This window comes from Tateyamaria omphalii, from assembly GCF_019802125.1.
Taxonomy (GTDB): Bacteria; Pseudomonadota; Alphaproteobacteria; order Rhodobacterales; family Rhodobacteraceae; genus Tateyamaria; species Tateyamaria omphalii_B.
In genome coordinates, this window is record NZ_JAHVHT010000006.1 from 172,392 (window position 1) to 283,290 (window position 110,899).

Consider the following 110,899-nt stretch of genomic DNA (forward strand, 5'->3'; position numbering starts at 1 on the left):
ACTTTCCATATTCACGGCAGACACGTTGAACCCGGTGCCAAGCCCCACGACCAGCGCCTGACCCGACCCGCCAAGTGCGGCTCCATCATGCAAAGGCTCGACCGCATCTTGCGCCACAGTCGGCACGGCTTGCCCCAACGCCTCAAGGTCGTTCATCAGAACCACCTCGTCTGCGCCAAAGGCGGCGGCCAGCGCAGCTGCGTCAAAGTCCCAGTTCCGGTTGGTGAGCTTCGCCTTGTCACCGGCCACAGGTCCCGCCACCGCAATCACCACATGCGACGGCACAGAACGTCCGTCCAGATAGTTGGTCGCAAGATCAAGAAAGCTGCCGAAATCCGCATTGGGGCACTTCACGACCGTGTCCGCGATGACCCCATCGCGATCCACGAACGCGAGCCGCGTGTTTGTCCCACCAACGTCGGCGACCAGGCCAATGGCCTGATCCAGCTTTCCTGCATCCTGCATTACGATTCGCCCGGTTTCTTGCCCAAGATGATCATTCCGAGCAGGTCATCGTCCGTCACGTCAGCAACGTCAACAGTGCCTACTAGCTTTCCGTTCTTCATAACGGATACGCGGTCGCACAGCTCCATTACGTCGTGAATATCGTGGCTGATCAGGAAGATGCCGATGCCTTCGGCCTTCAGTTGCTGGATCAGTTCCGACACCATTTGCGTCTCGTGCGGGCCAAGGGCGGCCGTGGGTTCGTCCATGATCAGGATGCGCGCGTTGAAGTACACGGCACGCGCAATTGCGACCGACTGGCGCTGACCACCGGACAGAGCACTCACCGGATCCTTGAACTTTTTGAAGTTCGGATTGAGCCGCGCCATGATCTTGCGGGTCTCGGCCTCCATCGCGTCATCATCGACAAAGCCGGTTGGCCCCACCAACTCGCGCCCCAGAAACAAGTTCGACGCGGCATCAAGGTTATCGGCCAGCGCAAGCGTCTGGTAGATCGTCTCGATGTTGTAGGTCCGCGCATCGCGGGGGTTGTTGATCGTTGCCTTTTCGCCGTTGATCAGGATTTCGCCCGTGTCCATGGCATAGGCGCCCGACAGGATTTTGATCAGCGTCGACTTGCCCGCACCGTTGTGGCCCAGCAGGCCCACAACTTCGCCCGGTTTCAGGTCGACCGACACGTGGTCCACCGCCTTGATCCCGCCAAAGCTGATCGAGATGTCCTTCATTTCGACAAGAGGTGTCGTCATATCAAAGTCCTCCCTCAGACGCCGGCGCGGCGGCGATAAACGATGTCGATCCACACGGCGAGGACCAGAACGAAGCCCACGACGATGTTCTGCAAGGGCGCGTCCACCCCGACCGAGGCCATGCCCGATTGCAGCGACTGCATGATCAGCGCGCCAATGACGGCGCCATAGATCGTGCCCGCGCCACCCGACAGGGCTGTGCCCCCGATGACCGCAGCGGCGATCACGCGCAACTCGTCCAACGTACCAAGACCCACGTCCACCGCGTTCAAACGGGCAGAGGCGATGATCGACGCGATGCCGGTCAGCGCGCCCATCAGGGCAAAGACCTTGACCGTCAGAAGCCGCGTGTCGATGCCGGACAGCGACGCTGCCTCTGGGTTGCCGCCGGTGGCATAGACGTAGCGGCCAAAGCGGGTGCGCGTCGCAATAATCGTCATCACGATCGTCACGGCCAGCAGGATCACCACCGGAATGGCGACGCCGTGGTTCCAGACCATGCCATCGGTATACTCGATCCCGCGCGCTTCGGTCATGCGGCGCATGGCGCCCCGGGGTATCGGATAGCTGTTCATGATCCAGACAAAGGCCATGATCAGGCCTGCCGCCATTGCCATCAGGATGCCTTCAGCCCAGACCGGTTTGACGGTGAAACCATGGGTGGCCTTGCGGCGGCGGCTCATCAGCATGATGGCAAGGGCAACCACGGCGGCAACTGTGCCGAACACCCAGCTCAGCGTCTCGCCCAGTGTGCCCTCGGCACCGCCGCCGAGCAGGCGGAAGACGGGATCAAGCGGTGCCTGTGTCTGGCCCTTGGTCACCCACCACATGGCCCCGCGATAGATCAGGAAGCCACCGAGCGTGACGATAAAGGCGGGCACAGTGAGGTAGCCAATGACCCAGCCTTGTGCGGCACCCAGCACTGCACCCATCAGGATGGCAGCGAAAACGGCGATGACCCAGATCATCGGATGACCGAGCCCGAGCACGGATGGCAGCCACTGCACCTGCAGCGCCGCAACAGTCATACCGATAAAGCCAAGCATCGAACCTACCGACAGGTCGATATTGCGTGTCACGATCACGAACACCATGCCCGTCGCCATCACGGCAACCGATGCGGTCTGTACGCTCACGTTGAAGAAGTTGCGGGGCGACAAAAAGCGCCAGTCGGTGAAAAAGCCGAACACGATCCAGATGACGACAAGCGCCCCGATCATCCCCAAAAGCCGGGCATCGAGGCCCAGCTTGTCCATCATTGATTTGGCCTGGTCGTCCATGTCCCCTGCCCTTTTACCCGGTTGCTGCGGCACAGCGGACCCGTTCGCGGGAAAGCCCGCGGTCAGAGTGTGCCGCAATGTCTGGTGAATGTCTTTTGGTTCGCCCCGGCACGCAGTTGCGCCGGGGCGAGGTATCATGTGGCCTTACTGGCAAACCGCCAGCGAGGAACCCGCGCAGAGCGCGTCTTTTTCGATCCAACCCGCGTCCAGAACAACGTCCAGATTGTCTGCTGTCACCGGAACCGGCTCCAGGAAGATCGAGGTCATGGTGGTGCCACCGGGCGATGTCCAGTCGGCTGCGCCATCCACGTCTTCGCCCTTGGCCAGCGACACGGCGATCTCGCCTGCGGCTTTGCCCAATGCGCGTGCGTCTTTCCAGACGGACACGGTCTGCGTGCCGGTTGCAACGCGGTTCAGAGCGGCGTGGTCACCGTCCTGGCCGGACACCGGAATGCCTTCCATGCCTTGCGCAGTCAGGGCCGCCACAACGCCACCGGCGGTGCCGTCGTTCGACGCCACAACCGCGTCCACGTTGTTGTCGGCTGCGGTCAGGATCTGCTCCATGTTGCGCTGCGCGTTCGCGGGCACCCAGCCATCGGTGTAGGCTTCGCCGACGATGGTGATGTCACCTGCGTCGATGGCCGCTTGCAGCACCTCTTGCTGACCGCCACGCAGGAAGTCCGCGTTCGGGTCGGTGGGCGAGCCCTTGATCATCACATAGTTGCCCTTGGGCATCGCTTCGAGCACGGCGCGGGCCTGCATCCGGCCAACCTCGACGTTGTCGAAGGTCAGGTAGAACGCGCGGTTGTCTTCGATCAGGCGGTCATAGGCGACGACAGGAATGTCTTCGTCTGCCGCGGCCTGCACAGCCGGACCAACGGCGGATGCGTCTTGCGCCAGAATGATCAGCGCGTTTGCGCCTTGAGCAATCAGACTTTCAACATCGGACAGCTGCTTGGCCGACGACGATTGCGCGTCAGCTGAAATGTAGGTTGCGCCAGCGGCTTCAAGAGCTGCCTTGATCGCGGCTTCGTCGGTTTTCCAGCGCTCTTCCTGGAAGTTCGACCAGCTCACACCCACGGTCACCGCGTGACCGTCGGCCAGAACCGGCGAAGTAAGCATGGTGGCAGCCGCAAGGGCGCCCAAAAGCGTGCGTCGTTTCATAGGTGTCCTCCCAAAGACATGCCCGCCGTCGTACCTTTTGCAGCGGGTGTCCCATTGTTAGCGACTTAAATTCGAAAAGCAAATTAAATTGGACAGCTTTCGCAAAAACCGGCATCATCTAACGTGAAGGTCGCGCGCTCCGGCACGCGGCGGGAGGAAAAAAGAGAATAATTTCATGGCATTCGGTCACCAGAAGGTCGAAAGCAGGCGGCTGCTTCTGCGCGAGATTTCGCAGCGCGGACCCGTGCCGCGCATCGATCTGGCAGAGCATACAGGGATCAGTCGCGCAACCGTGACCTCGGTCACAGCCGACCTTTTGCGCGGCGGATTGATCGAAGAAGTGCCCCGCGAATCACGTGCCGACGAATCAGCACGGGGCCGTCCCCGCGTCGATCTCAAGATCGCAGGCGCCGCGCACCTAATCGCCGGGCTGAAGGTCTCGAATGATGCGATGTCGCTCGTTCTGCTGGATTTCGACGGGGTCGATGTCGCGCATCACGAATGTGATATTCCAACCGGTCGGTTGCCACCTGACATACTTGCGCAACATATACAGTCCGGGCTGACGGACCTCGCGCAAAAGGCCGGACGGACGCTGCGGGACATCTCGGCCGTGGGCGTTGGACTGGCCGGCGTCGTGGACGCGCAGCATGGCCTCGTCTACTGGTCACCTTCGCTGAATGCACGCAACGTGCCGTTCGGCGACGTTCTGCAAGACCACCTGGGCATTGCGGTCTACCTCGACAACGATGCCAACCTTGTGGCCATGGCTGAGATGACCTTCGGCCTGGGCAAGGCTCATTCCGACTTCATTGTGATTACCATCGAAAGCGGCGTCGGCATGGGCATGGTGCTGGGCGGCCAACTTTACCGCGGCACGCGCGGTTGCGGGGCAGAGTTCGGTCACACCAAGGTACATCTCGATGGCGCGCTGTGCCGCTGCGGACAGCGTGGCTGTCTGGAAGCCTACATCGCTGACTACGCGCTGGTGCGCGAAGCCTCCAGCGTCGGCGGCATGAGCCTGACCACGCCCACCAGTCAGGCGGTTGCCACTGTGCTGACAGCCGCCAAAAGCGGTGACCCGACAGCGCGCAAGGTGGTCGACCGGGCCAGCAAGATGTTTGCGATGGGGCTGGCCAACCTTGTGAACATTTTCGACCCCGAACTGGTGATCCTCGCGGGCGAGCAGATGCAGTTCGACCATCTCTATGCCGACACGGTGATTGAGGAGATGCGCAAGAGCATCGTGGAAATCGACAAACCCGCACCGGATGTGGTGGTACACAAGTGGGACAACCTGATGTGGGCGCGCGGGGCGGCTGCCTATGCGCTTGAATTCGTGCAGGACACGGCGGTCGAGGCGCTGGAAGATGCCTGAATTCAAAAGATTTTTTAAAAAATCTGATGTAGGGCGGGGCCTCGTCGCTGCGTTCCTCGGCCTGGCGCACCCAGCCTTTGCCGCCGATCCCAAATTCGTTCCGGTGGACGTGCCAATGCATATCTATGACGGCGGATGGGAGCATTTCGTGGGCGGCGGATTGGCGGTTCTGGACTGCAACGGTGACGCGCGTCCTGATCTTGTGGCTGCCGGGGGCAGCAATGCGCCGCTTGTGTTGCGCAATGTCTCGGAAGGCGCTGTCGCCTTTGAACATGTGACCGCGTCCGGCGTCGACATGATCGGTACGACGGGTGCCTATCCGTTGGACATCGACAATGACGGGCTGCTGGATCTGGTCGTGATGCGCGTGGGTTCGGACGCGATCCTGCGCGGGCGGGGCGACTGCACCTTCGAGCCGATGCCGTTTCAGTTCGAGGACAAGTGGACCACCGCCTTCTCCGCGACATGGGAGGAAGGGCAGACTGCGCCGACCCTCGCCTTTGGTCACTATGTCGATCGTAGCGATCCTGATGGGCCGTTCGAAGCCTGTGATATCAACCACTTATGGCGGCCTGACGGAGCCACTTATGCGGTGACGGAGCTTGCGCCCGGCTATTGTGCGCTGTCGATGTTGTTCACCGATTGGGCGCGGGTGGGGCGTGCTGATCTGCGGGTGTCGAACGACCGGCACTATTATGTGCGCGAGGGTGAGGAGCAGATGTGGGCGATGGAACCCAGCCCGCGACTTTATACCGAGGAAGACGGTTGGGCGCGGCATAAGCTGTGGGGCATGGGGATTGCCACCCGCGATCTGGATCGGGACGGGCGGGACGAGGTCTATCTGTCCTCGATGGGCGACCAGCGGCTGATGCGGCAGGTGGGCGATGGACCGGCATTTCAGGATGTGCCGTTCGAGATTGGGAGCGCGGCGCACCGGCCCTATACGGGCGCGGATGGGCGGCCTTCGACCGGCTGGCACATTGCCTTTGGAGACGTGAACAATGACGGGCGCGACGATGCCTTCATTGCGAAGGGCAATGTGCAGCAGATGCCGGGGTTGGCGATGGAGGACCCGAATAACCTGTTGATTGCGCAGGAGAATGGGACGTTCGCGGAGGCCGGAGACGTGGCAGGCGTGGCCTCGATGCACCGGGGGCGCGGGGCGGCTTTGGTGGATTTCAACGGTGATGGGTTGCTGGATCTGGCGGTGGTCAACAGGCGGGCGCCGCTGGAGATCTGGCAGAACATGAGCGCGGGTACTGGCAGCTGGTTGAGCGTGGCGGTGACGCAGGACGGGGGCAACACGCAGGCCGTTGGCGCGTGGATCGAGGTGGATGATGGGGCGGCTGTGCAGGCCCGCGAGATCACGGTTGGCGGGGGCCATGCCGGCGGTGTCTCGGGGCCGCAGCATTTTGGGTTGGGCAATGCCGAGACTGTTCGGCTGCGGGTGCGCTGGCCGCATGGTGAGTGGTCCGAGTGGGAAGAGACCGGGGTGAACCGGGGGGTGACGCTTCGGCGCTGAAAGGCGTGATTCGGGTGTCTCTTTTACCTTGTTTTCATGGAGATTGACGCCAAAATGAGGGTGTCACCCCCCGTGCACCATCCGTACACCCCCTGTGCACCCCCATCGGGCGGTGGCGGGTTGGTTAACGCAACGTGCGGTGATCCGAAGGACGCTGCGCGACGACATGGTTTGGGGGGCTCTGCCCCCGCCGCTGTGCGGCTCCCCCGTCGTATTTTCAGTCAGAAGAAGAGAGTATCCGTTGGCTTTGCTGCGGCTCGCAGGGCGCTATTGATCCACTGGCAAGCCGCTGGGCACAGCGGGTGGCACGCCCAACGCACCCCGGATGCTTTGCGGGTCCGTGAGGGCATTGAGGAAGGCGAGGAGATCGTAGACCTCGGCATCACTAAGCGCGATCGGGGCGAGGTCGTTGGCGGCGGCGATGGCGTCCATCTCGGCCGCATCTGTCAGCACACGCATGTCGTCGGCGTCAAAGCCCGGCATGACGGCCTGGGTGATGTCGTAGGTGCGCAGGCTCGCCACCGGATCGAGGTGGTGGCGGACCACACCTTCCAGCGTCGCGTAGGCACCGCTGTGGCCATAGGGAGCGGTCTGCGCCACGTTACGCAAGGGCGGTGTGCGGAAGGCGTAGGCATCGTCAGGATCGCCTGTCACCCGCATCCGGCCCGTGTCCTGCGCATGGCTTTCGAACCGCGCGGCCTTGCCCGGTCCGATCTGGGGCATGGCGATGGCGTGGAAGGCGTGATCTGTCTGGAAACGCCCCGAATGGCAGGTGGCGCATTGCGCCTTGCCGTGGAACAGGTCCATCCCGCGCATGGCGGCGGGCTCCATTTCGGTCCCATTGCGCAGATAGAGGTCGAAGGGGCTGGCCACGCCGCGCCATTCGAAGTCGAGGAATGTGGCGAGCGCATCGGAGATATGGGTGAAGTGGATCGGCTCGGAGCCGATGATGTCGTCGAACCGCGCGCGGTATTCCGGGATCGCCTCGATCCGTTGTGACAGCCGGTCCCACGCTCCATCGGGTCCGGTGATCAGGCCCTGACGGACCGCCTGGCTGATCTCGTTTTCGCTGTAGTGTCCGGCCATCTCATCCGCCGACAGAACCGGGAACATGGACTGCGCCGAAAGGGCGGAGGCGAAGCCCATTTCCATCTCGGACCCCAGTGGCGTGCGGATACCAGAGGGGCGGGTCGCGTCCTCTTCCAGCCGACCATCATGGAAGAACACGGTGAATTCCGTGGCCCCGAGGTTGAAGAGCGGCGGCGCGTTGCGGGGGATGCGCTGTTCGGGCAAGTTTTCGGGATCGGCCATGCGATCCGGGCCAAGGCCCGTGGCCCCATCTCCCAGACCCAGCGACACACCGTCGCCGGTGGCGAATTTCGGGTGGTGGCAGGTGGCGCAGCTGACCGTTTTGGACCCGGACAGGATCGGGTCGTAGAACAGGAGCCGCCCCAGCTCGACTTGGGCACTGTCGACCGCGGGAAACACCGGCTCTTCGAACGGCAGATCGGCGGCCCAGAGCGGGGCCGCCATCAGGGCAAAGGCAACAGCCTTAGACGAAACGCGAGACATAGTTCTCCAGAATCTCCTGCCGACCCGAATGGGGTTGTGGCTCGATGCCTTCGGCGATGACCCGGTCCGAAATCGACGCCAGATCGCTGCCGAGCATGGCCTGCGCTTCGGCAGTCTCCCACCCGGCATAGCGCGTCTTCAAAGCGTCTTCCAAACCGTCATCCTCGATCATTGCCGCCGCAGCTTTGAGGCCCCGCGCGCAGATGTCCATCGCGCCGACATGGGCGGCAATCAAATCCTCGGCATCCAGGGACTGGCGCCGCAGCTTGGCGTCGAAATTAGTGCCACCAAGGCCCAGACCACCGGCCTTGAGGATATGGTAGTAGACCAGCGCCACCTCGGGCACGTTGTTCGGGAACTGGTCGGTGTCCCAGCCCGACTGATAGTCGTTGCGGTTCATGTCGATCGACCCCAGCAAGCCGTCAGCGGCCGCCACCGCAATCTCATGCTCGAATGAATGCCCGGCGAGGATGGCGTGGCCCTGTTCGAGGTTCAGCTTCACCTCGTCCTCCAGCCCGTATTTACGCAGGAAGCCGATGCAGGTGGCGGCGTCAAAGTCGTACTGATGCTTCGACGGCTCCTGCGGCTTGGGTTCGACCAGGATCTGCCCCTTGAACCCGATCTTGTGCTTGTACTCGACCACCATCGACAGGAAGCGGCCCATGTGGTCCAGCTCCTGCCCCATGTCGGTGTTGAGCAGGGTTTCGTAGCCCTCGCGCCCGCCCCAGAGGACGTAGTTTTGTCCGCCCAGCTTGAGGGTCGCGTCCATGCACCCCTTCACCGTGGCGGCAGCATAGGCGAACACATCCGGATCGGGGTTGGTTGACGCCCCCGCCATCCAGCGGCGGTGCGAGAACATGTTGGCCGTGCCCCAGAGGCAGCCCACACCCGTCTCTTCCATCTTCGGACCGAAGTAATCCGTGATCTCGTTCAGCCGGTCGAGGCTTTCGGCAAAGGTCGCGCCCTCAGGCCGGATGTCGGCATCGTGCCAGCAGAAATAGGGCACACCAAGACGGGCAAACATCTCGAACGCCACATCGGCCTTCATCTTGGCGCGGCCCATGTCGTCCTGCGGGTGCCAGGGGCGGATGAAGGTCTGACCGCCGAAGGGATCGCCCCCTTCCCATGCAAAGGAGTGCCAGTAGGCGACGGCGAACCGCAGGTGGTCTTCCATCCGCTTGCCCATCACCATCTCATCGGGGTTGTAGTGGCGGAAGGCCATGGGGTTGGTGCTGTCCGGACCTTCGAAGGTGGCGGGCGGGACGGCGTCGAAGAATCCAGTGGTCATGGCATGGCTTTCAGTTTGGGGTAAGCGCCTGAAAAGGCAGAATAAGCGTCGTCATAGGCGGACACGAGGTCGGCCTGCGGCTCGATCACATCGGCGATGGGCGGTTTGGTCATGACGGTGGCGGGGTCTGCGCCCGTGTCGCCGCACATGGCGATCCGCGCAGCACCAAGGGCAGCGCCAAAGGCGCCCTCATCGGGCCGTTCCAGCGGAATGTTGAGGGCCGTGGCCAGCATCCGGGTCCAATAGTCGGACCGGCTGCCACCGCCGATGGCGAGGGCGGAGGGGAGCCGCGCACCCGTGGCCTTCAGTGCTTCGAAGCTGTCGCGCAGGGCGAAGCTGACGCCGGTCATGACGGCATGGGCCAGGTCCGTGGGGCCGGAGGCGATGTCGAGCCCGGTGAGCCCGCCCCGCACCTGGGCATCGTTGTGCGGTGTGCGTTCGCCCGACAGGTAAGGGTAGAATTTTACTGGGCCGGGTGCGGGCAGGCTGTCGCCCAAAGCGCCCGAAAGCGCAGCAGCACTTTGCCCGGTCACCCGGCTCAACCAATTCAGGCTGTCCGTCGCGGCCAACACGACCCCCATTTGGTACCAGCGCCCCGGCACCGCGTGGCAAAACGTGTGCACGGCGCTGTCTGCATCAGGGGCATAGCTGCCGCGCCCCGCCAGCACGACGCCGGAGGTGCCGAGAGAGACAAAACCGTCCCCTTCGCCCAGCGCACCCACGCCGCAGGCAGCAACGGCATTGTCCGCGCCCCCTGCAACCACCTTGCAACCGGCAGGCAGGCCCAAATCAGCGCGGGCAGCCTGCACCTCGTCTACCACGTCCGTGCCTTCCAAAAGGTCGGGCATCTGGTCGCGTGACATGCCTCCAAGCGCCAGTAGCTCATCCGACCAGGCCCGCGCGCCGACATCCAGCCACGCGGTGCCCGCCGCATCCGACATCTCGGTCGCATAGCGGCCCGTCAGCCACCACAGCAGGTAATCCTTGGGCAGCATCACGCGCGCCACTTGGTCAAAGACGTCCGGCTCGTTCTTGGCCACCCAGGCCAGCTTGGGCGCCGTGAAACCCGGAAATACGATGTTGCCACTGACGGCACGCGCGACGGGGTCGGCATCCATCTGAGCCGCCTCCGCATGGCTGCGCGTGTCGTTCCACAGAATGCACGGGCGCAGCACTGCCCCCGCCGCATCCACCATGACCGCGCCGTGCATATGGCCGGAAAAGGACAGCGCGCGCACAGCTTCATACGCCATCGGATGTTCAGCGCGCAGCGCGGAAAGTGCCGCTGTGATGCCAGTGACCCAATCGCCGGGGTCCTGCTCACTCCAGCCTGCAGCCGGGTTCGACACGTCATAGGTGGCATCGGCACTGCCGACCGCGCGCCCGTCCGCATCGACGAGCAACGCCTTCACACCCGACGTGCCCAGATCAAGTCCGAGATACATCGATATCCTCCCTAGGCCACCACCATGGTCGAACATTAATTCACTTGTCAAACTTAATATGATGTACGCCCCTCAGAAATATGGATGTACCGGAGTGCAACCCTTCATCTTCATTGTTCCACAAATATGCCCGCCGGAGGCACCCGCCCTTTCCGCCCGAGCAGCCAGATAGTATAGGAGCCAAACATCAGACACAGGACCGCGCCCGATGCCCTTCGACCGCTCGATCAAGATCGCCCCCTCCATCCTCGCCGCCGACTTCGCGAATTTCGGCGCCGAATGTGCCGCCGTCGAAGCGCACGGCGCCGATTGGATCCATGTAGACGTCATGGACGGCCATTTCGTGCCCAACATCACCTTCGGCCCCGCCACCTGCGCGGCCATTCGTCCGCATATCAAGGGCGTCATGGACGTCCATCTGATGATCGCGCCGGTCGATCCGTACATTCAAGCCTTTGCAGATGCAGGCGCAGATGTGCTCACAGCCCATGTCGAGGCTGGCCCGCATATCCACCGCACCCTCCAAGCCATCCGCGGCGCGGGCATGAAGGCGGGTGTCGCGCTCAATCCCGGCACGCCAGCCGCGGCGGTCGAAGAACTCATGGACATGGTCGACCTCGTTTGTGTGATGACCGTGAACCCCGGCTTCGGCGGTCAGAAATTTATCGACATGACGTCAAAGATCACAGCACTGCGCGAGATGATCGGAGACCGGCCGATCCATATCGAAATCGACGGTGGTGTAGATCCCAAAACGGCACCGCTGGTGGCCAAGGCTGGCGCGGATGTACTGGTCGCGGGCTCGGCGGTGTTCAAGGGCGGCTCGGCCGACAATCCGAATCCGTACGGAGAGAACATCCGCAACATCCGGGCGGCAGCGGAAGGGGTCTGGACGTAACCGCTTTCCGAAACGGAAAGCGGACCGGAAAACCTGTCGTTTTTCGGAGCTCTAGCCCAACTGATCCGCGAAGGTTTCGATCAGCTTGTGCTTGAGGATCTTGCCCGTCGGTGCTGCGGGCAATGATGTCGCCAACACGTAGCGCGCCGGTCGTTTGTACCCCGTCAGACGATCCCTGACGAACGCGCGCAAATCTTCCTCGGACGGACCGCCATCGTGCGGGACCTGCACGAAGGCCAGCACCTCTTCATCCCCGCCAATCGACCGCCCGACAACGGCGGCTTGGACGACCTCCGGATGATCGTTCAACGCGGCTTCGACCTCGGGCGGGAAGACGTTGAAGCCGCCGTGGATGATCAGTTCCTTGGCCCGTCCACGAATATACAGCCTGCCCTCGGCGTCGATCTCTCCCAGATCGCCCGTGCGCAGCCAGCCGTCCTCGCCCAGCACCTTGGCCGTCTCGGTCGGGTTGCGAAAGTAGCCCTTCATCACATGCGGCCCGCGGGTCAGCACCTCGCCGCCTGGCACGTCGTCATCAATGGCGATCTCGATACCCGGTAAAGCGGGGCCGACGGAGGTGTCCGGATCGCCGATGGCGTTGCGGGTGGCGGCGGTTCCGGCGGTGCTTTCGGTCATGCCGTAGCCGTTCTGGATCGCGACGCCGTAGAACGCTTCTGCTTCGCGCTTCCAGGTGGGGTCGAGCGGCGCGGCGCCGGAGGAGACGTAGCGGAGGGTTTTTGAGCCGAGTGCCGTTTCCCCGAGCGCCTTGGCGTGGGCCATGAGGAGCGCGTGCATTTGGGGGACGGCAGAGAACAGGGTGATGCCGTCGCGCAGGGCGTCGAAGACATCGGCCACGATGAAGCGAGGGATCGGGCGGACGGGGGCGCCGGCGTGGATGGCGGCGACAACAACGGAGCAAAGGCCGAAGACGTGGGTCGTGGGCAGGACGCCGTAGATGAGATCGTCATGGTGCATGCCGCGGAGTTCGGCGCTGGTTTTGCCGCCGAAGCGGACGTTGTCGTGGGTGAGCATGACGCCTTTGGGGTCGCCCGTGGTGCCGGTGGTGTAGAGGAGGACGGCGACGTCGCTGTCCCCGGCAAAACTGTCCCCGCGGGGACAGTGCAGGGTAAGCTCGCCCCATGCGCCGGATATTGTGCTGGCGTCTAAATCTGCGATTTTTTTCTGTGCGGTGATGCTGTGCTTTTCGGCATCGGGCGAGACCTGTGTGGTGAAGAACACTGCTTTTGGCTCGGCATGGGCATTGACGCGGGCCAGTTCGGCCTCAGTCTGGCGCGCGTTCACCGGTACCGCGATGGCCCCGATGCGCCATGTGGCGAAGAGGGCCGCGACCTTGGCCGCGCAGTTTTCCGAGACGATCATCACGCGGTCGCCTGGGCCGATGCCTTTGGCCTTCAGCACATCGGCAATATCGTCTGCGGCGGCGCTCAGTCCCCGATAGGTCAGGCGCGCGCCGGTCACATCTTCCAGGGCCAGCGCATCGGGCCGTGTCGCCACCTGGTGGGCCAGAAGGTCGTAGACGCTAGGCACCCTTGACCCGTTTGTAGACACCCGTGGAGGTGGCGAGGACGGTGCCGTTTTCGTCTTCCAGCCGTCCTTCGGTGAAGATGGTGCTGCGGCCTCCGCCAGCCACTTCGCCCGTCGCAACCACCACACCCGTGCTGGCGGGGGCGAGGTAGTTGGTCGTCATGGTGAGTGTGGCGACTTTGGTGCTGCCATCGTTCTCGCCGGTGCGCGCGGCCGCAAAGCCCATCGCGTTGTCGAGCATCGCGGACATGATGCCGCCATGCAAGCCACCGTGACGGTTGCCGTGCTGCGCGCCGATGTCGAGCCAGCAGCGCGACACGCCGTCCGCTTCCCGGATATCCACGACGTAGCCAAGCAGCGTCTGTGCGCCGGTTTCGTCGCGGATAATTCCGGGGCCGTCAGGCGGCAGAGAGGGCAATGAACCGTTCCATGTGGTAGTCCGTGTCGCCGAAGCGGTGATCGGCCATGACGATGCGCTTGGCAATGTGAGCCAGTTCGTATTCCTGCGTCATGGCGATGCCACCGTGCATCTGGATCGCTTCCTCGGCCACGAGCCGACCGATGCGGCCGATCAGGTTTTTGGAGGCGGAAAGATGCAGATCGGCGTCCTTGTCCTCGACGTAGCCTGCGGCGTTGATGACGGCGGAACGCGCCTGTTCCATCTCGATCAGCAGGTCGGACATGCGGTGCGCGAGCGCCTGGAAGGTGCCGATGGGCCGCCCGAATTGCTTGCGCGTCATCAGGTAGTCCTTGGTCAGCGCGGTGGCGGTTTCCATGGCGCCGAGCGCTTCGGCGCATTGGGCGATGAGGGCGAGGCGGTTGGCGGCCTCGTAATCCGCGAGCGTCAGGCCCAGCGGTTCGCCTGGGGTATTGTCGAGCGTGACTTCCGCCGCGCGCCCCCCGGCGAGGAGTGGGTAGCCCTGGATGTCGAGGCCCTGTGCGCCCTTGTCCACGAGGTAGAGCGCGATGCTGTCGCCGTCCTTGGCCGAGACGATCAGGTGATCGGCGGCTTCGGCGTTCATCACGACGGCCTTGCGGCCTGTGAGTGTGTTGTCGGAAGCGGTCGTGTTCACGTGGTCGAGGTCATAGCGGCTGTCCGGTTCGCCATGGGCCACGGCGAGGTGGAGGGCACCGCCGATGACCTGTTCGACCAAGTCCGGCTTGCCCGCCGCCGCGAGGAGGCGACCGCCGAGGAGCGCGCTGTCGAGCACCGGTTCGACCACGCCCGCGCGGCCCAGTTCCTCGAATACCACGGCGATGTCGAAGCCTGCGCCGCCGAAGCCGCCCTGCTCTTCGGTGAAGAGTGCGCCGAGGACGCCAAGCTCAGCCAGTTCGGTCCAGATTTCTGGAGAGAAGCCGGTGTCGGATTCGAGGATCTTGTTGCGCCGTTCGGTGCCGTATTGCTCGCGCAGATAGCGCCGCAGCGTATCCTGCAGCATCTGCCGTTCTTCGGTCAGGTTGAAGTTCATCATGCGCCTCCGCTCATGGTCACCTTGGCGATGATGCCGCGCTGGATTTCGTTGGAGCCGCCGAAGATCGACAGCTTGCGATTGTTGAAGTACTGGCCCGCGACCGGGCCTGCATCCAGCGGATCGGGGATGCGATCGTTCGCTCCCTCGACCGCCTCGGACGCGAAGGGCATGGCGTAGGGGCCAACCGCGCGGCGCGCGAGGTCGTTGATTTCCTGACGCAGAATGGAGCCTTTGACCTTGAGCATGGAGGCTTCGAGCCCTGGCGCTTCGCCTGCGGCGGCCTTGGAGATGATACGCAGGTTGGTGGTGGCCATGGCGCGCAGGTCAATCTCGACCTGTGCCACGCGCGCGGCAAAGTGCGGGTTTTCGAGCAGCGGTTTGCCGTTGTGGTTGGCCGCCTTCGCGATGCGCTTGACCGCTTTCAGCCCCGCCTCGCTTGAGCCGACGCCGCCAAGCCCGGTGCGTTCGTGCGTGAGCAGGTATTTAGCATAGGTCCAGCCCTTGTTTTCCTCACCGACGAGGTTTTCCACCGGCACTTTGACGTCGGTGAACCAAACCTCGTTCACCTCATGTGTGCCGTCGAGCAAGATGATGGGCCGCACTTCGACGCCGGGTGTGTCCATGTCGATCAGGATGAAGCTGATGCCCTCCTGCTGCTTGGCATCCGGGTCCGTACGGACGAGGCAGAAAATCATGTTGGCGAATTGGCCGAGCGTCGTCCAGGTTTTCTGGCCGTTGACGATGTAGTGGTCGCCGTCGCGCACCGCCTTGGTTTTCAGCGAGGCGAGGTCGGAGCCCGCGCCCGGCTCGGAATAGCCCTGGCACCACCAGTCAGTGCCGTCAAGCATACGGGGCAGCCAATAGTCCTGTTGTTCTTTGGACCCGAATTTCTGCAGCACGGGGCCGAGCATCGAAAAGCCGAAGGGAACGATACGGGGGGCATGGGCGGCGGCGGCTTCGGTGTCGTAGATGTGCCGCTGGACGGCGGACCATTCGGCGCCGCCGTACTCCTTGGGCCAGTTCTGTGCCAGCCAGCCGCGGGTGTTCAGGATCGCGTGCCAGCGTTCCATGTCGTCCTTGGTCAGATCCTGGTCGAGCCGGACCTTTTCCGCGATCTCCTTGGGCAGTTCGTCGGCCAGGAATTGGCGCACTTCGGTTTGAAACGCTTGTTCTTCGGAGGAATAGCTCAGGTCCATATCTCAGCCCTTTTTGTTCAGGTCATCGAAGGTTTTGTTTTCCGCCACCAGTTGTTCGAGCAGGGGCGCGGGGGCCCAGAACTCGGGGTCGTCGGCGGCGTAGGATTTGATGTCTTTTAGGAGGGGTTCGAGCCCCACGATGTCCGCCCATTTGAGCGGGCCGCCCCGGTAGCGGGGGAAGCCGTAGCCGAAGAGCAGTGTCATATCGACGTCGAGCGGGCGGCGGGCGATGCCTTCGCCCACGACCTTGGCAGACTCATTCACCATGGCGGCCATGTAGCGGCGCACGATTTCCTCGTGCGTGAAGCTGCGGGGTGTGATGCCCAGCCGCGCGCGGTCGGCTTCTATCATGGGCAGCACGTCGGGGTTGGGGACGCGGGTTTTCAGCCCGCCTGCGTAATCGTAGTAGCCCTTGCCCGTCTTCTGGCCGAAATGGCCGTCTTCGCAGAGCTTGTCGGCGTAAGCAGCGTCGCGTTTGGGCGCGTGCCCCTCGGCCCGTTTGCGTTTGCGCACGGCCCAGCCGATGTCGAGGCCCGCGAGGTCGGCGACGGCGAAGGGCCCCATGGCAAAGCCGAAATCTTCGAGCGCTTCGTCAATCTCGTAAGGGGACGCCCCATCGAGGATCATCTGGTCGGCGGCGGTGCGGTAGGTTGCGAGGATGCGGTTGCCGATGAAGCCGTCGCAAACGCCTGCGCGGACGCTGATCTTGCCCAGCATCTTGCCCAGCGCAAAGCCTGTGGCCGTCACCTCGGGCGCGGTTTTGTCGCCGACGACGATTTCCAGCAGCTTCATGACGTGCGCAGGGGAGAAGAAGTGAAGGCCCAGCACGTCCGAGGGACGCGAGGTGGTGGCGGCGATCTTGTCGATGTCGAGGTACGAAGTGTTCGAGGCAAGGATCGCGCCCGGTTTGCAGACGCGGTCCAGTTCGGCAAAGACCTTTTTCTTGACGTCCATGTCTTCGAACACGGCCTCGATCACCAGATCGACGTCGCTGAGTTTGTCGTAGTTGGTGACCACGACAAGCGTATGGGTCAGGATCTGATCGTGCTGTTTGGGGGTGATCTTGCCCCGTTTGACGGCGCCGGACAGGTTGCGCTCGATCCGGTCGCGGGCGGCTTGGCCGGCGTCGGCACTCATCTCCAGCAAGGTGACTTCGAGGCCTGCGAGCAGTGCTGCGGTGGCGATGCCCGCCCCCATCGTGCCACCGCCGATGACGCCGATGTGCTGGATGCCGCGGGGTTTGACCCCTTTCAGCTCGGGAAGGTTGCCCACCGCCCGTTCGGAGAAGAAGGCGTGGATCATGCCCTGCCGTTGATCGGTCTGCATGAGGTCGTAGAAAATCTGGCGCTCGGCTTTCAGCCCTTCGGCAAAGGGTTTTTCGACTGACGCCTGCACGGCCCGCACGCACCACGCGGGTGCGATCTGACCGCGTCCCTTGGCGAGGATTGCTTCGAAGGCCGCATCCCAGTCGATGGGCGCGGGTGGGGGCATCTCGGATACAGGGCGGCGCGCGGCACCTTCGTCCAGAAGACGCTGGGCGTAGGCGATGCCATTTTGCTTGGGATCACCATCTTCAATCACGTCGATGATGCCCAACTCGTGCGCCTTCTGCGCACCGATATGGCGCCCCGTTGTCATGACGTCGAGGCCCGCTTCGACCCCGGTCAGACGCGGCAGGCGTTGCGTGCCGCCTGCACCGGGCAGCAGGCCTAGGTGCACCTCTGGCAGGCCTACTTTGGCCGAAGGCACGGCGATGCGGTAGTGACAGCCCAGCGCCACCTCCAGCCCACCGCCAAGGCTGACGCCGTGCATGGACGCAACGACCAGCAACGGTGAGGCTTCGATGCGGTTGATGAGATCGGGCAGGTGCGGCTCGAGCGGCGGCTTGCCGAACTCGGTGATGTCGGCGCCCGCAAAGAACGCGCGGCCATCGCCCACGATCAGGACGGCACGCACGCCATCGTCAGCCTCGGCCCGGTCCATGCCGTCGGCCAATCCCTGCCGCACGGCCTGGCTGAGCGCGTTCACCGGCGGGTTCTGGACCGTCAGGACGGCGATGTCGCCTTCTCTGGAATAGGCAATCTTGTCGCTCATGGTCCCTCCGCTGATGTTGAGCGCGCGGGTCCTCCACCCGGCACAGGTTTCAGCCTAGGCGTGCACAGAAAAAGGGCAAGCATTTCGAAAAACGCCGCAACGTCACTTGGGCGCAGGCGGCAAAACCCCGCCCCTTCCCTGTTTCAAAAAATCCTCCCCGAAGGGCCGATCTGATCCGGGCCGTTCGCCCGCTCAGCGCGCGCGCCGGTAGATGAAACAGCGCCCGGGAACGGCACCCTCCGGCAACGGCTGTTCGACCAGTGCGTCGAAATACATCTTGTCCGACGACACCATGAGACCACCCACGGCCAGCAGCGGTTCGATCACCGGCGATACCTTTTGCGCGAAAATATCGTTCTTTTCCCGGCTGTGCCCGCCAAGGTCAGCGTGGATCAGCACAGCAGTGGGCCCAAAACGCTCAAGCGCTTGCGGCAGTGTGTCAAAGACATCGCCCAGAAGGACCATGTCATCGGGCGGGGTGCTGTCGGGATGCGAGGCGATGGCCCGTTCGAACACGTAGATCTCGCGCTCGGGCATGATGTGGCACATGTGGTGATAGGTCCGCCCATTGCCCAGGCCCAGTTCGAACACCGGCCCGTCCATGTCTGCGATGGCGCCTGCGGCGTGATCCAGACAGGCCCGTTGGGACACCATGCGGTCCACAAACAGGTCAAGGCGGCTTTGTTGCATGATCGTTTCCTTTGCTTTTACCCTAGATGGGGCAAAAAGTGATGGAACGACAGCACATTTCCGCGACTTACCCGTGTATGGACGTAATCATGGGAATCGGTTTGACTGATCTGATCGATGTGCGCGCTAACAAAGGACCTTGAATGGCCCCGCTTCTGGACGTGAAAAACCTGTCAATCGGGTTCGGCTCTGCGCCGCCCGTCGTGGCGGGGGTCAACTTTTCCGTCTCAAGTGGCGAGACGCTGGCGCTTGTGGGCGAAAGCGGATCCGGCAAGACGCTCACATGCCGCTCCATTCTGCGCATCCTGCCCAAGACAGCCCAATTGCGTCAGGGCGAGGTGATGTTTGGCACGGGCGAGGCGCGCGCCAACCTGCTGACCCTGTCACAGCGCGATATCCGGGACATTCGCGGCAACCGCATCTCGATGATCTTTCAGGAGCCGATGCGGTCCCTGTCGCCCTTGCACCGCATCGGCAACCAGGTGTCTGAGGTGCTGACCCTGCACCGCGACATGTCCGCCGATGAGGCCAAGCGCGATGTGCTGGCCACGTTCGAGCGCGTGGGCTTTGCCGACCCCGAACGCGCCTTTCGCGCCTATCCGTTCGAAATGTCTGGGGGCATGCGCCAGCGCGCCATGATCGCGATGGCCATGGTGGCCAAACCTGATCTGCTGATCGCGGATGAGCCGACGACGGCGCTGGATGTGACCACGCAGGCGCAGGTGCTGGGCTTGATGAAGGACCTGCAGCGCGACACCGGCATGGCGATGATCCTTGTCACCCACGATCTGGGTGTTGTTGCCAACATGGCCGACAGCGTGGTCGTGATGAACAAGGGGCACGTGATGGAAAGCGGCCCGGCCCCTGCCGTGCTCGGTGCGCCGGGGCATGGCTATACCAAGAAGCTGTTTGCTGCCGCGCCGATGATCCCGAAGGATCCGACGCCTGCCGACCCGTTGCCGGATAAGGACCTGATCCTTGAGCTGAACAATGTCTGCAAGACTTATACCGTGCGCGCCGGTGGGTGGCGCGCCAAGAAACAGGTCCATGCCTGTGTTGACGTGAACCTGAAGCTGCCGCGCGGCAAGACGCTGGCCGTGGTGGGCGAGAGCGGGTCAGGCAAGACGACCTGCGCCCGCATCGCTTTGGGCGCTGAAGTGCCGGATGAAGGCTCGCGCGTGCTGTTCCGGGCCGAGCCGGGGGCGGAGCCGGTGTGCATCAACGATCTGAGCAGAGCCGAAAAGGTCGCCTTTCAACGTCAGGCGCAGATGGTGTTTCAGGATCCCTATTCCTCGCTATCCCCGCGGATGCGGGTGCAAGAGGCGCTGACCGAGCCCATGGAAATTCACCGGATCGGTGACCGGATGGCACGCCGCGACAAGGCGGCGGAAATGCTGCGCTGGGTCGGTCTGGATCCCGATATGCTGGCCCGCTACCCCCATGCGTTTTCGGGTGGCCAGCGGCAGCGGTTATCTATTGCGCGGGCCTTGACCCTCGATCCGGTGCTGCTGGTTTGTGACGAGCCGACCTCGGCTCTGGACGTGTCGGTGCAGGAGCAGATCCTGAGCCTACTGGAGCGTATCCGCGACGGGATGGGGTTGAGTTACCTGTTCATCAGCCATGACCTGGCCGTCGTTGCCCGTATTGCCGACGAAGTGGCCGTCATGCGGCAGGGTGTCGTGGTCGAACAGGCCCCGCCCGAGACGCTGTTCTACAACCCGCGCCATCCATATACGAAGGCGCTGATCGCGGCCCAGCCGGAGCCGGATGTGCATCGCCCCATTGATCTGGCCGAGGTGGCCCGCGGTGCGGGATCGTCCTGCTCGTGGCCGGACATGTACCGGTTCGAGGGCGTGGATGCCCCCGACCTCATCCAGATCGACCCCGGACACAAGGTGCGTTGCCATGTCTAGATTGAGCCGTTTGACCGTCATGCTGGTGGCGGGGCTGATGGCCCTGCCCGCCTTGGCAAAACCCGTTGTCCAGGAGAGCGCATTCTGGGCGCCCGAAGTGCAGAAAGGGATCATCCCGGCCGCCGCGGATCGCATCCCGGATGTGCCGCTGGTCGTCGATCTTGAGGCCAAGGGGCGGCAATTCGGTACCCAGGGCGGGACGCTGCGCACCATGGTGACCCGGACCAAGGACGTGCGCCAGATGGTGGTCTACGGCTATGCGCGCCTGGTGGGCTACGATCACAATTACGAATTGAAGCCCGACATCCTGCGCGATGTGGAAGTCGAAGAGGGCCGCATCTTCACCCTGCATCTGCGCCCCGGCCATCGTTGGTCCGATGGCGCGCCCTTCACCTCGGCCGATTTCCAGTACTGGTGGGATCATGTCGCCAACAACCGGGAACTGAGCCCGAACGGCCCGCCCGAGGTCATGCGCATGGGCGACAAGATCGCCACCATGACCTTTCCCGACGACCTGACCGTTGTGGTCGAGTTTCCGGGGCCCAACCCGAACTTCCTGCAATCGCTGGCGCAGGCGAGCCCACCCTTCATCTATCGCCCATCGCACTACCTCAAGCAGTTCCACGTCGCCTTCAATTCCAAGGAAGCGATGGAAGAAATGATCGACAAGAAGCGGGTGCGCGGCTGGGCGCCGCTGCACAACAAGCTCGACAACATGTACAAGTTCGACAACCACGAGCTGCCCACGTTGCAGCCGTGGAAGCCGGCCTCGACCGGGGCGGCGATGCGGCATCTGTTTGTGCGCAATCCGTTTTTCCACCGCGTCGACGCGCGCGGCGTGCAGCTGCCCTATATCGATGTGGTCGAGATGGACATCGTGGGATCGGGCCTTGTCACGGCCAAGACGAATGCGGGCGAAAGCGATCTGCAGGCCCGTGGGCTGGACTTTCGCGACACCTCGATCCTGAAGAAGGGCGAGGCGGACGGCGCGCCCTACCGCACCTATCTGTGGTCCAACGGGGCAGCGAGCCAGATTGCGATCTATCCGAACCTCAACTTCGCTGACCCGGTCTGGCGCGAGGTGATGCGCGATGCGCGGTTCCGCCGGGCACTATCCCTCGGTATCGACCGGCGGATGATCAACCGTGCGCTGTATTTTGGGCTGGGCAAGGAGGGCGGCATGACTGCGCTTGCCCAAAGTCCGCTGTTTGACCCGGCCAACCTGACACAGTGGGCGATCTACGACCCCGACACAGCCAACGTCATGCTCGACCAGATGGGTTTGGACAAGCGCACGCCCGCAGGCATCCGGCTGCTGCCCGACGGGCGGCCCATGGAATTCGTGATCGAAACCGCAGGCGAGCGGCAAGAGGTCGAGAACGCGCTTGCCATCATCACCGACACGTGGCGCGACATCGGTATCCAGCTGATCATGCGCCCGCTGGATCGCGATATTCTGCGCAACCGCGTCTTTTCGGGTGTGACCATGGCGTCGGTTTGGTTTGGATGGGACAACGGGCTACCGCAGCCAAACACGCCGCCCAGTTATCTTGCGCCCACGGATCAGGTGTTCTTTGCCTGGCCGAAATGGGGGCAGTACTACCAGACCCACGGCGCCGCGGGTGAGCCTGTGGATCTGGAGCCAGCCAAGCGCCTGATGGCACTGAACAAGGCGTGGCAGCAGACGGACGATCCGGAAGCCCGCACGAAAATCTGGAAAGAGATGCTCAAGATCCACGCCGACAACCAGTTCGGTATCGGCATCCTGAGCGAAGCACCACAGCCCGTCATCGTGTCGGACCGGCTGCGCAACGTGCCCGAGCGGGGCAAATGGGCCTGGGACCCCGGCGCGCATTTCGGGGTGCACCGGGTGGACGAGTTCTTTTTCGCGGACAGTGAACAGATCGCGCAGGTGCGCGAATGATGTTCATCCGCTACGCAGCCTACCGGCTGCTGACGATGATTTTGACGTTGATCGTGGTGTCGATGTTGATCTTCATCATCATCAACCTGCCCCCGGGCGACTACCTGTCGAACCAGATTGCCGAACTGCGCGCCACCGGTCAGGCCGAAGGGGTGGCAAAGGCGGAGTTCTTGCGCACCGAATACGCGCTCGACCGGCCGCTGTGGGAGCAATACCTGATCTGGGTGGGCGTGGCCCCCGGCCCGCAGGGGTTTTCCGGCCTGTTGCAGGGGGATTTCGGCTGGTCCTTTGAATTCGACGCCCCCGTGGCCGACATCGTGGGCGACGCGCTCTGGCTGACGGTGCTGGTGAACCTCGCCGCCGTGTTGTTCGTTTATATGGTCGCCCTGCCCCTTGGGGTTCTGGCCGCTGCCCGGTCGGCCACATGGGTCGACTACACCACCGCTTTTGTCGGCTATCTGGGCCTTGCCACACCGAACTTCCTGTTGGCGCTGATCCTGTTCTACTACGGCCACAAATACCTTGGCCTGCCCATCGGCGGCCTGATGGCGCCGGAGTTCGAGGGCGAGCCAATGTCGCTCGCCAAAGTGCAGAGCGTTCTGATCCACTTGATCGTGCCCACCTTTGTCATCGGGACATCCGGTGCGGCCGCCATGATGCAGCGGCTGCGCGCGAACATGCTGGACGAGCTGTCGAAACCCTATGTCGAGACGGGCATGGCGAAAGGCCTCGCCCCGTCGAAGCTGTTGACCAAGTACCCCCTGCGCATGGCCTTCAACCCCTTTGTCGCCGACATCGGCAACCTGCTGCCTGCAATGGTTTCAGGGTCGGTTCTGGTCTCGGTGGTTCTGGGCTTGCAGACCATTGGCCCAGCGCTGCTGACCGCGTTGAAATCGCAGGACCAGTTCCTTGCAGCTTTTGTGCTGATGTTCGTGGCCCTGCTTACACTCATTGGCACCATGATCTCGGACCTGCTCTTGGTCCTGCTGGATCCACGCATCCGCTACGGCGCGCGGGAGGGATAGAGACATGAGCACCCTGCCCGACGGCCGCTTTATCGACGACGCCCCCTATGACCCCAACGTGGATCTGTCTGCGCCCGAACGGTCCGACATGGATGCGCCCAACTGGGTGCTGGTCTGGCGCAAGTTCCGCAAGCACAAGCTGGGCCTGATCTCGGGCATCTTCCTGCTGCTTGCCTACATGGCGATCCCCTTTGCCGGGTTCATCTCGCCCTATACCCCCAACGAGCGCAGCGCCGATCACCTTTACCACCCGCCGCAGGCCATCAACTTCTGGCATGAGGGGGAGTTCATCGGGCCCTTTGTCTATCCGACCGTGGGCAGTGCCGATCTGGAGAACTTCCAGTGGGTGTATGAGACGGATACGACCCGGCCCATGCCGCTGCAGTTCTTCTGTAAGCGCACCGAGTATAAGCTGTTCTTCCTGATCCCCGCCGACCGTCACCTGTTCTGCGCGCCTGAGGGGGCGACGGTGTTCATCTTCGGCTCGGACCGACTGGGGCGGGATGTGTTCTCGCGCATCTCCTACGGCGCGCAATTGTCGCTGACCGTGGGGCTGATTGGCATCACGGTGTCCTTCATCCTTGGCATCGGGTTCGGGGCCATCGCGGGTTATTTTGGCGGCTGGGTCGATTGGGTCGTGAACCGGGCGATTGAAATCCTGCGGTCCCTGCCGGAACTGCCCCTGTGGCTCGCCCTATCAGCGGCGGTGCCGTCGAATTGGGGGCCGGTGTCGGTCTTCTTCATAATCTCTATCATCCTCGGCCTGCTCGACTGGCCGGGGTTGGCCAGAGCGGTCCGAAGTAAGTTCCTCTCGTTGAGAGAGGAGGAATATGTGCGGGCAGCAGAGATGATGGGGGCGAAACCAAGCCGGGTCATCCGGCGGCACCTGCTGCCGAACTTCATGTCCCACCTGATCGCTTCGGCCACCCTGTCGATCCCCGCGATGATCTTGGGTGAAACGGCGCTCAGCTTCCTCGGCCTCGGCCTGCGCGCACCGGCGGTGTCCTGGGGCGTGATGCTGAACGACGCACAAAACCTCGCATCCATCGAGATCTATCCGTGGACGGCCATCCCGATGCTGCCGATCATCATCGTCGTGCTGGCGTTCAATTTCCTCGGCGACGGGCTGCGCGACAGTCTCGACCCTTACAGTGACTAAGCTCACATCTTCTTCTGACTGAAAATACGACGGGGTTTGGGGCAGAGCCCCAATCAATAATGGTGTCGCCGCAAGGCGGCCTTTGGATCAGCGGTCGTCGCCCGTCTCGGCCATCTCGTCCAGCAGCTCTCCCTCGATCGAAGCCTGCGCCGCGGCCGTGACAGCCTTGCGGTCCTCTTCGGTCAAATCCTCAGCCGCCTTGCCATCAGCCAGCCGCACCGTCACCTCGCGATGGGCGAACTTGATCCCCTCGCGTTCAAAGAGCGCGCGGATTTCCTCGTAGACCTTCTTGCGCACCAGCCACTGATCGCCGGGCTTGGTCATGAACTTCACGCGAATGATCATCGCGCTGTCCTGCATTTCGATCACGCCTTGTGACTTCAGGGGCTGGATGAAGTTTTCGCCAATCACCGGATCATCCAGCAACGCGACGCCCAGCTTCTTGATCAGTTTGCGCACCTGTTCGACGTCGGTGTCATAGGTCACGCGCAAGGGCAGTTTCATGATCACCCAGTCGCGCGAGTAGTTCGTCAGCACCTGGATCTCGCCAAAGGGGATCGTGTGCAGCGCGCCGAGGTGGTGGCGCAACTGAAAGCTGCGAACAGAGATGTTTTCGACCGTGCCCTTGACCCCGCCCACGTCGATGTACTCGCCCTTGCGGAAGGCGTCATCGAACAGAAAGAACGCACCAGAGAAGATGTCGCGCACCAGCGATTGCGAACCGAAGCCGATGGCAACGCCGACGATGCCTGCACCTGCAAAGAGCGGGCCGACATTCACACCCATCTCCATGAGCGCGATCAAAAGGATCGACAGGATGATCACGATCAGGACGACATTGCGGAAGAGCGGCAGCAGTGTTGCCAGCCGCGAGGCGGAAGACCCGCCTCCTTCATCGCCCAATTCGGCTTCCTGCACATCGCCCTGCTCCTCGCGGATCTTGCCATCGATCCAGATGCGGAAGGCGTTGTAGGCGATGTAGCCGAGAAACAGGATCACGATGATGTCGAGCAATCGGTCCGACCAGCTGTCGCCCATCATCGACGTGTTCGGGCTCCAGATCGTGACGAAGGCATAGATGCCCGCGACAAAGGCCAGGATACCGGCCACCCGCTGCGCGAGCCCCTCGAACGTGGTGAGCCGGGGTCCGGGCGCCGGCCCCAGTGCTTCCGGTTCGGGCATGGTCGCGACGTCGGCCAAAGCGTTGTGTTCCCGAACCTGCCGCGCGCGGGCAAAGCTGCGTTCGATGAAGAAGTTGATGACACCGTAAACGACAAGGATCGTGGTCAGGATGCCCCAGGCAGCGGCAAGAAGCGGCACCCCCAACGGATCACCGATCACCAGATGGTAGGTCTGATCGCCCCAGGCAAAGAGGAAATACAGGATCGCCAGCGGAACCCAGACCTTTGCCAGCGTGCGCAGCACCCAGGTCGCCTCGGTCGGTGCCTTGCCGTTCAGGATCGCACCGGTGATCGCCCGACCGTTGGCCGCAATCAGCGCGATGTTCATGAACATCACCAGCAGGCTGAGCAGCGAAAACAGGAAGACATAGACTTCGTTGTTCAGGCCCAGTTCCTCGATCCACACCCCAAAGAGGATGGCAAAGAAACCAAAGGCCGTAACTGCGGACAGCCACAAATGCAGCTTACGCGCATCGTAGTCGTCAAACAGCGGGATGCGGTATTGCGACAGGTAGGGCGACAAGATCATGCGCCACAGCCCTGCCATGACACGCGCCAGGAAGTAGCCGATATTGATCAGAGTGACGGTAAACTGCATGGCCGTATCCTCGAGCGGGCCAAAGATCAGACCGCCAAGGATATAGGCCACCGCCATCGACACGAGTGTCCCGACCACGCCCATGAAGAAACGAAAGACGAGGAAGGGCATCTTCTCGACATAGCCGTCGGGCTTCGCGGCGATCCGCGCCACCACAAAACGCTTGGCAATGCGTTTGCCGAATACCTGCGCCTCGAACACCATGCCGGCAGCAAACAGGGCCATGCTGATCAGCAGCGCCTGCACATAGGCAAAGATCGTTCCGTCCGGGCTGGTGGCGCGCAGGATGTAGATGACCTCGTTGAAGGCCACGGGCAGGTTGAGCAATCTGTCAACAAGCGCCGTGCGAAAGGCGACGGCGTCGTCCTGGATCGCCATCAGCGTGGTGCCACTGCCGGGCACCGCGTTCGGTTCCGGCGCTGGGTTCCCTTGCGTGACAACCCGACCATCGCTGTCGATCACGATCACGCTGACGCCATTTTCCGCCGCGGTTTCGATGGCATCTGACAAGTCCGTGTCGACGGTATCCGCAGACGAGGCACCGGGCAGCAAGCTGCCAAGCCCTTGGGCCATTGCAAACTGGGGACTGGCCAGCGTGACCAACAGCAGAACAAGCGCGAAAGCCCGAAGAAAAAGATGAGTCATGAGAAAAGCCGTCGCACTGTCAGAGTGTACAAACGCTACGCGACCACACCGTTCATGACAATTGGCCTACCCAGAGTTGAACACTTGTGCTCGGCAAAGTAAGGCAAGGCTTGCAAACTGCGCTATATTTGCGATAGCGCGAACACCCTTTGCGGTATCACGGCCTGATGTGGCCTTTGTGACCTTGGTGAACGGATACACTGTGCTATACGGCTCGGAAGGACTCTGGGCGCAGGATATGGCATCGTCTGCGCTGGGATGGGAAAAGACGACGACAATGGGCCAATCCAAAACCTCTGTGACGATGTCCTGCGGCACCGGTACGGGCCGGGTCGTGCTTTACAGTCACGACACATTTGGCTTGGGTCATTTGCGGCGCAGCCGTGCGCTGGCCTCTGCGCTCACACAGTCCGGTGTTGCCGAAAGTGCCATCATCCTGACCGGCAGCCCGGTCGCGGGTCGCTTCACTTTTCCCCCGGCTGTCGACCACGTGCGTCTGCCCGGCGTCAAGAAACTGGCCGACGGCACCTATGCCAGCCAGACCGAAGGGATGGACATCGAGGCCACGACCGCACTGCGCTCCGCCCTGATCACCTCGACGATCGGGCAATACGAACCCGACCTGCTGATCGTCGACAAGGAACCCACCGGCTTTCGTGGCGAGTTGACCGACACCCTGGAACGTCTGCGCCGTGACCGTCGGACGCGGATCGTGCTTGGTTTGCGAGATGTTCTGGATGAACCCGACGTGCTGGCTGCGGAATGGGAGCGGAAGGGCGCAGTGGCAGCCGCCGAAGCGTTTTACGATGAGATCTGGGTCTACGGGATGCGGTCGGTCTATGATCCGACACAGGGCCTGCCCCTGTCGGATGATGTACGCGCCCGCACCGTCTGGACCGGGTACTTGCGCCGCAGCATCGTGGACGCCGCCGAGGTGCCCGATACCCCCTATATTCTGGTCACGCCCGGCGGTGGCGGAGACGGCGCGGCAATGGTGGATCTGGTTTTGTCTGCGTACGAGCAGGACCCGGCCCTCGGGCCACATGCTGTTCTCGTCTACGGCCCCTTCCTGTCGGGCGAAGTCCGCGAGAAATTCGAAAGACGGGTCGAGGCGCTTGGGGACCGGGTGACGTCCACGGGGTTCGACAGCAAGATCGAGCCGCTGTTTGCCGCGGCACAAGGCGTGATCTGCATGGGCGGCTACAACACGTTCTGCGAGCTTTTGTCCTTTGATCAGCGCGCCGTCATCGTGCCTCGCACCGAGCCTCGGCTGGAACAGTGGATCCGGGCACACAGGGCCGAAGAGCTGGGCCTGGTCCGGAACCTCGACCGGTTCCGCGAGGGGCTGACGACCGACGCCATGGTCAACGCCATCCGCGCCCTGCCCTATCAAAAGCGCCCGTCCGAGGCGGGTGCCGATGGCCTGCTTGACGGGCTGGACGTGGTGATTGCGCGCGCCCGGGCGCTGATGCAGCACCCGTTGAACGACGCCGCCGAATGACGCAAGCCACACCTCGTCTTGCCATTGCGGTCAAGGGCTGGCCCCGCCTGTCCGAGACATTTATCGCGCAGGAACTCGTGGCTCTGGAGGAGGCGGGCATCGACTTTGCCATCTGGTCTCTCCGCCACCCTACGGAGGCCAAGAGGCACCCCCTGCACGAGAGGCTGAACGCGGAAGTACACTATCTGCCGGAATATCTGCACCAAGAACCCGTGCGTGTCTTGCGTGGCATCCTGTCCGCACTGGGAAGGCAGGCGTTCTGGCCCGCATTTCGTGCCTTTCTGCGGGATCTGCGGCGGGACCGGACCCGCAACCGTGTGCGCCGTTTCGGGCAGGCCTGCGTGATGGCGCGGGAGCTTCCTGCCGGAACAACGGCGATCTACGCCCATTTCCTGCACACACCATCATCAGTCGCGCGCTATGCCGCCGTGCTGCGCGGTGTACCCTGGTCCTTTTCGGCCCATGCCAAGGACATCTGGACCTCACCCGAGTGGGAACTGCGCGAGAAGCTGTCACCGGATGCCGCCGGAGCCACGTTCGGCGCGACCTGTACTGCCTTTGGCGCCGAACACCTGAACGCCCTGTCGACGGGTACCGAGGTGGATCTGGTCTATCACGGATTGGACCTGTCGCGTTTTCCAGACCCTCCAGCGCGCGGGGCGCGGGCCTCTGGCGATCCGTTTCGAATGCTGTCGGTGGGCCGTCTGGTCGAAAAGAAGGGGTTTGACCGGTTGCTCGAAGCCCTCGCGTTGCTGCCGTCTGACCTCGATTGGCACTGGACACATATTGGTGGCGGCGCTCTGAAACACGAGCTGGCGGCACATGCGGCTCGTTTGGGGCTGACCCGGCGCGTCACATGGCGCGGTGCCTGTGACCAGCCCGAGGTCATCACGGCCATGCGCGCCTCGGATCTGTTCGTGTTGCCGAGCCGCGTGGCCGCCGACGGCGATCGTGATGGCCTGCCCAACGTGCTCATGGAAGCCGCGAGCCAAAAGCTCCCGATCCTCAGCACGCCCGTCTCCGCCATCCCCGAATTCATTGACACAGGCGTACACGGCATCCTGAGCGACGACGCCCCCGGCGCGCTGGCCCAGGCGATGGGCGCGGTCGCGGCTGACCCGGACCTTGGCCCGCGACTGGCAGATGCAGCTCACACACGGCTACATGCAGAATTCAGAATGCAGCCCGGCATAAACCATCTCGCCAAGCGACTGCGCGCCTTGATGGGGTCTCAATGACCGTTGCCTTTTACGCCCCGCTCAAGGCACCGGACCATCCCGTGCCGTCAGGCGACAGGACCATGGCGCGGGCACTGATCCGCGCGCTGGAACATGCCGGCTTTGCCACGGCGATCCCGTCCGATGTGCGCATTTACGACGGGCGCGGCGACAGCCTGGTGCAAGCCGATCTGACACGGCAGGCAAAGACCGAGGTCGCGCGCATCCTCGCCTTGCCGGACGCGCGCACATGGCGCTGTTGGCTGACCTATCACAACTACTATAAGGCCCCGGACCTGATCGGACCCGCCGTGGCGCAGGCTTTGGGACTGCCCTACATCCAGATCGAAAGCACCCGCGCGCGCAAGCGGCTGTCGGGTCCGTGGGCCGCATTTGCAGCCGCTGCCGAGGCGGCAAGCGATCAGGCTCACACGATTTTCTACGTGACCGAACGCGATGCCGAGACGTTGCGCCGTGACGCACCCGACGGTCAGATCCTGACCCGTCTGCCCCCCTTTCTTCCGATCGAAACCTTGCCCAGCCCGTCGGATCACAGCGGTGCCATGCTGAGCGTCGGCATGATGCGCAACGGAGACAAGCTGGCCTCTTACGCGCTGATTGCGGATACCCTGGAACGGCTGGAACCGGGCCTCGACTGGCGGCTTGACATCGTGGGCGACGGCCCGGCGCAGGCCGAGGTCGTGCAACTCATGGCACCCTTCGGCGCACGCGTGAAGATGCTGGGTGCCCTGTCGACCGACGCTTTGCAACAACTGTACGCAAAGGCCCGCTTGCTGTTCTGGCCCGGCGTCAACGAAGCGTTCGGGTATGCCTATCTTGAAGCACAGGCGGCCGGGCTGCCCGTCGTGGCACAGGATCGACCCGGTGTGCGTGACGTGGTTGAGGGGGTGCAGCCCACTGTAACGGGCGGTCCCGACGCGATGGCGGCCCGGTTGAATGCATTGCTGACGCAGCCCGACCTCCACCACGCCGCGGCGGCGGACGCGCGGCAAAAGATGCAGGCGCATCATCTGCTGCCCGCGGCCGCTGACGCCCTGCGCACAGGGATCGGGGCGGCGATATGATCCGGCTTGCCCTACTTCGTCACGGCCATACGGCCTGGAACCGCGAGGGGCGCCTGCAGGGGCGCAGCGACATTCCACTCGACGACGACGCGCGCACAGAACTGGGTGCGCTGTCGCTGCCAAAGGGCTGGCACGCTGCCGATTTGGTGTCGAGCCCCCTCACCCGTGCCGTGCAGACCGCCACACTGGTCGCCGGACATGCGCCCCGCATCGAACCCAGCCTGATCGAGATGAACTGGGGCACATTCGAAGGCCAGCACGGCGCCGAACTGGCCAAGGATCCCGCCAGCGGTTTCCGGCACATCGAGGATTGGGGCTGGGACTACTGCCCACCGGGTGGCGAACCCCCAAGCGCCTTGCGTGACCGGCTGATACCATGGGCGCGCGATCTCGAACGGGACACGGTCGCCATCTGCCATATCGGTACGATGCGTGTTCTGCTGGCCCTGGCCACGGGCTGGCAATTCGAGGGCCCGGCCCCCTTCCGGATCAAGCGCAACCGCCTGTTCATCCTGCATATCGATGGCGATACGCTCACCCTCGCCCCCGACGTGGAACGGCTGGAGCGGCGCTGATGCAGGTTACGATCGTCGTCACACATCTGCTGGGGACAGGGCATCTGGCCCGCGCCCTGACCCTCGGTCGCGCCTTTGCCGCTGCCGGTGATGCCGTCACCGTGATCAGCGGCGGGCGCCCCGTGCCCCACTTCAGCACCGACAATCTGGACTTTGTCCAATTGCCGCCCCTGCACTCGGACGGCACCGACTTTTCCAACCTGTTGACCGATGCAGAAGAGGCGGCAGACACGTCATATCTGGCAAACCGGCAGAACGCGCTTCTGGCGCACGTGCAAGACACCCCGCCTGACGTTCTGATAACCGAGCTGTTCCCCTTTGGCAGGCGGACGCTCAAGCAGGAGTTTCAGGCCCTGCTGACCATGGCACGTGCACTGCCATCACGCCCACTGATCCTGTCGTCCATCCGGGACATTCTCGCTCCACCATCACAGCCGGCCAAGGTGACCTTTGCGGAGGAGCTGATCGCGGGCACGTATGACGGTGTATTGGTTCATTCGGATCCGGATGTCATTGCGTTGCAGGAAAGCTGGCCCGTGTCGGAAGCCATGCAGGCAAAGCTACACTATACCGGCTTTGTCGCCCCGCCGATGCCCCGGGCCAAGGCCGCGACCGGGCATGACATTGTCGTCAGCGCTGGTGGCGGCACGGTCGGCGATGCCGTGTTTCGAGCCGCCGTCGACGCGGCCGTAAATGACCGTGCCCGCTCCTGGCACCTGCTGGTGGGAGGAGACGCATCGCGGCGCGATGCCCTGCGCGAACGCGCCACCGAAAACACCGTGATCGAAGCACCTCGGCCCGATTTCCGTCAGTTGCTGTTGGCTGCGCGTGTCTCCGTCTCCATGTGCGGCTACAACACGGCGCTGGACGTATTGCAAACCGGCGTTCGCGCTGTAGTGGTCCCGTTCGACGATGGCGGAGAGGTTGAACAGAGCCTGCGTGCCAGAGCGTTGAGCGGATTGCCCGGCATCGCCATGATCCAACAAGCGGACCTGTCCGGCGACGCGCTGTTACATGCTCTTGCACGGGCCGCCCATGGCCCGGACCGACCACCCAGAACAACCGGCATGGATGGTGCAGGGCAAACCGTTGCCATCGTGCATGATCTGTACAGGCGGAGCGTGCATGGAGACTGACTGGACCCCCTTGCGACAGGAACTCGCTGCGTGCCGGCGCGATGGCGTGGCGGTGCCCTTCTGGTGGCGCGACGACGATGCGATTGAACCCACGGCAGCGCTGGATGAACTGGCCGCCCTGTCACGCACCTCCGGCGTTGCCGTTCATCTGGCCGTTATACCAGCGCGGACCACACCCGCGCTGGCAGACTATACCAAGGCCGAGCAGATGGTCCCCGTGGTGCACGGCTGGATGCACCGTGACCACAGCGGACCCGGCGAAAAGAAGAACGAGTTCCTGACCGATCGCCCCGATCTGGCCACCGACGCTGCCCGCGGACTGGAGGTCATGCAGACACTCTTTGGCCGGTCGTTGCGTCCGATATTCGTCCCCCCCTGGAACCGCATCCGCGACACATTGCTGCCCGTTCTGGCAGAGCAGGGTTTCACCGCCCTATCAACCTTTGGCGCGCGATCCGGGCCGCAAGCCGCCGCTGGCTTGATGCAAATCAACACCCACATCGACCCGATCTGGTGGAAAGGGACACGAGATCTTGTGGAGCCGGGCGCATTGATACAGAGCACCGTCGCCCATTTGCGGGCGCGACGTCAGGCCGAGGAAGATGCAACCGAGCCGCTTGGCCTCTTGACCCATCACCTGGTTCACACCCCCGCGATCTGGGCTTTTACCGAGGCATTCATACACGAAATACTGTCCGGCGGCGCCACGCCCTGGACGATGGAGACGACTTGAAATGAGCAGATTGGAATCCATGCGGCGGCGCCTGACCGCGCAGATCGACGGCATCAACTGGGCCGCTGAAAAGATCGCGGACATGGAGGGCGATGTGCTTGAGATGGGTCTCGGCAATGGTCGAACCTACGACCATTTGCGTCAGCAATTGCCCGAGCGTCGGATCTGGGTGATCGACCGCGTCTTGAAATGCCACCCGAGCTGCGTGCCACCGGAAGCGGATTTTCTGGAAGGCGAGGCAGAACCCATGTTGGCCCGCCTTGCGCAAGACGGTCGCCGGATGGCGCTTGCCCACTACGATTTCGGCTACGGCATCAAGGAAAAGGATGTCGAGGAAGGGCAGCGGTTGAGCCCTTTGATCGCGGCGGTGATGGCGCCCGGCGGGCTGATCCTGTCGCAGCAGCCGCTGGTGGGGTTCGAGCAGATCTGCGGGCCGGACACCATTGCCCCGGATCGCTACCTTTTCTACCTCAGCGTGTAGTTTTGCCAATGTTTCGTGACGTTTAGCCCTGGCCCTGTTGTCAGTGGGCGGCAATGGCTTCTAAGCTTTCCGGTGATTCAAGGCCGTGTCGAAAAGCGGTCGGGACCAACGGGAGATCATGATGAAGATGTTGAAGACGGCCGCTTTGGCCGTGACGGCACTTGTATGGGCGACGGCTGCTTTGGCAGCGCCTTTGAAGCTGACACCGGCCAATCCGCAGCCTTCGGGGCTGAAGCCCGGACTGGCTGTGAAATACGCCTATCCCCCTGATGTTAAAAGCTTAAATCAAGCCATACGGGCCTTGAAACGGGGCGAGGCGGGGCCTGCTCTGGCGGGGCTCGACTACCGGGATACGGCGGATGGAGACAACACGCTGACCTCGAAACGGGCGCATTACGTGGCGGCGGCGATTTCGGGCTATGTGAAGTTCGACGCGCCGGGCACCTATGCCATTGATTTTCTTACGAATGATGGGCTCGACGCCAAGGTTGGCGGGCAGACGGTGGGCTATTTCGACGGGCGGCAAAAGTGCTTTGAAACCCGCGCCGTGCAAGTCGAAGTGCCGGAAGCGGGCTGGTATCCCGTTGATATTACGTACTTTCAGCGGGTCGGCACCGCGTGCCTGCATATGCGGGCCGGACAGGGGGCGCCCGACTGGATGCCCGACGCGGCGTTCGGGCACTAGTTAAAACGGGGTGAGCGCAGCGGACGGTACGTTCACACGGACCTCAGCGCCGAAGACTAGGGTCGAAACCGCGATGTTTCGGCCCGAAACTGCACATTTTCAAACGGCCCCAACCTGAGGTTTCGGGGCCGTTTCTGGTGAACCGCACATTTTGGGCCGAAAACTGCGCATTTTGGTCTGGGCAGAGAAAGGTGCGACACCATGGCAACAGAAATTCGGCAGATTTCTTTCAGCAACCTGCGGCGACACGGGCGACACGAGCTGAAATTCGTCTACGAAGAGATGGGGCACCTGTGGCTGACCTTTCACGGCAAACCGCGCGCCGTGATCATCCCGATGCGGGACGAGACGATCCTGCACAGGGCCATCGGCCTCGACCCGCGCGAGGCGCTGCACCGGGCACAGATCGATCACAGCCGCCACGTCGCGGCCATCGAAGAACGCAAGCGCTGGCTGTCGGATCCGATGATGACGGTCGAACGTCTGTATCCACGGGTCGGGACCAGTGACGCGGAGCATAAGAAGGTGCTGACCTACGACCCGCACAGCCACACTCCGCGACGATTGTCGGCGCAGGAGATTGCGGAGATGTCCGGAGAGACGTGAGGCGTGGCTCAGCCGAGGCTGGTGATCCGCTTTTGCACGATCCATGTGACGGGGAAGGACGCGACAAAGCCGATGGCGGCGGCGATCAGGATCGGGCCGACCGTGCCATAGCCCATGGACAGCGCGGCAATGACACCCGTGCCCGCCATGGTGGCGCCGATGAAGATGTGCAGGACAAGGAACAGCATGAAACGCTGCATGTGGGGCCTCCGGTTCTTTGGGTTGAGCGGAGTGTGCAGCGGCATGCGGCGGGGTGCATTGATGTCGGTCAAATCTTCGGGCGTTTATGGGTGGTTAACCATGGGTTTGGCAGGGCTGGGGGATGCCGAATTATGTGCGTCCGAAGGTCAGTGGAGCGTCCGTGTTTTTCACCGTTGCGTTGGCGCGGCGGGGAAGCCGCGTGTTGGTGGATGAGGTTGAGGCGTTGCGCGAGGCGGTGCGGGTGACGAAGGCGGAGAGGCCGTTTCGGATTGATGCGTTTGTCGTGTTGCCGGACCATTTGCATTGTGCGTGGACGTTGCCGGTTGGGGACCGGGATTTTTCGACGCGATGGGGCGCGATCAAGGCGCGGTTTTCGCTGTCATGCCGTAGGGCGGGGTTCACCCCGCCGGACCCCGTTGGAAATGTGAATGGCGGGGTGAACCCCGCCCTACGGCGCAAAGGAGAGGTTGGGCTTTGGCAACCTCGGTTCTGGGAGCATCACATTCGGGACGAGGCGGATTACCTCACCCATGTGCGGTATTGTTGGTTGAACCCGGTGAAGCATGGATTTGTGGAACGGCCCGAGGATTGGGCGCATTCGAGTGTGCATTGGGACGCGCGGTTTCGGGTGGGGATGGATTTGGTTTTGTAGGGCGGAGCGTTGTAAACTCCAAGCTTGTTTAGCCTCCCCCACCCTTTGCAGTGTCGTCTTTGCTAACCTCTTCACGAAACTGCTTGCGAATTTCATATGGGCAGAGTGCCGGAATACTTAATAGCAAACCAGAAAACCCTGACAGCACAAGCGGCAGACTTGTGTCTGCAAGCAACAGCCGAACTGGTGCAAAAGGAACTGATAGTATTACTATGAAGCTTGAGGAAAAGGTCGCTGCACTGAATAGAACACTAAACTTGGATTCAAGCCGACGAAGATGGAAACCTGGAGTCTCAGCCGACTTGGCATCCCATACTAAATGAACAAACAAGAACAATCCTATCCAGGTGAGATAGAAGATGCCTAAGTGTTCGGAAGTAGAAGGGAAAAGAACGGCTTCTAACCAAGAAAACCCGCTCAGCTCTACTGTATTTGCCTCAACCGCCATGTAGCAACCATACATCTTACTTCAAGCCCACCATATTGGGCATGAACAAAGTGTGAATACTACATAGTTACTGACTGCTCAAGTTAAGCGACAATTCTTGCAATTATGCCACCCACTGCTCCAGTAGCAGCGACAACATTTACGATCCAATCTGGCCGAATGCTGTCCCACCATTGCTCTGCGGTAACTGCAAATGCGACGTCAAATGCTCCCATGAGAGCAAGGCTCAAACTAATACCGACAATAGCGGCTTTACCCAATGCAGCTAAACGCAATACACTGAACCACAAAGATTTTTTGTGAGAGATAGTATCAATCATAGCTTTGAATTAGTTGCCCACACCCTTTTGACAATGAACTGTAAACAATTTGTTAAGCTCGCGCAAATCACTATTTTCTGTTTAAAATCAACACTTTAATTGAATTTAGCAGCATGTCGCCCGCCATCAAAGCCTGGATATTCTTCTGTAAGACGACAAAGAATCCACTCGCACCAGCAAACATTCTGCTAGGTTCGACTGGAGTTGCATGCGCTATTTTTTAAGTATCCTTACTCAAATTGACTACGCTTTAACATCGCTGCAACCGGGTGCCACTACGCGCATCGCTGCGCGATACGACTTTCGCGCACTGGCATTCCTCAGCGTCCAAAACGGGCGGCTTAGCCGTCCATTTTGAGTGCGCTGATGAATGCCTCCTGCGGAATATCCACCTTCCCGAACTGACGCATCTTCTTCTTCCCGGCCTTCTGCTTGTCCAGTAGCTTTCGCTTCCGCGTCGCGTCCCCGCCGTAGCATTTCGCCGTCACGTCCTTGCGCATGGCGGATAGTGTCTCGCGCGCGATGACCTTGCCGCCGATCGCCGCCTGGATCGGGATTTTGAACATGTGGCGGGGGATCAGGTCTTTGAGCTTTTCGACCATGGCGCGTCCGCGCATCTCGGCCCGGTCGCGGTGGACCATGATCGACAGGGCGTCCACAGGCTCGTCATTCACCAGGATCGACATTTTCACCAGGTTGTCCGTGCGGTAGCCCGTCAGTTGGTAGTCGAAGGAGGCATAGCCCTTGGTCACGGATTTCAGCCGGTCGTAGAAGTCGAACACCACCTCGTTCAGCGGCAGGTCGTAGACGACCATGGCGCGGGAGCCGGCGTAGGTGAGGTCTTCCTGGATCCCGCGGCGGTCCTGGCAGAGTTTCAGCACGTCGCCGAGGTAGTCGTCGGGGACGAGGATCGTGGCCTTGATCCGCGGCTCTTCGAGGTGGTCGACATGGGTGAGGTCGGGCATGTCGGCGGGGTTGTGCAGCTCCATCATCGTGCCGTCGCGCATGTGGACGTGGTAGATGACCGAAGGCGCGGTGGTGATCAGTTCGATGCCGTATTCCCGCTCGATCCGGTCGCGGATCACTTCGAGGTGCAGAAGCCCGAGGAAGCCGCAGCGGAAGCCGAAGCCGAGGGCGGCGGAGGTTTCCATTTCGAAGGAGAAGGAGGCGTCGTTGAGGGCGAGTTTGTCGATGGCGTCGCGGAGGTCTTCGAATTCGGCGGAGTCTACGGGGAAAAGGCCGCAGAAGACGACTGGTTGGGCGGGTTTGAAGCCGGGGAGCGGTTCGACCTCCTTGCGTTCGTGGGTGATGGTGTCGCCGACGCGGGTGTCGCGGACCTGTTTGATCGACGCGGTGAGGAAGCCGATTTCGCCGGGGCCGAGGCTGTCCACGTTCTGCATGGCGGGGCGGAAGACGCCGACGCGGTCGACGTGGTGGATGGTGCCGTTGGACAGGAACTTGATCTTTTCGCCCTTTTTCAGCCGTCCGTCGATGACCCGGATCAGGACGATGACGCCGAGGTAGCTGTCGTACCAACTGTCGACCAGCATGGCCTTGAGATCGGCGTCGGGGTCGCCCTGGGGCGCGGGGAGTTGGGTGACGATGGATTCCAGCGTTTCCTGGATGCCTTGGCCCGTTTTGGCGGAGACGGCGATGGCGCCGCTCGCGTCAATGCCTATGACGTCCTCGACCTGTTCGGCGACGCGGTCGATGTCGGATGCGGGCAGGTCGATCTTGTTGAAAACGGGGACAATTTCGTGGTCGGCGTCGATGGCCTGGTAGACGTTGGCGAGCGTCTGCGCTTCGACCCCCTGGGTGCTGTCCACGACCAGAAGCGAGCCTTCGACGGCGCGCATGGAGCGGCTGACCTCGTAGGCGAAGTCCACGTGGCCGGGGGTGTCGATGAGGTTCAGGACGTAGTGCTCACCATCCTGCGCGGTGTAGTCGATGCGGACGGTGTTGGCCTTGATGGTGATGCCCCGCTCACGCTCGATATCCATGCTGTCGAGCAGCTGTTCCTTCATGTCCCGGTCGGCCACGGTGTTGGTGGACTGGATCAGGCGGTCGGCAAGGGTCGATTTCCCGTGGTCGATATGGGCGACGATGGAGAAATTGCGGATATGGCTGAGCGGTGTCATGGTTGGGATATGTAAGGGTTTTTGGGGTTTGGCAATGGGGTTGGTGTCGCAGGTGGGGTGATCATGGCAGATGTTGATTTTTCGGACATAGAGAGTGCAACGGTTTGGTTTGAGACGCAAAGTCGCGAGATGCGTTTCGTGATGGCGAGTCGTGCAACTCTACGTGTGATGCCGTACATTGGCGACGTTCGCGATGGCCAGCGACAACGGATGGCGTTGAAGGTTTTGCGAGCGCACCTCATTACAGCAGTATCAGGCTTACCTCAAACCGCAAAAATCGGGGCCGAGCTGCAGGCAGCGGCGCATTCCGCCGCCAACGACTGTTTGTCGGCTGCAACTGATACAGCCGAGCGTCTCGCACTCTCCGCTGCCAGTGCCGTCCGCGCCATTGATACGTCATATGCGGCCCGCGCTGTCATTGCTGCAATCCGCACCATAGGCGATGACCGTAACGCTGCAACGATTGCTACTGAGATCGACAGCGGCTTCACAGCCAAGCATCTGATGGGACTGCCCGCTTGGAGCGCAAGAAATACTCCCGAAAATATCTTCAACAGGCATAGTAGATTTATCCAAAGCCTGTACGGCTACCCGGAATGGGAATTCTGGGCTCGTTGGTATCGCGGCATGTGGGATGGCACATTTCGCGATTGGGATTTGGCAACTAAGGTTGCGTTGATCCCGAATGAGGTCTGGGACGGTGAGGATGCTGTTGCCAAGGTGGCCCGTAAGATTGATGAAATTGAGCGGAACCTACAAGAGAAGGACGCTTTGCCGCCGAATGTCATTAAAGCCCAATCTGCTGCCTTGTTCGAAAACGCCTCGGCCAACGGGATCGCGGCTTCCGGCCTGCAACAGTTCATCAATACGGCCACCAGCGCCTATCTTCGAGAAGTCGAAAACGCTTTGCCGGAGGCTTTGGAACCTTTGGGCATGTTGCCCGGCATTTTAGATCGCATCGCGTCGATATTGAACAGTAGTACGCCGCAGTCCCAACGAGAAACAGAGCTCGAAGACGCTCTGCGTTTGGCGGCAAACACCGTCGCGGACCTGAACCGACGCCTTTCTCAAGCGCAACAAGAGATTAGCGCGTTGAAGGACGCGGCTGATGCTGGCACCCCACGTAGATTGTTTGCCGACGCGTTTTACAAAACGGCCGGTGAAGGCACCGCAGGCTTGATCACATCGAAGACCTTATGGGCGTCGATCATCATGGGCAGTTCTGTTCTGTTTGGCGGATCTGCGGATGCTTTGGTTGAGCAACTTGGCCAGTGCTATGAAGGGATCATTGCCCCTGAAGCGCCGGACGTATTGCCACGATTGCCGCACGATACCCAGATTTAACTGCACAAGAAGCCGCGCCATCAACAGGCCGCGGGGTGGCGTCTGACCTTTGATCGGCAGTGCTTTATGGTGGCAAAGCACATCTTCGATCTGAGCGACGCGCCAGCATCAACCCATCGCCAGCCCGGGGGGGGGCGACCTGGCCCCTCTCGGCAGATTTTGCTTTGGCAAAATCGCCTGCCGGGCAATGGATGACGCGGCGGTCTGCGGCCTTGATTCCGCGCTGGGTGCGTAGAACTGCGGTTCGTTGGGGATGTTGGATTGGGGTGGCGGGGTGAACCCCGCCCTACGGGTGTATTTGACCCGGTCGAGCTGTGCGCAGTGAATGCGCACCCTACGGCGTGCCGTTTGATGCGTCGGTGTCGTTAGATTGCCCGGTCTACCGCGTCCGCGGCGCGGGTGATATCGCGGCCGAAGCCTTTGGCTGTTTCGCAGGCGGTCAGGGCTGTCGCGGCGACGATCGCCAGCAGGATCAGGCGGGTGCGGGTCATGTCTGCTCTCCGGTCTTTTGCAAATGACATAGCCAGACGGATCAGTTCGGTCAAATCAACGCGGCGTGCGTCGGCGGGGTTTTTCCTTAGAATGCTTTGGAGTTTGGGGTGGGGCTGCCTACGGTGCCGCTCTTATGGGAGTACGCAGCCCCTCTCGTGCATCGGCTGCGCCGATACCCTGCCGGGGCGACGCGCGTGGGCTTTGCCCACGCGCTGGAACGTGAATTGCCCTTGCAATCGTCTTGGGCCATACTTTCTTACATTCAGAGCGGGACAACCCGCCAGGGCAGAGACGAGCAGAACCATGAAAGTCTTGACCACCATTTTCGCCGGTGCGGCCATGCTGGGCCTGAGCGCGTGCGGCGGCGGGTCCTCTTACTCCAGCACGCGGGCGGTGCCGCAGAATGCGGTGCTGTTTGCCACCGGCCCGATCTATTCCGCCTGCCGCAGCGGCGGCCGGAGCCAGGCCAGCCGGGCGCGATGCGGCTGCGTGCAGGCCGTTGCCAACCAGTCCCTGACGTCCAGCGAACAGAGGCGCGGCGCGGGGTTCTTCAGTGATCCACAGCAGGCGCAGGTGGTGCGCCAGTCCGACCGCGCCAGCGACGAACGGTTCTGGACCCGCTGGAAGGCCTATGGCGACAGCGCCGCGCGGCAGTGCACCTGAGCTAGAGGTCCTTGATCCAGAACTGCAGCGGCTTGTCCGTCTCGACCGGCTGATCCACGTCCTTCCACGGGAAATGAGCGATCACGCCGGGCATACGGGCATAGCCGCGACCCTCCCAAAACGGCTCAAGCGAGCGGTAGGCCTCCGGTCTGAGCGGGTGATCCGGTGGCCTCACAACTGACGCAAAGCATATCTGGCGGTACCCGTTGGCCCGCGCATGCCCCTCGCGCACGTCAAAGAAGGCGTGGCCGTAGCCCTGCCCCCGGAAGCGCGGCAAGAGCACGCTTTCCCCGCAGTAGAAGCAGGCGTCGATGTTGATGGTGGTGCCTGCGAAAGCCTCAAAAAACGCATCCGCATGTTCGGCGAGCGGCGCTGCCGTGGCCGCCCCGACCATCCAGTCGCCATCGTAGACCGCCGCAATGACGGCACGGTTGCTTTGCTCGTAGACCTCGAGATAGCGGCGTTCGTAGGTGAAGTCGCCTTCGTAGAGGTAGGGCCAGTCGCGGAACACGGCGAGGCGCAGGCGGGCCACGTCATCGAGCGCGTCGGCGATGTCGGGCCCGGTGAGTGTTTCGACCCTCATGCGCGGACCTGACGGATCCAGTCGGCGAGGTTGTAATAGGTGGTGACCCGGGCGATGCGCCCGTCGCGGAGGTCGAAGAAGGAGCCGGCAGGGAGTTGGTAGGTCTGGCCTGTCGCCTCTGGCAGTCCTTCGTCGGTTTGCAGGTAGGTGCCGTTAACCGTGTATTCGGCGGCGGCGCGGGTGTCGTTTGCGGCGGAGAAGATCACCATGTCGGTGAGGTTTTCGCCGTAGCACCGGCTCATGTGCTGGCAGAAGTCGCGAAAGAGCGCTTTGCCCGTGCGCACCTGACCCTCGTTCACATGATGTGCGATGTCGTCAGTCAGGCAGTCGAGCATCCCGTCGATGTCGCCTGCATTGAAGGCTTCGAAATAGCGGTGCACCACGTCCATCAAGCTTGCTCCCGTCCTGCGCCCCACCGTTCGGTGAGGCGTTCGATGATCTGATCCCGCGCGGCGCGGTAGCTTTCGAGCTTGGCCTCGCGTGTTTCGCCCAGGCCCGTAGGGTCGAGGATGGGCCAGTATTCGACATCCAGGTGGAAGTAGCGCGTGAGTTCCAGCGCGCGGCGCTGGCTGGCGGGGCTGAGGGCGACCACGAGGTCGAAGGACGACAGGTCATCGCCCCAGTCTTCCATCTCGTCAAAGCTGCGCGAGCGGTGGCGGCTCAGCTCGACCCCCATCTCCTGACAGACGGCGATGGAAAAGCCGTCGATCTCCATGTCGTTCTTGACGCCGACGGACTGGACATAAGTGCCGGTGCCGTAGAACTTCTTCATAATCCCCTCGGCCATGGGCGACCGGACCGCGTTGTGGTCGCAGCAGAAGAGGATGGACTGGGGCAGCGCTTGCGTCATCTATCCGCCGAAATGCAGCACGCAGATCAGGGTGAAGAGGCGGCGAGCGGTGTCGGTGTCAACCTCGGCCTTGCCTTCGAGCCGCTCCTGCAGCACCCGGCTGCCCTCGTTGTGAATGCCGCGGCGGGCCATGTCGATGGTTTCGATCTGGCTGGGGGGCAGCTTCTTGACCGCCTCGAAATAGCTTTCGCAGATCTGGAAGTAGTCCTTGACCACCTGGCGGAAGGGGCCGAGGGACAGATGGAACTCGGCGGCCTTCTCCTCGGCCTCGGTCAGCACGTCAAAGACAAGGCGCTTGTCACGGATGGACAGGCCCACGTGGTAAGGACCCGCGGGCACCTCGCGCCCGTCACGGCCCGGCAGGACAAAGGTGTTGTCCTCCAAGAGATCGAACATCGCCACCTTGCGTTCCTGTTCGATCTCGGGGGTTGGGGGAGGCAGGTTGGCATCATCCAGCGTGATGCGGGCAATTCGGGTCATGGCGTAGGAGCCTTCGTCACGAAACAATCTTTCGCAATGCTTAGGGTTTGGGGGCGGGCAACACAATGGCACGCGTCTCGTTTCAAAGCGCAGACATGCCGTTTCTTCTGACTGAAAATACGACGGGGGGAGGCGCAGCCGGGGGGCTGGCCCCCCTCTACCCGTTCAACTTGCGCAGACGGGCTGTCACGGACAGCCCATGCGCCTCAAGGCTTTCGGACGCCGCCAGCCGCTCAGCACCCGGACCGATGGCGCGTAGGGCGTCGGGTGTCATTTGCGCCAGCGTCGTGCGCTTGACGAAATCCATGACGGACAGGCCGGAGGAGAAGCGGGCCGAGCGGGCGGTGGGCAGCACGTGGTTTGGGCCGCCGATATAGTCGCCGATGGCTTCAGGCGTCCATTGGCCGAGGAAGATCGCACCGGCATGGGTGATCTTTTCCGACAGCGCCACGGGGTCGGCGACGCAGAGTTCGAGGTGTTCGGGCGCGATATGGTCCGACAGGGCCACGGCGGTGTCGAGATCGGGCACGGTGATGATGGCGCCGAAGTCGCGCCAGCTTGCACCCGCAATGGCTCGGCGTTCGAGTGTTTCAAGCCGGGTGTCCACCGCCTCCGCCACCGCGCGGCCAAAGGCGGGATCCGTGGTGATCAGCAGCGACTGCGCGCTTTCGTCATGTTCCGCCTGGCTGAGCAGGTCGAGGGCGATCCAGTCGGGATCGTTGTCGCCGTCGGCGATGACCAGGATCTCGGACGGGCCTGCAATCATGTCGATGCCGACCTTGCCGAAGACGCGCCGCTTGGCGGCAGCGACAAAGGCGTTGCCGGGGCCGGTGATCTTGTCCACCGGCGCGATGGTGTCGGTGCCATAGGCAAGGGCCGCAATCGCTTGCGCGCCGCCGATGCGGTAGATTTCGTCCACGCCTGCCAGTTGGGCAGCGAGAAGGACCAGCGGGTTGATGGCGCCATCCGGTGTGGGGACCGTGATGGCGAGCCGCCCTACTCCCGCGACCTTGGCCGGGATCGCGTTCATCAGGACCGAGGATGGGTACGTCGCCAGCCCGCCGGGAACGTAGAGACCCGCTGCGGACACCGGGGTCCAGCGCCAGCCGAGGGTGGCGCCCGCGTCGTCCGTCCATTGAGCGTCTTCGGGCATTTGGCGTTCGTGATAGGCGCGGATGCGGTCGGCGGCGAGGGTGAGGGCCGCGCGGTCTTCGGCGCTGACCTCTTCGGTGGCTTGTGCCACCTCATCAGCGCTGATGCGCATGGTGTCTGGCGTCAGGGCGATCCGGTCGAATTTTTCCGTCAGTTCGATCACTGCGGCGTCGCCGCGTGTACGCACGTCGGCGATGATGTCTGCGACGACGGCATCGACATCCGGGCTGTCCTCGCGCTTGGCGTTCAGCAGCGCGGTAAAGCGTGCTTCGAAGTCGGCATCGCTGTGGTCGAGAAACTGGGGCATGGGCGTCCTTTCCGGCTGACGGGGGACATAGCGGGGAGGTAGGGCACGCTCAAGGGGTGTGAAGTTTGGTCTGTCACATCAAGTTGAGCGGTTGGCGGGTCGGCGCTATGCGGACAGGGTGGTCATTTGACCCGGTGTTGCAAGCTTGTCGATTTCTGCCTGTAGCGCAGCTTGAAGCGCGGGCGCCGTATCGTGGACCCATTGTGGTTCATTATGTCTGACGATCAGCCAGAAACGGGTCCCTTCCTGCCAGAACGTCGCGTCGATCAGGCCGGGTTCCTTGCGGTTTCGCTTGAAGTGCCAATGAACGGAATTGGGGTACTTCACACGTGAATAGCCACCAATGTGTGAAATATAGAGCCCTGTCGATACAGCGGCGCGTTCAACCAACGGCATGATCGTTGGACGGTCCAATTGTGTCGTTATTGTCAGCTCAAGGTCGTAGGATTTCTTTTCTTTCGGCATTGTCCCGGCCCTTCTGTGCGTTGGATCGAGGCTCAACCGATAGATACTTTATTGGTGTGTCAAGGCATGGACATTCGGGCGTCATGCTGGGATTTTCGCGCCTCCCGAACAGCGCCAAGACAGCTCCATTTATAAAATAAAATCAATTATTTGAGTGAATCCATTGTAAGGCGCACGTGCCCGTGCGCCCGGCGGATCATGATCCGCCTTACGTCAACTCGCGCAGCATGATCAGGTCGGTTTCGGCGTGCCCGTTGCTGAGCGTTGCGTTGGGGATCTGCCCCACTTCGCGGAAACCTGCGCGGGTGTAGAACGCGATGGCGCGGGTGTTGCTGGCGGCCACGTAGAGTTCCAGTTGCCGCACTCCAATGTGCCCCGCGCCCTTTGCTATGGCGTCCATGAGCGCTGCCGCCGCGCCGCTGCCCTGTGCTGCAGACTGGACAAAGAAGGCGCCGATCTCGGCCCGGTGTTTCGTTTGCGCCTTGGCCAGGGGGATCAGGCTGCCGATGCCGACCAGTGCCGCGTCTTGGAAGACGCCGAAGGAGTGGCCTGTGTCCAGCCGCTCGGCGACGGTGTCCAGCGGCACGGCGGCCGCCTCGTCATGGGTGGTCAGGAACGCTTCGGGGTATGTCGACAGCGCTTCGAGCCGCAAGCGCTGCCAGTCTGCCGCATCCGCGCCGGTCAGGCGGCGCACGGATGGCTCAGTCATCGTGCTGCGGCACGGATTTGGAAGGCGCTTTGTAGGGCCGCGTCACGTCCTTGAGCGTGGCTTCGATCGCCTCGACCGTCAGCCGGATCGCGCCGTCGCCTGCAAGCGTCAGAATGATGTCGCCGCTGCCGTCCTCGCCCGCATCGAAGGTCACCGACAGGAGCGACAGGATCACGTCTTTGTCCGTGCGGTCGACGCCCTGGCTCGCCACCTTGAGCACCGTGTCGAAGGCCAGCACCGATTGCACCCGTTCGGGGGCGTGGCGGCTGGTGCCCTGATCTTCCCAGCGGAAGCGGTTGAGCAGCAGGCCGAAGCGGTGCGCCTTGCGGTCCCATGTCATCTCGGTCACCGGGAACACCGCGTCCTGCGCGAGTGACGAGATCACCTGCAGGTCATCGGGGTCCATAGCGCCGAGGTTCAGGGGCGCCTCGCGCCCGTCTTCAAACCGTGCGTCCTGCATCAGTCCCCCGCGATCCGTTCGATGTTGGCGCCCACGCCCGACAGTTTGCGCACCACGTGCTCGTAGCCGCGGTCGAGGTGGTAGACCCGCGCCACCCGTGTTTCCCCTTCGGCGGCGAGACCGGCGAGGATCAGGCTGACGCTGGCCCTCAAGTCGGTCGCCATGACGGGAGCGCCCTTGAGTCGCTCAACGCCGGTCACGGTGGCCGTACCGCCATGCACCTCGATATCCGCGCCCATGCGCATCAGTTCCGGCGCGTGCATGAAGCGGTTTTCAAAGATCTTCTCTTCGAGCACCGAGGTGCCTTCGGCGGTGCAGAGCAGTGCCATCATCTGTGCCTGCAGGTCGGTGGGGAAGCCGGGGAAAGGTTCGGTCGTCACGTCCACGGCGCGGATGCGTCCGTTCTTGCGCGCGACCTTCAGGCCCTTGTCCGTTTCCTCGACATTGATCCCGGCGGCATCCAGTTTCTCGCAGAAGGCGCCCAGCAGGTTGATCTTGCCGCCCAGGAGTTCCACCTCGCCCCCGCAGATGGCTGGGGCCAACATGTAAGTGCCCAGTTCGATCCGGTCGGTGACGACGCGGTGGGTGGCACCGTGCAGCCTGTCGACGCCTTGGATCGTGATCGTCGGTGTGCCGTCACCGTCGATCTGCGCCCCCATGGCCCGCAGGCATGTGGCGAGGTCCACGATCTCCGGCTCGCGCGCGGCGTTGTTGATGACGGTCGTGCCCTTGGCGAGGGTCGCGGCCATCATGATGTTTTCGGTGGCACCCACGGAGGCGAAGGGGAAGTCGATCACCGCGCCCTTGAGCTTGCCCCCGTCCGCCTTGGCGTGCAGGTAGCCATCACGCAGCTCGATCTCCGCCCCCATTTTGGTCAAACCGTCGGTGTGGATGTCCATTGGCCGGGCACCGATAGCGCAGCCGCCGGGCAGAGAGACCTCGGCGTGCCCTTCGCGGGCGAGCAGTGGTCCGAGGACAAGGTTCGAGGCGCGCATCTTGCGCACGATGTCGTATTCGGCGCGGGTGTTGATGTCGCCATGCGTCGACATGGCGAGCACCTTACCGTCCTGCAGCGATGTGACCTCGGCCCCGAGCGAGGCCAGGAGTTGCGTCATTGTCTTGATGTCGGAAAGCCGCGGTGCGTTGGTCAGCGTCAGCGGCTCGTCACTGAGCAGGGTCGCCGGCATCAGCGTCAGGCAGGCGTTCTTCGCCCCTGCGATGGGGATCTGTCCGTTGAGGGCACCGCCGCCCTTGACCAGAATGCTATCCATTGTCCTGCTCCTGCTTTTTGCCTGCCTCTGCCCGCGCCCGTGCCTGCGCCTTGCGCTTGGCCATATTGGCCTTGAGCGCCTGTTTCAGCCGCGCTTCGCGGTCATCCGACGCTTTTGCCTTGGGAGGGGATTTGTCTGCCATGGCGCTTCTGTACCGCAGGGGGCAATTGGCGTCCAGAATGGGCTTGCATGGGGGCGGATTTGGGTCTATCCCGCCGCGCACGGCGCTGCTGTAGCTCAGAGGTAGAGCACTCCCTTGGTAAGGGAGAGGTCGAGAGTTCAATTCTCTCCAGCAGCACCACGGTTTCCCTGCCCGATGATACACTTGCTCCACTTGGCTGCGGCATGGTCTCGACTTACGCGCACCCCTTGTGGGCTACGCTGAGACAAGCTGCCTCTGGGTGCGGTCCCCGCAAACGCAACGGTCCAAATGAAAACGGCGCCCGGAGGCGCCGTTGTTCCTTGTCTTCAAGCGCAGGGCCCCCGCCCTAAGAGCGGGCAAAAGGGTCCGGGCAACCTCTTTGCCCGGCCAGAACCGGATCAGCCCTTGCCCTTCCAGGGCACCAACAACCGTTCAGCCCAGCGCATCAGCATGTCGATACCGAAGCCGATAACGCCGATCAGGATGATGCCCATGATCACGATGTCGGTGTTCTGGAACTTCGAGGCGACCATGATCATCATGCCGGCGCCCTGTTCGGCGGCCACCAGCTCGGCGGCCACAACCGTGCCCCAGCAGACGCCCATCGCCACACGGGCACCGGTGAAAATCTCGGGCAAGGAGTTCGGGACAATGACATGCCGCATGATCTGCGCCTTGGACGCCCCCAGACTGTAGGCGGCATGCACCTTGGAAATCTTCACCCCACTCACACCCGATCGGGCGGCAATGGCCATGATCCATAGGGCGGCGAGGAACAGCAGGATGATCTTGCCGGTCTCGCCGATGCCTGCCCAGATGATGACAAGCGGGATCAGGGCCAAGGGCGGCACCGGACGCATGAACTCGACGATGGGGTCAAACCACCCGCGGAACCAATTGGACAGACCCATGGCGTAGCCCAGCGGAATGCCGACCAACGCACCAAAGAAGAAGCCCACGACCACGCGGAACAGGGAATAGCCCAGATGCTCCCACAGGGTCGACCCACGGAAGCCCGCACTCGCGATCTCTCCGATGCGCTGCACAACCGCCTCCGGGGCAGGCAACCAGATCGGCTCCATCTGCCAGCCTTTGGCCGGGATGATATTGGGCGTGCCCTTGTCCGAAATGGTCACGGTACCAAAGCCCACATCGACGCTGCCACCCGGCTCAACGGGGGTGCCGTTGATCTCGGTCACGGCGACGCCTTCGTCGCGGCCCAGCTCGTCATTGCGGTCCACGCGCAACAGGCCCGACCGCCAGACACCGATGGCAATGCTGTCATCCTTCGCAAAACCGTCGCCAGGGGCCACTTCGGGCGCGTCGGTTTCCTCGTCAATGGGATGCACCACCACGGTCACGGTCGCCGTGTCGGTCTGATCGCCATTGGACGCAGTGTATTCAAAGGTGCCTGTGCCCATGAAAGGCCCGGGCGCATGCAAAAACTTCGGCAACAGGGCCGAGCCGGTGAACATCCCCCACAACAGGAAGATGGTGAGAATCGAAATGACCGATGCCGCCCGGTTGGGTGTCACCGCACTCTCATCGCCAAATGTCACGGTCTTGAGCGAGCCGTAATCCGCAATCGCCGTCCGTTGCGCGATGGCTTTGACGACAAAGAACGCGATCACGAAGATCGCCACATAAATCAGGAAAGGGATCATGCGCTTTCCTCCGTCCGGCCCATAATCTCTTCTTCCATGTCCCAGATCATGCCCAGGATCTCCTCGCGCTTGACGGCGAATTCGGGGTGCTTCTTGACCTCACGCAGGTCCTGACCGACGCCCAGCTCGGCAAAGGGCAGGCGATACTCGGTGTGAATGCGGCCCGGACGGGGCGCCATGACCAGCAGACGCTCACCCAAGAGCAGCGCCTCCTCGACCGAGTGGGTGATCAGGATGATCGTCTTGCCCGTCTCTTTCCAGAGTTTGAGGACAAGCGACTGCATCTTTTCGCGGGTCAGCGCATCAAGCGCGCCCAGCGGTTCGTCCATCAGGATGACATCGGGGTCGTTGGCCAGGCAACGGGCCAGCGCCACACGCTGCTGCATCCCGCCGGACAGTTCGTAAACGGCTTTTTCCTTGAAGTCCTGCAGGCCGACAACGTCCAGAAGGTGATTGACGATCTCGTCCTTCTCCTTCTTGGGCATGCCCTTCATCGAGGGACCAAAGCCCACGTTCTCGCGCACGCTCATCCATTCGAACAGCGCGCCCTGTTGGAAGACCATGCCGCGCTCGGCGTCCGGTCCTTCGACCCGGTGGCCGTTCAACTCCAGCACGCCCGAGGTCGGGGCAAGAAACCCGGCGACAATGTTCAGGAGCGTGGTCTTGCCGCAGCCCGAGGGGCCCAGCACGGACATCAACTCGCCCGCCTTGAGGTCAAGCGACACGTCCTGCAGCGCCTGAACATGCCCGCCGTTGGGCAGATCGAAACGCATGGATAGATTTTGGATGGATAATCCGGACATAAGGTTCTCACCTGTGGCTTGGATGCGCGTCGCATCCTGTCGGACGGGGTTCACCCCGTCTCCGGTTTGAAAAAGGCCCGCGCGAATGTCGCGCGGGCCGGTTGGCTTACTGGGCCGCTGCCAACGGGCCGGTGTTGACCGTGCCCTCGTAGCTGTCGAGGGCGCTGTCAATCGAACCTGCGCCGACGAATACGTCCGCCACACCTTTCATAAAGGCAGGGGCCGTCCCACCGAGCCATGCTTCGCTCAGCTGCTCTTCAACAGTCGGGAACTTGAAGGTCGCCAGCGTTGCCGCTGTCGCGTCTTCGTCCATACCCGCGTCTTTGGCGATGACGGGCAGCATTTTCGCGTGGTTGGCTTCATCCGCCCACATCGCGTTGGCTTCGGCGGTCACAGCCAGGAACTGGCTCAGCAGCTCGCCTTCTTCGGCGATAAAGCTGGCAGGCGCGGTCGTGGCGTCAAACACCAGAATGCCCAGCTCTTCCTTCTCGGCGCCTGTCAGCAGCACGTTGCCGCTTTCCTTCATGCGGCGCAGCGCACCGCCCCAACCGCAGGCCATGTCGACAGACCCTTGCGCCAGTGCCGCAGCACCTTCGGCAGGTGCCATGTCAACGACGTCCAGCGACGCGAGGTCCACACCAAAGTGGTTCATCTGGCTCAGGAAACCGTAGTGAGCCGCAGTGCCCAGCGGCACGGCAACTTTCTTGCCTGCCAGCTCACCGGCCGACTCCTTGTCGATCTCCAAGGCCGACGCGACGACGCAGTTGTCGTTCTCGGAGTAGCTCACCGCCACGTCCACGATCTGGATATCTTGCCCGGCAGAGGCTGCAACCACGAAGGGCGGAACGCCTTGGGACACAGAAATCTGCACGTCGCCCGACGCCATGGCCGCCGACATCGCGGTACCGGTGTCGAAGCTCACCCAGTTGATCTTGGTGCCGCCCATGGCTTCTTCGTACATGCCGGTCTCTTTGGCGAACTGGAACGGCATCGGCCACTCCAGGAAGTACGCGACGGTGATCTCGTCGCTCTGCGCGACGGCCCCCTGCGCACCGGCCAGCATGGCGGTGGCTGCGACGGCCCCCATCAGCTTTGTCTTGAATGTCATGTCTTTACTCCCGTGTTTTTGCGCAGGCAGTGGAGCCCGCGTTTGGATCGTGTTGGGCGGTGGTCCGCCTCTGGTGGCACGCGACATGTCGCGGCGCTGGCGTGATCCGAAACGATAATCCTGCCCGGATCAACGTAAAATCGGGGCAACTGGCGGAAATTTGTGCAGGTGAATTCACCCTTTGAGATTCCCAAATTTCTCGCAGAGCCATGAAAACAAGGGGATTTCGTCAGGCAAACAAGGGGCGGGCGCATGACCACACCCACAACTGGCTTTACTTGTGGGTACAAACTGGCCCTACTGTTGTGACCAGATTCTCAGCGATTGTCCGCGCCAGCATGCCTGTTCGGCCCTTTGTTTCATGGGCCGCCCCCATTTTTCGAAAGGTTGATCCCATGGACGGAACGTTCAACGAAAACGATATGAGCCGCGTGATCGAAGCGGATCGCGCAAATGTTTGGCACCACCTGATCCAACACCAGCCGTTTTTCACCGGCGCAGACCCCAAGATCATCATCGAGGGCAAAGGCCTGCGCGTCTGGGACCAGAAAGGCATCGAGCACATCGACGCCGTGTCCGGCGGCGTCTGGACGGTCAACGTGGGCTACGGCCGCGAGTCGATGGGGGACGCCGTGCGCGACGCCATCGTGAAGATGAACTTCTTCGGCGGCACCGTCGGCTCCATCCCCGGCGCGCTCTTTGCCGAAAAGCTGCTCACAAAGATGCCCGGCCTCGACCGCATCTATTACGCCAACTCCGGCTCCGAGGCGAACGAGAAAGCCTTCAAGATGGTCCGCCAGATCGCGCACAAGCGCTACGGCGGCAAGAAGCACAAGATCCTCTACCGCGACCGCGACTACCACGGCACCACCATCGCGTGCCTGTCGGCCGGCGGCCAGGACGAGCGCAACGCGCAATACGGACCCTACACACCGGGCTTCGTCCGCGTCCCCCACTGCCTCGAATACCGCAAGCATGAACAGGACGGCGCGCCTGACGCAAACTACGGGACATGGGCCGCTGACCAGATCGAAGAGGTCATCCTGCGCGAAGGTCCCGACACCGTGGGTGCCCTCTGCCTCGAACCCGTCACCGCAGGCGGCGGCGTGATCGTTCCGCCAGAAGGCTACTGGGAGCGGGTGCAGGAGATCTGCAAGAAGTACGACATCCTGCTGCACATCGACGAGGTCGTCTGCGGCGTGGGCCGCACCGGCACTTGGTTCGGCTACCAGCACTACGGCATCAAGCCCGACATGGTGACGATGGCCAAAGGGGTCGCCTCCGGCTACGCCGCCATCTCGTGCCTTGCGACGACCAACGAAGTCTTCGACATGTTCAAGGACGACACGTCCGATCACCTCAACTACTTCCGCGACATCTCGACCTTCGGCGGCTGCACGGCCGGCCCGGCGGCAGCGCTCGAGAACATGCGGATCATCGAGGATGAGAACCTGCTCGAGAACACCACCGCCATGGGCCACTACATGCTCGAAAAGCTCGAAGAGCTGAAAGACAAGCACGAAGTGATCGGCGACGTGCGTGGCAAGGGTCTGTTTGTCGGGGCCGAACTGGTCGCCGACCGTGACAGCCGCGATCCCGCAGATGAAAAGATGGTGCAGGCGGTCGTGGGCGACTGCATGCGGCAGGCGGTGGTCATCGGCGCCACCAACCGATCCCTGCCGGGCAAGAACAACACGCTCTGCTTCTCGCCCGCGCTGATCGCGACCAAGGACGACATCGACCAGATCTGCGCCGCCGTGGATGGCGCGCTGACGCGGGTGTTCGGCTAAGGCGCATCAGGATGCGCCTTACTTGGCGCAAACTTGGAATAACAAGGCGGGCGGCCCAACGCCCGCCTTCAGGGTTGGTATGCGAACATAGGCGCGTTTTCAGCAAGCGAGGACAACGCCTCACAGGTCGAAACGCGCGGCCCTCGATCAAGGATCGCATCCTGATCACCCAGCACGACTGATACTGTTTCGGAATTGGCCGAACCTACGCGCAGATCACCAAAGGGGCGCGTGTCTCGGAACACTGAAACAATTGGCGGCAACGCAGAAGTGGCATCGTAAGGCCCTTCAAATACTGTGTGTATCAACGCGTCCACGCGCGCATCCTCCGCTTCCGCATAGCTTCGTTCGATGTAAAGACTGCAGCTTTCACAAGCAAAGCGCTCCACATAGGTGTCGTTCAGGAACACGAGCGCGCGCGTATCCAAGTTCAAATCTCCGACAAAGACGCCTCGCAGCGTGACCTCCAGATCCAGCCAGCGCTCCCCCAGCTCTTCACCCGGGTTCAAGCGAGACAGGACCTGAAGCGCACTCAGCGCGACAGCGCTGTCATCATCCTGTGTCAGCAAAAGCAGCGCATCCAGCATGCGGCCACGCAGAAGCGGATTGCGCGCAAGCCCCTCGACAGTCGCTAGAGTTGCAGGCGATGCCGGGCGCGCAAGTGTATGCTCAAAATTCCATGTCAGAAGGCATCCGTCATCCGTGCCTTTGACCACGGGCATCGTCACCAGAACACCCACTTCATTCAGAATGTCGCGCAACGACATCTCGGTTGATGTCGATTTGAACTGCCCCCGCAACTTGTCGACCAGGTCCAGCATGACCAACTCGTTCTGAAGCGTCATCTGTTGGGTCTGCGCGTCCATGCGGTCGTTTTGCAAACGCATGCTTTCCGTCTGCTGCGACATCAATTGAACCTGCGCTTGCACTGCCTCTGTCTGAACGCGCATGAAATCCGTCTGCTCGGTCAACCGCTCCGTCTGGGTGCGCAGCGCTTCCGTCTGCTCGCCCAGCTTGCGGTTCTGCTCGAACAGCAGCACCGTCCCCATGAACGCCCCAAAGGCCAGCAGCAGCGCCACCGCCGTCGCGATCACCCAGCGGTAAAACCCGGTCCAGGCGTACCAGCCCATCCCGCGCTGGACCAATTCCTGCGCGTGCTTGGTCGCGGCCTCCCGGTCCCCCGCCGTCGCCGCCGACACACCGCTGATCAGCGACGCACTCACATCGTCCAGCGTCGCCTCTGCCCGCCCGAACATTCTGCGCAAAATCCAGCCGCGAAAGAACAACGCAATGACCAGAAAGAAGACCAGCACCGACACGGCGATGAACAGGGTCACAGCGATGCGCCGCATCTCCTGTTCGGTCGCGCCCATGATGCCAGTGGCCATCGGTACGGCCAGAAGACCGGCTGAAAAAAAGCCCAGATAGAAATACAGCTGCTTACCCATGACCGCATGATGCGGGCGGAGGCGGCAAACGGGCAAGTATTGATGCGTCAGATCCGCGCGGATTAACCAAATGCGCGCTGAAACGCAGCCCAATTCGGAAAAATGCACAGTTTTGGCGGTAAAAGTCGTAGTTTCGAAAAATCGGCGCAAATACGCACCCGAATCCGGCGCCCAAAACACGCAGTTTCGTCCCTAAACTTCGCAGTTTCGGGCAAAGCTCGACGTGGACACAGGCGGATGGGCCTGAAATTCTTGTGGTTAATGTAGCGCGCGCCGCCCTTTGTCTCATTAAATGAGATTTATTGTCTCGTTTTTATGTTGATTTTTCGCCCAACATCTGCGATATAGATGGTAGATACTGGTCGTTTCGCTCTGCCGTAATGCCAGATTGATTTCTGCTTAAGTCCAGATTACTCTGCACCCATGGCACTCCCCGTCGAAACATTCTTTCTGCAGCCCGGCCATCAGGGCACCCTGCAGAGCCAGGTGCAGCAGATGATCGCCCACGGCATCCTGTCGGGCCGTTTCGGATCCGGGGAAAAGCTGCCCTCCACCCGCAAACTCGCCGCCCATCTCGGGATCAGCCGCATCACGGTTACGCTCGCCTATACCGAGCTTGTGGCCTCGGATTACCTGACTGCCCGGGGCCGGTCGGGCTACTATGTGTCAGCCAATGCGCCCGTCCCGCCCAGTTATCAACCGCAGCCCGCTTCCGGCGATGCCGTCGACTGGACCCGCGCCATCGGGCAGCGGTTTTCCGGCGGCCACACGCTCAGCAAGCCGCAGGACTGGGCGCGGTTCAAATACCCGTTCATCTACGGCCAGACCGACCCGCAACTCTTTGACCATACGAACTGGCGCCAATGCGCGCTGCAGGCCCTCGGCCAACGGGATTTTGCCGCGCTGACATCTGACTATTTTGACCAAGATGATCCGCAGCTCATTGAATTCATTCAGCGAAACACGCTTCCCCGGCGCGGCATCTCCGCCAATGCCGACCAGATACTGATCACGCTCGGCGCCCAGAACGCGCTTTGGCTCGCCGCCCAGATCCTTCTGACCCAGCGCCGCACCGCCGCCTTCGAGGACCCGTGTTACCCGGCCCTGCGCGAGATCCTCACACAGTCACGATGCCATCTGGCCCCCGTCCGCGTGGACCGCGATGGCCTGCCGCCCGATGGCATCCCGCCGGATTCCGACGTGATCTTTTCCACGCCGAGCCACCAATGCCCCACCACATCCACGATGCCCATGCCGCGCAGGCAAGCCCTGCTGGACCGCGCGCGCGAACTGGACGCGCTGATTGTCGAGGATGACTACGAGTTCGAGATGTCCTTCCTCAACCCGCCCTCGCCCGCGCTCAAGTCGATGGATACAGATGGGCGGGTGATCTATGTGGGCAGCTTTTCCAAGTCGCTCTTCCCCGGCCTGCGGCTCGGCTATCTCGTCGGCTCCGAGCCCTTCGTGCGCGAAGCCCGCGCCCTGCGCACCTCCGTCCTCCGCCACCCGCCCGGCCACATCCAGCGCACCGCGGCCTATTTCCTGTCGATGGGGCACTATGATGCGCAAATTCGCAAGATGAGCGCGGCTCTGCACACCCGCCGCGACGCCATGCAGGAGGCCATCGACGCCAACGGGCTCGACATCGCCGGTCAGGGTGCTTTTGGCGGCTCGTCCTACTGGATGCGCGCGCCACAGGGGGTCGACACACGTGCAATGGCCCAACAATTGCAAGAGCTTGGCGTCCTGGTCGAACCCGGCCACGCCTTCTTTTCCGGGGATGACCAGCCGCAGGGGTTCTACCGCCTCGGCTATTCCTCGATCCATGTCGACCGGATCCGCGCCGGCATTGGCCTTATCGCGCAACATCTGAATCACTAGCCTGGACTTAAATGGATGCCATAACTGGCCCTAACGAACACCCACTCCCCCGGTCTAACGTCAATTCCGACATTCCGGGGCGATTCGACGCCCCCGCTTCTATTGGAGACTGCCCCATGAAAATGACCACGGAAGAAGCCTTTGTGAAATGCCTGCAGCGCCACGGCATTGAACACGCCTTTGGCATTATCGGCTCGGCCATGATGCCGATTTCCGACATCTTCCCGGATGCCGGTATCAAGTTCTGGGACTGCGCCCACGAAGGCTCTGCCGGCATGATGGCCGACGGCTTCACGCGTGCCACCGGCAAAATGTCGATGATGATCGCGCAAAACGGCCCCGGCATCACCAACTTCGTGACTGCGGTCAAGACGGCGTACTGGAACCACACTCCTTTGCTTTTGGTTACCCCGCAGGCCGCCAACAAAACGATTGGTCAAGGTGGCTTCCAAGAAGTCGAGCAGATGAAGCTGTTCGAAGACATGGTCGCCTATCAGGAAGAGGTCCGCGACCCGTCCCGCGTGGCCGAGGTTTTGACCCGCGTCATCAGCCAGGCCAAACGCCTGTCGGGCCCGGCCCAGCTGAACATCCCGCGCGACATGTGGACCCAGGTGATCGACATCGAGATCCCCGAGCCGATCGAATTCGAAGCCTCCCCCGGCGGCCTCAACTCGGTTGCGGAAGCGGCCAAGATTCTGTCCGAAGCCAAGAACCCCGTCATCCTGAACGGCGCAGGCGTGGTCCTGTCCCAGGGTGGTCTGGCCGCATCGCAGGAACTGGCAGAGCGCCTGACCGCACCGGTCTGCGTGGGCTACCAGCACAACGACGCCTTCCCCGGCAATCACCCGCTCTTTGCTGGCCCGCTGGGCTACAACGGCTCCAAGGCAGGCATGCAGCTGATCTCGGAAGCGGATGTGGTCCTGTGCCTCGGCACACGCCTCAACCCGTTCTCGACCCTGCCCGGCTATGGCATCGATTACTGGCCCACAGACGCGAAGATCATCCAGGTCGATATCAACCCCGACCGCATCGGCCTGACCAAGAAGGTCACAGTGGGCATCGTGGGTGACGCAGCCAAAGTGGCGAACGGCATCATCGCGCAACTGTCTGACGACGCAGGCGACGCAGGCCGCGAGGCACGCAAGGACAAGATCGCACAGACGAAATCGGCATGGGCGCAGGAACTGACGTCCATGAACGAAGAGCAGGACGATCCCGGCACCAACTGGAACGAGCGTGCGCGCGCTGCGAAACCAGATTGGATGAGCCCCCGCATGGCATGGCGCGCCATCCAATCCGCGCTGCCTGTCGAGGCCATCATTTCCTCCGACATCGGCAACAACTGCGCCATCGGCAACGCCTACCCGTCCTTCGAAGAGGGCCGGAAATATCTGGCACCCGGCCTGTTCGGCCCCTGCGGCTACGGCCTGCCCGCCATCGTCGGCGCGAAAATCGGCCAGCCTGACGTGCCGGTTGTCGGTTTCGCTGGTGACGGCGCCTTCGGCATTGCCGTGAACGAACTGACCGCCATCGGTCGCGGTGAATGGCCTGCCATCACGCAGATCGTCTTCCGCAACTACCAGTGGGGTGCGGAAAAGCGGAACTCGACTCTGTGGTTCGACGACAACTTCGTCGGCACCGAGCTGGACGAACAGGTCTCCTACGCCGGCATCGCCAACGCTTGTGGCCTGAAGGGCGTTGTTGCCCGTACGCAGGAAGAGCTGACCGCAGCGCTGAACCAGGCGATCAAGGATCAGATGGAAAACGGCATCACCACGCTGATCGAAGCCATGATCAACCAGGAACTGGGCGATCCCTTCCGCCGCGATGCGATGAAAAAGCCCGTATCGGTTGCTGGCATCTCCAAAGACGATATGGTCCCGCAAACAGCTGCGTGATCTACCAAGACCCGAGGGGATGGGCACGCGCCCGTCCCCTCTTTTTCATTTTCGAAAGGCGGTTTCGTGCCCCAATCCTTCCTGTCCGACGCCAATGCGATCGCGCCCGCACACATCATCGAGATGGCGCAAAAAGCGGCCAGCCCCCGCGTGGCCATCGCCCGCGCCGGTGCGCCCCTCCCGATGCTGGCGGCCAAGGAAGCAACCGAAGCCAACATGATGATCCCGGTCTTCACCGGTGAGCGTCACATGATCGAGGCTGAGGCCGAGAAGCTGAACTGGGACATCTCAGGCTTCGAGTTGATCGAGGCCGAGGGCGAGGTCGCCTCGGGCATGGCCGCTGCAAAAGCATGTGGCGAAGGCCAGGCCGATATTCTGATGAAGGGGCAGCTCCATACGGATGCGTTCATGCGCGCTGCCGTGTCGCGGGACGCGGGCCTGCGCACGGGCCGCCGCTTTGTCCACATCTTCCACATCACCACGCCCGACGGCACCGGGTCGATCACGATCTCGGACGCCGCCGTGAACGTGACCCCCGACATGGCAACGCGCCAGGACGCGACGGCCGAAGTGGTCAAGTTGCTGCACAAGCTGGGCAATGCGCGCCCCAAGGTTGCGTTCCTGTCAGCGACCGAATCCGCCATTGAAAGCGTACCTTCGTCCATGGATGGACGCGCGCTGCGCGATTGGGCCATCGAAAACATTGCCGATGCCGATTTCTCCGGCCCGCTGGCCTTCGATCTCATCATGTCGCCCAAATCTGTCGCCACCAAGAAGATGACAGACGATCCCGTCGCAGGCAAAGCCGACGCCATCATCGTCCCCGACATCGTCTCGGGCAACGCACTGTTCAAATCCTTTGTCTACCTGGCCGGTGGCTGCGCAGGCGGCATCGTCATGGGGGCCAAGGTCCCGATCCTACTGACCTCGCGCGCGGATCCACCTGCGGCGCGCCTGTCTTCCGTGGCCCTTGGGGCCATCATGGCCGCCGCATGATCCTGGTCGTCAACGCAGGCTCCTCCTCCATCAAGGTCGCGCTGTTTCAGCCCGATCTGACAGAAGTGATGGCAGGGCAAGTGAGCGGCATTGGCGGCGCGTTGGCCCATCTGACATTGGGCAACGAAGATCAGAACGTCACAGCACCCGACCATGACGCGGCGCTGACGACAATCCTCGACAGCCTCACGCGGCAGGGGATCACCCCCGACAAACTGACCGCAGCGGCCCACCGGGTCGTGCATGGCGGCACATCGCTGGTGGACCCGGTTGCGGTGGACGACACGGTGATTGCAGGGATCGAAGCGGCCACACCTCTGGCGCCCCTGCACAACCCCAACAACCTCGCAGGCATCCGCGCGCTGCAAACGCTCGCGCCCGACCTGCCGCAATATGCCAGCTTCGGCACGGCATTCCACGCGAACCAGCCCGAGGTCGCGACAACATATGCCCTCCCGAAAGAGCCACGCTCCATGGGCATTCGCCGCTATGGCTTCCACGGCCTCAGCTACGCATGGATCGTCACGCAATTCGGCTCTGACCTGCCCGACCGCCTGCTCGCCTTCCACCTCGGCTCCGGCGCTTCACTCTGCGCGATCAACAAAGGGCGCTCAGTCGCCACCTCCATGGGCTACTCCCCCCTCGACGGGTTGACGATGGGCACCCGCTCCGGCGCGATCGACGGCATGGCCGTCCTACGGCTGGCCGAGATCTACGGCGCAGACGAAGCGGCCCACATGCTGAACCACGAAAGCGGGCTGAAGGGTTTGGGCGGCAGCAATGACATGCGCCTGCTGCTCGGCGCCGACACAAACCGCGCGAAACTGGCAGTCGAGCATTTCTGCTACTGGGCCGCCCGTCATGCAGGCTCGGCCATCGTCGCGATGGGCGGTCTCGACGCCGTGGCCTTCACCGGCGGCATCGGTGAGAATGCAGAACCCATCCGCACACGCATCATGGAGCACCTGCACCTTTTCGGCGACGTGCCTGTGCACGTGGTCAAAGCCGACGAGGAACGCCAGATCGCGACTGACGCACGCGCCCTGATGACTGGGGTGCAGCCGTGAACCGTACAAACACACAGCAGAACATCAACGCTCCAGTCTTCCGCCAGGGCACGGGACAGGAGCACCTCACGCCATGACCGCAACTGGAAATTCCTTCTTGCACGACCTCCCCGACCGGGTGCGCGTCCTGTTTCCTGGAGTGCTGGTGGCGATCCTCGTGGCCGTCACAGCGCAATTCCTGGCCGAACATTACGACACCCCTGCCATGCTGATGGCCCTGCTTCTGGGCATCGCCGTGGCCTTCCTCGGGGACGAGGGCAAAACGGTCGAAGGGATCGCCTTTGCCGCCCGTACCATCCTGCGCTTGGGCATCGCCTTCCTCGGTGTCCGTATATCGTTCGAACTGATGGCAGGGCTGGGCCTCGAACTGGTCGCGCTCGTCATCGGCGGGGTCGCGGCCACCATCGGTTTCGGCCTGCTCATCGCGCGCTTCTTCGGCCACGGCTGGCGCTTCGCCTTCCTCACAGCAGGCTCGGTCGCCATCTGCGGCGCCTCGGCCGCGCTTGCGATCAGTGCAATCCTGCCCAAGGACGAACGCTCCGAGCAGCGGCTGATCTTCACAGTGCTGGGCGTCACCGTCCTGTCGACCATCGCCATGGTCGCTTACCCGATCCTCGTCACCCAACTCGGCATGGACGATATGTCGGGCGGTATCTTCCTCGGCGCCACCATCCATGACGTCGCTCAAGTCGTCGGCGCAGGCTTCTCGATTTCGGAAGAGGCAGGCGACACCGCCACACTGGTCAAACTGATCCGCGTGTCGATGCTGGCGCCCGTGGTCCTGATCGCCGCCCTCCTCATCCGCTCCTTCGCCGAAGCGCCCGAGGACGGCGCACGTCCGCCGCTCCTGCCGCTCTTCGTGATCGGCTTCCTGGCGCTCGCGACACTCAATTCGTTCAATCTGATCCCGACCCCGGTCACCGATCTGATGAGCCAGGCCTCGCGCTGGATGCTCCTGATCGCGATCGCGGCGGTCGGCATGAAAACAAACCTCAAGCGGGTGCTCGCGGTCGGAGGGGCCGCAATTGCGCTGCTTGTCACCGAAACCCTGTTCATCGCAGCGCTGATACTTGCGGGGATTTACTATTTAGCCTGACAAACAGGCAGACGGGAGGCCAGATGACGTTCCAGCAACCTAAGATCAATACCTCGCCCCATGTCTCGGACGAGGTGCGCAAAACCACCTGCTACATGTGCGCCTGCCGTTGCGGGATCAACGTGCACATGAAGGATGGCAAGGTCGCCTATATCGAAGGCAACCGCGACCACCCGGTGAACCAGGGTGTGCTCTGTGCCAAGGGCTCGGCAGGCATCATGCAGGTCAACGCCCCGTCGCGTCTGCGCAAGCCGCTCAAGCGGGTCGGCGAACGCGGCTCTGGCGAGTTCCAGGAAATCGAGTGGGACGAGGCGTTGCAGATCGCAACCGACTGGCTCGCCCCGATCCGCAAGGATGACCCGTCGAAGCTGGCCTTCTTCACAGGCCGCGACCAGTCGCAAAGCTTCACTAGCTTCTTTGCCCAGAATTTCGGTACCCCAAACTACGCGGCCCATGGCGGCTTCTGCTCGGTCAATATGGCCGCCGCTGGCATCTACACGATGGGCGGCGCGTTCTGGGAATTCGGTCAGCCCGACTGGGACCACACCAAGCTCTTCATGCTGTTCGGCGTCGCCGAAGACCACGACAGCAACCCGATCAAGATGGGCATCGGCAAGATCAAGGCGCGCGGCGCGCGTGTCATCGGCGTGAACCCGATCCGCACGGGCTACAACGCCGTGGCGGACGATTGGGTCGGGATCACCCCCGGCACCGATGGCCTCTTTATCCTGTCACTCGTCCACTGCCTGATGAAAGCGGGCAAGATCGACGTGAACTATCTGGCGCAGTTCACCAACGCGCCCTGCCTGATCAACGGCGATGAGAAGTCCCCGGAATATGGCCTCCTCCTGCGCGACGAGAATGGCAAGGAGCTGGTGATCGACCGCGCCACGGGCAAGCTGACACCTTTCGACCAAAAGGGCGTCAAACCCGACCTCACCGCCACCCATCGCCACGCAGGCATCAGCCACCGCACCGTCATGCAGCACATGGCGGAACGGTACCTCAGCGACGAATACGCGCCCGAGGCCGTTGCTGACCGGGTCGGCATCTCCGCCAAGCGCATCCGCACGCTGGCGGCCGAAATCGCCCGCGTCGCCTTTGATGAGGCGTTTGAGCTGCAACAGGAATGGACAGACTTCCGCGGCGAAACGCACAAGACGATGCAAGGTCGCCCCGTCTCCTTCCACTCCATGCGCGGCATCTCCGCCCACGCCAACGGGTTCCAGACCTGCCGCGCCTTGCATGTGCTGCAAATCCTGCTGGGAACGGTCGAAGTCCCCGGCGGCTTCCGCTTCAAACCCCCTTATCCGAAACCAGCGACAGCGCACCCCAAGCCCCATTGCGGCGTGTCACCGGATAAGCCACTCGACGGCCCGCACCTGGGCTTCGTCCACGGCCCCGACGATCTGGCCCTGAAAGAAGACGGCACGCCCGCCCGGATCGACAAGGCGTTCAGCTGGGAAAACCCCATGTCTGCCCACGGGCTCATGCACATGGTGATCTCGAACGCCTATGCGGGTGATCCTTACAAGATCGACACGCTGTTCATGTACATGGCGAACATGTCCTGGAACTCGTCCATGAACACCCGCGGTGTGATCGACATGCTGACGGACAAGGACGACAACGGCGACTATGTCATCCCGCGCATCATCTATTCGGATGCGTACAGCTCGGAAATGGTGGCCTATGCCGACCTGATCCTGCCGGACACCACTTACCTCGAACGGCACGACTGCATCTCGCTGCTCGACCGCCCGATTTGCGAGGCCGACGCTGCCGCCGACGCCATCCGCTGGCCGGTGATCGAGCCCGACCGCGATGTGCGCGGGTTCCAGTCCGTCCTGTGCGAACTTGGCGCGAAACTCGGCTTGCCCGGTTTCACCAACGAAGATGGCAGCCAGAAATACGCCGACTACGGCGACTATATCGTCAACCACGAACGCAAACCCGGCATCGGCCCCCTCGCCGGCTGGCGCATGGGCGAAGATGGCCTGACCAACGGTCGCGGCGGCGTGAACGAAAGCCAGCTCGACAATTACATCGACAATGGCGGCTTCTGGGTCGGCCACATCCCGGACGAAGCGCTCTACTACAAGCCGTGGAACAGCGCCTATCAGGATTGGGCCGTGGGCATGGGCCTCTTCGACAGCCCTCAACCCTACCTTTTCACGCTTTACGTGGAACCCATGCGCCGCTTCCAGCTTGCGGCCGAGGGGCATGGCGACCGCCAGCCGCCCGATCACCTACGCGAGCGGATCAAAGCGACGATGGACCCGCTGCCGATCTGGTACGACCCGTCCCCCGACAACCACGGCGACGACTACCCGATCACCGCGCTCACCCAGCGACCGATGGCCATGTACCACTCATGGGGTAGCCAGAACGCATGGCTGCGGCAACTCCACGGCCACAACCCGCTCTACCTGCCGACCAAGCTGATGCGGGAAAACAACCTCCAAGACGGCGATTGGGCCAAGGTGACGTCTCCCCACGGCGAAATCACGGTGCCGGTGCTCGAAATGGCCGCGCTCAACGAAAACACGGTGTGGACCTGGAACGCCATCGGCAAGCGCAAAGGCGCGTGGGCGCTGGACGAAAACGCGCCAGAAGCAACCAAGGGCTTCCTGCTGAACCACCTGATCCACGAGCTGCTCCCACCCAAGGGCGATGGCCTAAGATGGGCCAACTCCGACCCGATCACGGGGCAGGCGGCGTGGTTCGACCTCAAAGTGCGCATCGAAAAAGCCAAGGCCCCGAGCGAAAGCCAACCCGCGATGGAGCCGATCAAGTCTCCCGTCGGCAAAGGGCCAATGCAACTCACATGGAAGGTCGGCAAATGACCCCCATCCAGCGCACCCTCCTCGCCATCGCGGCGTTCGTCACAATCGCCGTGGGCACGTTCATCTACTTCATCGCCAACTGGGACGCCTCCAAGGCTGAACCGATTGGCATGATGAAAGAAAGATCCCCCTTCATCTTGCCAAATAAACTCCGGGGTCTGGGGCAGAGCCCCAGTCCGGCCCTCTCAGTGAGGACACCCGCATGACCACACTTCCCGAAAAAACCGAACGCAAACTCGGCCTCGTCATCGACCTCGACACGTGCGTCGGCTGCCACGCCTGCGTGATCTCGTGCAAAGGCTGGAACACCGAAAACTACGGCGCGCCGCTCTCCGACACAGATGCGTATGGAAGCGACCCGTCGGGCACCTTCCTCAACCGCGTCCACAGCTACGAGGTGCAGCCAAGCCAAGGCGAAGCGCAACTGATCCACTTCCCCAAATCCTGCCTGCATTGCGAGGACGCGCCCTGCGTCACGGTCTGCCCCACGGGCGCCAGCTACAAACGGGTCGAGGATGGCATCGTGCTGGTGAATGAGTCGGACTGCATCGGCTGCGGCTTGTGCGCCTGGGCCTGCCCCTATGGCGCGCGCGAAATGGATGCCGTCGAGAAGGTGATGAAGAAATGCACCCTCTGCGTGGACCGCATATACAACGAAAACCTGCCCGAGGAGGACCGCGAGCCCGCCTGCGTGCGCACTTGCCCGGCAGGCGCGCGTCACTTCGGTGACTTCGCAGACCCCGAAAGCAACGTGTCGAAACTCACCGCCGAACGCGGCGGCATGGACCTCATGCCCGAACAGGGCACAAAACCCGTGAACAAGTATCTGCCGCCCCGCCCCAAGGACACGCTGTCCGAAGGTGCGGGCGACATCGACATCCTCGCCCCCTACCTCGAACCTGTCGCGCAGGAAGCCACTGGCTTCCTCGGCTGGCTCGACAAGACGCTGGAGAAACTCTGATGCATCCCGCACCCTCCGTCATCTTTTTCACCGTGTTCTCAGGGATCGGCTTCGGCCTCCTGACCTTCCTCGGCCTCGGCTACCCCGCGGTCACCGGCTGGTCGGCGTTCGCCTTTTTCGTCATCGCATACCTGTGCGCCGTCGGCGGCCTCATTTCATCGACCTTCCACCTCGGCCACCCCGAACGCGCGATGAAGGCCTTCACCCAATGGCGCTCCTCCTGGCTCAGCCGCGAGGGCGTCTGCGCCGTCGTCGCCCTGATTGTCATGGCGCTCTACGGTGCAGGATTGGTATTCTTCGGCCAACGCTGGGGCATCCTTGGCTTTATCGGCGCGATCTTCTCGCTGCTGACAGTCTTCACGACCTCGATGATCTACACCCAGCTCAAAACCATCCCGCGCTGGAACTCGCCCCTGACCCCCGCCATGTTTCTCAGCTTTTCGCTGGCAGGCGGTGCCCTCCTGGCGGGCCAGGTCACATGGGCGATGGCCCTCATCGCCATCTCCGGCGTGATCCAGGTCGTGCTGTGGATGCAAGGCGACGGCGCACTCAAGAGCTCGGGCACCACGCTCGCCACTGCCACCGGTCTCGGCACAAACGGCAGCGTCCGCGCCTTCGAGCCACCGCATACCGGCACCAACTACCTGCTCAAGGAATTCGCCTATGTCGTGGGCCGCAAGCACAGCATGAAGCTGCGCGCGATATCCTTCGTGCTGATGGTGGTCGTACCAGTTCTGCTACTGGCGCTGCCCTTCTCGCACTGGATCGCACTTGTGGCGGTGGTTAGCTACATCGCAGGCACGCTTGCCTCCCGCTGGCTGTTCTTTGCAGAGGCCGAGCACGTGGTCGGCCTCTACTACGGCAAACGGTAAAGGTCACGGTGCGCAGTAAATGCGCACCCTACACCCAGGCCGTAGGGTGTGCGCTCCGCGCGTACCACGCGCTTACATCAAACCGGCAAATTCCAACGCCGCATCGACCTTCGCCTTGGTCTCATCCGCCAACCCGGTCAAGGGCAACCGCACCTCATCCGAACACAGGCCCAGTCGAGACATCGCGTATTTCGCACCAACCAGACCCGGCTCGGTAAAGATCGCCTTGTGCAGCGGCATCACCTTGTCCTGGATCTCCAGCGCCTTGGCATAGTCACCGGCCAGACAGGCCTCCTGCATCTGGCTCAACAGCTTCGGCGCTGCGTTGGCCGTGACCGAGATACAGCCCACACCGCCCTGCGCGTTGAACCCATGCGCTGTCGCATCCTCACCCGACAACTGGATAAAGTGCGGGCCACAGGCCATGCGCTGATCGCACACGCGCGCCAGATCGCCGGTCGCATCCTTCACGCCAACGATACGGGGCAGTTTGGCCAATTCCCCCATCGTCTCCGGGGTCATGTCGATGACGGACCGACCGGGGATGTTGTAGATGATGATCGGAATGTCGGCGCAATCGTGCAGCGCGGTGAAATGTGCGATCAGTCCACGCTGGGTCGGCTTGTTGTAGTAGGGCGTCACGACCAGCGCCGCATCGGCACCGATCTTCGCGGCATATTCGACAAACCGAATAGCCTCGACCGTGTTGTTCGATCCGGCTCCGGCTACGACCGGAATGCGGCCTGCCGCGGCTTTCACCACGGTCTCAATGACCGTTTCATGCTCCTCATGGGTCAGTGTCGGGCTTTCGCCGGTGGTGCCAACGGGCACCAACCCGTGCGAGCCTTCGCCCACATGCCACTCAACCAGCTTCTTGAGCGTTTCCAGATCCAAAGCGCCGTTACGAAACGGCGTGACGAGGGCAGGCATAGAACCTTTGAACATTCTCACGCTCCTTTTTTACGTGTGGCAGGCAGAGGGCCTGGGATGAATTTTGCATATGATCGGAAACGTGAGTTGAAACCCCACGCGCCGCACATATGCTCAAAGGCTCTAGCCACGCGCCGCAAGGAATTGCAAGAGATGAGCCGGATTGCCCTCGCCTTTGTCCTGCTTTTTATGTCGGTTGTGGCCGCTGCGGCAGAACGGCCCCGTCCCCTTGGCTGGGCCATGGACGCACTGCGCAGCGGCAACTGGGACAGCGCCGCCACCATAGCGGCCCGCGACGGCGACGTGGCCGCGGACATCATCGAATGGCACCGCCTGCGCGCCAGCCGCGGCAGCTATGAGGACATCGCGAGCTTCCTTGATCGCCGCCCCGACTGGCCGGGCGAAGCGCTTCTGCGCGAACGCTCGGAAGAGACCGTCGCGGATGAGCCCGACACCGTCATCCTGTCTTTCTTCGAAGAGATGGGCCCACAAACACCAGAAGGCATCCTCGCCCACGCCGCCGCCCTGACCCGCGCGGGCCGTGAGGGCGAGGCTGACGCCAACCTTGTTCTCGCCTGGCGGACGCTGCCGATGAAGGGCAGCACACATGCGCGCTACCTCAGCAACCATGGCGACCTTCTGAAACCGCACCATGCCGCGCGGCTTGACGCGCTGTTGTGGTCGCGTGATTTGACCAGCGCGGGCCGCATGTTCGATCTGGTCAGCAACGGACAACGCGCTCTGGCCGAGGCACGTATCGGCCTGCGTGCCCTTGCCAGCAATGTCGACGCGCTGATCGATGCCGTGCCCAACGCGCTGCAAGACGATCCCGGCCTCGCCCGCGACCGCTTCGAATGGCGCGTCCGCAAGGGCCGGTGGGACGATGCCAAGGCGCTGTTGATGGACCGCTCCCGCTCGGTCGAGGCGCTTGGCCAGCCCGAGGACTGGGCCAACCGCCGCCGCGCACTCGCGCGGGACGAGATGCGGGACGGCGATGCAGCCCGCGCGTATCAACTGGCTGCGCGCCATTTCCTGACCGAAGGATCGGCCTATGCCGATCTGGAATGGCTGTCCGGCTACATCGCCCTGCGAAAACTACAGGACCCCGAGGTGGCACTCGGTCACTTCCAGAACCACCGCAACGCCACCCGCTCGCCCATCTCGCGCGGACGCGCAGGCTACTGGATCGGCCGCGCGCACGAAGCGATGGGCAACACCGAAGAGGCCAGCGCCGCCTATGCCGAAGGCGCGCAATACCAGACCTCGTTCTACGGCCTTCTTGCCGCTGAACGTGGCGCCCTGCCCATCGATCCTTTCCTCGACGGATCGGAAGCCTTCTCCCCCGGCCAGGACACCCCGCTTACGGAAAATGACCTCTACGAAGCGGGCCTGCTCCTGCAAGCCTCGGGCGAGGTCAGCCTCGCAGAACGCTTCTGGACCCACCTCGCCGAAAGCCTTGATCGCAATACGGCGGGCTACCTCGGTCATGTCGCGATCGCCGCGGGCCAGCCCCACATCGCCGTCATGATCGGCAAGCGTGTCGCGCGGCGGGGCATCACCCTGCACGCGCCCTACTACCCGCTGCACCCGCTGGCGGATGCCGACCTGCCCATGGCCCCTGAAATGAATCTCGCCATTGCCCGGCGCGAAAGCGAGTTTGACCCGGTGGTTCAATCCAGCGCAGGGGCTCTCGGACTTATGCAGGTCATGCCCGGCACGGGCCGCGACGTGGCCTCCGATCTTGGCCTCTCCGCCGACCACACCACCGCCCGGCTCATTTCCGACCCGCCCTACAACGCGCGGCTCGGGGCCACCTATCTCAGCCAGCTCGCGCGCCGCTTTGATGGCAACGTGATCCTGATGTCGGCGGCCTATAACGCCGGCCCGTCCCGCCCCGATCAGTGGATGCTGCGCCTCGGCGATCCGCGCCGCGGGACGGATGACTTCGACGCTATCGACTGGATCGAACACATCCCCTTCCGCGAGACCCGCAACTACGTCATGCGCGTCACCGAAAGCCTGCCTATCTACCGCGCTCGTCTGGGAAAGGACCCGCTGCCGATCCCGTTTTCCGAGGAACTCGTCGGCTCAACCCTGCTGTCGTTCGCGCCACAGGGTGAATAGGCCTGCCGCCACGATGATGGCTGCGCCGATGATGACGTTGATCTCCAACACCTCGCCAAAGACGCTGATGCCGACCAGCGCGGCAAAGACCATCTGGAAATAGGCAAAGGGTTGCACAGCACTCGCCTCCGCGACCTCATAAGTCCGGATCAACAGCCAGTGCCCCAAGGCACCCGTCAGGCACAGCGCCCCCATCCAGCCCCAATCAGCGCCCGTCATCGGCTCCCAGAACCAGACACCGACACAGGTCATGCCCACGGCACCCACTGTCCCGGTCCAAAAGAAACTGGTCGCCGTGCTGTCATCCCGCGCCACATAGCGCGTCAGAAGGCCGTAGATCGCAAACATGATAGCCGACGCCAGCGGAATGACAGCCGCCGGATCAAAGACACCCAGACCCGGCCTTAGAATGATCAGCACGCCTACAAAGCCAACCCCAATCGCCGACCACCTCTTCCAGCCCACACGCTCACCCAAAATCGGCCCGGACAAGGCGGCCACAAGCAAAGGATAAGCGGCAAAGACCGCATGGCTCTCTACCAGCCCCAGCACGGTAAAGGCCGTGACCATGACGCAAATCTCAGCCGCCAGCAGCAGCCCCCGCAGCCCCTGCACCACCGGCTGCCGCGTCTGCGCCGCCGCCCGCAGCCCCCCGGCCTTGCGCGCGGCCACGCTGATGACAAAGGCCGCAAAGAACCAGTACCGGATCATCACGACCATGAAGACGTTGTATTCCGCCGCCAGATGGCGCGAGATCCCGTCCTGCCCCGCAAACACGACCGACACCGCGATCATCAGCGCGATGCCCAGGCGCGTGTTGTTGCCCTGGCTCATCCCAAAACGGCCCGCGTCATATGCCGCTTGCGGCCAAAGCCCGGCACACGGGTGACAGCAAATCCTGCCTCTTCCAACCCACGACGCACGAACCCCGCTGCGGTATAGGTGGCGGCTGTCCCCGCGGGGACCGTGTGCCGCGCCACCTCGGCCATCAGGTCTGCACCCCACAGCTCCGGGTTCTTCGCAGGCGAAAACCCATCCAGAAACCACGCATCCGCCTTGCCGTCCCAAGCCGCCAGCGTCTCCCGCGCATCCCCCTCGATCACGGTCAGCGTGGCATCCATAAACTCCGCCGAGCCGCCGCCAGCGGCGATCAAATGCCCCGCCAACTCCGCCACTTCAGGAAAAGCCGCCAACGCCTTCTCCATCTCGGACACATCCATCGGAAACGCCTCGAAACTCGTGAACTGCAACCGCCCCGGCACGCCCGCCGCACGCCATGCCGCCCAAGCGGTCAGAAAGTTCAGTCCCGTCCCAAACCCCAGTTCCGCAATATGAAACCCATCCACAAACCGCGCGGTCAGGTCGTTGCCAGCCAAAAACACATGCCGCGTCTCGGCCAACCCGTCCTCAAGCGAAAAGTACGGATCGTCAAAGCGCACCGACACCGGCACACGGTCCTCGCGCCACTCAAGCTCTGCCCGCTGGTCCTGCATCCGTCGCCTCTGTAGAAGATGTCACGGCGACCTTGGCGAAAGGCATCTGGAATGGCAACGGCAGACATCACCGTCCGCGGCGCAGGCATCTTCGGCCTGTCCATCGCGTGGGTCCTGACCCAGCGCGGCGCGCGCGTGCAGGTGATCGACCCGCACGGCCTCGGCGCAGGGGCATCAGGCGGTATCGTCGGCGCACTCGCCCCCCACGTGCCGGAAAACTGGAACCCGAAAAAGCAGTTCCAACTGGAAAGCCTGCTCATGGCCGAAGCCTTCTGGACCGAGGTCGAAGCCGCAGGCGGCCAATCCCCCGGCTACGCCCGCACAGGCCGCTGCCAACCCATCGCCGACGACGCGGCCCTCGTCCTCGCCCACCAACGCAGCGAAACAGCCAAGGACCTCTGGGGCGACGCCGCCACATGGACAGTCCGCCCCATCGCTGACCCAAAATGGTCCGCAACAAGCCCCACCGGCATGGAAATCTTCGACACACTCAGCGCCCGCGCCCATCCGCGCCAGGCCTGTCAGGCCCTCGCCGCCGCCCTCAAAACGCAAGGCGTCGACATACAGACCGAAGGCCCAGACACCGACATCACCCTCCACGCCACCGGCGTCGCGGGCCTCGACACGCTCAACGCCGAAAACCCCCGTATGGTCGGCGCAGGGATCAAGGGGCAGGCCGCCCTACTGGACGTCTCCGCCCCCGATGCACCGCAACTCTTTACCGACTCGCTGCACATCATCCCGCACGCCGACGGCACCACCGCCATCGGCTCCACAACTGAGCGGGAGTATGACGACCCCGCCAGCACCGACGCGCAGCTCGACGAAATCATCGCCCGCGCCCGCACCGCCGTGCCCGCACTAAAAGACGCCAAAGTCATCGCCAGGTGGGCAGGTCTGCGCCCCCGCTCCCGCAGCCGCGCGCCCATGCTGGGCCCATGGCCCGACCGGCCCGGCCACTTTATTGCAAACGGAGGGTTCAAGATCGGCTTCGGCATGGCCCCGAAAGTCGCCCATACGATGGCCGACCTCATCCTCGATGGTCGCGATACGATCCCTAACGGCTTTGAAGTGGGCGCATCGCTTTAGGCCTCCGCCTCCATACACAATCGCCCATCCGGCCCACGCACCCACAGGCTCCGCCCCTTTCGGCAAAACGTCCCCACCTCATGGTGCATCAGCGGTGACGTCGCCCGGAACCGAAACCGCTCCAAGGACCCCAAAGCCGCCTCCGCCATCAACATCAAATGCTGCGCCAAGAGCGGCCCATGCACCACCAACCCGTCATAGCCCTCAACCGCGCGGGCATAGGGCTGGTCATAGTGAATACGGTGCCCGTTAAACGTCAGCGCCGAATAGCGAAACAGCAGCGTCGCATCGAACGCGCGCTCCACCGCGTCCTCCTCATCCACCGGAGCCATGGGCGGCACCGGACGCGGCGCATCCAGATCAGGATCTTCGCGATAGACCAGGTCCTGCCATTCCGACACGCACAGCGCACCCTGCTGCCACATCTCGTGGCGCAACGTGACAAAGGCCAGCGGCCCGGTCCGGCCCACCTTGCGCACGGCGTTCTCGCACACGGTCACACGCTCGGCCTCATCCCCAAGCCGCAAAGGCGCGTTAAAGGCCAACCGCCCCTCGGCCCACATGCGGCGCGGCAGGCCCATGTCGGGGATCACACCACCCACTTTCGGATGCCCATCGCGGCCAAGCCCATCGGGCGGCGCAGGCGACCAGAAATAGAGCTGGTGGAAGAAGGGCGGCAAGGGATCACCAGCGTTCAGCGTCGCCTCATCGCCCAGCGCCACCTGCATGGCCTGCGCCCGCGCGGGGTCCATCACATCGCTTTGACGAAGCTTAAGTTCAGGGTCATGGTCCATGCACCGGACCATGGGACAGGAGGATGCAAATTGGAACAGCCAACGCTGAGCTCACTCGATCACCTCGTACTCACGGTACAGGACATCGACACGACCATCGCCTTCTACACCACCGTTCTCGGCATGACGCACCTACCCTTTCAGGTGGCCGACGGCTCGACCCGACACGCGCTCGCCTTCGGGGCACACAAGATCAATCTGCACCAGGCGGACAACACCTTCGACCCCAAGGCGGCACACCCGACCAAGGGCAGCGCCGACCTCTGCTTTCTGACAGACACCCCGATCACCGACTGGCAGGCGCATTTCAAAAGCACCGGCACAGCCATCGAAGACGGCCCTGTTGCCCGCTCAGGCGCACAATTCCCGATCCTGTCGCTCTACATCCGCGACCCGGACGGCAATCTGATCGAGGTCAGCACGCGGGCTTAACGCCCAATCTCAGCGCGCAGCGCCTCCATCAGCGCGGTCAACTCGCGGACATAGATCTCGCCAGTCAGGCGCCCGACCTCATCGAATTCCTTACTCGACCCGGCCAGGTGGATCTCCGGCCCCTGCAGGATACGCGGCCGGAACGGCACCATGCAGGCGCGCAGGATCATCTGCGCCCGCTCACCCCCGGCCCGACCTGCCGCCGCCGACATCACGGCCACAGGTTTGTCCGTCCACGGCCGCCCCTCGACCCGGCTCACCCAATCCAGGGCATTCTTCAGCACACCGGGGGGTGCCTTGTTGTACTCGGGGGTCGAAATGATGACGGCATCGGCCTCTGCGATCTGCTTGGCCATCACCTGCGCGGGCTCGGGCACGCCTTCGGCCGCCTCCAGATCGCCATCATAAAGCGGCATCCGCAGATCCGCCTCGTTGAAGGTGCAGTCGCCAAACAGCCGGGCCGCCTCGCGCATCAGTTTGGTATTGGTGGCCTCCGCCCGCAATGAGCCCGAAATCCCCAGCAAAATTGGCGTCGTCATAATCCGTCCTTCACTTTCAACCAGACCTCAGAATGGCGCGTTCCCCCCACAAAGCAAGAGGCCCCGGCAATGCACCGGAGCCTCTGACATCAGTTTGATCTGTTTTTGACCCTATGCCGGGTTCGGCAGGATCACGATTTCCACCCGGCGGTTCTGCTGCTTGCCCGCAGCGGTCGCGTTGGTGGCAATCGGCTGGCTCTCGCCCCGGCCAAAGGCCTGAACGCGGTTGAACGGCACACCCTGGTTCAGCAGCACGTCCGCGACGGCATTGGCGCGACGCTCCGACAGCTGTTGGTTAAAGGCCGCATCGCCATCGCTGTCGGTGTGACCGATGATCTGCACGGTCGAATTCGGATAGCGCTCAAGGCTGCGGGCCAGGGCGGCCATGTCCGAGTTCAGACCCGGGCGCACGGTAAAGCTGTTGACGGCAAACAGGATCGCCTCGGGGAAGGACACGATCAACCGGTCGCCGGTGTTGGTGATGGTGACGCCGCTCGCCAGCTCACGGCGCAGCTCCGCCTCCTGCTGGTCAAGGTCGTACCCGATGGCACCGCCGACCAGACCGCCGACAACGGCACCGGCCACGGCGGCACTGCGGTCGCCTGCGACCGCACCGATCAACGCACCGGATGCGGCGCCGATAGCAGCCCCGCGGTTGCGGTTCTGGTTCAGGGTTTCGCCGCTCGGCCCGGTGGTGCCCAACGCATTGGGGTCCGTACATGCACTCAGCGCAGCAATGGCGCCGATGGCGAAAACGACTGGGGATTTAAGCATATCTCTGTATCCTACTGCCTTCCAAAACGGGGGCGTGTTCGGGCACGCACCCTTATCGTGGACGCAAGATAGGCAGCAAAAGTTCCCAGAAATAGGGGGAAAATGCGATCAGCAACATCCCGCGCACCTTTGTGAAGGTGCGTGTCAGGCCTCCGCCCGCGCCGATTCATAGGCCAAGAGCGCGCGTTTGACAGGCAAACCCCAGTGGTAGCCACCCAAACCGCCCGACTTGCGCAAAGCGCGATGGCACGGGATCAGCCAGCTGACCGGGTTGCGGCCCACGGCTGTGCCAACGGCACGCACGGCACGCGGATTGCCAATGCTGTCTGCAATCTCGGAATAAGTGGTCACATGACCCGATGGAATTTGCAGCAGCGCCTCCCACACCTTGATCTGAAAGGGAGCGCCGATCAGGAACAGCGGCGCTTTGTTCAACTTGGCATCTTCGGCGCCAAAGGCGGCCAGCACCCACGGGCGCAAGCGCATCGGGTCCTCGATATAGGTTGCCTTGGGCCAGCGCCGGGTCAGGTCGTGCATGGCCCAGTCCTCGCCCATCTCGGCGGCAAAACCCAAGCCGCAAATCCCCTTCTCGGTCCCCATAATCAAGGCCAAACCAAAAGGACTGTCGAACCACCCCCAAAAAATGGTCAGGCCCTCACCGCCCTTGGCGTAGTCGCCGGGGCTCATCGATTCCCACCGCAGAAACAGGTCATGCAACCGGCCCGACCCGCTCAGGCCGGTGGCATGGGCGGTCTCAAGGGTCGTGAACCGCTCGTTCAACAGCGTCTTGGCATGACCCAGCGCCAGATATTGCTGATAGCGCTTGGGCGACACGCCAACCCAACGGGAAAAGACACGCTGAAAATGTGCAGGGCTCATGTCCATCTCGGCCGCAAGGGTATCAAGGCTCAGCGGTGCCTCGGCCCCGTCGATCAGGTCGATGGCACGGCGCATGACGCCGTAGTGATAGCCGGTCTCGGTGGCGGTATGTGTGCTTTGTTCCATGACCCAAACCTAGGCGAGCGCACGCGCTAGCGCGACCCGTTTCCTGTGCAAATGGCGATTGCGATGTGCTGGTGAACGACCGGACTACCTTGGCTTGAGCCCCGGTGCATCCCACATGTGTCGGATCACGCCATTCAACCGAAAGCCCGCGCTACCATGACCGACAGCACCACACATACGGGCGGTTGCCTGTGCGGCAGGATAAGGTTCACCGCAATCGGTCCCGCGCGGAAACCACACACCTGCTCCTGCAAGATGTGTCAGCGCCACAGCGGCGCGCTCACGACAGCTTGGGTCGAATTTCCCGCCGATGCAGTGACTTGGACCGGACCCGGAGACGCGCCAACAACCTACCGGTCGTCCGACTATTCCAGCCGCGCCTTCTGCCCTGCATGTGGCAGCACGCTGGGTGCCATCGATGACGATCCGATCATCGCGCTGCTGGTCGGCTGCTTTGACGACACAGGCGCACTGGACCTCGTGCCAACCTCGCATTCCTATGGGGCCGCGCGGCCGAAGTGGTGGCGCGTGTCGATCAAGGGGACCGCGTCCTAGATCAGCGAATTCTGCCGCGCCGACACCTTGTCCCAATGGCATTCGATCAGCGCCTGCGCGGTTTCGAAATCATGCGCCATGCCATCAATGTCCATCAACGACACCGTGTCAGCATCCGTCTCGAGGATCTGGCCACTCACGAACAGCGCGGCATCCGGTTTTTCCAACCGCAGCGCGACAACCAGCTTCGACAACGCATCCAGCGCGTGTCCGCCCGCAGCCGATATGCCGATGACGATCGAATGCGACTCGCCGATTTCCGCCACCAGCTCCTCGTGGCTCTTCCCGATCAGCAGCGTGACGTCCCAACCATCCCGCCGGAACAGATCGGCGGCCATCCGCACTCCAAGCGTGTGGGTTTCGCCCGGCACGGACACGAAATGCGCGCTCTTGGCGGTGGCAGGGGCCGTGATCGGGACGTGGTGGCGCATGGCGTGCATGATGGCATAGAGACGGCTGGTGCCCCGCGTCACATCCGTGAACGACACCCGATCCTCGTCCCACCATCGGCCAAGTTGGCAGGCCGCGTCGGCAAGGTACTTGAGGTAAATGACCTCCACCGACGCGCCTGCCCGGCGCACCTCCTGAATGAACATGGCCCCCGCCTGATCGTCATTGGACAACAGGGCGTAACAGAATGCGTCGATCTGATCTGCAGCAGGTTGTTCCGCGAGTTTTTCTGACGCAGGCCGGTTCAGCCGCGCCAAGACCTCGCGCGCCAGATCCTCCACCGATCCGGTTGGCAATCTCGATTTCAGTCGTCGTAAGTTAAGCTGCGATCTGGCGTACAGGTCGACGTCAAATTGCGTTTCATGCTGTCCCGCGCCCTGCACATCGTTCCTCCCAGATCAATGGCCACCGGTCACTTTGGAAGCAAGTTGACACTCTAATTCTGTCAATCAATGTTGACATTTCAACTTTGGCACGAATCGGACAAGTTGTCGCAGGCAAACTGCGGAATGCTGCCCGCTATCCACCGCCCGGCGCAAAGCACGGGGGGCCACTTGCCCGCTGCACCATCTTCGCTCATAACCCCGCGCCATGGCCAAGCAGCTCGATTACCACACGATCCGCGCGATCTTCACCCGCTTCCAGGACGCGGACCCGGAACCCAAGGGGGAACTGGAGCATGTCAACGTCTACACTCTCGTCGTGGCCGTGGCCCTTTCTGCGCAAGCCACCGACGCGGGCGTGAACAAGGCGACGCGCGCGCTCTTCCAGATCGCCGACACTCCGCAAAAGATGCTCGACCTCGGGATCGACGGCCTGACCGAGCATATCAAGACCATCGGCCTCTACCGTCAAAAGGCCAAGAACGTGATGAAGCTGTCCCAGATCCTCGTGGACGACTATGGCGGCGAGGTGCCCAACAGCCGCGCCGCCCTGCAGTCGCTGCCCGGCGTCGGACGCAAGACCGCCAACGTGGTCCTGAACATGTGGTGGAGCCACCCGGCCCAAGCCGTCGACACCCACATCTTCCGCCTCGGCAACCGCACCGGCATCGCACCTGGCAAGACTGTGGACGCGGTCGAGCGCGCCATAGAAGACAACATCCCGGCTGATTTCCAGCTCCACGCCCACCACTGGATGATCCTCCACGGGCGCTACCACTGCAAGGCACGCAAACCCATGTGCCCCACCTGTATTATCAAAGATCTCTGCCCGTTTGAGGACAAAACCGAATGACCAAATACACGCTCGCTGGCATCGGCAACGCCGTTGTCGATGTGATTACCCATGCCGATGACAGCTTTCTCGACCTCATGGGCATCGAAAAGGGGATCATGCAGCTCATCGAACAAGACCGGGGCGAAGTGCTTTACGCCTCCATGACCGAACGGCTGCAAACGCCCGGCGGCGCGGTCGCGAACACCATCGCGGGCGTCGGCGCACTCGGCCTGCCCACCGCCTTCATCGGCCGGGTCCATGACGACGCGCTCGGGCGCTTCTACGCCCAATCCATGCAGGACAGCGGCACCGATTTCGTCAATGCCCCCATCCCGGACGGCGAACTGCCCACATCCCGCTGCATGATCTTCGTCACACCGGACGGCGAACGCTCGCTCAACACCTATCTCGGCATCTCGACCGAACTCGGCCCCGAGGACGTCCCGGAAGAGGTCGCCTCCGCCGCCGAGATCATGTTCCTCGAGGGCTATCTCTTCGACAAGGACAAGGGCAAAGAAGCGTTCCGCCAGGCCTCCCGCCTCACCCGCAGCGCGGGCGGCAAGGCAGGCATCGCCATCTCCGACCCGTTCTGCGTCGACCGCCACCGCCCCGACTTCCTCGACATGATCGGCAATGAACTCGACTTCGTCATCGGCAACGAGCACGAAATCACCTCGCTGTTCGAAACCGACGACCTCGAAGCAGCGCTCGCCAAAACCGCCGACATGATCGACCTGCTGGTCTGCACCAAGTCAGGTGACGGCGTCACGATCATCGGAAACGGCGAACGGCATGACATCCCCGTGGAAACGGTCACCCCCGTGGATGCGACAGGTGCAGGCGACCAGTTCGCCGCCGGGTTCATCTATGGCATGGCAACCGGCGCCGACCTGCATGTCTGCGGACGCATGGGCAACCTGTGCGCCGCAGAAGTGATCAGCCACATCGGCCCCCGCCCCCAGATCGACATGAAACAGCAATTCGCCAGCGCGGGCCTGCTCTAGCCCCGCATCCCCTTGATCCCAAGCCCCTGCTTATTCTGACTTAAAATACGACGGGGGTTTGGGGGCTGGCCCCCAAGGAGCCCACAATGCTCACTGACGGACATCACAACATCCCCAAGGGCAAAGTGGCCATGGTCGTCACCGATCTGGAGATGACCAGGCCGCAATATCGTGGCGCCCCCTGCCCCGATGGCCTGACGCTCAAACCCATGGTGCGCGAGGTCGAGCCCTATCTCGACCTCTTCCGCCGCGTCGGCGGCCCATGGCTGTGGTATGGGCGCACGATCATGCCGGAACAAGAGCTTCACGACATCCTCGTCGACCCCGACACCGGCCTCTACACGCTGGAAAAGGACGGCCAGCCTGAGGCCCTGCTGGAACTCGACTTCAGCGTCAAAGGCGCGTGCGAGCTGGACTATTTCGGCCTCACGTCCACGCTGATCGGCACCGGCGCTGGGGCCTACCTGATGGACCGGGCCATCGAATTTGCTTTCGCCCGCGACATCACACGGTTCCACCTGCACACCTGCACCATCGACAGCCCGCAGGCACTTGGCTTTTACCGCCGGTCAGGGTTCACGCCCATCGGTCAGCGGATCGAGATTGCGGACGATCCACGCATCGTGCACGGCTACCCGCGCGACAATGCACCCCACGTGCCGATCATCGAACCCTAGCGCGGCCCCAGCGGCTCACATTTGCGCCCGGCCAGGCAGTCGCGTACCTGCGCAACCTGCGCGTCATCCGGACGACCAAAGAGAAACCCGCCGCACGCATTGGTGTGCAGCACATAGCTGTGCTCGGTCTGGCGCAGGAACCCCAGCATCTCACCGGGCTGCGGCTGCGGGCACCACGGGCCAAAGCACTGCACCTCCAGCACCACGTCCGTCTCGAACGGCTGGTCGATACCGCGCATGGTCAGGGCATCACCCTTGAACGTGGCCGGGATCAAAGTCACCTCTTGCGTCGGCGTCTGTCCGGACAAATCCATCTCAGGCAGCAGATCCGCATCAAATTCCAGCTTTCCGAGCACAGGCACATAGCCCTCCTCGGCCGCAGCTGCTTCCTGATAGGCGTCGGTCACACCGTACTGCATACAGGACAAGGCCAGGGCTGGCATCGGCGCACAGGCCAGAATGAAACTCAGGGCGCGAAGCATGGGCAAACCTCTTTCGTGTCGTTTGCCTTCCACTTGGGATTGCAGCCCCCTGTTATGCAATAGCACTCACAGATGCGGCGCGAATTCCTCAAGCACGCGCACATAGACATCGCGCTTGAACGGGACGATAGCCTCCGGCAACTCCGCCGGTGTCATCCATTTCCAGGCCGAAAACTCCGGATGCGCCGTTTCCAGATCAATCTGCGCGTCCGATCCATTGAAGCGCAGCAGAAACCACTTCTGCTTCTGCCCCCGATACTTGCCCTTCCACAGCTGCGGGATCAGGTCATGGGGCAACTCGTAGGGCAACCAATCTGCGGTCTCTGCCACCACATCGACCAAGGCCGGGGAAATGGACGTCTCCTCCTCCAACTCCCGCAAGGCCGCCGTCTGCGCATCCTCGCCCTTGTCGACACCGCCCTGCGGCATCTGCCACGCGTCCTGGTACCGGTCCCGGCGCTGGCCCACCCAGACCAGACCCTCCCCATTCATCACCATCACGCCTACGTTCTTGCGATAGGGCAGCTTCTCGATCTCTTCGGGCATCATTCCATCAATCTCCGAGACTTTTCGGGCGAAGAATACGATTTTTCGCACAAAGTGAAGGGTTTCGATTGTTTCCGTACCAAAAGCGTTACTAGCAAAACCCCGAACTTGTCCCGCGCCTGCCCCGTTCCTGCCCGATTTGATTGCGACACAGTATTGACACAAACCTGCCGCGTTTCCGCCGATTTTAGGCGTTGGCGACGCGGCACTCGAGACTACTGTGGGGAAAAAATGAAGAACTTACGAACCGCAATCGGCAAAGCTCAATCGCGGCTGACGCGATACATCAAGGACAACTACGAAGCCCTGACAATCACCCTGATGCTTGCGACGCTGATCGCGACATTGCTGCTCTAGGTCAGCACCGCGAGTGATTTTTCCATTTCGGCTCTTTCCAGCGCTTCTCCGGCCCGATGTACGGCTTCGCGCCTGCTCACCCGGAAACCGCGCGCTGCAAAAGCGGGTTGCGCAATCAGCGAAGCATGGACCCACAAGCGATGCTGCCCAGCCGCAAGCGCGTCTGCTTCTGTCCGAGAATAGAGTGCGGAAAACACACCCCGGCCCTGCCACTCCGGGACGACAAATGCGAGGTCGACATAGGCACCTTGCCTCGTGATGAATCCCACTGGCGCGCCATGCGCCTCCGCCACGACAACGTCCTGCGCCGCCAGTTTCCACGCCCACCCGTCCCCGGCATGGGGCGCGGCGCACCACGCGATCCGCTGGGCCTCGGTGTACGCACTGGGCCCCTCCCGGATTGCCCGAAACATGACCCGGCCAAGAGCATCCGCCTCGCCCGCAATCATGTCGCGCAGCACAAATTCCGTTGCCTCATCCATCGCTCTGCCGTCCGCTTCGTTAGGCCCATGGCAAGGAATGGCACCCAAACCGTTCCCATATCTGCGCCCCACCGCTACCCCATGGGGCAAGCATTAAAAACCACACAAATCTGTCCCCGCGGGGACAGCCGTCCCCACCGGGTGACGCCGCGTTGCACGTGACATCCCGCCGCCTATGTCTGACACCAAGGAAACATTGGCTCGGGAGGACACCATGACAGCCTATCCGCACATGCTTGCGCCGCTAGATCTTGGCTTCACCACGTTGAAAAACCGCGTGCTCATGGGCTCCATGCACACCGGGCTTGAGGAAACAAAGGACTGGAACCGCGTCGCCGAATTCTATGCCGAACGCGCCCGCGGTGAGGTCGGTCTGATGGTCACGGGCGGCATCGGCCCCAACCTCGAAGGGTCGGTTCTGCCCGGTGCAGCGATGCTGTCGAACGCCGAGGAAGTCGCGAACCACAAGATCGTCACCGACCGCGTCCACGAAAACGGCGGCAAGATCGCGATGCAGATCCTGCACGCGGGCCGCTATGCCTATGGCCCCATGTGCGTCGCCCCCTCGCCGGTGAAATCCCCCATCTCCCCCTTCCCGCCCGCCGAACTGGACGAAGAAGGCATCGAAAAACAGATCAGCGACATCGTCGCCACCGCGGCCCGGGCCAAGGAAGCCGGCTATGACGGGGTCGAGATCATGGGCTCCGAGGGCTACTTCCTCAACCAGTTCCTTGTCACCCATACCAACAAGCGGACCGACCGCTGGGGCGGCTCCTACGAAAACCGGATGCGCCTGCCCATCGAGGTGGTGCGCCGCACGCGCGAGGCCGTAGGCACCGACTTCATCATCATCTATCGCCTGTCGATGATCGACCTCGTGCCCAACGGCTCAACCTATGACGAGGTCGTGCAACTCGCTCAGGAAATCGAACAGGCAGGTGCCACGATCATCAACACAGGCATCGGCTGGCACGAGGCGCGCATTCCCACCATCGCCACCTCCGTCCCCCGCGCGGCCTTTGCGTGGGTCACGAAAAAGCTGATGGGCAAGGTGAGCATCCCTGTCATCACCTCGAACCGTATCAACACGCCCGAGGTTGCCGAAGAGGTGCTGTCGACCGGCTGCGCCGACATGGTGTCGATGGCACGGCCCATGCTCGCCGATCCGCATTTCGTGAAGAAGGCGATGGAGGGCACGGCCGCCCACATCGCGCCCTGCATCGCCTGTAATCAGGCGTGTCTGGACCACACTTTCTCGGGCAAGATCAGCTCTTGCCTCGTCAACCCGCGCGCCTGCTACGAGACGGAATTGCAGATTGTCCCCGCGGAGACACAAAAATCCATCGCCATCGTGGGTGCAGGTCCGGCGGGTCTTTCGACCGCTTTGACGGCAGCCGAACGGGGCCACAAGGTCACCATCTTCGATCGCGCGGACGAGATTGGCGGGCAGCTCAACATGGCCAAGCAGATCCCGGGCAAGGAAGAATTCTGGGGCTTTGTCGATTGGTATCGCGCGATGGTGAAGGAGATGGGCATCACCGTGCATCTCAACACCGAAGCGACCGTCGATACGCTCAAGGGTTACGATGAGGTTATCATTGCGACCGGTGTTCTGCCCCGTGATCCGGAGATCCCCGGTCAGGACGGCGACAACGTGCATTCCTATATCGACGTGCTGCGTCACAAGGCGGAGACGGGCAAGAAGGTCGCTGTCATTGGCGCGGGCGGCATTGGGTTCGACGTGTCGGAATACCTCGTTCACGAGGGTGAAAGCCCGACCGAGAACCTGCCCGAGTGGATGACCGAGTGGGGGGTTGCAGACACCGAAGAGCATCGCGGTGGCCTTGACCCCAAAGGGCCGCAACCCGAAGCGCCCGCACGGGCTGTTACGCTGCTTCAGCGCAAGGCAGAGAAGCATGGTAAGCGGCTGGGCAAAACGACCGGCTGGATCCACCGCGCGGCGTTGAAGATGAAGGACGTGGAGTTTGTCGGCGGCGTGAACTACGAGCGCATCGACGATCAGGGGCTGCATGTATCTTTTGGCGAGGCGCGCGAGAACCCGACGGTGATCGAGGCGGATGACATCATCCTGTGCGCAGGCCAGGTGCCGGAGCGGTCGCTCGCGGATGCGCTGGAGGCCGAGGGCATTGCCTGCCACGTGATCGGCGGCGCGGATGTGGCGGCGGAACTGGATGCCAAGCGGGCGATCGATCAGGGCACGCGGCTGGCGGCCACACTCTGAGGCGGATCAGGATCCGGGTTACCATTCGTAAGGCGGACGTGTCGTCCGCCCGTGCCGGAGAGTTGCCGCACGCGGCGCGCAGAGATAGCGTGCGGCCATGACCATTTGCGCCTTCGACATCACGCCTGACGCCGTCCTCATCGCCAGCGTGGAAACACCGCCCGAAGCGGGATACCGCTGGGTCCATTTCGATCTGAGCGACGCGGACCTGACCGGGTTTCTCGACGCGCATGTCCCGCCCATTCCAGCCGCAGCCCTCGTGGCGCCAGAGACGCGGCCCCGCGCCGATCGCTATGGCGACGGGCTGATCCTGAACCTGCGGGGCGTGAACATGAACGAAGACGGGCCTGCCGATCAGATGGTGGCCGTGCGCATGTGGGTGACCGCGCAACTGGTGGTCACGGTGCGGATGCGCAAGGTCTTTGCCCTGGACGAGATGCGGGTGGAGGCCGAAGCCGGTCACGCGCCCGGCACGCCGATGCGATTTGTGTCGGCCCTCGCCACCCGGCTGATGGGACGGGTGCAGGACACTGTCTTTGATCTGTCGGGTCGGGTCGATGCGATGGAGGACAGCGTTCAGGACGATGATCAGCCGCTGCCCACTGAACTGGCGGAGGAGCGGCGCATGGCCATACGCTTGCGCAGGTATCTGGCGCCGCAACGCGATGCGCTGGTGGCCCTTGTGGGCACCGACAGCCCCTTGATGAGCCAGGGCACGCGCGACCTGCTGCGCGAGCAGGCGAACCTGGCAAAGCTGAATGTCGAGGAGCTGGAGGGGCTGATTGCCCGGATGACCGCCGTGCAGGACCATCACACGGCGCAAGCGGCGCTTTTGCAAGGGCACAATGGTTATGTGCTGTCCATCGTGGCCGCCGTGTTCCTGCCGCTGGGCTTTGTCACGGGGCTGTTCGGCGTGAACGTTGCAGGCATGCCGGGGATCGAGACACCCTGGGCTTTTGCCGCGCTTTGCGCAGCACTTGTGGTGATGACCGTTGGGGCGGTGTGGGTCCTGCGCCGGCTCAAGTGGATCTGAACCGGCGCGGCAAAAGCTTATTCTACGGTGATCGTGATCACCTCGCTCACCACCGGATCGGCGTGGGGCACGTGGTTCAGGTCGCCCAGGACAAGCTGCATCGTGTGCTCGCCCGCAGGTAGATCGAGCGTCACCTGCGTCTGACCGCCGCCGAAGTGGATGTGGTTTTCATCCGCAGGCAGACCGTATTGCAGTTCCTCTTCGCCTTCGGGTCCTTCACCCAGAGGCGGGCGGTTGAGCAGGATGTGATGGTGGCCCGTGTTGTCCGCCTCTGTCCCGGCGGGCGCGACGCCCATCCCGTCCAGCCCGAAGATGACCGTGACCGGCGATGACACGGTGTCCCCGTCCGCGATGTTCACGAAGTACACCCGCGCATCGTCAGGCGCCGGTGTGTCCTGCGCAAGCGCCGGGGCGGCCAGCAATGTTGCAAAAGTCACGGCTTTGACAATGGATTTCATTTCAATTTTCCTCCAGGACATGTTGAACTTAGAAACACGGTAACACGTCAGGACAGAATTTATTCGGACCGCCGCTGAAATTTCTTACCGCGCTGTGCGCGATGGCATGGCCGAGGTGCATCCGCGCCTCTGGCGTTATGCCGTATCGCTGACCGGACGCCGGGACTGGGCAGACGATCTGGTGCAAACCACCTGCCTGCGCGCCTTGGACAAATCCGACCAGTTTGAACCGGGCACGCATCTGGACCGCTGGATGTTCCGGATGGCCCAGCGCATCTGGCTGAACGAGCTGCGCTCGCGCAAGGTGCGCACCGGTGGCGGGCTGGTGCCTGTCGAAGAAATTGACCTTCCCGACAAATCCCCCGGCGCAGAAACGAATATTCTGGCGCGTGACGTGTTGAACAGGGTGAACGGACTGCCCGAGGCCCAACGACAGGCCGTGGTTCTGGTCTATGTAGAGGGGTACGCTTACAAGGAAGCGGCTGAGATTATGGAGATTCCCATCGGCACCGTGATGAGCCGGCTGGCGGCGGCCCGCAAGCGGCTCAACACCGAGATGGCGGGGGAAAAGGCACAGGCTCAATGACACACGTGCGCGCATTTTCAGATGAAGAGTTGACTGCCTACCTTGATGGGGAAGCGGACGACGCCCTGCACGCCGAGATTGATGCAGCGCTTGAGGCCGACCCGGCTGTGGCCGATCAGCTTGCCACCCTTGATATTCCGATGGCCCCCATCGCGGAAGCTTACGAGGCGCTGCTGCAGGATGCGCCGCCGATGCCGGAGTTGCCCGAGGCGCCCCCTGTGGCACCTGCTGCCGTTGCATCGACGCGCGGGCGGTGGACATGGGGCGTGGGCACCTTTGCCACCGGTCTGGCCGCGGGTCTGGCCGTTGCGATGTTCACAGGCTTTGGCACCCCCGAGCCCGTGCCGCGCGGCTGGGTGTCCTTTGTCGCCTCTTACCAGGCGCTTTATACACCCGAGACATTGGCCATTGCGGATCCGAGCACGGACGACGCAGCAATGCAGCTTGCGGCCGTGTCGGATGCGCTTGGCATTGATGTGACCGGACTTCCGCAAACGCAGGGCCTGACCTTCAAGCGGGCGCAGGTGCTGGGGTTCAACGACAAGCCGCTGGTGCAGATCGCCTTTGCCCGTGCCGATGGCACGCCGGTTGCCTTGTGCATCATTCCTGCGGGCCCTGACGCCGCCCCCGTGAGCATGGGCGCTGCCGAGGGCATGGATCTCGCCCGGTGGAACACGCCCGGCTACGGCTTTTTGCTGATCGGCGGGACCGATGCGGCACCCTTGGCCGAAGAAGCCGAAACCTTCCAATCCTGGAGCGCGGATATCGCCATCTGAGGCTCGTCTGGTCGTTTCCATGCCATGAACGATCCCTGCAATGACCGCGATACTGTCCAACCCTTGCCCTGATCCTGCCCAGATTCGCCCGCATACCTGCCCTCAACACCAAGTGATTTGAGAGGCAATGGGCATGGATCGCCTTACAGAGATGGAAGCATTCGCGACGGTCGTGGACCAGGGCGGTTTTACCGACGCAGCCAAGAAGATGGGGATTTCCAAATCCGCCGTCTCCAAGCACGTGTCGTCGCTCGAGGCCCGTTTGGGGGCGCGCCTGTTGAACCGCACCACGCGCCGCGTGAGCCCGACCGAGATCGGTCTTGCCTACTACGATCGCGCCCGCCGCGTTCTGAATGACGCAGGCGAGGCGGATTCGCTTGTCACATCCATGCAGTCGGCGCCTTCGGGCCTGTTGCGGATTTCGGTCGCGACGGATTTTGGCGTGAACCACCTGTCGCCGCGCTTGTCCGAGTTTCTGGCCGATTTCCCGGACATCACGGTCAACATGGTGCTGAACAATCGCTATGTTGAGCTGATTTCCGAAGGGTTCGACATGGCCGTGCGCATTGGTGAGTTGGAGGACAGCACTTTGCGTGCCCGCAAGCTGACCGAAACCACGAAGCGGATGATCGCGAGCCCGAAGTACTTCGAGCAATACGGCCGCCCCGAAAAGATCGACGATCTGAACGAGCACAAGCTGCTGCACTATTCCAACCAGTCATCCGGCAATGTCTGGAAGCTGACCGCGCCGTCGGGCGAGAAGCGCCAGGTGCGTACGGCGGGCTGGCTGAGCGTGAATGACGGGCAGTCCCTGCTCAACGCCGCCATCTCCGGCCTTGGCATCGCCTATCTGCCCAGCTTCCTCTACGCCGATGCGCTGGAACAGGGTCTGGTCGAGGACGCGATCCCCGATCTGCCGATGGAGACCCAAGGCATCTATGCCGTGTACCCGCCGGGCCGTTTCACGCAGCCCAAGGTCCGCGCCTTCATTGATTTCCTGGTCCACGCCTTTGCCGAAAAGGGTCCGGCGGACTGGTAAGACTTAACCAACCTCCCCTCGGTTAAACACCTGACCCCGGTGCCCACGCACCGGGGTTTTTTCGTGGTTCAAGATTGCGGTTCGGATTGGCGCAGCAGGTTACGCCGCCAGGCGGTAGACATGCGATGAGACACCGTTGTCGAGCGTTTCCGCAGCCAAGAGATGCACCGGCTGGTGTGTGCTGTTCCCCTCAAAGAGCCGCTTTCCGGCCCCGACCAGCACCGGAAATGTCCAGAGCCGCAGTTCATCCACAAGGCCGTGACCCATCAATGATCGCACGAGCATGGCGCTGCCATGGACCTGCAACAACGGTCCGTCCTGCGCCTTGAGCGCATTGATCTCATCGAAGAGCTTCCCGGTCAGTATCTGTGTATGCTGCCATTCTGTCGCGATCGGAGATGACGTCATCACGTATTTCGCACTTCCATTGAGACGTTCGGCCGCCTTGGACCCGCTGACCTGCGGCCAATGATTGGCGAAAAGGTCATAGGTCCTGCGCCCAAGCACGATGTCGTAGGGGTCGGCCATGGCTGTCCGAAGAACGTGATCCATGACACCGTCCCAGTAGGGTGTGGCCCAGCCGCCATGTGCAAAACCGGCCGACCTGTCTTCGTCCACCGATCCCGGAGCCTGCATGACGCCGTCGAGCGTGACGAAGGCAAGGACCGCGAGGTCCCTCACGACGTCGATTCCCGTTCTGATTGCACCAACACGGCCAGTTTGTCGAACGCCTGGTTCCAACCTCCTGCACCTGCTGTGCCTTCTGCCACACCGACATGCACCATTGTCATCTTCGTCTGATCACCGTCCGCGACCAGTTCAACGATCACCTCGGTGATGTCGGGAAAGCCGTCCGGCATGCCCATGCTCTGCGGAGACAGGATCGTGCCGTCAGGATCGCACATGCTTTCGGTGTAGACGAGCCGCCTTGGTGCCGTGACCTCTTTGTAGACGCCCGTGAACCACATCGTCATGGTTCGATCCGGCGACTGTATTTCCATACACACCTTGCGCGTGCCGCCCACGCTCAAATCCATTTCGGCCGTAGGCACGGTCATGCCGTTGGGTCCGTACCATTTTTTGAACAGCGCGGGATCTGTCCACATCTGCCACACGAGTTCGATCGGCGCGTCAAATACGCGCTCGATACGCAGAAAATCCTGTCCTTTGGTCATCAGCTGTCATCCTTCATGTCGTGCAAAAGCTGTTCCATCGTGTCAAATCGCGCTTCCCAGATGGGCCGGTACATGTCGGTCCATGCAGCGATGTCCTTCAGCGGGCCGGGTTCAAGAGTGCATGGCCGAAACTGGGCGTTCCTGTCACGTTTGATCAGGCCCGCGGTTTCGAGCACACGAATATGTCTGGAGACCGCTGGCAACGACATCTCGAACGGTTCGGCCAGGGTGTTCACGGTTGCCGTGCCTTTTGCCAGGCGGGCCAGGATGGCCCGGCGGACCGGGTGCGCAAGCGCGGCAAATGCGGCGTCGAGTTGATCATCGGAATTCATGCCGGGCATTATTTAACGTAATTGTTAATTAGTCAATGCGTTAAATAAAGGCCCGCACAGCGGACCGCGCTCCTGGACCGCTCGAAGCGAACAGGCGCTTCTATGGTCAATCAAAACCGATAGTGAAGCGCGGACAAACCGGAAAAGACTGCAATACGGGCGCTATGGCGCGTCGCTTAGCACAATCACCTCGACCCGCCGGTTCGCCTCGCGACCCGCCGCTGTGAGGTTGCTTGCCACGGGTGAGAGGTAGCCCATCCCCTCTGCTTCAATCCGACTCGGCGACACGTCGTAGCGACTGATCAGCCGCTCACGCACGGCGCGGGCGCGGGCGCGAGACACGGTGATGTTCGCTTCCAGACCACCGACAGTGTCGGTGTGTCCAACAACTGCGATCCGCAAGCCGGGCCGGTTGGTCATAAGTTGCGCAATCTGCTCGAGTTCGGGCGCGGGTCCCTCCCCCAGCCGCGTGGTTCCAACCTCAAAGTCGAGGCTGCGCAGGATGACTGATCCGTTCGCCAACAGCTGTTGGCCAAGGTCGGATGCTGATTCCGTTGGTGTAGCAGCGTAAGGGGGTTCGGCGGTCGGGACGGCCGCCCGCTGCGTGCCCACCTGCACCACCTGCAGGTACCCCGCGTCTGGCGCGGTACTGGCCAGCAGCCAAACGGCATCCCCGCTCTGTGGGTGGCGCGCGCTCAGAAAATGGTAGGCGCGCACATTCACATACATGTTCGGCGCAGGCAGCACGTCTATGGCGAACCGAAAATCGAACCCGCCGCAGGTATCAGCATCGCAATCAAGCAGCGTCTCGTATCCTGCATCAAGCAGTTGGTCGCGCAACGGTGCCAATATCTGCAGCGGCGTCAGGCCCGGAGACGTCACGCGATAACTGCGCCGCTGGACCGGGCCATCAATGGTTTCTGCGCTGACAGCGCCGTCAGCAAAAGGGGCAATCGCAATCTGGACCCGGTCAAGTGCGCTATCGCGCGCCGCCGTCTGGCGGGCGTTTGATGGCAGTTCCAGTTGCAGGGAAAGCGCGGGACCTGCCAGCGCGCAGGCCAGCGCCGTGAGCCACCAGCGCACCATCAGCGCGCCTGTGCGTGGTATTCGGGGTTGGGCTGCATCGCCGTCGCACTCGCCACCCGGTTGGACATGTTGAAGAAGGCAGCGACGTTGATCACGTCCCAGATGTCGCGATCGCTCAGCCCGTGGTCGCGCAGAGCTTGCCGGTCGCTTTCCTCAATCTGGGCGGAGGCGAGGGTTACCTTCTCGGCAAAAACGAGCATGGCGCGCTGGCGTGGCGTGACGTCCGCAACGCGCCAGTTCATCACCAGTTGCTCACCCAGCGCCGGGTTGCCGGAGAGTTTGCGGACGGCTGCGCCATGGGCCGTGAGGCAATAAAAACAGCGGTTGGTGGCTGAGACGACCACCGCGATCATCTCGCGTTCGAGCTTGGTCAGGGCGCTGTCGCCCAGCATAAGGTCATTGTAGAGCGCGGTGAAGGTGTTGAGCTTGTCGATGTCGAAGGCGTGCGCCTTCAGCACGTTGGGGATCATGCCCAGCTTGTGCTGGCAGATGTCGAAATACTTTTGCGTCGCCTCGGGCAGCGGGTCGACCATAGGCAGGTTCAAGGCGGTGGGCTGATCGGTCATGTTGTCTCCGGCGCTGTGCGGTAATGATAGCCACAGGTGCGCCGGAAGCCCAACCCCTGATAGAGCGCGTTGGCGGGACCGTTGGAGGCCGTGGTCAGGACGGCGATATGGTGTGCGCCGTGTTCTGCGGCCCAGACGGCCGCACGCCGCATGATCCATTGTGCAACGCCCTGGCGGCGTTGGTGGGCCAGCACCTCGACCGCGTGGACCATGGCGATGCCGTCGTGGATGGCGGCGAAGGCCGTGCCCGCCGGTTTGTCCCTGTGCCGGGCGAGGATCGCTGTTTTCACCTTGGCCCGGTGCATGATGGCAACCCGTGCAGGGCCAATGCCGCCCTTGGCCCAGATGTCTTCCATGATCGCCAGCGGCTCCCAGATGGCGAAGACTGTAACGCGGGGGATCGGGATGTTGGTGAGGGTGTCGACCGGGGCAACGTAGCCGTTCGTCGGGTCGACGATGGTGTAGCCGGCTTGGTCAAGCAGGTGGTCGAGGGCGTCTTCTCCCTGCCGGACCATGAAGAGCGGCGTTTGGTGCACGGCGCGCATGGCGTGTTCAGCTTGGGCGAGGTCGGTCGTGGGCTCATCTGCAGTGGCGGCCGAGACCCGCTTGCCCCCGCCTTGGCCATCGCGGATGGTCCAAGGGCCTGCGCGCGTGATCGTGGCAGCAGGCCAGGTGCCGTCGATGGCGGCGTAGAAGGCCGCAGGCGACGTCATGCGGGAAAGTGTTCGGCGAGCTTTGTCAGCGCTGCGTCCACTTCGGCACCGTTGGTGCCGCGGATGACCACGTTGGCGCCGTAGCGTCCGTCTTTTTGGAAAGGGTAGGATCCGATGCTGAGGTCGGGGTGGGCGGTGGCAATGTCGCCCAGAGGGCCTGCGATGTCCCCCTCGCCCCGCTCGATGCGGATGGTTTTGGAGATCAGCGGCGCGCCACCGGTGAGCGTGGGCAGGATGGAAGCGACCATCGCCTGGAACACCGAAGGGACACCGGCCATGACGTGGACGTTGCGGATCGTGAAGCCGGGGGCGGCCGAGACCGGGTTTTCGATCAGTTCGGCACCATCGGGGATGCGTGCCATGCGCAGCCGTGCGGCGTTCAGCTCGGTGCCGGATTTGGCGTAGTGTTCGGCCAGGATGGCGCGAGCGTCGTCACGGATGTCGATGTGCGTGTCGAAGGCGGCGGCGATGCAATCCGCTGTGATGTCATCATGCGTCGGGCCGATGCCACCGGACGTGAAGACGCTGTCGTATGTCCCGCTGAGCGCTCGGGTCGCCGCGATGATTGCGTCGGGGTCGTCACTGACCACGCGCACCTCCTTAAGGTCGATGCCGTGGTCGGTCAGTTGGCCTGCCAGGTAATGCATGTTGGCGTCGCGGGTGCGGCCGGAGAGGATCTCGTCTCCGATCACCAGCATGGCGGCGGTGGGGTTGGGCATTTTGGCCTCCTTGCGATTGCGGCCAGTGACGGTATAGGGCTGCGCCCATGCGCTTTCAAACCGAACTTGTCCCCGCCACGCTGATCCGACGCTACAAACGGTTTCTGGCCGATTGCACGCTGGAGGATGGGCGCGAGGTGGTTGCGCATTGTGCGAACCCTGGCTCCATGATGGGGCTGGCGGAGCCCGGGATGCGGATCTGGCTGGAGCCGAATGACGACCCGAAGAAGAAGCTGAAGTTCGGTTGGCGCTTGGTGGAACATGAGGGTGGGCATTTTACCGGCGTTGATACCTCCGTCCCGAACAAGGCGCTGCGGGCCGCGTTCGAGGCGGGAGAGGTGCCAGGGTTTGACGGGTATTCAACCGTGCGGCCTGAGCAGAAATATGGCGAAGGGAGCCGGATCGACTTTCTGTTGCAGGGGGACGGGGTGCCCGACGCCTATGTCGAGGTGAAGTCGGTGACGCTGGCACGACAGCCGGGTTTGGCGGAGTTTCCGGATTCCGTGACCGCGCGCGGGGCCAAGCATCTGGCGGAGCTCGGGCGGATGGCAGAGGCCGGGCATCGGGCGGTCATGCTGTACCTGGTGCAGCGCACGGACTGCGATCGGTTTACCCTCGCTGGGGACATTGACCCGGTCTATGCCGCCGCCTACGCGGCTGCGGTTGGGGCTGGGGTGGAAACCATCTGCCTGGGCACCCATATATCGCCAGAGGGCGTGCTGGTCGGCGCGCCCATAGCCGTGGCCGTATGACCCACTGGCTCTTTTTGCCGCAGTGCAGTATGTTTGACAGGTGAACGCCAATGGAGCGCGCTTTGGATCGTGACACTCGTGGCCGTCTAACGAAAGACGGTATACGCATTTATGACCCCTCTGACTTTGCCGGGATGCACGCGGCAGGGCGGCTTGCGGCCGAGATTTTGGACGCGATGTCGGCCCATGTCTTTCCGGGTCAGACGACCGGAGCGCTGGACAAGATCATCACCGAGATGGTCGAGGAGGCGGGCGCAACCTCGGCCACCATCGGCTACAAGGGCTATCAGCACGCAAGCTGCATCAGCGTAAACCACGTGGTCTGCCACGGCATTCCCGGCGACAAGGTGCTGAAGGATGGCGACATCCTGAACATCGACGTTACTGTCATTGTGGATGGCTGGTATGGTGACACGTCCCGCATGTTTGTGGCGGGCAAGCTGCCCCGCAAGGCGGAACGGCTGATCGAAGTGACGCATGACAGCCTGATGCGCGGGATCGAGGCGGTGAAGCCTGGTAACACCTTTGGCGACATCGGTTATGCGATCCAGAGCTTTGTTGAGAGCCATCGGATGTCTGTCGTGCGCGACTTCTGCGGTCACGGGCTGGGCCGTGTGTTCCACGCGCCGCCCAACGTGCTGCACTATGGCCGTCCGGGCACGGGGGCTGTGCTGGAGCCCGGCATGTTTTTTACCATCGAGCCGATGGTGAACCTGGGTCGTCCCGAGACCAAGACGCTGGCCGATGACTGGACCGCGGTGACCCGCGACAAGTCGCTGTCGGCGCAGTTTGAGCATTCGGTGGGTGTGACCGAGGATGGGGTGGAGATTTTCACCCTGTCGCCTGCTGGGACGTTTCATCCGACATATTGATGGTGCGGTTTGGGGTATGCCCGCTGCCACCGGCGGACGGTGCGCAGTGAATGCGCACCCTACGGCGTAGACGCATCCTGATACGCCCTAGACGGGTTCCAACAGCGTGACATGGGTGCTGCCGAAGCGGCGCTGATCCAGCAGGGCGTAGCCGTCCGGCGGGGATTGCGGTGCGTTTTCTTCCCAAACGATGAGCGCGTCATCAGCGCAGTGGTCGCGGATCGACGTCAGGGCCTTGTCGCCCATGCCCTTTCCATAGGGCGGGTCGAGGAAGACGAGGTCGAATTTTGGCCCGTCCCATGCGAAAGCGCGCGTGGCGTCGGAACGCAGGAGTTTGGTCCGATCCTCGGCCCGCAGCTTCTTGATGTTTTCGGCGATCAACTTCTGCCCGACGCGCCCATTTTCGACAAATACGGCGCGCGCCGCTCCGCGCGACAGGGCCTCAAGCCCCAGCGCGCCTGTGCCTGCAAAAAGGTCGAGCACGTGCGCGCCTTCAATGACCCCACGATGGGTGAGCATGGAGAACAGGCTTTCCCGCACCCGGTCCGGCGTGGGTCGCAGGTGCGCGCCCGGATCACCCTTGCCCACCGTGGCAAGCGGCACGCCGCGCCACTGGCCCGCAATGATCCTCACTTGAGCAGGGCTTTCAGGTCGCCGTCAGGGTCGGCCACCACGGCCGGGTCCGCCGACTTGCCCGCTTCGATCAGCCGTTTGCCGATCATGTAAGCACGCGGGTCGTTGGCCGCGTCCACGGCCAGCAGCGTATCCCCGGTGTAATACCAGAAAGATTTGGCAGCACCGCTATCACGTGTGACGACGCGGTCGTATCCGGTGTTGAGACCCGCGATTTGCAGTTTGACGTCGAACTGGTCGGACCAGAACCACGGTCGAGCGACGTATTCCTTGGCAGCCCCCATGATGTTTTCGGCGACGCATTCGGCCTGGTCGATGGCGTTGGGCACGGATTCGAGGCGGATGCGCTCGCCCTTGTAGGGGAAGGACGCGCAGTCGCCCGCGGCCCAGACATGAGGGGCGGAGGTGCGCCCGTGCGCGTCCGTTGCGATGCCGTTGTCGAGGGTGATGCCTGCCTGTTCGGCGAGGTCGGTTTCAGGCGTGATGCCGACGCCGACGATCACGAGGTCCACGTCGAGGGTGGCACCATCCGTCAGTTCTGCACCCGACACGGCACCTTCGCCAGTGAGGCGGTTGAGCCCGACACCTTCGCGCAGATCAACGCCGTGGCCCGAGTGCAGGGCGCGGAAGTAGTCGCTTGTTTCCGCTGCCGCGACCCGTTGCAGGATGCGGTCGGCCATTTCGACCAGCACCACGTTCAGGCCGAGCTTGGAACACACCGCCGCCGCTTCGAGCCCGATATAGCCCCCCCCGACAATCAGCGCCGTTTTGCCCGATTGGCACCAGGGGGCCATCTTGTCGACGTCGGCCAGGTCTCGAACGGTAAACACCCCTTCCAGATCACCGCCGATGGCGGCAGGCAGGCGGCGCGGGGACGAACCGGTGGTCAGGACCAGATCGGTGTATTCGAGCGTGTCACTGCCTACGGTGACGGTTTGCGCATCCGTGTCGATGCCCGTCACGGGTTCACCCGTCCGCACGGTAATGTTGTTGTCGGCATAGAAGCTGTCGGGGCGCAGGAACATGCGTTCGAGCGGCATGTCGCCCAGCAGATAGGCCTTGGACAGTGGCGGGCGCTGGTAGGGCAGCGCGGGCTCGGACCCGATGAGCGTGATTGCCCCTTCGAACCCGCCATTGCGCAGTTTGGCGACGCAGGATGACCCTGCCTGCCCTGCCCCGATCACGATCACATGGCTCATGTCATCCACCTTTGCCCTCGCCCTTTGCCACGGCGGAGCCTATATCGCAGGGGAAGCCAGACGCAATTCCAAGAAAGGGGCAAATCATGGCAATTTCAGTAGGCGACACGCTGCCCGATGCATCGCTGGTCTATCTGGGGGATGAGGGGCCCGCGCAGGTGCAGTTGAGCGAAAAGACCAAGGGCCGCAAGGTCGTGATCTTTGCCCTGCCCGGCGCCTATACAGGCGTGTGCAGCACGGCCCATGTGCCCAGCTTTGTCCGCACCAAGGATCAGTTTGATGCCAAGGGCGTGGATGAGATCATCTGCATCAGCGTCAACGATCCCTTCGTGCTGAAAGCCTGGGGTGAGAGCACGGGCGCGGAAAAGGCCGGGATCACCTTCCTCGGCGATGCAGAGGCCGAGTTCACCAAGGCGATGGGCCGGGATTTCACCGCACCCCCTGCGGGTCTGATCAACCGATCCAAGCGCTATGCGATGGTGGTCGAGGACGGCAAGGTGACCGTGCTGCAGGAAGAAGAGAACCCCGGCATGTGCGATGTGTCCGGCGGTGAAGCTCTGCTTGAGGCGATGTGATCCCAAGCGCCAATCAGAATGACGCAAAAGGCCCCCGGTTCGGGGGCCTTTTTCATTTGGATCACATTTGGGTCTATTCTGCCGCCTGCACCAGCGTGCGGGTGGGGAAAGGGATGTCGACGCCCGCGTCGTCCAGCGCTTCCTTCACCTTGCGTTTCATGTCCGCCTGGTACTGGAAGTAGATGTCGCTGTCGCACCAGACCCGCACCAGAAAGTCGACCGAGCTGTCACCCAGATTGTTCACCTGGATGAAAGGCTCGGGCTCTGATTTGGAGCGTTCGTCGGCCATGATCGTGTCACGGATCACCTGTTCGGCCTGTTTGAGGTTCACGCCATAGCCCACGCCAAAGGTCCATTCGGCCCTGCGTGTGGGGTAGATTGAGTAGTTTTCGATCACGTTTCCCCAGACCTCGGAATTCGGGATGATGATCTGCACATTCCCGAGGCTGGCGAGTTCCGTGTAGTTCAGCGTCACGTCCTTGACCGTGCCCATCTTGTCCGCCACCTCGACAAAGTCGCCGATCTTGAGCGGGCGGAAGAGGATCAGCATGACACCGGCGGCCACATTGGACAGCGTGCCCTGCAACGCGAGACCAATGGCAAGGCCCGCGGCACCGACGGCGGCCACGACCGACGTCGTTTGCACCCCAAAGGTGTTGAGCACGATCAGGAACGTAAAGCCAAGCACGATGTAGCGGACGATGGAGCCCAGAAAATTGAAAAGCGTATCGTCAAGATGCTTGTGCCGGGTGCCAATGCGGGTGATCCGGCGGCCCAGCCATGCCGCAACGATCCAGCCGATGATCAGGATGGTGATCGCGGCCAGCACCGATCCGACGACCGAGGCGAGGAATTCCAGCGACAGGTAGTCGCCAAGCGTTTTGCCTTGCCACACTTCGGTGGCAAGCAGGTTGTTGATCATGTCCATGGTCTTACTCCGCCAGGCTGTCCAGTTTGCGCGCCAGCTTGACGTCAAGCGTGCTCAGCCCGCCCACGTCATGCGTGGTCAGCGTGACCTCGACCCGTTTGTAGACGTTGAACCATTCGGGGTGGTGATCCCACTTTTCGGCCCAGATGGCTGCCCGCGTCATCCAGGCGAAGGCGTCCACGAAATCCTTGAATTCAAACGTCTTGTGGATGGCGTCCCGTCCGTCGGTTACGGCCCATCCTGTGGCCAGCAGCGGATCCAGCAGGGTGGCCCGCGTCTCGTCGCTGAGTTTTTCCATTATTCCTGTTCCTCGATCTGGACCTTCTTGAAAGGCCCGTAATCCGTGAGAATTTCGATCTCCTCTTCCACCGCCTCACGTTCGGCTTCGAGGTAGCGGGCAATGGCATCGGCAAAGCCGGGATCACCCACCCAGTGCAGGCTATGGGTCTGTGTCGGCAGGTATCCCCGCGCCAGCTTGTGTTCGCCCTGCGCCCCCGCCTCGACCCGTTGCAACCCGTGCTGGATCGCGATGTCGATGGCCTGATAGTAGCACAGCTCGAAATGCAGGCAGGGATGGTGTTCCGTACAGCCCCAATAGCGGCCGTATAACGTCTGAGCGCCGATAAAGTTCAATGCGCCCGCAACATATCTTCCATTCCGTTCGGCCAGCACCAGCGCCATGTCGTCGGCGAGCGTCTCATGTGCGATGTCAAAGAAGCGGCGTGTGAGGTATGGCGTGCCCCATTTGCGGGCACCCGTGTCCTGGTAGAAGCGCCAGAAGGCATCCCAGTGTTCGGGGCGCAGGTCGTCGCCTGTCAGCACGTGGATGGTGCCGCCAAAGTCCTGCGCCCGTGCGCGTTCTTTGCGGATGTTCTTGCGCTTACGGCTGGAAAGCGTCGCAAGGAAGTCGTCGAAGGTATCGTAGCCGTCGTTCAGCCAATGAAACTGCTGGGTTGTGCGGGCCATAAGGCCAAGATCGGCACCGAAATCCCGTTCGGCTTCGGTGCAGAAGGTCACATGCAGTGAGCTGAGTTTGTTGTTTTCGCCCAGTTGTACAGCACCCGAGATCAAGCCGCGCATCCCAAGTTCCGGGAAATCTGGATGCGTTAGGAACCGCCGCCCTGTCGCGGGCGTGTGCGGCACGGCAATCTGGAGTTTGGGGTAGTACCGCCCGCCCGCGCGTTCATAGGCGTGGGCCCAGTTGTGGTCGAAGATGTATTCGCCCTGACTGTGGTTCTTGGCGTACATCGGCGCGAAGCCAACCGTCTGACCGTCGACAACCGCCTGCAAGTATTGGGGTTGCCAGCCGGTGCCAGGGCCGACCGAATTGCTGTCTTCCAGCGCCTTCAGGAACCGGTGTGTGGTGAAGGGGTCGTTCGGCCTGCCGCCATTCGCCGCTTCCGGGCAGGCGCAGGCGTCCCACTCCGCCTCCGGGATTTCGGACAGGCTGGGCACCACACGGATTTCTATTTCTTGTTCGGACACAGACGGCTTTCCCTGCTCAACAGGTTGAGATGTGTGCCGCGCGGGCCGCGCTTCAACCGGGATGGGGGGCGAGGTAGCCCTCGAACGTGATATTCTGCGCGACCTCGCGCGCTTGTGCTTCGTCGCTGGGCGATTTGACCGTCCAGCAGAGGATTTTCGCGCCTTGGGTTTTTAGGTCGGCCACGCGGGAGCGGGTGAGGTCGGCGACCTCGTGGCTGATGAAGGAGGCGCCGACCCGATCGAAATCGGGAATGTCGCGCAGGTGGTCGCGGGTGGTTTGGTTCAATGGCCAGTCTTCGGCGCTGTAAGCACTTGTGACGATGCCACGCGGGATGTCGGGGCAAAGTTCCGCCATGCGTGCGACGCTGTGCGGGTTGAAGGACATAAGGGCAACAGGACCTGCGTAACCTGCAAGTGCCTGCGTCGTGGCCTGTTCCAGCGGGCCAATGGCATCGCCCATGGCGCCGTCCTGATCCTTGATCTCGATCAGAAGGGGCACTTTCCCAGCGACGAGCTGCAATACTTCGGGCAGTGTCGGGATGCCCTCGTCCCCGCCCTTGAGCGGGGTTTGCGCGAGTGTGCCCGCGGGGACGACCCGGATAGGACCCGTACCGTCAGCCAGACGGTCGAGCGCATAGTCGTGGAAGACCATCGCCTGATCGTCGGCGCTGAGTTGCACGTCGATCTCGATCCCGTAGCCATGCTCAATCGCCGCCCGGATGGCGGCGCGGCTGTTTTCCGGGCGGCCATCCGTCACGTCGTGCAGGGCCCGGTGCGCGAGCGGCGCGCAGAGGAATGCGTCGGGCAGACGGGGGGTCATTTGATCTGGAAGATGCCTTCGATCTCGACCGCGACGCCCAATGGCAGAGCAGCGGCAGAAACCGCGGAACGGCTGTGGCGGCCTGCGTCCCCAAGCGCTTCGACCAGGAAGTCGGAGGCGCCGTTGATGACCTGCGGCTGGTTGGTGAAATCGCCGGTGGAGTTCACGAAGCCCGTCAGTTTCACCACGCGGACAAGCCGGTCCAGATCGCCACCGCAGGCGGCTTTGACTTGCGCGAGCAGGCTGATGGCGCAGGTCTTGGCGGCAGCAGCGCCCGCCTCGACCTCCATGTCGTCGCCCAGTTTGCCGGTGATCAGGCCATCGGGGCCGTTGGAAATCTGGCCCGAGACATAGACGATGTCGCCCACCTGCACGAAGGGCACGTAGTTCGCCGCGGGCGCGGGCGCGTCTGGCAGGGTCACGCCCAGGTCGGCGAGGCGGGATTCGATGGACATGGGCGGGCTCCTTTTCAGTGGTCGTGCGGACGCTAGACCGCCCGCGCGGGACTGAAAAGGGCCGATGTCAGGATTCGCGGAAAGCCCGGTTGAAGTAGTCGGCCACCGGCTTGACCAGATAGGCCAGCGGGGAGCGGTCGGCGGTGCGAATGAACGCCTCGACCGGCATGCCGGGAACAAGGACCTGGTTTTCGTTAAGCCTGTCGATTTCACCCGGATTCAGCACGATTTCCGCCCGGTAGAAGCTGGCGCCGACATTCTCGTCCTCGAAAGCATCGGCGGAGACAAGCACGACCTCGCCCACCAGTTCCGGCGTGGTCCGCTGGTCAAGCGCGGAGAAACGCAGGTTCACGGACTGACCCGTCACGATCTGGTCAATGTGGATCGGATCGACACGGGCGGCAATGACCAGCGGGCGGTCCTGCGGGATCAGGAAAAGCACAGGATCAGCAGCCCGGACGACCGAGCGTGGGGTCTGCACGCGCATATTATACACGATGCCCGACACGGGCGCGCGGATTTCCATCCGCTCGATATCGGTCAGCAGTGCCTGGCGCTGTTCAATCAGTTCCAGCTCACGTGCACGCAGGTCGCGCAGCGTGGTGATCGCTTCCTCGCGGCGGGTTGAATTAAGGCGGAGAACCTCGATTTCGATTTCCGTGATGCGTTGTTCGGATTGTGCCTTGGACGCCGCCAATTCGCCGATCTGCCCATCAAGTGACGCCTGCTGCCGTTGCAGTGCCAGTACACCAGAGGCTTGGGTCAGGCCACGCTCCAACAGGCTTTCCTGCGCGGCAAGCTCTTGCTCGATCAGTTCAAGCTGGCGGCCAAGCGATTTCTCCTGTGCCTCGATCCCCTTGATCTGGTTGCGTGTCTGGGCCGCGCGCTCCGCCAGTTGCTCCGTCTGCTTTTCAGTCGACTCGCGACGCGCGCGGAACAGGTTTTCCTGACCTGTGACCAGTTCCTGCACCTCGGGCCACGTTGTGGCGACCGCGAGCAGTTCCTCTTCGAACGTGATCTCGGCTTCCTCGTCGCGCTCCGCTTCGAGCCTGCCACGGCGTGCCATGAACTCGTAGAGCTGGCTTTCGACGATGGCGAGGCTGGATTGCATCTGTTTGACGTCGAGCTGGATCAGCAGATCACCTGCATCGACACTGTCGCCTTCCTTCACCGCGATTTCGGACACGATGCCGCCAGTGGAGTGCTGCACGATCTGCCGGTTCTGGTCGACCTCGATCCGGCCGGAGGCAATGACGGCCCCGGCAATCTGGGTCAGCGTCGCCCACGCGACGAGGCCACCCAGAAGTCCAAAAAGCCCAAAAAAACCGATAATGAGAGGGGTCAGTGCCGACCAACGTTTTTCACTCATGTCACGCCTCCCGCACCGGCAGGTGCGCGTTGGATCTGTTCATGGTTCTTGACCATGGATTTCAACACCTCGTCCTTGGGACCAAAGGCAGTGCGCACACCGCCATCTATCACCAAGAGCAAATCACATTCCTGGATCGCGGCAGGGCGGTGCGCCATGATGATGACGGATCGACCATCGGCCTTGGACGCGCGGATTGCCTGGTTCAGGGCCATTGTCCCTTCGTTGTCGAGGTTCGAGTTTGGTTCATCGAGCACAAGGATCACCGGATCATCATAGAGCGCGCGGGCCAGGCCGATGCGTTGAATCTGACCGCCGGACAGACGCTGCTGGCCTGCGTTGATCCGGGTGTCGTACCCGTCGGGCAGTTCCAGGATCATCTTGTGCGCATCTGCCTTTTGAGCAGCAGCGACGACTTTTTCGTCGTCAGGTTCCGTTGATAGGCGCGCGATGTTTTCGGCAATGGTCCCATCGAAAAGCTGCACGCGCTGCGGCAGATAGCCAATGTGCATGCCCAGCACGTCGGGCGCATATTGGTCGAGCGCCGCGGCATCCAGCCGGATTGACCCGCCAGCGGGGCGCCATACCCCGGTCAGACAGCGTGCAAGCGTGGACTTGCCTGCACCCGACGGGCCGATGACCCCCATGGCGTGACCCGGTGGGAGGTCGAAGTTGAGACCACGCAGGGCGGCTGTCTTTTCGCCGGGCGGCACCACGGTCAGACCCTTGGCCACCAGCTTTGCCTTGGGCTTGGGCAGCGCCGTGCGCGACGGCTCTGGCGCGACGGCGCCGAGCAGTTCGGCCAGAGCAGACCAGCCCTTGATCGCGCGCTGAACCAACGGCCATTGCGTCAACATCAACTCGATCGGGGCCAGAGCGCGGCCCAGCAGGATCGAGCCTGCGATCATGGCACCTGGTGTCATCTCATTTTGCAGGACCAGATAGGCGCCCAACCCCAGCATCGCACTTTGGAGGAAAAGGCGCAGCGTCTTGGTCAGAGAGGTGAAGCCACCACCGATGTCGGTCGCCTTGATCTGTTCGTCCAGAGCCCTGCCACGTGCCTTTTGCCAGCGGTCAAAGGCCGCACCGCGCATTCCCATGGCCTGCACCATCTCGGCCTCGATCCGCAATTGATCGGACATGGACGACGCCACCTGCCCTGCCTGACCGGCCTTTTGCTGAGGAAGGCGTGACAGAAGCTGGTTGGCCAGCGCAATCAGGATCAGAAGGGTACCACCGGCGAGGGCCAGGAAGCCCAACCAGGGATGAAACATGAAAATTGCGGCAATGAAGATCGGTGTCCACGGAAGGTCGAAGAACGCCATCAGGACAGGCGACGTTATGAAACGCTGCACCGATTCGAGGTCGGCAAGACCGGTTTGCGTACGAAGGTCAGGCGCAACGGCGGATTTGCGCACGACGGCATCGAACACGCGCCGATCCAGATCGTTCTGAAACCGGGCCCCAACCCGGGCCATGACCCGCCCGCGCGTGAAATCCAGAATGCCCATGATTCCGTAGAGGAATACCACCAAGAGCGAGAGCGCGATCAGCGTTTCCTCGCTGCGACTGCCGAGCACCCGGTCATAGACCTGGAGCATATACATCGGCCCAGTCAGCATAAGAAGGTTGGCAAACAGGCTGAACAGCCCAACGGCCCAATAGAGCCCCCGGCTTTTGCGGCGCACCGCCCGCAGTTCTGCCTGTCCCCGGCTTGTCAATTCGCTTTGCATCGGCATCAATTCGCTTGTCTGCTGCTCAAATTTGTTTTCTGTCTACGATCAAGTATCCTGCGTGTCGCGCAAGTGCCACATGTACAAGGTTACATAGTCGACGCTATGGGCATTTAGGACAACACCATTAATTACACGTCGAGAATATCCAGCGGAGATTTGCATTGTCTCTTTTTTATCGCGTCCGTCACGCTGCAATTTTGCTGCTGGCTGCCGGATCGCTGGCGGCCTGCGCCGCTTCAGAACAACGCCTGGCCCAACCAGACGGGATAAACGACCCGTATGAACGGCAGAATCGCAAGGTTCATGCATTCAACCGTGGTCTCGATCGCGCCGTCGTGCGCCCCGCCGCGATTGGCTATTCATCGCTGCTGCCGGACGAGATCGAGGACAGCGTGAGCAACTTCGCCCGCAACCTGGGTGAACCATCGGTTGTCGTGAACAGCGTGTTGCAGGGCGATCTGGAAGGTGCGGGTATTTCGACCGTTCGCTTTCTGACAAACTCCGTCCTTGGTATCTTCGGCCTGTTTGACGTGGCATCCGATTTCCAACTGCCCGCACATGATACCGACTTCGGCGAAACCCTTTATGTTTGGGGCGTGGGCGAAGGGGCCTACCTTGAACTTCCCGTTCTTGGCCCATCGACGGCGCGCAACACCACCGGCAAGGTGGTGGACCTGTTCACCAACCCGCTGAGCTACATGGTCGACAGCCCGGAACAGTACTACGGCACGGTCGCGGCGGCGGCTTCCGGCCTGTCTCGGCGGGGCCGCTTTACCGATACCGTCGATTCCATCCTATATGAGAGTGCTGACAGCTACGCGCAGGCGCGTTTGATCTGGTTGCAAAACCGGCGTTTTGAACTGGGTGATGCCGGTGCAGCTGCAGAGATTGATCCGTTTGCCTTGGACACCGAGGGGTTTTGACATGAACAGACGCTTTTTCCTGGCCACTGGCGTGAGCTTTGCCGCCTTGGTCCCCGCACTGCCCGCCTTTGCCCTGAATGAAGCCGGAGCCGAGCGACTGATCAATTCGCTTGTCGGCGACATCAACGGCGTGATCGGTTCCGGCAAGGGTGAAAGCGCGATGTTCCGCGATTTCGAGCGTATCTTTGCCCGGTACAGCGACACATCCTACATCTCGGCCTACGCCATGGGCGTGGACGGCCGTCGGGCCAGCAATGCCCAGAAACGGGCGTTCTCGGATGCCTTCCAGGGCTATATCGCGCGGAAATATGGCCGCCGCTTCCGTGAATTCATCGGCGGACGGCTCGAGGTCAAGAGCGTGCGGAAGGTGAAGAACTGGTTCGAAGTCGAAACGACGGCGTTCCTGCGCGGCGAATCGCCTTTTGCCGTGACGTTCCACGTCTCCAACCGGTCGGGCCGTGATCTGTTCTTCAACATGTTTATCGAAGGCGTGAACCTGCTTTTGACCGAACGGACAGAAATCGGCGCGCTGATTGACCGCAACGGCGGCAATATCGACGCGATGATTTCGGACCTGCGCACTCTGGGATAAGCACCCACTTGTGAAAGCCCCTGCGCGCCCCGCATGTCCGCGGGGCGTTTGCGCCACAGGATCTGCCGCCAATACTTCGCAAACGCTACTGAGAGCGGCCGCCTCCCAGAATATCACGCAAGATTGTCTCGATCAGACCCTCGGTGGTGCGCGGCACTTCGGGCTGGCGCTGTTGGGGCGCAGGTTCGGTCTGTTGGGCCTGACGTAGGGCACGCTCCGGCACTTGCAGCGGCAAGGGTCGCGGCGAGGTCCCCTCGTGTACACGCAGCATGGTTTCGCGCCAGATTTCGGTAGGCAGCCCCCCACCGGTCACTCCGGTCAGGGGGGTGTTGTCGTCATAGCCCATCCAGACCCCGGTAACGTAATCCGCGGTGAAACCAATGAACCAGGCGTCCCTTGCGGCCTGTGTCGTGCCGGTTTTGCCCGCAATCTGCCAACCGCCGAACTGCGCCCGCTGGCCGGTTCCTTCACTCACGACCTTTTCCATCATCCAGATAAGCTCTCGCGCCGCGCCCTCCTGAACGACCCGTTCGCCAATGCCGCCACCAGTGCCCATCAGCGGCACGTCGTCGCCCTGCAGACGCAGGTCGACCAACCCGTAGGGCGTCACCGACGACCCACCGTTCAGAATGCCTGCGTAGGCGCCTGTCATGTCGAGCAACGTGCTCTCGGACGCACCCAGCGCCAGCGCGGGGCCATCTGCCATGTCGCCAGTGATACCGAAGTCGGTCGCCACGCGACGCACCAGATCCCGGCCCATACTCTCGGACACTTTGACCGCAGGAATGTTCAGGGAGTCAGCCAGCGCTTTGGTCAACGTCACCCGGCCGGAATACGTGTTCGTGTAGTTGCGGGGGGACCAACGGCCAGAGCCGGGGATGTCGAGGGTGAGCGGTTCGTCGTCCACAAAATCGAGCGGTGAATACCCCAGTTCGAGGGCGGCGGCGTAGACAAAGGGCTTGAATGCCGAGCCAGTTTGTCGCTGCGCCTGAATGGCGCGGTTGAATACACCGGCGACCCGTGTTTCGCGCCCTCCGACCATGGCGCGCACGGCGCCGTCGGCGCTCATCACCACGATGGCCGCCTGGGCCTTGGACCCCTCTCTTACCTTGGTTTCGAACACTTCCTTCAGTGCGTCTTCGGCAGCGCTTTGAAGACGTTGATCGAGCGTGGTTCGAATGATGACATCTTCGGTCGTGTCCCGGGTGAAGAACTCGGGACCGGTCGACATCACCCAGTCGGCAAAGTAGCCGCCCGCCTTGCGACGTGCTGCGGGCGACAGGTTGGCCGGATTGTTCTGCCATTTCGCCACTTCCGCGTCCGACAGGTAGCCCTGTTCGCCCATCAGTCGCAGCACTGTGGCCGCTCGATCCTGTGACCTTTGCAGGTCGGAGGTTGGCGCAAGGCGCGACGGTGCCGTGAGCAGACCGGCGATCATGGCTCCTTCGGACGGTGTCAGCATGGCCGCGGGCTTGCCGAAGTAGCGCTGTGCAGCCGCTTCGGCCCCATAGGCACCCGCGCCCATATAGGCGCGATTGAGGTAGATCGACAGGATCTCTTCCTTGGAGTATTTCGCCTCCATCGCCATGGCATATATGGCTTCCTTGGCCTTGCGCTGGAGCGAGCCGCGACGGCAATCAGCGACATAGGCCGCTTCGGACTCCCACTCGGCCGGGTCATACACGACGCCGAGGCAGAGCAGCTTTGCCGTCTGCTGGGTGATCGTGGAACCGCCATGGCCCTGAAGCGGACCACGCCCTTCCCGCAAATTGATGCGCACCGCGCTGGCAATGCCGCGCGGGCTGACGCCGAAGTGACGGTAGAAGCGTTTGTCCTCGGTCGCGACAACAGCATCCTTGAGGCCGGGCGCCACGGTCGACGCCATGACGGCCCCGCCGAACTGATCGCCGCGCCAGGCAAAGCGGTTGCCCTCGCGGTCCAGCAGCGTGACAGAGCCGCGCGCGCGGCCATCAAGCAACGCATTAACGTCGGGCAGGGTGGTCCAGAAATAGCCAACGGCAAGTGCAATTGCCGCCGTGACGGTCAGGCCGACACGCCAGGTCACCCACCAGACGAGCCGAAGTATCCACCTGAACAGACGAACGAAAATATTGCGCGAGGGTTTTCGGACGGGCGCCTTGCGACGCTTTTTTACCGGTGCCTTGCGGGCCGCTGGCTTGGCCGTCTTCTTCTTGGGATAGCGACGGTCCGCTACCAAGGGGCGTTTGCCCTTTCTTGAATCACTCATTGACGACCCCTGCCCGGCCTTATGTTTGGTCCAGTTTATCTGGTTTGACGGCGTTTGCCACGCCCCGGAGTGCCGCGAATGCAGATTCTCAAATGCCTATTTGTTGTGCGTCGGCATATTTTTGCGCATTTTTTATGCACACCAGCAGGGCGAGCGGCTCATTAAATTGGCGTAAATCTTTGCCACGCAAGCTCTTTGCTTTCTGTTCCCTCCCGTATCGCAGGGCGACCTGCCAACGTAAGGGGACATGTGGTGAAACTCATCATTGCTACGATCAAACCGTTCAAGCTGGAGGAGGTTCGCGAAGCGCTGACCGAGGCCGGTGTGCGCGGCATGATGGTCACGGAAATCAAGGGCTTCGGCTCGCAATCGGGCCACACGGAAATCTACCGCGGTGCGGAATACGCGGTCAACTTCGTGCCCAAGGTCAAGATCGAGATCGTGGTCGCCGCCTCCATGGCAGATCAGATCGTCGAAACAATCACCAAAACCGCCCAGACGGGCAAGATCGGGGACGGCAAGATCTTTGTTCTCGACGTCCAGCAGGCCGTGCGTGTCCGCACCGGCGAAACCAACGAAGACGCTATCTAAGCGCGCCATCAAAGGGAAAACACGCACAATGAAACTCACGAAATCTCTTATTGCCGGCGCGGCGCTGACCGCATTGCCGACGCTGGCGCTGGCGCAAGACGCCGCCCCGGGCTTTGACGAGATCGGCCCCTACATCATGACCACCCTGCTGTTCTGCATGGCAGGCTTTCTGGTCTTCTTCATGGCGGCCGGTTTTGCCATGCTTGAAGGTGGTCTGGTCCGTTCCAAGAACGTGACCATGCAGATGACCAAGAACATCGGTCTCTTCTCGATCGCGGCCATCATGTACTGGCTGGTTGGCTTCAACACGATGTACCCCGGTGACTTCAACGGTTACTTCGCCCTTGGCGGTCAGACGATTCTGGACGACGTAGGCGTGACGGCAGACAAAGCGGCTCTTGACTACGCATCGGTTGCTTCGGACTTCTTCTTCCAGCTGGTGTTTGTTGCAGCCACCGCATCCATCGTTTCGGGTGCCCTGGCTGAGCGCATCAAACTGTGGCCCTTCCTGATCTTTGTCGTTGTTTTGACAGGACTTATGTACCCGATCTCCGGTTCGTGGAAATGGGGCGGCGGCTGGCTTGACGCTGCTGGTTTCCAAGACTTTGCCGGTTCGACCGTCGTGCACTCTGTGGGTGGCTGGGCCGCTCTGGCCGGTGCCATCGTGCTTGGTCCGCGTCTGGGCAAATACAAGGATGGCAAGGTCAACCCGATGCCCGGTTCGAACCTCGCACTCGCCACTCTGGGTACGTTCATCCTGTGGCTGGGTTGGTTCGGCTTCAACGGCGGTTCGCAGCTGGCGATGGGCACCGTGGGCGACGTGTCGGACGTGTCGCGCATCTTTGCCAACACCAACATGGCGGCCGCTGCCGGTGCTGTGACAGCGCTGATCCTGACGCAGGTTCTGTACAAGAAACCTGACCTGACCATGGTTCTGAACGGCGCTCTGGCAGGGCTAGTTTCGATCACGGCTGAGCCTCTGGCGCCCACCCTGTTTGGTGCGCTGTGGATCGGTGCCATCGGTGGTGTGATCGTGGTCTTTGCCGTGCCATTCCTCGACAAGCTGAAGATCGACGACGTGGTCGGTGCGATCCCGGTTCACCTGTTCGCGGGCATCTGGGGCACCATCGCAGTTGTCTTCTACAACTCCGACGCATCGCTCGGCACGCAGATCACAGGGATCATCGCCTACGGCGCATTCACCTTCGTCGCGTCGCTGGTGCTGTGGTTCATCCTCAAAGCGGTCATGGGCATCCGTGTCGGCGAAGAGGAAGAGATTGCAGGTCTCGACATGTCGGAAATGGGCATGGAAGCCTATCCGGATTTCTCGAAAGGCTAAGGCTCCTTCCTCTTAGACTTGAGAACCGACTGACCGGGCGTTCGCGCCCGGTCTTTTTGTTTTGTGAAGGGTGCGTACGGTCGGGTAATCGGTGCCGCGCAACACCTCCGGCTTGGAGTGTTGTCGACCGAAACTGCACACTTTTGATCGTAAACTGCGCGTTTTGCCCGGCCCGAATTGGGCGTCATTTCGGGTGGATTCCGAAAACTGCATATTTTGGATCTCAAACTGCGCGTTTTCTGCTGGCGCGCGGCAAGGTCCGGGTTAACGCAACGCATTCCGCCTGAAATTTGTGCGCTGTTTACGGATTGATAAGGGACATGTTGAGAACATGAGGGGCTTGTAAGGCTCAGGCCCGGTCCGATTTCACAAGCACGCGCACCGCATCACGCGAAGAAACGGCGACTCAGATCGTGGAGCATATCGGTCTGGGGCGACGGCACATCGACTGTGATCGTATGAAGCCGAAGCTGATCACACTCTGCGCCTACACGATCGGTAAACAGGGCATCGCGCGCCAGCAGGTTGGTAAGGGCGCGTTCGGGGTCACTGGTGCGGTTCGGGATTTCCCATATTGATCCGCGCGCGTTGAAAGCCGCGCGGCGGAAGGCCGGTGTGGGCAAGAGCCAGAGCGCGTGGCGACGGCTCGACAACAGAGGGGCGACCAACTGGGGAGCAGACGGAAGCCTTCGGCAATGACCGCTGTGTCCTTGGGCAAGGCGAGCAGGTCCTGCACGATGAGATTGAACCCTTCGCCCGCGAACCAGTGGAAGCTGTCCAGCATCGCCTCGGGTGATCGGTCCACCCAACGCTCATCCATGCTCATCCGCTTGAAGGCGTCGAGGCGCGGGCATTGCTCGGCCGGGCAGAGCGCCGCGTGGTCGCGCATGGTGTCGTCGCTGGAGTAGAGACGCGCGCCGTGGGTCTGCGCCAGTTCTTTGGCGAGTGTCGTTTTGCCCGCGCCGCTACCGCCGCCGAGCCAGCGGATGTGAGAGAGGGCGGTGCGGAGATCAGCGGAGGCGTTCGGGGCGAGCATTGGCGCTTCGTAGCAGGCCCTTTGCACATGTGGCAGCTGCGCCGTGCTGCAAGCTGATACCTGCGCATGTGGCGGACAGGTCAAAACGGATGGTGCGCGGGGGACCGCACACCCTACGGAGTGGTGTAGGGAGCGTATTCACAACACACCATCGGCAGTTGACCTGTTTCGCATGCCGATCGCATGGGTGTTTGGACGATCCCGGCGACTCGGCCATCGACATCCCGGGCGTTGCAGGCGAGGGTTCAGAGAAGGCCCGGACCTTCATCGACGTTCCGTGACCGGAATCCGCAATGTGAAGGTATCAAGATGTTGGAAACGGAGCGCCTGATCCTGCGACACCCTGTGGCGGACGACCTCGACGCGCTGGCGGACATGTTCGCCGATCCGGTGGTGACCGCGCATATTGGCGGCATGCTGAGCCGCGCCGAGGCGTGGTCGCGTCTTCTGCGCGATGTCGGGCACTGGACGCTGGAAGGGTTCGGCCAGTTTATCATCACGCACAAGGCGACGGGATCGTTTGTCGGCAAGGTTGGCTTTGCGAAGTACGAGCGGGACCTGGGACCGAGGGTGGATACGGATGTGGAATGCTCCTGGACCCTCAGGTCGGCGTGCCACGGGCACGGATATGCGACAGAGGCCGCGTTGGGCGTGCATCAGTGGCACGATCGCCAGAGGCCCGGACCGACAGCCTGCATGATCGCGTTAGAGAATGCGGCGTCACGGAAGCTGGCCGCGGCGCTTGGTTATGTGGAAGTGGATCGGCGCGATGCGCCGACCGGGTCTTCTGTTGTTTTACAGCGACCGGCACCACGCGACGCCATTGCGGCTGGGGTCAGACCCCAGCCTTGACGATGGCGTCGGCCAGCACCGGCACCGTTTGGGCGTTGAGGCCCGCGATGTTTAGGCGGCTGTCGCCGACCATGTAGATGCCGCTTTCTTCCCGCATCTTCACAACCAGGTCCGGCGATGCGCCGAGACGGGAGAACATGCCCCGATGTTCCGCGATGAAGCCGAAGCGGTTGGAGCCGGAGCGGGTCTCCAGTTCCTTGGCGAGCTGTTCGCGCAGGTCAAGCATACCCGTGCGCATCTCTTCCAGTTCCGCCATCCAGTCGGCGCGCAAGGCGTCGTCGTTCAGGATCGTCGTCACCAGCCGCGCGCCGTGGTCGGGCGGAAAGGAGTAGTTCTGGCGGTTGAGGAAGTTGAGCGTGCCTTGGGCGATGCCCTTTTCCGTGCCGTTTGCCACCATCATCAGGATGCCCGTGCGCTCGCGGTAGATACCGAAGTTTTTCGAGCAGCTGGCCGCGATCAGACATTCGGGGACCGAGGCGGCGACCTTGCGCG

114 protein-coding genes and 1 tRNA gene (2 of these 115 only partly in view) are annotated in these 110,899 nt (G+C 62.5%); 51 read left to right on the forward strand and 64 right to left on the reverse strand.

The window, feature by feature from the left end:
* The 4 genes from KUV51_RS20010 to xylF all read right to left on the reverse strand — a co-directional run.
* Window positions 1-465: the 5' portion of a glucokinase gene (locus tag KUV51_RS20010; RefSeq protein ID WP_222523226.1), read on the reverse strand. It extends 471 nt beyond the left edge of the window; only the first 465 of its 936 coding nucleotides appear in the window; the start codon lies at window positions 463-465; its stop codon lies off the left edge, out of view.
* Window positions 465-1,211, reverse strand: coding sequence for an ATP-binding cassette domain-containing protein (locus KUV51_RS20015; RefSeq protein WP_222523227.1), 747 nt, complete (start codon window positions 1,209-1,211; stop codon window positions 465-467). Before KUV51_RS20015 ends, KUV51_RS20010 begins: the two co-directional genes overlap by 1 nt.
* 14 nt (window positions 1,212-1,225) lie before the next feature.
* Window positions 1,226-2,491 (reverse strand): sugar ABC transporter permease, encoded by a 1,266-nt coding sequence (locus tag KUV51_RS20020; RefSeq protein ID WP_222523228.1) that lies wholly within the window; start codon window positions 2,489-2,491, stop codon window positions 1,226-1,228.
* Window positions 2,492-2,635: 144 nt separating this feature from the next.
* On the reverse strand, window positions 2,636-3,613 hold the full coding sequence (gene xylF / locus KUV51_RS20025) for a D-xylose ABC transporter substrate-binding protein (RefSeq protein ID WP_261385983.1): 978 nt from the start codon (window positions 3,611-3,613) through the stop codon (window positions 2,636-2,638).
* 217 nt (window positions 3,614-3,830) lie between these two features.
* On the opposite strand from xylF, the gene KUV51_RS20030 reads away from it, so the two are divergent.
* Together KUV51_RS20030 and KUV51_RS20035 are read left to right on the forward strand one after the other, a co-directional pair.
* On the forward strand, window positions 3,831-5,033 hold the full coding sequence (locus KUV51_RS20030; protein WP_222523230.1) for an ROK family transcriptional regulator: 1,203 nt from the start codon (window positions 3,831-3,833) through the stop codon (window positions 5,031-5,033).
* Between the two features lie 115 nt (window positions 5,034-5,148).
* Window positions 5,149-6,555 (forward strand): CRTAC1 family protein, encoded by a 1,407-nt coding sequence (locus KUV51_RS20035; protein ID WP_315898855.1) that lies wholly within the window; start codon window positions 5,149-5,151, stop codon window positions 6,553-6,555.
* Between the two features lie 267 nt (window positions 6,556-6,822).
* Here KUV51_RS20035 and KUV51_RS20040 read toward each other — a convergent pair whose 3' ends face one another.
* Genes KUV51_RS20040 through xylB form a run of 3 tightly spaced genes read right to left on the reverse strand, consistent with a single transcriptional unit; the run spans window position 6,823 to window position 10,860 of the window.
* Window positions 6,823-8,127, reverse strand: coding sequence for a cytochrome c peroxidase (locus tag KUV51_RS20040; protein WP_222523232.1), 1,305 nt, complete (start codon window positions 8,125-8,127; stop codon window positions 6,823-6,825).
* Window positions 8,108-9,415 (reverse strand): xylose isomerase, encoded by a 1,308-nt coding sequence (xylA, locus tag KUV51_RS20045; protein ID WP_222523233.1) that lies wholly within the window; start codon window positions 9,413-9,415, stop codon window positions 8,108-8,110. The genes KUV51_RS20040 and xylA overlap by 20 nt, the downstream gene beginning before the upstream one ends.
* The gene (gene xylB, locus KUV51_RS20050; protein ID WP_222523234.1) at window positions 9,412-10,860 is read right to left on the reverse strand and encodes a xylulokinase; all 1,449 of its coding nucleotides are present in this window, start codon (window positions 10,858-10,860) and stop codon (window positions 9,412-9,414) included. Before xylB ends, xylA begins: the two co-directional genes overlap by 4 nt.
* Before the next feature lie 208 nt (window positions 10,861-11,068).
* Here xylB and rpe point away from each other — a divergent pair, with 208 nt between their 5' ends.
* Window positions 11,069-11,758 carry a ribulose-phosphate 3-epimerase gene (rpe, locus tag KUV51_RS20055; RefSeq protein WP_222523235.1) on the forward strand — a complete coding sequence of 230 codons (690 nt, stop codon included), beginning with the start codon at window positions 11,069-11,071 and terminating at the stop codon, window positions 11,756-11,758.
* A gap of 51 nt (window positions 11,759-11,809) precedes the next feature.
* Here rpe and KUV51_RS20060 read toward each other — a convergent pair whose 3' ends face one another.
* From KUV51_RS20060 to KUV51_RS20085, 6 genes are all read right to left on the reverse strand, one after another.
* Complete coding sequence (locus KUV51_RS20060; protein WP_222523236.1) at window positions 11,810-13,306, reverse strand: class I adenylate-forming enzyme family protein; 1,497 nt, start codon at window positions 13,304-13,306, stop codon at window positions 11,810-11,812.
* Window positions 13,299-13,721: a PaaI family thioesterase gene (locus tag KUV51_RS20065; protein WP_261385960.1), complete on the reverse strand. Its 423-nt coding sequence runs from the start codon at window positions 13,719-13,721 to the stop codon at window positions 13,299-13,301. Before KUV51_RS20065 ends, KUV51_RS20060 begins: the two co-directional genes overlap by 8 nt.
* A complete protein-coding gene (locus KUV51_RS20070) occupies window positions 13,702-14,772 on the reverse strand; it encodes an acyl-CoA dehydrogenase family protein (protein ID WP_222523357.1) in 1,071 nt (356 codons plus the stop codon). Before KUV51_RS20070 ends, KUV51_RS20065 begins: the two co-directional genes overlap by 20 nt.
* Window positions 14,772-15,971, reverse strand: coding sequence for an acyl-CoA dehydrogenase family protein (locus tag KUV51_RS20075; protein ID WP_222523237.1), 1,200 nt, complete (start codon window positions 15,969-15,971; stop codon window positions 14,772-14,774). Before KUV51_RS20075 ends, KUV51_RS20070 begins: the two co-directional genes overlap by 1 nt.
* A gap of 3 nt (window positions 15,972-15,974) precedes the next feature.
* Window positions 15,975-18,065, reverse strand: a complete 2,091-nt coding sequence (locus KUV51_RS20080) for a 3-hydroxyacyl-CoA dehydrogenase NAD-binding domain-containing protein (protein WP_222523238.1) — start codon at window positions 18,063-18,065, stop codon at window positions 15,975-15,977.
* A 192-nt stretch (window positions 18,066-18,257) separates the two neighbouring features.
* The gene (locus KUV51_RS20085) at window positions 18,258-18,755 is read right to left on the reverse strand and encodes a class I SAM-dependent methyltransferase (protein ID WP_222523239.1); all 498 of its coding nucleotides are present in this window, start codon (window positions 18,753-18,755) and stop codon (window positions 18,258-18,260) included.
* 143 nt (window positions 18,756-18,898) lie between these two features.
* On the opposite strand from KUV51_RS20085, the gene KUV51_RS20090 reads away from it, so the two are divergent.
* From KUV51_RS20090 to KUV51_RS20105, 4 genes are read left to right on the forward strand one after another with little or no spacing between them, the layout of a single operon-like run.
* Entirely contained in the window at window positions 18,899-20,668 is a 1,770-nt protein-coding gene (locus KUV51_RS20090) for an ABC transporter ATP-binding protein (protein ID WP_222523240.1), read from the forward strand.
* Complete coding sequence (locus tag KUV51_RS20095; RefSeq protein ID WP_222523241.1) at window positions 20,661-22,592, forward strand: ABC transporter substrate-binding protein; 1,932 nt, start codon at window positions 20,661-20,663, stop codon at window positions 22,590-22,592. Before KUV51_RS20090 ends, KUV51_RS20095 begins: the two co-directional genes overlap by 8 nt.
* Entirely contained in the window at window positions 22,589-23,617 is a 1,029-nt protein-coding gene (locus tag KUV51_RS20100) for an ABC transporter permease (RefSeq protein WP_039688184.1), read from the forward strand. Before KUV51_RS20095 ends, KUV51_RS20100 begins: the two co-directional genes overlap by 4 nt.
* A 4-nt stretch (window positions 23,618-23,621) precedes the next feature.
* Window positions 23,622-24,776 (forward strand): ABC transporter permease, encoded by a 1,155-nt coding sequence (locus tag KUV51_RS20105; protein WP_222523242.1) that lies wholly within the window; start codon window positions 23,622-23,624, stop codon window positions 24,774-24,776.
* Between the two features lie 87 nt (window positions 24,777-24,863).
* Here KUV51_RS20105 and KUV51_RS20110 read toward each other — a convergent pair whose 3' ends face one another.
* Entirely contained in the window at window positions 24,864-27,200 is a 2,337-nt protein-coding gene (locus KUV51_RS20110) for a mechanosensitive ion channel family protein (protein ID WP_222523243.1), read from the reverse strand.
* Window positions 27,201-27,504: 304 nt separating this feature from the next.
* Between KUV51_RS20110 and KUV51_RS20115 the strand changes: the two genes are divergently transcribed.
* The 9 genes from KUV51_RS20115 to KUV51_RS20155 all read left to right on the forward strand — a co-directional run bounded on the left by KUV51_RS20115 (window position 27,505) and on the right by KUV51_RS20155 (window position 35,219).
* Window positions 27,505-28,701: a glycosyltransferase family protein gene (locus KUV51_RS20115; protein WP_410001089.1), complete on the forward strand. Its 1,197-nt coding sequence runs from the start codon at window positions 27,505-27,507 to the stop codon at window positions 28,699-28,701.
* Window positions 28,698-29,939 carry a glycosyltransferase family 4 protein gene (locus KUV51_RS20120; protein WP_222523244.1) on the forward strand — a complete coding sequence of 414 codons (1,242 nt, stop codon included), beginning with the start codon at window positions 28,698-28,700 and terminating at the stop codon, window positions 29,937-29,939. The genes KUV51_RS20115 and KUV51_RS20120 overlap by 4 nt, the downstream gene beginning before the upstream one ends.
* On the forward strand, window positions 29,936-31,003 hold the full coding sequence (locus KUV51_RS20125; protein ID WP_222523245.1) for a glycosyltransferase family 4 protein: 1,068 nt from the start codon (window positions 29,936-29,938) through the stop codon (window positions 31,001-31,003). The genes KUV51_RS20120 and KUV51_RS20125 overlap by 4 nt, the downstream gene beginning before the upstream one ends.
* Window positions 31,000-31,578, forward strand: a complete 579-nt coding sequence (locus KUV51_RS20130) for a histidine phosphatase family protein (RefSeq protein ID WP_222523246.1) — start codon at window positions 31,000-31,002, stop codon at window positions 31,576-31,578. The genes KUV51_RS20125 and KUV51_RS20130 overlap by 4 nt, the downstream gene beginning before the upstream one ends.
* A complete protein-coding gene (locus tag KUV51_RS20135; RefSeq protein ID WP_222523247.1) occupies window positions 31,578-32,714 on the forward strand; it encodes a glycosyltransferase family protein in 1,137 nt (378 codons plus the stop codon). Before KUV51_RS20130 ends, KUV51_RS20135 begins: the two co-directional genes overlap by 1 nt.
* On the forward strand, window positions 32,704-33,447 hold the full coding sequence (locus KUV51_RS20140; RefSeq protein WP_222523248.1) for a polysaccharide deacetylase family protein: 744 nt from the start codon (window positions 32,704-32,706) through the stop codon (window positions 33,445-33,447). Before KUV51_RS20135 ends, KUV51_RS20140 begins: the two co-directional genes overlap by 11 nt.
* Window position 33,448: 1 nt before the next feature.
* Window positions 33,449-33,928, forward strand: coding sequence for a class I SAM-dependent methyltransferase (locus KUV51_RS20145; protein WP_222523249.1), 480 nt, complete (start codon window positions 33,449-33,451; stop codon window positions 33,926-33,928).
* Window positions 33,929-34,049: 121 nt separating this feature from the next.
* Complete coding sequence (locus KUV51_RS20150; protein WP_222523359.1) at window positions 34,050-34,613, forward strand: PA14 domain-containing protein; 564 nt, start codon at window positions 34,050-34,052, stop codon at window positions 34,611-34,613.
* 201 nt (window positions 34,614-34,814) lie between these two features.
* Window positions 34,815-35,219 carry a hypothetical protein gene (locus KUV51_RS20155; RefSeq protein WP_222523250.1) on the forward strand — a complete coding sequence of 135 codons (405 nt, stop codon included), beginning with the start codon at window positions 34,815-34,817 and terminating at the stop codon, window positions 35,217-35,219.
* Window positions 35,220-35,227: 8 nt separating this feature from the next.
* Here KUV51_RS20155 and KUV51_RS20160 read toward each other — a convergent pair whose 3' ends face one another.
* Window positions 35,228-35,419, reverse strand: a complete 192-nt coding sequence (locus KUV51_RS20160; RefSeq protein ID WP_261385962.1) for a DUF4407 domain-containing protein — start codon at window positions 35,417-35,419, stop codon at window positions 35,228-35,230.
* Between the two features lie 122 nt (window positions 35,420-35,541).
* On the opposite strand from KUV51_RS20160, the gene KUV51_RS20165 reads away from it, so the two are divergent.
* Window positions 35,542-36,072, forward strand: coding sequence for an REP-associated tyrosine transposase (locus KUV51_RS20165; protein WP_222523251.1), 531 nt, complete (start codon window positions 35,542-35,544; stop codon window positions 36,070-36,072).
* Between the two features lie 28 nt (window positions 36,073-36,100).
* Here the strand turns inward: KUV51_RS20165 and KUV51_RS20170 are convergent, their stop codons facing one another.
* From KUV51_RS20170 to lepA, 3 genes are all read right to left on the reverse strand, one after another.
* Window positions 36,101-36,520, reverse strand: coding sequence for a hypothetical protein (locus KUV51_RS20170; RefSeq protein WP_222523252.1), 420 nt, complete (start codon window positions 36,518-36,520; stop codon window positions 36,101-36,103).
* Between the two features lie 83 nt (window positions 36,521-36,603).
* Window positions 36,604-36,840, reverse strand: coding sequence for a hypothetical protein (locus tag KUV51_RS20175; protein WP_222523253.1), 237 nt, complete (start codon window positions 36,838-36,840; stop codon window positions 36,604-36,606).
* 341 nt (window positions 36,841-37,181) lie between these two features.
* Complete coding sequence (gene lepA, locus KUV51_RS20180) at window positions 37,182-38,978, reverse strand: translation elongation factor 4 (RefSeq protein ID WP_222523254.1); 1,797 nt, start codon at window positions 38,976-38,978, stop codon at window positions 37,182-37,184.
* Between the two features lie 63 nt (window positions 38,979-39,041).
* On the opposite strand from lepA, the gene KUV51_RS20185 reads away from it, so the two are divergent.
* Window positions 39,042-40,322 carry a hypothetical protein gene (locus tag KUV51_RS20185; protein WP_222523255.1) on the forward strand — a complete coding sequence of 427 codons (1,281 nt, stop codon included), beginning with the start codon at window positions 39,042-39,044 and terminating at the stop codon, window positions 40,320-40,322.
* A 365-nt stretch (window positions 40,323-40,687) separates the two neighbouring features.
* On the opposite strand, the gene KUV51_RS20190 is transcribed toward KUV51_RS20185, so the two are convergent.
* Window positions 40,688-40,813 carry an entericidin A gene (locus KUV51_RS20190; RefSeq protein ID WP_222523256.1) on the reverse strand — a complete coding sequence of 42 codons (126 nt, stop codon included), beginning with the start codon at window positions 40,811-40,813 and terminating at the stop codon, window positions 40,688-40,690.
* A gap of 304 nt (window positions 40,814-41,117) precedes the next feature.
* Here KUV51_RS20190 and KUV51_RS20195 point away from each other — a divergent pair, with 304 nt between their 5' ends.
* On the forward strand, window positions 41,118-41,477 hold the full coding sequence (locus tag KUV51_RS20195) for a hypothetical protein (RefSeq protein WP_222523257.1): 360 nt from the start codon (window positions 41,118-41,120) through the stop codon (window positions 41,475-41,477).
* A gap of 1 nt (window position 41,478) precedes the next feature.
* Here the strand turns inward: KUV51_RS20195 and KUV51_RS20200 are convergent, their stop codons facing one another.
* The 10 genes from KUV51_RS20200 to KUV51_RS20245 form a co-directional block, all read right to left on the reverse strand.
* A complete protein-coding gene (locus tag KUV51_RS20200) occupies window positions 41,479-42,060 on the reverse strand; it encodes a GNAT family N-acetyltransferase (protein ID WP_222523258.1) in 582 nt (193 codons plus the stop codon).
* The gene (locus KUV51_RS20205; RefSeq protein ID WP_410001087.1) at window positions 42,057-42,449 is read right to left on the reverse strand and encodes a ketosteroid isomerase-related protein; all 393 of its coding nucleotides are present in this window, start codon (window positions 42,447-42,449) and stop codon (window positions 42,057-42,059) included. The genes KUV51_RS20200 and KUV51_RS20205 overlap by 4 nt, the downstream gene beginning before the upstream one ends.
* Entirely contained in the window at window positions 42,449-42,910 is a 462-nt protein-coding gene (locus KUV51_RS20210) for a low molecular weight phosphatase family protein (protein WP_222523260.1), read from the reverse strand. Before KUV51_RS20210 ends, KUV51_RS20205 begins: the two co-directional genes overlap by 1 nt.
* A complete protein-coding gene (locus KUV51_RS20215) occupies window positions 42,911-43,390 on the reverse strand; it encodes a UPF0262 family protein (RefSeq protein ID WP_147107431.1) in 480 nt (159 codons plus the stop codon). It abuts the gene before it with no gap.
* A gap of 157 nt (window positions 43,391-43,547) precedes the next feature.
* Entirely contained in the window at window positions 43,548-44,849 is a 1,302-nt protein-coding gene (gene hisD, locus KUV51_RS20220) for a histidinol dehydrogenase (RefSeq protein ID WP_222523261.1), read from the reverse strand.
* A gap of 105 nt (window positions 44,850-44,954) precedes the next feature.
* On the reverse strand, window positions 44,955-45,314 hold the full coding sequence (locus KUV51_RS20225) for a hypothetical protein (RefSeq protein ID WP_222523262.1): 360 nt from the start codon (window positions 45,312-45,314) through the stop codon (window positions 44,955-44,957).
* Window positions 45,315-45,522: 208 nt separating this feature from the next.
* Window positions 45,523-46,023 (reverse strand): GNAT family N-acetyltransferase, encoded by a 501-nt coding sequence (locus KUV51_RS20230; RefSeq protein ID WP_222523263.1) that lies wholly within the window; start codon window positions 46,021-46,023, stop codon window positions 45,523-45,525.
* Entirely contained in the window at window positions 46,016-46,483 is a 468-nt protein-coding gene (locus KUV51_RS20235) for a DUF2948 family protein (RefSeq protein WP_222523264.1), read from the reverse strand. The genes KUV51_RS20230 and KUV51_RS20235 overlap by 8 nt, the downstream gene beginning before the upstream one ends.
* The gene (gene murA / locus KUV51_RS20240) at window positions 46,483-47,754 is read right to left on the reverse strand and encodes a UDP-N-acetylglucosamine 1-carboxyvinyltransferase (RefSeq protein ID WP_222523265.1); all 1,272 of its coding nucleotides are present in this window, start codon (window positions 47,752-47,754) and stop codon (window positions 46,483-46,485) included. Before murA ends, KUV51_RS20235 begins: the two co-directional genes overlap by 1 nt.
* Window positions 47,747-47,896, reverse strand: a complete 150-nt coding sequence (locus KUV51_RS20245; protein WP_189799432.1) for a hypothetical protein — start codon at window positions 47,894-47,896, stop codon at window positions 47,747-47,749. Before KUV51_RS20245 ends, murA begins: the two co-directional genes overlap by 8 nt.
* An 84-nt stretch (window positions 47,897-47,980) precedes the next feature.
* Between KUV51_RS20245 and KUV51_RS20250 the strand changes: the two genes are divergently transcribed.
* Window positions 47,981-48,055, forward strand: a tRNA-Thr gene (locus tag KUV51_RS20250).
* Window positions 48,056-48,294: 239 nt separating this feature from the next.
* Here the strand turns inward: KUV51_RS20250 and KUV51_RS20255 are convergent.
* The 3 genes from KUV51_RS20255 to KUV51_RS20265 form a co-directional block, all read right to left on the reverse strand.
* Complete coding sequence (locus tag KUV51_RS20255) at window positions 48,295-49,560, reverse strand: ABC transporter permease (RefSeq protein ID WP_222523266.1); 1,266 nt, start codon at window positions 49,558-49,560, stop codon at window positions 48,295-48,297.
* On the reverse strand, window positions 49,557-50,363 hold the full coding sequence (locus tag KUV51_RS20260) for a taurine ABC transporter ATP-binding protein (RefSeq protein WP_222523267.1): 807 nt from the start codon (window positions 50,361-50,363) through the stop codon (window positions 49,557-49,559). Before KUV51_RS20260 ends, KUV51_RS20255 begins: the two co-directional genes overlap by 4 nt.
* Before the next feature lie 106 nt (window positions 50,364-50,469).
* Entirely contained in the window at window positions 50,470-51,471 is a 1,002-nt protein-coding gene (locus KUV51_RS20265) for an ABC transporter substrate-binding protein (protein WP_222523268.1), read from the reverse strand.
* A 395-nt stretch (window positions 51,472-51,866) separates the two neighbouring features.
* On the opposite strand from KUV51_RS20265, the gene KUV51_RS20270 reads away from it, so the two are divergent.
* Window positions 51,867-53,261 (forward strand): aspartate aminotransferase family protein, encoded by a 1,395-nt coding sequence (locus KUV51_RS20270; protein WP_222523269.1) that lies wholly within the window; start codon window positions 51,867-51,869, stop codon window positions 53,259-53,261.
* Between the two features lie 68 nt (window positions 53,262-53,329).
* Here the strand turns inward: KUV51_RS20270 and KUV51_RS20275 are convergent, their stop codons facing one another.
* Entirely contained in the window at window positions 53,330-54,709 is a 1,380-nt protein-coding gene (locus KUV51_RS20275) for a hypothetical protein (protein ID WP_222523270.1), read from the reverse strand.
* A 423-nt stretch (window positions 54,710-55,132) separates the two neighbouring features.
* On the opposite strand from KUV51_RS20275, the gene KUV51_RS20280 reads away from it, so the two are divergent.
* The 9 genes from KUV51_RS20280 to KUV51_RS20320 all read left to right on the forward strand — a co-directional run bounded on the left by KUV51_RS20280 (window position 55,133) and on the right by KUV51_RS20320 (window position 66,326).
* Window positions 55,133-56,590 (forward strand): PLP-dependent aminotransferase family protein, encoded by a 1,458-nt coding sequence (locus KUV51_RS20280; RefSeq protein WP_222523271.1) that lies wholly within the window; start codon window positions 55,133-55,135, stop codon window positions 56,588-56,590.
* A gap of 116 nt (window positions 56,591-56,706) precedes the next feature.
* Complete coding sequence (gene xsc, locus KUV51_RS20285) at window positions 56,707-58,488, forward strand: sulfoacetaldehyde acetyltransferase (protein WP_222523272.1); 1,782 nt, start codon at window positions 56,707-56,709, stop codon at window positions 58,486-58,488.
* Between the two features lie 66 nt (window positions 58,489-58,554).
* Complete coding sequence (locus KUV51_RS20290; protein ID WP_315898857.1) at window positions 58,555-59,484, forward strand: phosphate acyltransferase; 930 nt, start codon at window positions 58,555-58,557, stop codon at window positions 59,482-59,484.
* Window positions 59,481-60,551 carry an acetate/propionate family kinase gene (locus KUV51_RS20295; protein ID WP_222523273.1) on the forward strand — a complete coding sequence of 357 codons (1,071 nt, stop codon included), beginning with the start codon at window positions 59,481-59,483 and terminating at the stop codon, window positions 60,549-60,551. Before KUV51_RS20290 ends, KUV51_RS20295 begins: the two co-directional genes overlap by 4 nt.
* 73 nt (window positions 60,552-60,624) lie before the next feature.
* Window positions 60,625-61,647 (forward strand): YeiH family protein, encoded by a 1,023-nt coding sequence (locus KUV51_RS20300; RefSeq protein WP_222523274.1) that lies wholly within the window; start codon window positions 60,625-60,627, stop codon window positions 61,645-61,647.
* Between the two features lie 23 nt (window positions 61,648-61,670).
* The gene (locus tag KUV51_RS20305; protein WP_222523275.1) at window positions 61,671-64,493 is read left to right on the forward strand and encodes a molybdopterin oxidoreductase family protein; all 2,823 of its coding nucleotides are present in this window, start codon (window positions 61,671-61,673) and stop codon (window positions 64,491-64,493) included.
* Entirely contained in the window at window positions 64,490-64,699 is a 210-nt protein-coding gene (locus KUV51_RS20310) for a hypothetical protein (protein ID WP_222523276.1), read from the forward strand. Before KUV51_RS20305 ends, KUV51_RS20310 begins: the two co-directional genes overlap by 4 nt.
* Window positions 64,696-65,454 (forward strand): 4Fe-4S dicluster domain-containing protein, encoded by a 759-nt coding sequence (locus KUV51_RS20315; protein ID WP_222523277.1) that lies wholly within the window; start codon window positions 64,696-64,698, stop codon window positions 65,452-65,454. The genes KUV51_RS20310 and KUV51_RS20315 overlap by 4 nt, the downstream gene beginning before the upstream one ends.
* Window positions 65,454-66,326 (forward strand): dimethyl sulfoxide reductase anchor subunit family protein, encoded by an 873-nt coding sequence (locus KUV51_RS20320; RefSeq protein ID WP_222523278.1) that lies wholly within the window; start codon window positions 65,454-65,456, stop codon window positions 66,324-66,326. The genes KUV51_RS20315 and KUV51_RS20320 overlap by 1 nt, the downstream gene beginning before the upstream one ends.
* A gap of 72 nt (window positions 66,327-66,398) precedes the next feature.
* Here KUV51_RS20320 and dapA read toward each other — a convergent pair whose 3' ends face one another.
* The gene (gene dapA, locus KUV51_RS20325; protein ID WP_222523279.1) at window positions 66,399-67,271 is read right to left on the reverse strand and encodes a 4-hydroxy-tetrahydrodipicolinate synthase; all 873 of its coding nucleotides are present in this window, start codon (window positions 67,269-67,271) and stop codon (window positions 66,399-66,401) included.
* A 138-nt stretch (window positions 67,272-67,409) separates the two neighbouring features.
* Here dapA and KUV51_RS20330 point away from each other — a divergent pair, with 138 nt between their 5' ends.
* The gene (locus KUV51_RS20330) at window positions 67,410-69,380 is read left to right on the forward strand and encodes a lytic transglycosylase domain-containing protein (RefSeq protein WP_222523280.1); all 1,971 of its coding nucleotides are present in this window, start codon (window positions 67,410-67,412) and stop codon (window positions 69,378-69,380) included.
* On the opposite strand, the gene KUV51_RS20335 is transcribed toward KUV51_RS20330, so the two are convergent.
* Both KUV51_RS20335 and mnmD read right to left on the reverse strand, forming a co-directional pair.
* Entirely contained in the window at window positions 69,345-70,214 is an 870-nt protein-coding gene (locus KUV51_RS20335) for a DMT family transporter (RefSeq protein WP_222523281.1), read from the reverse strand. The two genes, KUV51_RS20330 and KUV51_RS20335, sit on opposite strands and share 36 nt — an antisense overlap.
* The gene (gene mnmD, locus KUV51_RS20340) at window positions 70,211-70,873 is read right to left on the reverse strand and encodes a tRNA (5-methylaminomethyl-2-thiouridine)(34)-methyltransferase MnmD (protein ID WP_222523282.1); all 663 of its coding nucleotides are present in this window, start codon (window positions 70,871-70,873) and stop codon (window positions 70,211-70,213) included. Before mnmD ends, KUV51_RS20335 begins: the two co-directional genes overlap by 4 nt.
* A gap of 51 nt (window positions 70,874-70,924) precedes the next feature.
* Here mnmD and KUV51_RS20345 point away from each other — a divergent pair, with 51 nt between their 5' ends.
* Window positions 70,925-71,962, forward strand: a complete 1,038-nt coding sequence (locus KUV51_RS20345) for an NAD(P)/FAD-dependent oxidoreductase (RefSeq protein ID WP_222523283.1) — start codon at window positions 70,925-70,927, stop codon at window positions 71,960-71,962.
* Here the strand turns inward: KUV51_RS20345 and KUV51_RS20350 are convergent.
* Window positions 71,959-72,756, reverse strand: coding sequence for a MaoC family dehydratase N-terminal domain-containing protein (locus tag KUV51_RS20350; RefSeq protein WP_222523284.1), 798 nt, complete (start codon window positions 72,754-72,756; stop codon window positions 71,959-71,961). The genes KUV51_RS20345 and KUV51_RS20350 overlap by 4 nt on opposite strands.
* A gap of 30 nt (window positions 72,757-72,786) precedes the next feature.
* Here KUV51_RS20350 and KUV51_RS20355 point away from each other — a divergent pair, with 30 nt between their 5' ends.
* Window positions 72,787-73,188, forward strand: coding sequence for a VOC family protein (locus tag KUV51_RS20355; RefSeq protein ID WP_261385963.1), 402 nt, complete (start codon window positions 72,787-72,789; stop codon window positions 73,186-73,188).
* Here KUV51_RS20355 and KUV51_RS20360 read toward each other — a convergent pair.
* The 3 genes from KUV51_RS20360 to KUV51_RS20370 form a co-directional block, all read right to left on the reverse strand.
* Window positions 73,185-73,727, reverse strand: a complete 543-nt coding sequence (locus tag KUV51_RS20360; protein ID WP_222523286.1) for an NADPH-dependent FMN reductase — start codon at window positions 73,725-73,727, stop codon at window positions 73,185-73,187. The two genes, KUV51_RS20355 and KUV51_RS20360, sit on opposite strands and share 4 nt — an antisense overlap.
* 111 nt (window positions 73,728-73,838) lie before the next feature.
* Entirely contained in the window at window positions 73,839-74,501 is a 663-nt protein-coding gene (locus KUV51_RS20365) for an OmpA family protein (protein WP_222523287.1), read from the reverse strand.
* 144 nt (window positions 74,502-74,645) lie between these two features.
* Window positions 74,646-75,506, reverse strand: coding sequence for a methylated-DNA--[protein]-cysteine S-methyltransferase (locus KUV51_RS20370; protein ID WP_222523288.1), 861 nt, complete (start codon window positions 75,504-75,506; stop codon window positions 74,646-74,648).
* A gap of 156 nt (window positions 75,507-75,662) precedes the next feature.
* Here KUV51_RS20370 and KUV51_RS20375 point away from each other — a divergent pair, with 156 nt between their 5' ends.
* Window positions 75,663-76,061, forward strand: a complete 399-nt coding sequence (locus tag KUV51_RS20375; protein WP_261385964.1) for a GFA family protein — start codon at window positions 75,663-75,665, stop codon at window positions 76,059-76,061.
* Here KUV51_RS20375 and KUV51_RS20380 read toward each other — a convergent pair.
* Window positions 76,058-76,807, reverse strand: a complete 750-nt coding sequence (locus KUV51_RS20380) for a B12-binding domain-containing protein (protein WP_222523290.1) — start codon at window positions 76,805-76,807, stop codon at window positions 76,058-76,060. The genes KUV51_RS20375 and KUV51_RS20380 overlap by 4 nt on opposite strands.
* A 295-nt stretch (window positions 76,808-77,102) precedes the next feature.
* On the opposite strand from KUV51_RS20380, the gene nth reads away from it, so the two are divergent.
* The 3 genes from nth (at window position 77,103) to KUV51_RS20395 (ending at window position 79,410) form a co-directional block, all read left to right on the forward strand.
* Window positions 77,103-77,747: an endonuclease III gene (nth, locus tag KUV51_RS20385; protein WP_222523291.1), complete on the forward strand. Its 645-nt coding sequence runs from the start codon at window positions 77,103-77,105 to the stop codon at window positions 77,745-77,747.
* Window positions 77,744-78,733: an adenosine kinase gene (locus tag KUV51_RS20390; RefSeq protein WP_222523292.1), complete on the forward strand. Its 990-nt coding sequence runs from the start codon at window positions 77,744-77,746 to the stop codon at window positions 78,731-78,733. The genes nth and KUV51_RS20390 overlap by 4 nt, the downstream gene beginning before the upstream one ends.
* An 86-nt stretch (window positions 78,734-78,819) precedes the next feature.
* Window positions 78,820-79,410, forward strand: coding sequence for a GNAT family N-acetyltransferase (locus KUV51_RS20395; protein ID WP_222523293.1), 591 nt, complete (start codon window positions 78,820-78,822; stop codon window positions 79,408-79,410).
* On the opposite strand, the gene KUV51_RS20400 is transcribed toward KUV51_RS20395, so the two are convergent.
* Entirely contained in the window at window positions 79,407-79,892 is a 486-nt protein-coding gene (locus KUV51_RS20400; RefSeq protein WP_222523294.1) for a hypothetical protein, read from the reverse strand. The genes KUV51_RS20395 and KUV51_RS20400 overlap by 4 nt on opposite strands.
* A gap of 66 nt (window positions 79,893-79,958) precedes the next feature.
* Window positions 79,959-80,441 carry an RNA pyrophosphohydrolase gene (locus KUV51_RS20405; RefSeq protein WP_222523295.1) on the reverse strand — a complete coding sequence of 161 codons (483 nt, stop codon included), beginning with the start codon at window positions 80,439-80,441 and terminating at the stop codon, window positions 79,959-79,961.
* Window positions 80,442-80,669: 228 nt separating this feature from the next.
* Between KUV51_RS20405 and KUV51_RS22200 the strand changes: the two genes are divergently transcribed.
* Window positions 80,670-80,795, forward strand: coding sequence for a hypothetical protein (locus KUV51_RS22200; RefSeq protein WP_261385965.1), 126 nt, complete (start codon window positions 80,670-80,672; stop codon window positions 80,793-80,795).
* Here the strand turns inward: KUV51_RS22200 and KUV51_RS20410 are convergent.
* On the reverse strand, window positions 80,792-81,277 hold the full coding sequence (locus tag KUV51_RS20410; protein WP_222523296.1) for a GNAT family N-acetyltransferase: 486 nt from the start codon (window positions 81,275-81,277) through the stop codon (window positions 80,792-80,794). The genes KUV51_RS22200 and KUV51_RS20410 overlap by 4 nt on opposite strands.
* Window positions 81,278-81,491: 214 nt before the next feature.
* On the opposite strand from KUV51_RS20410, the gene KUV51_RS20415 reads away from it, so the two are divergent.
* Both KUV51_RS20415 and KUV51_RS20420 read left to right on the forward strand, forming a co-directional pair.
* Complete coding sequence (locus tag KUV51_RS20415; protein WP_222523362.1) at window positions 81,492-83,519, forward strand: NADPH-dependent 2,4-dienoyl-CoA reductase; 2,028 nt, start codon at window positions 81,492-81,494, stop codon at window positions 83,517-83,519.
* Between the two features lie 97 nt (window positions 83,520-83,616).
* Window positions 83,617-84,552, forward strand: a complete 936-nt coding sequence (locus KUV51_RS20420) for a zinc transporter ZntB (protein WP_222523297.1) — start codon at window positions 83,617-83,619, stop codon at window positions 84,550-84,552.
* Window positions 84,553-84,569: 17 nt separating this feature from the next.
* Here the strand turns inward: KUV51_RS20420 and KUV51_RS20425 are convergent, their stop codons facing one another.
* Window positions 84,570-85,010 carry a DUF4399 domain-containing protein gene (locus tag KUV51_RS20425; RefSeq protein WP_222523298.1) on the reverse strand — a complete coding sequence of 147 codons (441 nt, stop codon included), beginning with the start codon at window positions 85,008-85,010 and terminating at the stop codon, window positions 84,570-84,572.
* 106 nt (window positions 85,011-85,116) lie between these two features.
* On the opposite strand from KUV51_RS20425, the gene KUV51_RS20430 reads away from it, so the two are divergent.
* The 3 genes from KUV51_RS20430 to KUV51_RS20440 all read left to right on the forward strand — a co-directional run bounded on the left by KUV51_RS20430 (window position 85,117) and on the right by KUV51_RS20440 (window position 87,411).
* Complete coding sequence (locus KUV51_RS20430; protein WP_222523299.1) at window positions 85,117-85,596, forward strand: RNA polymerase sigma factor; 480 nt, start codon at window positions 85,117-85,119, stop codon at window positions 85,594-85,596.
* Entirely contained in the window at window positions 85,593-86,372 is a 780-nt protein-coding gene (locus KUV51_RS20435; RefSeq protein ID WP_222523300.1) for an anti-sigma factor family protein, read from the forward strand. The genes KUV51_RS20430 and KUV51_RS20435 overlap by 4 nt, the downstream gene beginning before the upstream one ends.
* Window positions 86,373-86,505: 133 nt before the next feature.
* Entirely contained in the window at window positions 86,506-87,411 is a 906-nt protein-coding gene (locus tag KUV51_RS20440) for a LysR family transcriptional regulator (protein ID WP_222523301.1), read from the forward strand.
* 99 nt (window positions 87,412-87,510) lie between these two features.
* Here the strand turns inward: KUV51_RS20440 and KUV51_RS20445 are convergent, their stop codons facing one another.
* The 7 genes from KUV51_RS20445 to KUV51_RS20475 all read right to left on the reverse strand — a co-directional run bounded on the left by KUV51_RS20445 (window position 87,511) and on the right by KUV51_RS20475 (window position 92,002).
* Window positions 87,511-88,092 (reverse strand): dihydrofolate reductase family protein, encoded by a 582-nt coding sequence (locus KUV51_RS20445; protein WP_222523302.1) that lies wholly within the window; start codon window positions 88,090-88,092, stop codon window positions 87,511-87,513.
* Window positions 88,089-88,586 (reverse strand): SRPBCC family protein, encoded by a 498-nt coding sequence (locus KUV51_RS20450; protein WP_222523303.1) that lies wholly within the window; start codon window positions 88,584-88,586, stop codon window positions 88,089-88,091. Before KUV51_RS20450 ends, KUV51_RS20445 begins: the two co-directional genes overlap by 4 nt.
* Complete coding sequence (locus KUV51_RS20455; RefSeq protein ID WP_222523304.1) at window positions 88,586-88,918, reverse strand: ArsR/SmtB family transcription factor; 333 nt, start codon at window positions 88,916-88,918, stop codon at window positions 88,586-88,588. The genes KUV51_RS20450 and KUV51_RS20455 overlap by 1 nt, the downstream gene beginning before the upstream one ends.
* 162 nt (window positions 88,919-89,080) lie before the next feature.
* Window positions 89,081-90,004 carry an OmpA family protein gene (locus tag KUV51_RS20460; RefSeq protein WP_222523305.1) on the reverse strand — a complete coding sequence of 308 codons (924 nt, stop codon included), beginning with the start codon at window positions 90,002-90,004 and terminating at the stop codon, window positions 89,081-89,083.
* Window positions 90,004-90,570, reverse strand: a complete 567-nt coding sequence (locus tag KUV51_RS20465; RefSeq protein WP_222523306.1) for a peroxidase-related enzyme — start codon at window positions 90,568-90,570, stop codon at window positions 90,004-90,006. The genes KUV51_RS20460 and KUV51_RS20465 overlap by 1 nt, the downstream gene beginning before the upstream one ends.
* On the reverse strand, window positions 90,567-91,283 hold the full coding sequence (locus KUV51_RS20470; protein WP_222523307.1) for a GNAT family N-acetyltransferase: 717 nt from the start codon (window positions 91,281-91,283) through the stop codon (window positions 90,567-90,569). The genes KUV51_RS20465 and KUV51_RS20470 overlap by 4 nt, the downstream gene beginning before the upstream one ends.
* Window positions 91,280-92,002 (reverse strand): competence/damage-inducible protein A, encoded by a 723-nt coding sequence (locus tag KUV51_RS20475; protein ID WP_222523308.1) that lies wholly within the window; start codon window positions 92,000-92,002, stop codon window positions 91,280-91,282. Before KUV51_RS20475 ends, KUV51_RS20470 begins: the two co-directional genes overlap by 4 nt.
* 47 nt (window positions 92,003-92,049) lie before the next feature.
* On the opposite strand from KUV51_RS20475, the gene sfsA reads away from it, so the two are divergent.
* A complete protein-coding gene (sfsA, locus tag KUV51_RS20480; protein ID WP_222523309.1) occupies window positions 92,050-92,754 on the forward strand; it encodes a DNA/RNA nuclease SfsA in 705 nt (234 codons plus the stop codon).
* Between the two features lie 62 nt (window positions 92,755-92,816).
* On the forward strand, window positions 92,817-93,626 hold the full coding sequence (map, locus tag KUV51_RS20485) for a type I methionyl aminopeptidase (protein ID WP_261385967.1): 810 nt from the start codon (window positions 92,817-92,819) through the stop codon (window positions 93,624-93,626).
* Between the two features lie 87 nt (window positions 93,627-93,713).
* Here the strand turns inward: map and rsmD are convergent, their stop codons facing one another.
* A complete protein-coding gene (gene rsmD / locus KUV51_RS20490) occupies window positions 93,714-94,259 on the reverse strand; it encodes a 16S rRNA (guanine(966)-N(2))-methyltransferase RsmD (protein WP_222523311.1) in 546 nt (181 codons plus the stop codon).
* Complete coding sequence (locus KUV51_RS20495; RefSeq protein WP_222523312.1) at window positions 94,256-95,458, reverse strand: NAD(P)/FAD-dependent oxidoreductase; 1,203 nt, start codon at window positions 95,456-95,458, stop codon at window positions 94,256-94,258. The genes rsmD and KUV51_RS20495 overlap by 4 nt, the downstream gene beginning before the upstream one ends.
* A gap of 86 nt (window positions 95,459-95,544) precedes the next feature.
* On the opposite strand from KUV51_RS20495, the gene KUV51_RS20500 reads away from it, so the two are divergent.
* Window positions 95,545-96,033 (forward strand): peroxiredoxin, encoded by a 489-nt coding sequence (locus tag KUV51_RS20500; RefSeq protein WP_222523313.1) that lies wholly within the window; start codon window positions 95,545-95,547, stop codon window positions 96,031-96,033.
* A gap of 73 nt (window positions 96,034-96,106) precedes the next feature.
* On the opposite strand, the gene KUV51_RS20505 is transcribed toward KUV51_RS20500, so the two are convergent.
* The 7 genes from KUV51_RS20505 to KUV51_RS20535 all read right to left on the reverse strand — a co-directional run bounded on the left by KUV51_RS20505 (window position 96,107) and on the right by KUV51_RS20535 (window position 102,823).
* On the reverse strand, window positions 96,107-96,961 hold the full coding sequence (locus KUV51_RS20505) for a mechanosensitive ion channel family protein (protein WP_222523314.1): 855 nt from the start codon (window positions 96,959-96,961) through the stop codon (window positions 96,107-96,109).
* A gap of 4 nt (window positions 96,962-96,965) precedes the next feature.
* On the reverse strand, window positions 96,966-97,262 hold the full coding sequence (locus KUV51_RS20510) for a 4a-hydroxytetrahydrobiopterin dehydratase (protein ID WP_222523363.1): 297 nt from the start codon (window positions 97,260-97,262) through the stop codon (window positions 96,966-96,968).
* Complete coding sequence (locus KUV51_RS20515; protein ID WP_222523315.1) at window positions 97,259-98,446, reverse strand: GNAT family N-acetyltransferase; 1,188 nt, start codon at window positions 98,444-98,446, stop codon at window positions 97,259-97,261. Before KUV51_RS20515 ends, KUV51_RS20510 begins: the two co-directional genes overlap by 4 nt.
* A gap of 52 nt (window positions 98,447-98,498) precedes the next feature.
* Window positions 98,499-99,266 (reverse strand): glycerophosphodiester phosphodiesterase family protein, encoded by a 768-nt coding sequence (locus KUV51_RS20520; RefSeq protein WP_222523316.1) that lies wholly within the window; start codon window positions 99,264-99,266, stop codon window positions 98,499-98,501.
* The gene (locus KUV51_RS20525; RefSeq protein ID WP_222523317.1) at window positions 99,263-99,721 is read right to left on the reverse strand and encodes a RidA family protein; all 459 of its coding nucleotides are present in this window, start codon (window positions 99,719-99,721) and stop codon (window positions 99,263-99,265) included. Before KUV51_RS20525 ends, KUV51_RS20520 begins: the two co-directional genes overlap by 4 nt.
* A gap of 67 nt (window positions 99,722-99,788) precedes the next feature.
* Window positions 99,789-101,090 carry an HlyD family type I secretion periplasmic adaptor subunit gene (locus tag KUV51_RS20530; RefSeq protein WP_222523318.1) on the reverse strand — a complete coding sequence of 434 codons (1,302 nt, stop codon included), beginning with the start codon at window positions 101,088-101,090 and terminating at the stop codon, window positions 99,789-99,791.
* A complete protein-coding gene (locus KUV51_RS20535) occupies window positions 101,087-102,823 on the reverse strand; it encodes a type I secretion system permease/ATPase (protein ID WP_222523364.1) in 1,737 nt (578 codons plus the stop codon). The genes KUV51_RS20530 and KUV51_RS20535 overlap by 4 nt, the downstream gene beginning before the upstream one ends.
* 164 nt (window positions 102,824-102,987) lie before the next feature.
* On the opposite strand from KUV51_RS20535, the gene KUV51_RS20540 reads away from it, so the two are divergent.
* Complete coding sequence (locus KUV51_RS20540; RefSeq protein ID WP_261385969.1) at window positions 102,988-103,749, forward strand: VacJ family lipoprotein; 762 nt, start codon at window positions 102,988-102,990, stop codon at window positions 103,747-103,749.
* Between the two features lies 1 nt (window position 103,750).
* Window positions 103,751-104,341 carry a phospholipid-binding protein MlaC gene (locus tag KUV51_RS20545; RefSeq protein ID WP_222523319.1) on the forward strand — a complete coding sequence of 197 codons (591 nt, stop codon included), beginning with the start codon at window positions 103,751-103,753 and terminating at the stop codon, window positions 104,339-104,341.
* A gap of 85 nt (window positions 104,342-104,426) precedes the next feature.
* On the opposite strand, the gene KUV51_RS20550 is transcribed toward KUV51_RS20545, so the two are convergent.
* Complete coding sequence (locus KUV51_RS20550) at window positions 104,427-106,589, reverse strand: transglycosylase domain-containing protein (protein ID WP_222523320.1); 2,163 nt, start codon at window positions 106,587-106,589, stop codon at window positions 104,427-104,429.
* 252 nt (window positions 106,590-106,841) lie between these two features.
* On the opposite strand from KUV51_RS20550, the gene KUV51_RS20555 reads away from it, so the two are divergent.
* On the forward strand, window positions 106,842-107,180 hold the full coding sequence (locus KUV51_RS20555) for a P-II family nitrogen regulator (RefSeq protein ID WP_039681805.1): 339 nt from the start codon (window positions 106,842-106,844) through the stop codon (window positions 107,178-107,180).
* 28 nt (window positions 107,181-107,208) lie between these two features.
* Window positions 107,209-108,519 carry an ammonium transporter gene (locus KUV51_RS20560; RefSeq protein WP_222523321.1) on the forward strand — a complete coding sequence of 437 codons (1,311 nt, stop codon included), beginning with the start codon at window positions 107,209-107,211 and terminating at the stop codon, window positions 108,517-108,519.
* A gap of 487 nt (window positions 108,520-109,006) precedes the next feature.
* Here the strand turns inward: KUV51_RS20560 and KUV51_RS20565 are convergent, their stop codons facing one another.
* Complete coding sequence (locus KUV51_RS20565; protein WP_222523322.1) at window positions 109,007-109,555, reverse strand: AAA family ATPase; 549 nt, start codon at window positions 109,553-109,555, stop codon at window positions 109,007-109,009.
* A gap of 309 nt (window positions 109,556-109,864) precedes the next feature.
* Between KUV51_RS20565 and KUV51_RS20570 the strand changes: the two genes are divergently transcribed.
* Window positions 109,865-110,407, forward strand: a complete 543-nt coding sequence (locus KUV51_RS20570) for a GNAT family N-acetyltransferase (protein ID WP_222523323.1) — start codon at window positions 109,865-109,867, stop codon at window positions 110,405-110,407.
* On the opposite strand, the gene KUV51_RS20575 is transcribed toward KUV51_RS20570, so the two are convergent.
* Window positions 110,391-110,899, reverse strand: the end of a protein-coding gene (locus KUV51_RS20575; RefSeq protein WP_222523324.1) for an aromatic amino acid transaminase. It continues 673 nt past the right edge of the window; only the last 509 of its 1,182 coding nucleotides appear in the window; its start codon lies off the right edge, out of view — the gene reads right to left on this strand; it ends in the stop codon at window positions 110,391-110,393. The two genes, KUV51_RS20570 and KUV51_RS20575, sit on opposite strands and share 17 nt — an antisense overlap.

Excerpts from the sequence above, each read along its gene's own strand:
- KUV51_RS20365 (WP_222523287.1), bottom strand. The coding sequence starts at position 74,501 with ATGCTTAAATCCCCAGTCGTTTTCGCCATCGGCGCCATTGCTGCGCTG.
- KUV51_RS20100 (WP_039688184.1), top strand. The coding sequence starts at position 22,589 with ATGATGTTCATCCGCTACGCAGCCTACCGGCTGCTGACGATGATTTTG.
- KUV51_RS20420 (WP_222523297.1), top strand. The coding sequence starts at position 83,617 with ATGACCATTTGCGCCTTCGACATCACGCCTGACGCCGTCCTCATCGCC.
- KUV51_RS20175 (WP_222523253.1), bottom strand. The coding sequence starts at position 36,840 with ATGATTGATACTATCTCTCACAAAAAATCTTTGTGGTTCAGTGTATTG.
- hisD (WP_222523261.1), bottom strand. The coding sequence starts at position 44,849 with ATGCCCCAGTTTCTCGACCACAGCGATGCCGACTTCGAAGCACGCTTT.
- KUV51_RS20465 (WP_222523306.1), bottom strand. The coding sequence starts at position 90,570 with ATGACCGATCAGCCCACCGCCTTGAACCTGCCTATGGTCGACCCGCTG.
- KUV51_RS20140 (WP_222523248.1), top strand. The coding sequence starts at position 32,704 with ATGGAGACTGACTGGACCCCCTTGCGACAGGAACTCGCTGCGTGCCGG.
- KUV51_RS20300 (WP_222523274.1), top strand. The coding sequence starts at position 60,625 with ATGACCGCAACTGGAAATTCCTTCTTGCACGACCTCCCCGACCGGGTG.
- KUV51_RS20475 (WP_222523308.1), bottom strand. The coding sequence starts at position 92,002 with ATGCCCAACCCCACCGCCGCCATGCTGGTGATCGGAGACGAGATCCTC.
- KUV51_RS20500 (WP_222523313.1), top strand. The coding sequence starts at position 95,545 with ATGGCAATTTCAGTAGGCGACACGCTGCCCGATGCATCGCTGGTCTAT.
- KUV51_RS20125 (WP_222523245.1), top strand. The coding sequence starts at position 29,936 with ATGACCGTTGCCTTTTACGCCCCGCTCAAGGCACCGGACCATCCCGTG.
- KUV51_RS20565 (WP_222523322.1), bottom strand. The coding sequence starts at position 109,555 with ATGCTCGCCCCGAACGCCTCCGCTGATCTCCGCACCGCCCTCTCTCAC.
- KUV51_RS20350 (WP_222523284.1), bottom strand. The coding sequence starts at position 72,756 with ATGGACCATGACCCTGAACTTAAGCTTCGTCAAAGCGATGTGATGGAC.
- KUV51_RS20415 (WP_222523362.1), top strand. The coding sequence starts at position 81,492 with ATGACAGCCTATCCGCACATGCTTGCGCCGCTAGATCTTGGCTTCACC.
- KUV51_RS20305 (WP_222523275.1), top strand. The coding sequence starts at position 61,671 with ATGACGTTCCAGCAACCTAAGATCAATACCTCGCCCCATGTCTCGGAC.
- xylB (WP_222523234.1), bottom strand. The coding sequence starts at position 10,860 with ATGTATCTCGGACTTGATCTGGGCACGTCGGGTGTGAAGGCGTTGCTC.
- KUV51_RS20090 (WP_222523240.1), top strand. The coding sequence starts at position 18,899 with ATGGCCCCGCTTCTGGACGTGAAAAACCTGTCAATCGGGTTCGGCTCT.
- KUV51_RS20195 (WP_222523257.1), top strand. The coding sequence starts at position 41,118 with ATGAAAGTCTTGACCACCATTTTCGCCGGTGCGGCCATGCTGGGCCTG.
- KUV51_RS20270 (WP_222523269.1), top strand. The coding sequence starts at position 51,867 with ATGGACGGAACGTTCAACGAAAACGATATGAGCCGCGTGATCGAAGCG.
- KUV51_RS20280 (WP_222523271.1), top strand. The coding sequence starts at position 55,133 with ATGGCACTCCCCGTCGAAACATTCTTTCTGCAGCCCGGCCATCAGGGC.
- KUV51_RS20435 (WP_222523300.1), top strand. The coding sequence starts at position 85,593 with ATGACACACGTGCGCGCATTTTCAGATGAAGAGTTGACTGCCTACCTT.
- KUV51_RS20130 (WP_222523246.1), top strand. The coding sequence starts at position 31,000 with ATGATCCGGCTTGCCCTACTTCGTCACGGCCATACGGCCTGGAACCGC.
- KUV51_RS20030 (WP_222523230.1), top strand. The coding sequence starts at position 3,831 with ATGGCATTCGGTCACCAGAAGGTCGAAAGCAGGCGGCTGCTTCTGCGC.
- KUV51_RS20315 (WP_222523277.1), top strand. The coding sequence starts at position 64,696 with ATGACCACACTTCCCGAAAAAACCGAACGCAAACTCGGCCTCGTCATC.
- xsc (WP_222523272.1), top strand. The coding sequence starts at position 56,707 with ATGAAAATGACCACGGAAGAAGCCTTTGTGAAATGCCTGCAGCGCCAC.
- KUV51_RS20095 (WP_222523241.1), top strand. The coding sequence starts at position 20,661 with ATGTCTAGATTGAGCCGTTTGACCGTCATGCTGGTGGCGGGGCTGATG.
- KUV51_RS20215 (WP_147107431.1), bottom strand. The coding sequence starts at position 43,390 with ATGACCCGAATTGCCCGCATCACGCTGGATGATGCCAACCTGCCTCCC.
- KUV51_RS20185 (WP_222523255.1), top strand. The coding sequence starts at position 39,042 with ATGGCAGATGTTGATTTTTCGGACATAGAGAGTGCAACGGTTTGGTTT.
- KUV51_RS20170 (WP_222523252.1), bottom strand. The coding sequence starts at position 36,520 with ATGGCGGTTGAGGCAAATACAGTAGAGCTGAGCGGGTTTTCTTGGTTA.
- murA (WP_222523265.1), bottom strand. The coding sequence starts at position 47,754 with ATGGATAGCATTCTGGTCAAGGGCGGCGGTGCCCTCAACGGACAGATC.
- KUV51_RS20165 (WP_222523251.1), top strand. The coding sequence starts at position 35,542 with ATGCCGAATTATGTGCGTCCGAAGGTCAGTGGAGCGTCCGTGTTTTTC.
- KUV51_RS20425 (WP_222523298.1), bottom strand. The coding sequence starts at position 85,010 with ATGAAATCCATTGTCAAAGCCGTGACTTTTGCAACATTGCTGGCCGCC.
- KUV51_RS20460 (WP_222523305.1), bottom strand. The coding sequence starts at position 90,004 with ATGGTGCGCTGGTGGCTCACGGCGCTGGCCTGCGCGCTGGCAGGTCCC.
- KUV51_RS20190 (WP_222523256.1), bottom strand. The coding sequence starts at position 40,813 with ATGACCCGCACCCGCCTGATCCTGCTGGCGATCGTCGCCGCGACAGCC.
- KUV51_RS20370 (WP_222523288.1), bottom strand. The coding sequence starts at position 75,506 with ATGGAACAAAGCACACATACCGCCACCGAGACCGGCTATCACTACGGC.
- KUV51_RS20495 (WP_222523312.1), bottom strand. The coding sequence starts at position 95,458 with ATGAGCCATGTGATCGTGATCGGGGCAGGGCAGGCAGGGTCATCCTGC.
- KUV51_RS20525 (WP_222523317.1), bottom strand. The coding sequence starts at position 99,721 with ATGTCCATCGAATCCCGCCTCGCCGACCTGGGCGTGACCCTGCCAGAC.
- KUV51_RS20360 (WP_222523286.1), bottom strand. The coding sequence starts at position 73,727 with ATGACGACGCCAATTTTGCTGGGGATTTCGGGCTCATTGCGGGCGGAG.
- KUV51_RS20260 (WP_222523267.1), bottom strand. The coding sequence starts at position 50,363 with ATGTCCGGATTATCCATCCAAAATCTATCCATGCGTTTCGATCTGCCC.
- KUV51_RS20035 (WP_315898855.1), top strand. The coding sequence starts at position 5,149 with ATGCATATCTATGACGGCGGATGGGAGCATTTCGTGGGCGGCGGATTG.
- KUV51_RS20550 (WP_222523320.1), bottom strand. The coding sequence starts at position 106,589 with ATGAGTGATTCAAGAAAGGGCAAACGCCCCTTGGTAGCGGACCGTCGC.
- KUV51_RS20470 (WP_222523307.1), bottom strand. The coding sequence starts at position 91,283 with ATGACGTCGCCTGCGGCCTTCTACGCCGCCATCGACGGCACCTGGCCT.
- KUV51_RS20375 (WP_261385964.1), top strand. The coding sequence starts at position 75,663 with ATGACCGACAGCACCACACATACGGGCGGTTGCCTGTGCGGCAGGATA.
- KUV51_RS22200 (WP_261385965.1), top strand. The coding sequence starts at position 80,670 with ATGAAGAACTTACGAACCGCAATCGGCAAAGCTCAATCGCGGCTGACG.
- KUV51_RS20400 (WP_222523294.1), bottom strand. The coding sequence starts at position 79,892 with ATGCTTCGCGCCCTGAGTTTCATTCTGGCCTGTGCGCCGATGCCAGCC.
- KUV51_RS20075 (WP_222523237.1), bottom strand. The coding sequence starts at position 15,971 with ATGGACCTGAGCTATTCCTCCGAAGAACAAGCGTTTCAAACCGAAGTG.
- KUV51_RS20015 (WP_222523227.1), bottom strand. The coding sequence starts at position 1,211 with ATGACGACACCTCTTGTCGAAATGAAGGACATCTCGATCAGCTTTGGC.
- rpe (WP_222523235.1), top strand. The coding sequence starts at position 11,069 with ATGCCCTTCGACCGCTCGATCAAGATCGCCCCCTCCATCCTCGCCGCC.
- KUV51_RS20535 (WP_222523364.1), bottom strand. The coding sequence starts at position 102,823 with ATGCAAAGCGAATTGACAAGCCGGGGACAGGCAGAACTGCGGGCGGTG.
- KUV51_RS20560 (WP_222523321.1), top strand. The coding sequence starts at position 107,209 with ATGAAACTCACGAAATCTCTTATTGCCGGCGCGGCGCTGACCGCATTG.
- KUV51_RS20040 (WP_222523232.1), bottom strand. The coding sequence starts at position 8,127 with ATGTCTCGCGTTTCGTCTAAGGCTGTTGCCTTTGCCCTGATGGCGGCC.
- KUV51_RS20520 (WP_222523316.1), bottom strand. The coding sequence starts at position 99,266 with ATGACCCCCCGTCTGCCCGACGCATTCCTCTGCGCGCCGCTCGCGCAC.
- KUV51_RS20405 (WP_222523295.1), bottom strand. The coding sequence starts at position 80,441 with ATGATGCCCGAAGAGATCGAGAAGCTGCCCTATCGCAAGAACGTAGGC.
- KUV51_RS20085 (WP_222523239.1), bottom strand. The coding sequence starts at position 18,755 with ATGCAACAAAGCCGCCTTGACCTGTTTGTGGACCGCATGGTGTCCCAA.
- KUV51_RS20295 (WP_222523273.1), top strand. The coding sequence starts at position 59,481 with ATGATCCTGGTCGTCAACGCAGGCTCCTCCTCCATCAAGGTCGCGCTG.
- KUV51_RS20210 (WP_222523260.1), bottom strand. The coding sequence starts at position 42,910 with ATGACGCAAGCGCTGCCCCAGTCCATCCTCTTCTGCTGCGACCACAAC.
- KUV51_RS20255 (WP_222523266.1), bottom strand. The coding sequence starts at position 49,560 with ATGATCCCTTTCCTGATTTATGTGGCGATCTTCGTGATCGCGTTCTTT.
- KUV51_RS20120 (WP_222523244.1), top strand. The coding sequence starts at position 28,698 with ATGACGCAAGCCACACCTCGTCTTGCCATTGCGGTCAAGGGCTGGCCC.
- KUV51_RS20135 (WP_222523247.1), top strand. The coding sequence starts at position 31,578 with ATGCAGGTTACGATCGTCGTCACACATCTGCTGGGGACAGGGCATCTG.
- KUV51_RS20105 (WP_222523242.1), top strand. The coding sequence starts at position 23,622 with ATGAGCACCCTGCCCGACGGCCGCTTTATCGACGACGCCCCCTATGAC.
- KUV51_RS20020 (WP_222523228.1), bottom strand. The coding sequence starts at position 2,491 with ATGGACGACCAGGCCAAATCAATGATGGACAAGCTGGGCCTCGATGCC.
- nth (WP_222523291.1), top strand. The coding sequence starts at position 77,103 with ATGGCCAAGCAGCTCGATTACCACACGATCCGCGCGATCTTCACCCGC.
- KUV51_RS20530 (WP_222523318.1), bottom strand. The coding sequence starts at position 101,090 with ATGAGTGAAAAACGTTGGTCGGCACTGACCCCTCTCATTATCGGTTTT.
- KUV51_RS20150 (WP_222523359.1), top strand. The coding sequence starts at position 34,050 with ATGAAGATGTTGAAGACGGCCGCTTTGGCCGTGACGGCACTTGTATGG.
- KUV51_RS20345 (WP_222523283.1), top strand. The coding sequence starts at position 70,925 with ATGGCAACGGCAGACATCACCGTCCGCGGCGCAGGCATCTTCGGCCTG.
- KUV51_RS20205 (WP_410001087.1), bottom strand. The coding sequence starts at position 42,449 with ATGGACGTGGTGCACCGCTATTTCGAAGCCTTCAATGCAGGCGACATC.
- KUV51_RS20230 (WP_222523263.1), bottom strand. The coding sequence starts at position 46,023 with ATGACTGAGCCATCCGTGCGCCGCCTGACCGGCGCGGATGCGGCAGAC.
- xylA (WP_222523233.1), bottom strand. The coding sequence starts at position 9,415 with ATGACCACTGGATTCTTCGACGCCGTCCCGCCCGCCACCTTCGAAGGT.
- KUV51_RS20115 (WP_410001089.1), top strand. The coding sequence starts at position 27,505 with ATGTCCTGCGGCACCGGTACGGGCCGGGTCGTGCTTTACAGTCACGAC.
- KUV51_RS20245 (WP_189799432.1), bottom strand. The coding sequence starts at position 47,896 with ATGGCAGACAAATCCCCTCCCAAGGCAAAAGCGTCGGATGACCGCGAA.
- KUV51_RS20570 (WP_222523323.1), top strand. The coding sequence starts at position 109,865 with ATGTTGGAAACGGAGCGCCTGATCCTGCGACACCCTGTGGCGGACGAC.
- KUV51_RS20080 (WP_222523238.1), bottom strand. The coding sequence starts at position 18,065 with ATGAGCGACAAGATTGCCTATTCCAGAGAAGGCGACATCGCCGTCCTG.
- xylF (WP_261385983.1), bottom strand. The coding sequence starts at position 3,613 with ATGCTTACTTCGCCGGTTCTGGCCGACGGTCACGCGGTGACCGTGGGT.
- KUV51_RS20145 (WP_222523249.1), top strand. The coding sequence starts at position 33,449 with ATGAGCAGATTGGAATCCATGCGGCGGCGCCTGACCGCGCAGATCGAC.
- KUV51_RS20430 (WP_222523299.1), top strand. The coding sequence starts at position 85,117 with ATGGCCGAGGTGCATCCGCGCCTCTGGCGTTATGCCGTATCGCTGACC.
- KUV51_RS20265 (WP_222523268.1), bottom strand. The coding sequence starts at position 51,471 with ATGACATTCAAGACAAAGCTGATGGGGGCCGTCGCAGCCACCGCCATG.
- KUV51_RS20440 (WP_222523301.1), top strand. The coding sequence starts at position 86,506 with ATGGATCGCCTTACAGAGATGGAAGCATTCGCGACGGTCGTGGACCAG.
- KUV51_RS20070 (WP_222523357.1), bottom strand. The coding sequence starts at position 14,772 with ATGAACTTCAACCTGACCGAAGAACGGCAGATGCTGCAGGATACGCTG.
- KUV51_RS20275 (WP_222523270.1), bottom strand. The coding sequence starts at position 54,709 with ATGGGTAAGCAGCTGTATTTCTATCTGGGCTTTTTTTCAGCCGGTCTT.
- KUV51_RS20505 (WP_222523314.1), bottom strand. The coding sequence starts at position 96,961 with ATGGACATGATCAACAACCTGCTTGCCACCGAAGTGTGGCAAGGCAAA.
- KUV51_RS20450 (WP_222523303.1), bottom strand. The coding sequence starts at position 88,586 with ATGACCAAAGGACAGGATTTTCTGCGTATCGAGCGCGTATTTGACGCG.
- dapA (WP_222523279.1), bottom strand. The coding sequence starts at position 67,271 with ATGTTCAAAGGTTCTATGCCTGCCCTCGTCACGCCGTTTCGTAACGGC.
- KUV51_RS20155 (WP_222523250.1), top strand. The coding sequence starts at position 34,815 with ATGGCAACAGAAATTCGGCAGATTTCTTTCAGCAACCTGCGGCGACAC.
- lepA (WP_222523254.1), bottom strand. The coding sequence starts at position 38,978 with ATGACACCGCTCAGCCATATCCGCAATTTCTCCATCGTCGCCCATATC.
- KUV51_RS20225 (WP_222523262.1), bottom strand. The coding sequence starts at position 45,314 with ATGCCGAAAGAAAAGAAATCCTACGACCTTGAGCTGACAATAACGACA.
- KUV51_RS20545 (WP_222523319.1), top strand. The coding sequence starts at position 103,751 with ATGAACAGACGCTTTTTCCTGGCCACTGGCGTGAGCTTTGCCGCCTTG.
- KUV51_RS20310 (WP_222523276.1), top strand. The coding sequence starts at position 64,490 with ATGACCCCCATCCAGCGCACCCTCCTCGCCATCGCGGCGTTCGTCACA.
- mnmD (WP_222523282.1), bottom strand. The coding sequence starts at position 70,873 with ATGCAGGACCAGCGGGCAGAGCTTGAGTGGCGCGAGGACCGTGTGCCG.
- KUV51_RS20160 (WP_261385962.1), bottom strand. The coding sequence starts at position 35,419 with ATGCAGCGTTTCATGCTGTTCCTTGTCCTGCACATCTTCATCGGCGCC.
- sfsA (WP_222523309.1), top strand. The coding sequence starts at position 92,050 with ATGCGCTTTCAAACCGAACTTGTCCCCGCCACGCTGATCCGACGCTAC.
- KUV51_RS20200 (WP_222523258.1), bottom strand. The coding sequence starts at position 42,060 with ATGAGGGTCGAAACACTCACCGGGCCCGACATCGCCGACGCGCTCGAT.
- KUV51_RS20395 (WP_222523293.1), top strand. The coding sequence starts at position 78,820 with ATGCTCACTGACGGACATCACAACATCCCCAAGGGCAAAGTGGCCATG.
- KUV51_RS20320 (WP_222523278.1), top strand. The coding sequence starts at position 65,454 with ATGCATCCCGCACCCTCCGTCATCTTTTTCACCGTGTTCTCAGGGATC.
- KUV51_RS20455 (WP_222523304.1), bottom strand. The coding sequence starts at position 88,918 with ATGAATTCCGATGATCAACTCGACGCCGCATTTGCCGCGCTTGCGCAC.
- KUV51_RS20235 (WP_222523264.1), bottom strand. The coding sequence starts at position 46,483 with ATGCAGGACGCACGGTTTGAAGACGGGCGCGAGGCGCCCCTGAACCTC.
- KUV51_RS20330 (WP_222523280.1), top strand. The coding sequence starts at position 67,410 with ATGAGCCGGATTGCCCTCGCCTTTGTCCTGCTTTTTATGTCGGTTGTG.
- KUV51_RS20335 (WP_222523281.1), bottom strand. The coding sequence starts at position 70,214 with ATGAGCCAGGGCAACAACACGCGCCTGGGCATCGCGCTGATGATCGCG.
- KUV51_RS20410 (WP_222523296.1), bottom strand. The coding sequence starts at position 81,277 with ATGGATGAGGCAACGGAATTTGTGCTGCGCGACATGATTGCGGGCGAG.
- KUV51_RS20110 (WP_222523243.1), bottom strand. The coding sequence starts at position 27,200 with ATGACTCATCTTTTTCTTCGGGCTTTCGCGCTTGTTCTGCTGTTGGTC.
- KUV51_RS20390 (WP_222523292.1), top strand. The coding sequence starts at position 77,744 with ATGACCAAATACACGCTCGCTGGCATCGGCAACGCCGTTGTCGATGTG.